We start from the raw sequence: 115,343 nt of genomic DNA, 5'->3' as shown, positions 1-115,343 counted from the left end.
GCCTTTGTCAGCCGATGATGGCAACCTATCGCCCGCATAACAGCGCGCTGATGGAATGGGTACAAACGCGGGGCCGCATGCGTTCAAATAAGGCGATGATCAGCCGTAACAATTTGCGCGGTATGGTTGGCGCCCTGAAAAAAGGTGAAGCAGTCTGGTTTGCCCCGGATCAGGACTACGGTCCTAAAGGCAGCAGCTTTGCCCCTTTCTTTGCGGTTAAAGATGTCGCTACGACGAACGGTACCTTTGTGATTTCACGTCTCTCAGGCGCCGCGATGTTGACGGTGACCATGGTCAGAAAAGCGGATAAGTCAGGCTATCGTCTGCATATCTCCCCAGAGATGGCGAACTATCCTGAAGATGAGAGTGAAGCCGCGACCTTTATCAATAAGGTGATTGAGTTTGAGATTATGCGTGCGCCTGAGCAGTATCTGTGGATGCACCGCCGCTTTAAAACCCGTCCCCTGGGCGAAGCCTCACTCTATATCTGACCCCTTTCGAAGGTTAGTTTCGCTAAGAAACTAACCTTTTCAAACACCTGTAATCACAGTGCGTAACGGCTTTTATCGACCGTCGCTCAACAGGCATTTATTGCGTACCGAAATCAAACTGTCGCCGTTCCACGACACTCGTAAGTGTAGGAAATTATTTAAAAAAATGCCTCTTGTCACTCCTGAAATTTAGGCGTACATTAGCGCCGTCTGGCGACAGGAAAGCACAGAATTCAGAGCTGAAGTTAGCGACGTAACGGGATAATTCCGATTTCCCCTTTCGCATGATTTCAACTCTCTATACTCAGTTGGACTCTGTTTTTTTAATGCGTACCGGAAGATACGCGGAGCGATGAAACGTGAAATATTTCTTTATGGGCATTTCGGTTATTGTTTTAGTTTGGGCCGGAACGTTTGCTCTGATGATCTAGTTAAGAAAATGCAGTCAAAAAAACAGGCGCCGTTGGCGCCTGTTTTTTTTGGGGTCTGTTACGACTCGGGTTGTTCCGCAACGCTCTTCGCTGCAAGCAGGCCATCCGCACGGAACATGCTTTTAATGCCCCGCACTGCCTGACGAATACGGTCGCTGTTTTCAATCAGCGCGAAACGCACATGCGTGTCACCGTAGTCACCAAAGCCAATGCCTGGAGAGACGCAAACCTTCGCATCCTGAAGCAGTTTTTTGGCAAATTCCAGAGAACCCATCGCCGCATACGGCTCGGGGATTTTCGCCCAGACGTACATGGAGGCTTTAGGCATTTCCACCATCCAGCCTGCTTCATGAAGCCCTTTTACCAGCACATCACGACGGCGTTTGTACTGAGCGGCAATATCGAGCACGCACTGCTGATCCCCTTCCAGCGCCGCGATGGCCGCGACCTGTAACGGCGTAAAGGTGCCATAGTCATGGTAGCTTTTAATACGCGCCAGGGCACTCACCAGCGTTTTGTTTCCCACCATAAAACCAATTCGCCAGCCCGCCATGTTGTAGCTTTTCGACAGGGTGAAAAACTCAACCGCCACATCACGGGCACCCGGTACCTGCATAATTGACGGCGCTTTCCAGCCATCATAAACGATATCGGCGTAGGCGAGATCGTGTACCACCAGCACGTCGTAACGCTTAGCCAGCGCGACCACTTTCTCGAAGAATTCGAGTTCAACGCATTGTGCCGTTGGGTTTGACGGGAAACCGAGGATCATCATTTTCGGCTTCGGATAGCTTTCACGAATCGCCCGTTCCAGCTCGTTAAAGAAGTCGACGCCTTCCACCAGCGGGACAGAACGCACCTGCGCCCCGGCAATCACCGCCCCATAGATGTGAATCGGGTAGCTCGGATTCGGCACCAGTACGGTATCGCCGTGATCCAGCGTCGCCAGCATCAGGTGGGCCAGCCCCTCTTTGGAGCCAATGGTCACAATCGCTTCATTTTCAGGATCGATATCGACCTGATAACGATCCTGATACCAGCGGGAGATCGCCCGACGTAAGCGTGGAATGCCGCGTGAGGTGGAATACCCATGGGTATCGGGACGCTGGGCAACCGTGCAGAGTTTCTCAACAATGTGCGGCGGCGTTGGGCCGTCAGGGTTACCCATACTGAAATCGATAATGTCTTCGCCGCGCCGACGCGCAGCCATTTTCAGTTCAGCAGTGATATTGAAAACATAAGGGGGGAGACGATCGATACGCGTAAAACGGCGTTCAGGACTGAATTCAGCCATAGATTCCTCAGAGTCACGTTAGCGCCCGGACCGTCCGAGCGACGCTGCCACCCGTGTGGCATGCTTAGAAAATAACCTGAAGAAAAAGACGCTGTCGAGAGGATAACGGCAAAACAATATTTTGCGCTAAAACGGGAATGCGATTGCAGTGAAAAGCGGAACTCCTATCGCGAACAGGCAGTTTTAAGCTCTACAATTTAACACAATATTTTCAGTATCGTTACCTGACGTTTCTCCCCAAACGGAAAAGCGCCGGCTTTTAGTCAAAAGCCAGCAATCCCCTTTGAGAATTATGGTTTTCCCCATTTGATAAATCTGATGGATAGCTGGTCATCAGGCCCTATGTTTTCTATCATAGATTTTTCCCGTTTTCCCAGGCCTGACCGTGCACGAAATCTTCAATATGCTCCTCGCGGTGTTCGACCGCGCGGCATTAATGCTGATCTGTCTCTTTTTCCTTATCCGCATCCGCTTGTTCCGCGAACTGTTGCATAAATCTGCCCATTCGCCAAAAGAGCTGCTGGCCGTCACGTTTATCTTTTCGATGTTTGCCCTGTTCAGCACCTGGTCCGGGGTGCCGGTAGAAGGCTCGCTGGTGAACGTGCGCATCATCGCCGTCATGTCGGGCGGGATCCTCTTTGGTCCCTGGGTCGGGATTATCACAGGCATTATCGCTGGCACCCATCGATACCTGATTGATATTGGCGGCGTGACGGCAGTTCCCTGCTTTATCACCAGCATTATTGCCGGGCTGCTCTCGGGCTGGATTAACCGCAAAATCCCGAAAAAGCAGCACTGGCGTGCGGGGATTATCGCGGGGATGGTCTGCGAAACGCTGACCATGATCCTGGTCATCGTCTGGGCGCCAACCGTTGCGCTGGGGCTGGATATCGTCTCGAAGATCGGTATTCCGATGATCCTCGGGAGCGTCTGTATCGGTTTTATCGTGCTGCTGGTGCAAAGCGTGGAAGGTGAAAAAGAGGCCAGCGCCGCGCGTCAGGCCAAGCTGGCGCTGGATATCGCCAACAAGACGCTGCCGCTTTTCCGGCACGTTAACGCCGAATCTTTACGTCAGGTTTGCGATATCATCCGCCGTGATATTCATGCCGATGCGGTCGCTATCACCAATATTGATCACGTGCTGGCTTACGTTGGCGTCGGTGAGCACAATTATCGCGACAGCGACGACACCATCAGCCCAACCACCAGACAGGCGATTAACTACGGAAAAATCATCATTAAAAACAATGACGAAGCCCACCGGACGCCAGAGATCCACTCAATGCTGGTGATCCCGCTGTGGGAAAAAGGCGTGGTCACGGGGACGCTGAAAATTTACTACTGTCATGCGCACCAAATCACCTCCTCGCTCCAGGAGATGGCGATTGGCCTGTCGCAGATCATCTCCACTCAACTAGAGGTTTCGCGTGCAGAGCAGCTGCGAGAGATGGCAAATAAGGCAGAGCTGCGCGCCCTGCAAAGCAAGATCAATCCCCATTTTCTGTTTAACGCGCTGAACGCTATCTCCTCTTCCATCCGTCTGAATCCGGACACCGCGCGGCAGCTGATATTTAATCTGTCGCGCTATCTTCGCTACAACATTGAGCTAAAAGACGACGAGCAGATCGACATCAAAAAAGAGCTGTATCAAATCAAGGATTACATCGCGATCGAGCAGGCTCGCTTTGGCGATAAGCTGACGGTCATTTACGATATTGATGAAGAGGTCAACTGCGTGATCCCAAGCCTGCTGATCCAGCCTCTGGTGGAAAACGCCATTGTTCACGGTATTCAGCCGTGTAAAGGCAAAGGCGTGGTAACAATTAGCGTAACGGAAAGCGGTAACCGCGTGCGTATCGCCGTGCGCGATACCGGGCACGGCATCGATCCGAAAGTTATCGAACGCGTCAAATCAAACGAAATGCCGGGCAACAAGATCGGACTGCTGAATGTGCATCACCGGGTCAAACTGCTGTACGGTGACGGGCTGCATATTCACCGCCTTGAGCCGGGCACCGAAATTGCCTTTTATGTTCCGAATGAGCGAACGCCCGTGAATGCCCCCATATCCTTGTTGCCGTAGGCCGGAGTAACAGATGAAAGTCATCATCGTAGAAGATGAATTTCTGGCTCAACAGGAGTTGAGCTGGCTTATCAAAACCCACAGCCAGATGGAGATTGTTGGCTGTTTTGAGGATGGTCTGGACGTGCTGAAATTTTTACAGCATAACCGGGTCGACGCGATATTCCTCGATATTAATATTCCGTCGCTGGACGGCGTCCTGCTGGCGCAAAATATCAATCAGTTCGCCCACAAGCCGTTTATTGTGTTTGTCACCGCGTGGAAAGAGCATGCCGTGGAGGCCTTCGAGCTTGAGGCGTTTGACTATATTCTAAAGCCGTACCAGGAGTCGCGTATTATCAGCATGCTGCATAAGCTGGAAGCCGCGTGGCAGCAGCAGTCCTTACCCGCCAGTGCCAGCCCGGCAGCGCGGGAAAACGACACGATTAATCTGGTGAAGGACGAACGGATCATCGTCACGCCTGTCGACGATATTTACTATGCCGAAGCGCATGAAAAAATGACATTTGTCTATACGCGGCGTGAATCCTACGTCATGGCGATGAACATCACCGAATTCTGCAATAAACTCCCGGCCGCCCACTTCTTCCGCTGCCACCGCTCGTTCTGCGTCAACCTGAACAAGATCCGCGAAATCGAACCCTGGTTTAACAACACCTATATATTGCGGCTGAAGGATCTGGATTTTCAGGTGCCGGTAAGCCGCAGCAGAGTGAAAGAGTTCCGCCAGCTCATGCACCTGTAGCACGTTCCCTCTCCCGCAGGAGAGGGAAATGAGCGTCAGAGGATCTGACCAAGAACCTGACGCAGATGCGCGCCGGATCCCAGTAAGCCTGGGTTGTCGTGGACAATCAGGTAAACAGGAATGTCCTGGACATAGCTCCTGAAGCGGCCTTTGTCTTCGAAGCCGCCACGGAAGCCGGAGGCGGTAAAGAAATCGAGGAAGCGCGGCACGATCCCGCCCGCAATATAGACCCCGCCAAAGGTGCCAAGGTTCAGCGCCAGGTTGCCGCCAAAACGCCCCATGATGACGCAGAACAGCGACAAAGCACGGCGGCAGTCAATACAGCTGTCGGCCAGCGCGCGTTCGGTCACATCTTTCGGTTGCAGATTTTCCGGCAGACGACCGTCTGATTTGACAATCGCCCGATACAGGTTCACCAGACCCGGACCAGAAAGCACCCGCTCGGCCGACACGTGACCAATCTCGGCGCGTAGCTCCTCAAGAATAATGCCCTCTTCTTCGCTGTTCGGCGCAAAATCCACGTGACCGCCCTCGCCCGGCAGGCTGACCCAGCGTTTGTCGACGTGGACCAGGTGCGCCACCCCCAGACCGGTTCCCGCGCCGTAAACGGCAATCGGTTTGCCTTCAACCGGGGCCGTACCGCCGAACTGAATCAGATGCTCTGGTTTAAGCATTGGGATAGCCATGGAAACCGCAGTGAAGTCGTTGATAATTTCAAGGTGCGAGAAGCCGAGGTTTTTCCGCATTTCGGCAATTGAGAAGGCCCACGTGTGGTTGGTCATCGCCACCCAGTCGCCGGTAATCGGACAGGCGATGGCGATACAACCGTCTTCAACGCTCACTTTATGCTCTTCCAGATAGACGCGAACCACCGCTTCCAGGCTTGGGTAATCCAGCCCTGAATAGGTTTTCGCCTGAGAAATTTCACCGCTGTTCACATCGCACAGGGCAAGGCGCGCGTTGGTGCCGCCTACATCACCTACCAAAGCATACTTTGTCATTCTTCTACTGCTCCGCTAAAGTCAGAATAAATCTTTGGGACACTGTAAATTCAAGGCGTGATAACAACAACGACCAGAAGGTGACTGCCCATGGATTATCGATCTTCGTCACATTATAACTTTACCGTTTCAGCACCTTTTGCACTATTGCCACAATGCTGATTGTGCAAAGTAACGTTAAGCCGTTTTGTACAAGGAAATCATCATGCTCCATCCGCGAGCCAGAACCATGCTGTTATTGGCTGTCCCGGCGCTGATTATTGGCGTGGCGTCGAGCCTGGTGCTCATCGTCGTCATGAAAGTGGCGGCGGTGCTGCAAACGATTTTATGGACCGCGCTTCCGGTAAAACTCGGCATCAGCATTGACTCGCCGGGCTGGATCATGATGATGCTGACCCTGACCGGGATTGCCGTAGGGCTGGTGATCCGCTATAGCCCGGGTCATGCCGGGCCGGACCCGGCACTGGAACCCTTGATTGGCGCCCCTGTCTCTCCCTCTGCTCTGCCGGGGCTTATTATCGCGCTGATTATCGGTCTTGCGGGCGGCGTAAGCCTCGGGCCTGAACATCCCATTATGGCGGTTAATATCGCGCTGGCGGTCTTTCTGGGGGCGCGTCTTTTTCCGCGCGTTGGCGCGCTGGACTGGACGATCCTGGCGTCAGCAGGCACCATCGGGGCGCTGTTTGGCACTCCGGTCGCGGCTGCGCTCATTTTTTCGCAAACGCTCAGCAGTGATCATGAGGTGCCGCTTTGGGATAAACTCTTCGCGCCGCTAATGGCCGCCGCTGCGGGAGCCCTCACCACCAGCCTGTTTTTCCATCCCCATTTTTCACTCTCCATTCCCCACTACGGCCAGATGCAACTCACAGATATTTTCAGCGGCGCCGTCGTCGTCGCGATCGCCATTGCGCTGGGGATGGTCGCGGTGTGGTGTCTCCCTCGCCTGCATCGCCTGATGCACAGGCTGAAGCATCCGGTGCTGATCCTGGGCATGGGGGGTTTTATTCTGGGCGTTTTAGGCGCCATCGGCGGGACGGTTACGCTGTTTAAGGGTCTGGACGAGATGCAGCAGCTGGCCTTCAGCCAGGTCTTCAGCGTCTCCGATTATCTGCTGTTCGCGCTGGTAAAACTGGCGGCGCTGGTGGTCGCTGCGGCCTGTGGTTTCAGGGGAGGTCGAATCTTCCCGGCGGTATTTGTTGGCGTCGCGCTGGGGCTGATGCTGCATGAGCACGTTGACGCTGTCCCTGCGGCGATTACCGTCTCCTGTTCCATTCTGGGGCTGGTACTGGTGGTCACGCGCGATGCGTGGCTGAGCCTGTTTATGGCGGCCGTTGTCGTGCCGGATACCACGCTTCTGCCGCTGCTCTGTATCGTGATGTTGCCCGCCTGGCTCCTGCTGGCGGGCAAACCGATGCTAATGGGATGGCGAAACGACAGGTAATCAGGCGTTATTGCGTGCCTCCAGCGCTTTGGTCAGCGCGCTCAGCAGCGGCGGAATATCGGCTTTCGGCAGCATCACCTCGATCAGCGAAAGCCGCTCATGGTGTGCCACTTTATCCAGCACCTCCGCCAGCGCTTCCGCTTCGCTGACGCGCCAGCACTCTGCCTGAGGCGCCAGGCTCAGCGCCTGCGGGATCTGCGTCCAGTTCCAGAGGGCAATGTCGTTATAGCGCTGCTCCGGCCCGTGGATGGCCCTTTCCACCGTGTATCCTTCGTTGTTAAGCACCAGAATAATTGGGCGCTGCTTGTCGCGCAGCATCGATCCCAGCTCCTGAATGGTCAACTGCGCGGCGCCGTCACCCGTCAGGACAATCACGCGTCGGTTCGGACACGCCGTTTGCGCGCCAAACGCCGCCGCCAGCGTGTAGCCAATCGATCCCCACAGCGGCTGGACGATAAAGTTCACGTCCGCCGGTAAACGCAGATCGATAGCGCCGAAAGCAGACGTTCCCTGGTCAGCCAGAATAATGTCTCCGGGGCGAATAAACGTTTGCAGGGTACGCCAGAAGCTCTCCTGAGTCAGCGCCCCTTCAATAGTCGGGAACGAAAAGCCGCTGTGATCCGATGGCGCTCGCGTATCACGAACATAGGTTTTACACAGCGCTGTCAGCGTTCCCTCATCGGGATACCCGTAAACCAGACGTCGCCGACGCGGGACGCGTGAGGCTGAACCTCTATCGTCTGGTCTGGCGTAAGCTGGTGGGTAAATCCGGCAGTGAGCGTATCGGTAAAGCGCGTGCCAATGCACAGCACCGTATTAGCACCCTCGATGGCCTCTTTGACCGGCGCGGCGCTCGCCGATCCGCTGTAAGTGCCGTAAAAACCGCTCTGTCGTTCGTCAAAAATGCCCTTGCCCATCAGCATGGTGGCGTGTGCCATCGGCACCTCTTTCACCCACGTCTGAAGGGCCGCGCGCAGACCGTGGCGGAGTACCAGGAAGTCCGCTAACAGCGCGGTACGTTTGCTCGTAGACAAGCGCTTTTCGGCAGCCTCACGGAACGCCTGCAAGCAGGCTGAATCGGCCGGTGCGGGGTTAACAGTGAGAGCGCTTACAGGAGGTGTAGCGGCTTTTTTCGCCACATCGGCGGGCAGCATCAGATAGCCCGGACGGCGCTCCCGCAGCATGGTGGTCAGGACTCTGTCAATTTCATAGCAGGCGTTTTGTTCCGTAAGCACCGCCTGCGCAACGGTGATGGGTTCGCTCATATGATAGAAGTGGCGGAACTCGCCGTCGCCCAACGTATGGTGCAGTAACTCTCCTCGCTGCTGCGCCGCCATACCCGGGGCCCCTACAATATGGAGGACGGGAACATGTTCGGCAAAGCTGCCCGCCACACCGTTCATGGCGCTTAACTCCCCAACGCCGAATGTCGTCAGAAGTGCGGCAAAGCCCTTACAGCGGGCATAGCCGTCTGCGGCGTAAGACGCGTTCAGTTCGTTGGCACAGCCCACCCAGCAGATGTCCGGGCTGTCTATCACGTGATCGAGAAATTGCAGGTTATAGTCGCCCGGCACGCCAAACAGATGATCGGCACCACAATCTGTTAGTCGGTCCAGCAGGTAATCGGCGACGCAATAGGGGGTACGCATATTATAAGTGTCCTTCTGACGTTGACCTCACTCTGAGTATTAAATAAGCGTGAAGCGTGTCCAGAATTGACGACAATCAGGGGCTGGAAAGAATGCTTTACGAAAAAAGCTGCGCTATGCTCATTTTCTTCAGATTAGTGTAAACGTATACACGGATGTTTCTTTCCAGCGCCAGAGGTCTCACAAATGGGTTATCAGCCTGACAAAAATCGTTATAAGACAATGCAATATCGCCGCTGTGGGCAAAGCGGTCTTAAGCTTCCTGCCATCTCGCTGGGGCTGTGGCATAATTTTGGCGACGCGACGTTGCTCGAAAACAGCCGTCAACTTTTACAGCGTGCTTTCAATTTGGGTATTACACATTTTGACCTTGCCAATAATTACGGCCCGCCTCCTGGTTCGGCCGAACGTAATTTTGGGCGCATTTTGCAGGAGGATTTCCTGCCCTGGCGCGATGAGCTGATCATCTCCACTAAAGCGGGCTACACCATGTGGGACGGGCCTTACGGTGACTGGGGCTCGCGTAAATATCTGATCGCAAGCCTGGACCAGAGCCTCAAGCGTATGGGGCTGGAGTATGTCGATATCTTCTATCACCACCGCCCGGATCCACACACGCCGCTACGTGAAACCATGAAAGCGCTTGACCATGTGGTGCGTCAGGGCAAAGCGCTGTACATCGGTCTGTCCAACTACCCGGCAGAAATGGCACGGCAGGCGATTGAAATAATGGAGGATCTGGGCACGCCATGTTTGATCCACCAGCCGAAGTACTCCATGTTTGAACGTGCGCCTGAAGAGGGGTTGCTGGACGTGTTGCAGCAAAAAGGGGTGGGATGTATCCCCTTCTCTCCACTGGCGGGCGGACAGTTGACCGATCGCTATCTGAACGGCATCCCGGCGGATTCTCGCGCAGCAAGCGGCAGTAAGTTCCTTAATCCGGAACAGATCACCGACAAAAAGCTGGAAAAGGTACGTAAGCTGAATGCGCTGGCGGAAAAACGGGGGCAAAAGCTGTCGCAAATGGCACTGGCCTGGATCCTGCGCCACGATGCGGTGACATCCGTGCTCATCGGCGCAAGCAAGACCGGACAAATTGATGATGCAGCAGGCGTGCTTGAAAATTGTCGGTTCACGGCGGAAGAGTTGAAGACGATAGATACGATCCTGTCCAGTTCAGATTAAAAACACTTTTAGCAAAAAGTGCTCTCATTCATGATTTAGGAGTTGAGGTGATGAAACGAATGTTTACCAACTCGTAAAATTGCGTTAACAGGCCGCACATCGGCCCCGATCGTGAAGGAGAAGAGTATGTTCAGGTCACTGATTCTTGCAGCGGTATTACTGGCTTCGGCCCCGCTGGTCGCCAATGCGGGCGAAATCACCCTGTTGCCATCGATTAAATTACAAATTGGCGATCGTGATGACTACGGCAGATACTGGGACGGTGGCTACTGGCGCGACCGTGACTACTGGCATCGCCATTATGAATGGCGTCAAAACCGCTGGTGGAAACACGATAACGGCTATCACCGTGGCTGGGATAAGCGTAAGGCTTACGAACGCGGCTACCGCGAAGGCTGGAAAGATCGTGACGACCGCCGTGGCGGCTGGGGTCACGGAAAAGGCAGAGGCCACGGTCACGGCCATCACCATTAACAACAAAAAGGAGCCTTCCGGCTCCTTTTTCTTTTACAGGCCTGCGGCTGTGCCTATCAGCAACCACAAGTTTAACGCCACCACCACGACCACAATGGCCCACCCGGCGCGTTTCACCCACGTCGAATTCACCAGATCGCCCATCAGTGATTTGTTGCTGGTGAAGATCAGCAGCGGCACCAGCGCCAGCGCAATCCCGAAACTCAGCAGCACCTGACTCATCACCAGAATGCGGGTCGGATCCAGCCCCATCAGGATCACAACAAAGGAAGGCAGCATCGTGACCGAGCGGCGAACCCACAGCGGAATATGGAAACGTACGAACCCCTGCATCACCACCTGCCCGGCCAGTGTCCCCACAACCGTAGATGAAAGGCCCGCAGCAACCAGGCTTAAACCAAAAATAGTGGCAGCGGCATGACTCAGCAACGGCTCCAGCGTCAGGTAAGCCTGGTCAAGATCGGCAACCCCGGTATGCCCGTTAAAGTGGAACGCGGCGGCGGCGGTGGCCATCATCGCCAGATTCACAAATCCGGCAATGGTCATCGCGATAGCCACATCCCATTTCGAGGCGGAGTAGCGCTCTTTACTCGTCCCGCCATGCAGATTCTGGGTTAATGAAGAGTGTAGATAAATGACGTGCGGCATAATGGTCGCCCCCAGCACCCCGGCAGCCAGAAAAACGGCTTCAGAAGTGGGTAACGACGGGATCACCATCCCTTTCGTCAGCTGCGCCAGATTCGGCTGGGAGAAAATCAGCTCAACAATATAGGCGGCAGCGACGAACAGCAGCAGGCCGCCGATGACTTTCTCCAGCGGTTTTTGCCCCCGCCGCTGGAGCATCAGAATCAGGAAAGTGGCGATACCGGTCAGCACGGCCCCCTGAAGCAGAGAGACGCCCAGAATAAGCTTAAAGCCGATCGCCGCCCCGATAAACTCGGCGAGATCGGTGGCCATGGCGATAATTTCCGCCTGAACCCAGTAAAACCAAACTGCCGGACGTGGATAATGATCGCGGATTTGCTCCGCCAGGTTTTTTCCGGTAGCAATACCCAGCTTCGCGGAGAGCATCTGAATCAGCATCGCCATCAGATTGGCCCAGACCACAACCCACAGCAGTTTATAGCCGAAGCTGGCCCCGGCCTGAATGTTGGTCGCAAAATTACCCGGATCGATGTAGCCAATCGCGGCAATGAATGCCGGTCCCATTAATGCGAGCCGCAGCTTGCGTGCCGCTCTGCCGCTGCTACTCTCTACGCGACTATTCGTCATTTCTGCCTCTGGAAATATAGCCTTTGCTATGTTTCATGCTATCAAAATGAGAATGATTATCAAGTTCATTTAAAATGGTTAACATGATTTCTCTGATAGCCAGGAACGATAGACAGGCAGGTGGAGCAAGGTCACAGAATGTGAAAATGCGCAGACATTTGTGAAGCGTAGCACACAAACTTAACTTTTCACTCATTTACCTAACATAACAAAAATGTATTGTTGATCACTATTTTTGAGACTCGTCACAGGATGTAACTATAGTGTGGGCTTGATCTCGTTTTCTTTGTGCTTGTTACATAGAATGTGCACGGAAATTAAACCTGCCTCATATTTGGAGCAAATATGGACCGCGTCCTTCATTTTGTCCTGGCACTTGTTGTCGTTACTGCACTTGCATTGCTGGTCAGCACAGACCGCAAAAAAATTCGTATTCGCTATGTTGTCCAGCTGCTGGTCATTGAAGTTTTACTTGCGTGGTTCTTCCTGAACTCCAACGTAGGCCTCGGCTTCGTGAAAGGCTTCTCCGAAATGTTCGAAAAACTGCTCGGATTTGCCAACGAAGGGACCAACTTCGTCTTTGGCAGCATGAACGATCAGGGCCTGGCCTTCTTCTTCCTGAAGGTACTCTGCCCTATCGTCTTCATCTCTGCCCTGATCGGTATCCTTCAGCACATCCGCGTTCTGCCGGTGGTTATCCGTGCGATCGGCTTCCTGTTATCGAAAGTTAACGGCATGGGTAAACTGGAATCCTTTAACGCAGTCAGCTCACTGATCCTCGGTCAGTCTGAGAACTTCATTGCGTATAAAGATATCCTCGGCAAGATGTCCCGTAACCGCATGTACACCATGGCGGCAACCGCAATGTCTACCGTTTCCATGTCTATCGTGGGCGCGTATATGACCATGCTGGAACCAAAATACGTGGTTGCGGCCCTGGTTCTGAACATGTTCAGCACCTTTATCGTGCTTTCGCTGATTAACCCGTACCGCGTGGATGCCAGCGAAGAGAACATTCAGATGTCTAACCTGCACGAGGGGCAGAGCTTCTTCGAAATGCTGGGTGAATACACTCTGGCGGGTTTCAAGGTTGCAATTATCGTTGCCGCGATGCTGATTGGCTTTATCGCGCTGATCGCTGCGCTGAACGCCCTGTTTGCGGCCGTACTCGGTATCTCCTTCCAGGGCATTCTGGGCTATATCTTCTACCCGGTTGCCTGGGTGATGGGTGTACCGGCTCACGAAGCGTTGCAGGTGGGCAGCATCATGGCAACGAAACTGGTATCCAACGAATTCGTGGCGATGATGGATCTCCAGAAGATTGCCAGCACACTCTCCCCACGTGCGGAAGGGATCCTGTCCGTCTTCCTGGTCTCCTTCGCGAACTTCTCTTCCATCGGTATCATCGCTGGCGCGATTAAAGGCCTGAACGAAGAGCAGGGTAACGTGGTTTCTCGCTTTGGCCTGAAGCTGGTTTACGGTTCAACGCTGGTGAGCGTCCTGTCTGCCTCTATTGCAGCACTGGTTCTGTAATTCATACCGCGTAATAAAAACCGGGAGTCCTCGCTCCCGGTTTTTTTATGCTTCCAGCGCCGTCAGAGGCTGGGGTTTACCAATCAAATAGCCCTGCAAATAATCTACGCCAAATCGCAACAACATCTCGCGTTGTTCAGCCGTTTCCACATATTCAGCCACCACACACAGCGATTTCGTTTTTGCCATGTTGCAAATGGACTGCACGATCATCGCATCCATGCTGTCGGTGCAGATATCTTTCACGAAGCAACCATCGATCTTAATGATATCGGCCTCCAGCCGCTTCAGGCGCTCAAAGTTGGCATAGCCGGTACCAAAGTCGTCTATGGCAATGCGGAAGCCGTAATCACGCAGCTGCTGGATATTTTTGATGCTGCTTCCCGAGTCTGAGAAAGCCTGTTCCTCGGTGATCTCAATGATGATATTTTGCGGCGCAATGGCGTAGCGTTCAAAAAGCGCGATGATCTCAGCCGCAATCTCATTTTGCATCAGCGTCAGCGGCATTAGATTGACGGAGAAGCGCGTTCCTGCACGTCCGGACGGATGGCTGCGCATCCACATCAGCAATTTTTCCAACACGTTCAGGTCAAACCGGTGGCTCAGGTTGAACTGAGCAATCAGCGGAATAAAGCGGTCAGGGGTGATGATCTCGCCATCGCTTTCCAGCCTGGAGAGGATTTCAAAGTACCCTTCTCCGCGCGCGTTGTGAATTGGCTGGGCGTAAAGGTGAAGACCGCCGATATCAAGGGCGCGTTTTATGCGGGCCAGCATTAGCACCCTGTCCGTCGTCTGACCAGAGACATCATCCAGACTGTTGGTTAACGCCAGAACGTTATGCCCGCCACAGGATTGCTCGGACAGCCAGCTCAGCTGACCCAGCGTGTGGTGCAGGCTTTCCCCATCCGGCACTTCGCCCCAGGAGGCGCCAAACTCAATGTCGAGCTCAGTCTTGTTCCAGACAATCTTACGGCTGTTCAGATGATCAACCATATATTGCAGACGTTCAGCCGTGCCCGGACCCAACAAGACCACCACCAGCTCACTGCCTGGCAACTGAAAGAGCTTCTCGTCTTTTTGCAATAACGGTTGCAGCGACGCGGTGATCATCTTTTTACAGTGTACACGCATGAGGATGCCGTAATGACGGCTCAGAAATTCCAGATTATCCAGGCGCAGGCAGCAGATTTTGGCTTCGGGATGGTGCTGTAAAAACACTTCCAGCGCACGAATGTTAGGCAGACCGGTGAGCGGATCGGTAAGCGCCCTCTCCTGCCACCCCTGTTTCAGCCATTCACTTTTCTGATAGATCCGCGACATGTAAAGCAGGCAGATGGCGAAAGAGATCAGTACCGACAAGATAAAGGAGAGCGAGTGGCCCGATTCAACGCCATTAAGAAAATTATAATTGTAGGTCAACAGCATGAGCGCCGAGGCCGCCCAGAGTAAAGAGATGAGCGCATAGCTCAGACGACCAATCCCCAGGGTAAAAAGAATAAAAACGATTGGCATCAAATAACCAGCAATAAACTGTGACTCGAAAGGCGCGCACAAAATAGCGATCATCGAGACCAACAGCATCAGCCACACAACGATAAATAACACTTTTTTGTGACAAAAGAGGGGCTTCACGCTTCGCCGCCAGAATGTTCGGGCATACCGGGGATTAATTATCATTCTTAACGGGTAGTAGAACATCATGGTGAAAATCAGGGCGGCACAAATCAGGCTTTGAATATCGATAACGTTATAAATTGCAGAGCCTTCGCCGAAATAGGAGGAGATTGTCACCGGAAAATCAAATAAATATCCCGCCAGATACATCGATAATTTGATGCCTACAGGAACCACAAATCCGAGCCAGAAAATACGTATACCGATGTACTTATTCGGGATGCTGTGTCGCCAGCGTTTGCCCAGCATCAGACGGATGACGCCACAGGCAGCGAAGACGGCAAACGTCTGACAAATTAATAACACGGAAGATTGTAGTAATGCTAAATCAAAGTAATAAATGTTAGTAACGCTAAATCCAATCAGTAAAGGAATGATTGCCCGACGTCCAAATAACAATACGATGGCGAGCATGGCGCTTAAGGGCAACCACGCTAAATAAACATCATTTTCGTTGACGATAGCGCGCGGGGAGATATAACGGGAAAAGGGGATCGTAATCAGGCTTAACGCCAGGACAATCATAAATATTTTTACATTATTGTAAATTTTTCTATTCATTAATCCGTGTGATCTATTTAACCATCGTCTTATTGACCGGATGGATAATAGGTTTATTAATTGCACGAATCAAGTTCAGGTCTATTTATAGACTTGTTTATTGATTTGGATTGAGGTGATGTATAGAAAACGACATTGCTGGCAACAAAAAGAGTCTAAACATTTTACAAGATATAAAAAAACCCCCGTCTTGCGACGAGGGTTTAAATTTTGGTGGAGCTAAGCGGGATCGAACCGCTGACCTCTTGCATGCCATGCAAGCGCTCTCCCAGCTGAGCTATAGCCCCACATGTTACTTTACCTACCGCACTCTGTTGGGTTCAGAGTTTGGTGGAGCTAAGCGGGATCGAACCGCTGACCTCCTGCATGCCATGCAGGCGCTCTCCCAGCTGAGCTATAGCCCCGTCGTAAAGCTGTCATGTTGACGGGCGGCATAATATGAATTCCGCCGCAGAGTGTCAACGGCAAATTCAACCTCCGCCTTTCAATCGCCGAAAAATCATGCAAATGAATCACTTTGCGAGCCTGCTCGCAGCCAGGAGTTAAGCTTGTCACGTTTTCACGTAAAACGGTGCTATAAAATGAACCACTAATTAACCCCACAGATATTCAGGAAATTGTATGATCAAGGAACGAATGACGCCAGAAGAGTTAGCCCTGCTGACTGGCTATAGCCGACAGACCATCAATAAATGGGTACGCAAAGAGGGTTGGATTACATCGCCAAAGCCAGGCGTTCAGGGTGGCAAGGCGCGTCTGGTACACGTCAATGAAAAAGTGCGCGACTTTATTCGCAGCGCGCGCAGGGCTACAGAGACGCCGGAACTGCCAGATACGTACCACGAGGGCTCGCTTCATGCCCTGCTCCTGACGCTGGCGAATGAAATGACGCCGGAAGAGCAAAAGCAGATGACATCGCTGTTACTGCGGGAAGGGATTACCGGCTTGTTACAACGTTTAGGGATTCGCGACCAACGCTGATATGAAAAGATTACGCAGCAAAATGACCACGGAAGAGCTGGCGGACAGTCTGGGCGTAGCCCGACAAACCGTTAATCGCTGGATACGACAGAAGGGATGGAAAACGGAGGGTATCAACGGTGTAAAAGGCGGAAGAGCGAGGGTGATATGTATTGATGCGCACGTTAAGGAGCACATCATTAGCCTTCCTGCCATTCGTAACCGTCGGGCTGTTTACCATGTGGCGGAAAGCCCTTCCCACTACGGCGTGGCAACCTCATCCAGCCTGCTTCCACAAATTATCGACTCGCTGGAAAACATGACGACTGTCGAACAGGAACGTTTGCACACGTTGCTCGCTCGTGAAGGGTTGCAGGGTTTTCTCACGCGTCTTGGTATTGCTGAATAACAGGCATAAAAAAACGGCAGGTTACCCTGCCGTTTTTTGTATTACACGAGCATTACTGCTGGCGTTCGCGCTCAGCAATAAAGTCCAGCGCTTTGTTGATACGCGCCACGCTACGTGATTTGCCGATGGCATGAACGGTCACGTCCAGCGCCGGAGACTGGCCTGCCCCCGTCACCGCAACGCGCAGCGGCATACCGACTTTACCCATGCCAATTTCCAGCTCATCAGCGGTAGCCTGAATCGCGTGGTGAACATTTTCCGCAGTCCATTCGGTAATGGCTTCGAGTTTGTCACGCACCACTTCCAGCGGCTGACGCGCAACCGGACGCAGGTGTTTCTTGGCCGCGTCGGCGTCGAACTCGTCAAACTCTTCATAGAAGTAACGGCAGCTTTCAGCAATTTCTTTCAGCGTTTTGCAACGCTCGCCAAGCAGCTTCACCAGATCCGCCAGTTCAGGGCCCGTACGGGTATCGATGTTTGCCTGTTCAATGTGCCATTGCAGATAAGTCGCTACATATTCTGGCTGCATGGTATTGATGTAGTGATGGTTCAGCCACAGCAGTTTGTCAGTGTTGAACGCGCTGGCTGATTTGCTCACCGAGTTCAGAGAGAACAGCTCGATCATCTCTTCGCGGCTGAAGATCTCCTGGTCACCATGAGCCCAGCCCAGACGCACCAGGTAGTTCAGCAGCGCTTCCGGCAGATAGCCGTCATCACGGTACTGCATCACGCTCACCGCGCCATGACGTTTGGACAGCTTTTTACCGTCGTCACCGTTGATCATTGATACGTGCGCATACACCGGTACAGGCGCGTTCAGCGCTTTCAGAATGTTGATCTGACGCGGGGTGTTATTGATATGGTCTTCACCACGGATCACGTGAGTGATTTCCATATCCCAGTCGTCCACAACTACGCAGAAGTTATAGGTTGGCGATCCGTCAGTACGACGAATGATGAGGTCATCCAGCTCCTGGTTGCTGAATTCGATCGGACCACGGATCTGGTCATCAAAGATAACAGAGCCATCCTGCGGGTTAGCAAAACGCACTACGCAAGGCTCATCAGCAGCATGCTCGCTGTGGTCATGGCGGCAACGACCGTCATAACGCGGTTTTTCGCCTTTTGCCATTTGCTCTTCGCGCAGCGCATCCAGACGCTCCCTGGAGCAGTAACACTTATAGGCCGTGCCTGCCACCAGCATCTCGTCAATTACGGCGTTATAGCGGTCAAAACGTTTGGTCTGGAAGTATGGGCCTTCGTCCCACGCCAGATTCAGCCAGTTCATCCCATCCATAATGGCTTCAATTGCTTCCGGCGTTGAGCGCTCCAGATCGGTGTCTTCAATACGCAGCACAAACTCACCGTTGTTGTGACGTGCGAAAAGCCAGGAGTAGAGAGCGGTACGTGCACCACCGACATGCAGATAGCCTGTCGGGCTCGGCGCGAAGCGAGTTTTGATTTTCATGAAATGGCCTTACGTTATAAAGATGCCGGTAATCGGCAAATTCCGGGAAGAAAACAATGGGCAATATTCTATCACTGTGGGCCGATTCCTCAATGTCGATCACTTTATCCGGTTCGAGATTGCTGTTTTTGTTTATAAATCATGCGCCACAGTCCGTTTTGCGATCGTTTTGACTAATTTTACGACGAACGAATAAAAACTTTAGAAAATGCGTTGACTCATTTTCAACTCTCCCTATAATGCGACTCCACACAGCGGGGGTGATTAGCTCAGTTGGTAGAGCATCTCCTTTACACGGAGGGGGTCGGCGGTTCGAGCCCGTCATCACCCACCATCTACTTCGGTAGACTCGCAGTGTAGATAAGAATTGAGATTGGGCGATTAGCTCAGTTGGTAGAGCATCTCCTTTACACGGAGGGGGTCGGCGGTTCGAGCCCGTCATCGCCCACCATTCTCACCTTATCGCAGCAGTTCCGAAATGGGCGATTAGCTCAGTTGGTAGAGCATCTCCTTTACACGGAGGGGGTCGGCGGTTCGAGCCCGTCATCGCCCACCATTCTCACCTTATCGCAGCAGTTCCGAAATGGGCGATTAGCTCAGTTGGTAGAGCATCTCCTTTACACGGAGGGGGTCGGCGGTTCGAGCCCGTCATCGCCCACCATTTCGGGTCGTTAGCTCAGTTGGTAGAGCAGTTGACTTTTAATCAATTGGTCGCAGGTTCGAATCCTGCACGACCCACCAATGTAAAAAAGCGCCCTAAAGGCGCTTTTTTGCTATCTGCGACATAGCACATCCCCATTGCAGCCAGACCGCTTGTTTTACTCAAGCTCACGCCTTCTTTGCCGATACCTCTATTTTATGGCGAAAAGGATCTCAATATGACAACTCTTAAGCCCGTTTCTCTGTCGGCGATGGAAATCGGCAGCGTAGATAACAGCTCCGGCGGAAACGACATTGCTTCTCAAATCACCCGTCTGACCAAACAGATAACGAAAGTCACTCAGCAGCTCAAAGAAGTGGCCATGGGTGATGCCACAGCAGAAGAAAAGCAAAAGCAGCAAGAATTACTCGAATCTCAGCTGGCTATGTTGCAGGCACAGCTGGCGCAATTGCAGCGTCAGCAGGCCGAAGAGGCGATGCCAAAGCAGGAAAAAGGTGAGGCAGTCGCGGAAGGCATCAATAAGCCCTCCGCAGAACATCAGATTAATATCTACATCTGATTATTGGTTTCGTTAAAAAGTGGATCGCGTGTGCGGGCCTCCATCAAACGTTCGGCCTGCATACGCACCACATCCCAGCAGGCATGCGCCGCTCCGGAAAGAGACCTGTTTTTACGGCGTACCAGCATCAGCTGGCGTTCGACACAGGGTACGAAACGCTTCACCGTTAAACGACTCCCCTGCGGCAGTGGCAGCGCCAGCGCCGGCAGAACGCTGATGCCAATCCCCGCTTCGACCATGGGGAACAGCGTGGCAGGATGCCCGATCTCCTGCACAATAGTTGCCTTAACACCCTGCGCGGTCAGTGCGGCATCTATCAGCGGGCGGCTGCCTGATGCATAATCCTGTAACACCAGGTTTGCCCCCTGCAAGGCCTGCCAGGCCACCTGCGGCAGCGATGCCAGAGGATCATCATCACGGCAGAGCAATAAAAAGGGCTCCGAGAGTACCACTTCACATTCCAGGTCGCTTACCGCTCCGGGATCAATAACGATGCCAAAATCCACATCCCCCTGACGGATACTCTCCAGTACCCACTGCTGCGGCCTGTCATGCAAAACAAAATCAATATCCGGATAGCGGTGATTACTTTCAGCGATGCACTGGGGAATAAGATGCGCCGAAATCGTCTGGCTCGCCGCCACTCTCACGGTGCCGGAAAGCTGTTGTCCGAGCCGGCCGACATCCCTGAGCGTACTGTTCAGTTCATCCAGCAGCCTCTCCAGACGCATTGCCAGCTGCTGTCCCGCTTCGGTGAGCACCACTTCTCGCGTCGTGCGGTCGAGCAGCTTCACGCCCGTTTGCGTTTCAAGCTCCTTAACGCTATGGCTCACCGCCGACTGACTGAGGCCAATGATCTCCCCTGCCCGGCTAAAGCTGCGGGCCTGCGCGACGGTGACGAAAACGCGAAGCTGACGTAACGAATAATTCATCTGTTTAATTCATGAATGGATGCAATAAATCAATTTTATTTCTCAAAGGGAAGAAAGCACAATAGCGGCATCTGTTTTCAGGAGTGATTATGAAACTTTTTCGTATCCTTGATCCGTTTACGCTGACCCTGATTGGTGTCGTCTTGCTGGCCTCGTTCTTCCCGGCGCGGGGCAGTTTCGTTCCGGTTATTGAAGGACTGACCACGGCAGCCATTGCCCTGCTGTTCTTTATGCATGGCGCCAAACTCTCCCGGGAAGCCATTATTGCAGGCGGTAGCCACTGGCGACTGCATCTGTGGGTAATGTGCAGCACTTTTATCCTCTTCCCGGTTCTGGGCGTGCTGTTCGCCTGGTGGGCGCCGGTGAATGTCGATCCGGCGCTGTATACCGGTTTCCTTTATCTGTGCATTTTGCCGGCCACCGTGCAGTCTGCAATTGCCTTTACCTCGCTGGCGGGCGGTAACGTCGCGGCGGCGGTTTGTTCTGCTTCCGCTTCCAGCCTGCTCGGGATCTTTGTTTCACCGCTGCTGGTCGGTCTGCTGATGAACATGCACGGGGCGGAAGGCAATCTGGAGCAGGTGGGTAAAATTTGTCTGCAACTGCTGCTGCCGTTTGTGCTCGGACACTTATCCCGTCCCTGGATTGGGGAGTTTGTGGCGAAACATAAAAAATGGATCGGGAAAACGGACCAAAGCTCCATTCTGCTGGTGGTTTACACGGCCTTCAGCGAAGCCGTGGTGAACGGCATCTGGCACAGGGTGGGTGCTGGATCGCTGCTGTTTATTGTGGTGGTAAGCATCGTTCTGCTGGCCATTGTCATCGCGGTTAACGTCTTTGTGGCCCGCAAATGCGGCTTCAACAAGGCCGATGAAATCACCATTGTATTTTGCGGATCGAAAAAGAGCCTCGCCAACGGGATCCCGATGGCCAATATCCTGTTCCCGACGTCTGTCATTGGGATGATGGTGTTGCCGCTGATGATTTTCCATCAGATCCAGCTGATGGTGTGTGCGGTACTGGCGCGGCGTTACAAGGCGCAGACTGAAAAGCTGGCGCAGGAAGAGACCCACGCCGCGAAAGTTTAAGGACGTTTCAGGGGCTGAACCAGCTGGGTCAGCCCCTCTGTTTTGATCAGTAACGTGATAGCCATCAGCTCGCCCAGACGCCCGGCGGGGAACTCATCCTTACGGGCAAACCACAGCATATACTCTTCCGGTAAATCAATCAGCCTGCGACCCTTATATTTACCGAACGGCATCTCCGTATTGGCGATCTCAACGAGCTGCTCTTTTTCCACGTCACTCTCCTAACAGGCGCATCATTTCCGCTTCGTCGATTACCTCGATGCCAAGCTCCTGCGCTTTTGCCAGCTTCGAACCGGCCGCTTCCCCGGCAATCACCAGGTCGGTTTTCTTTGACACGCTTCCTGCCACTTTTGCCCCCAGCGCCACCAGGCGCGCTTTCGCATCATCGCGCGAGAGCTGGCTCAGGCTGCCGGTCAGCACCACCGTTTTACCGGCAAACGGGCTGTCGATCTCTTCGGCATTAACCACTACCGGTGCGGGCCAGTGAATGCCCTGTTCCAGTAATTTACCGATCACTTCACGGTTGCTCTCTTCGGCGAAGAAGTTGAAAACGTGGGTGGCGACCACAATGCCGACATCAGGAACTTTCTGTAGCTCGTCGATGGTGGCTTTCTCCAGCGCGTCCAGCGTGCCGAAATACGCCGCCAGCCCTGCCGCCGTCGCCTCTCCGACTTCACGAATGCCGAGCGCGTAAAGGAAACGGGCAAAGGTGGTGTTTTTGGCCGCCTCGAGCGCGTTAACGATGTTCTGGGCAGATTTCGGTCCCATACGCTCAAGACCGGTCAGCTTACCTGCCGTCAGGGTAAAGAGGTCCGCAGGCGTATGGACGTACTCTTTCTCAACTAGCTGGTCGATAATCTTGTCACCCATTCCGTCCACGTCCATCGCCCGGCGGGAGACGAAGTGCTTCAGGGACTCTTTACGCTGCGCGCCGCAGATTAACCCGCCCGTACAGCGCGTTACCGCTTCACCTTCCACGCGCTCAACGTCAGAACCACATACCGGACAGTGGGCTGGAAACTCGATGGCACGGGTGTCGGCAGGACGTTCAGACTCCACAACGTTAACCACCTGTGGGATCACATCACCCGCGCGGCGAATCACCACTTTGTCACCAATTCGCAGCCCCAGACGCGCAATTTCATCGGCGTTATGCAGCGTGGCGTTACTTACCAGCACGCCAGCCACCTGCACAGGCTCCAGACGCGCCACAGGCGTAATGGCCCCCGTACGTCCGACCTGAAACTCCACGTCGCGAACGAAGGTCATCTGCTCTTGCGCCGGAAACTTAAAGGCCACCGCCCAGCGTGGCGCACGGGCCACAAATCCCAACTGTTCCTGCAACGCCAGCGAATTAGCCTTGATCACCACGCCGTCAATATCAAACCCGAGCGTGGGACGAGCTTCTTCAACCTTGTGATAGAACGCCAGCACCGCCTCCGGAGAGTCGCAGAGCTGCACACGGTTGCTTACCGGTAATCCCCACTCTTTGAACTGCATTAAACGCCCCAGGTGGGTATCTGGCAGATCACCGCCTTCCAGGATCCCGACGCCGTAGCAGAAGAAAGTAAGCGGTCGCTTCGCGGTGATACGCGGATCGAGCTGACGCAGCGAACCTGCCGCCGCGTTACGCGGGTTAGCAAACACTTTCCCGCCGGTACGACGCGCTTCTTCGTTGATCTTCTCGAAGCCCGCCTGCGGAAGGAACACTTCCCCGCGCACTTCCAGCCGGGCGGGAATGTTATCGCCACGCAGTTTCAGCGGGATCGCACGAATAGTGCGCACATTGGTGGTGATATCTTCCCCGGTAGTGCCGTCGCCGCGCGTTGCGGCACGCACCATCACGCCGTTCTCATAAAGAATACTGACGGCCAGACCATCCAGCTTTAGCTCGCAGCACCAGCTCAGATTGTCGACGCTCTTCAGGCGATCCTGCACGCGCTTGTTGAAAGCCAGAAAACTCTCTTCATCAAACACGTTATCCAGCGACAGCATCGGCACTTCGTGGCGCACCTGGCTGAAAGCGCCCAGCGGTTCCGCACCGACGCGCTGCGTTGGAGAATCGGGCGTAATCAGTTCGGGGTGCTGCGCTTCCAGCTCGCGCAGTTCACGCATCAGGCGGTCATACTCCGCATCCGGCACTTCCGGTGCGTCCATAACATGATAGAGATATTCATGATGGCGAAGCGTGGTTCGCAGTTCAGTAAGTTGTTGTTCGATTGAGTCCATATCGCACCATCAATGAGAAAAACCCCCGACAGGCGGGGGTTGAGGAGGAGTTAAGTTAACGCGACGATTACGCGTTCGCTTCCTTAACTTCGCGGATGCGGTCCTGATACTCGCGCAGTTTCTGCGGCGTCATCATTCGACGCTGATCGTCGAGCACCACACCGCCCACTTCGTCGGCGATGTGCTGAGCGGACTGTAGCATCAGCTTAAAGTTTTGCAGCTCGTCACCGTAGGACGGCACCTGCATAAAGATCGTAACGCCTGGCGTGACGAAATCACCGGTCATTTCCGGGTCAAACGTGCCTGGATTGACCATATTGGCCAGGCTGAACAGCGCCGGACCGCTGCCGTCAGGACTCAGGTGGCGATGGAAAATATTCATGTCGCCGAACTTGAAGCCTGCCTGTTGGATGCTGTTAAGCAGCACATCACCGTTCAGATTGGTGCCATGATGAGCAGCCACGTTCATAATGATCACCGCTTCTTTACGCTGCGGCTTTTCAACAACCGGTTCTGGCTCTGCAACCGGCTCTGGCTCAGCGCGCGGGGCGGGCTGTGGCGCAGGCGGTTCAGGCTGCGGCTGCGGTTGTTGTACCGGCTGCGGCTGCTGAACAGGCTGTGGCTGATGCACTGGCTGCGGCTGCTGAACAGGCTGTGGCTGATGCACTGGCTGTGCAGGCTGTTGGACAGGTTGCGGCTGTACAGGCTGTGGCGCAACGGGCTGCTGTTGCACAGGCTGGTGCGGCGGATGACGAACAGGTTCTTCCACTGGCGGCGGCGCTGGCTGGCGCGGCTGGGCAGAGGCATACGGTGGTTGATACTGGTGCTGCGGAGCGCGGGGGGCTTCATGCTCTCCATGCGCTGCGCCGGGCGCAGTATTGACCCGATGAACACGAACTTCACCCACGCCGTCGTCGTCAAGACCGTCGATGTCGTCTTCAACGTCATCGTCGTCACGACTGGACTTCATGCGCTTCAGTGGACGATCGCGAAACATAGAGGAACGCTCTTTACGGCTGGTCCAGAAACCATGTACCAGTAAAGCGATTATGGCGATCGCGCCAACAATGATTAATATCAGACGCAAATCCTGCATCATTATATTCTCTGTTGTTCTAACACCTTGCCACCACGGCAAACATTTACTCACTAAGAGTATTTGCCGTTTACGTCAAGTGCAAGTGTATGCAGAGCATTCACAGCATAAAGATGAACTAAATCGTGCTTTTTGCTGGTTTTTCGAACATTTCCGAACTGGTCATTGGCCCGTAACTGGATAATATAGGCGGGCAATTCCACTGGTTGTGTAAAAAGGAGTACAGCCTGGTATGGTTTCAACATCTTCTTCTGCCCCACGCAGCGGGGTCTGGTACTTTTCTCAGGGCTGGAAACTGGTCTCCCTGCCGGGCATTCGACGCTTCGTTATTTTGCCGTTACTGATCAACATTATTCTGATGGGCGGGGCCTTCTGGTGGCTGTTCACCAGACTGGAAACGTGGATCCCTTCCCTGATGAGCTATGTGCCGGACTGGTTACAGTGGCTAGACTACCTGCTCTGGCCGATTGCGGTTATCTCCGTGCTGCTGGTTTTCGGCTATTTCTTTTCGACGATAGCAAACTGGATAGCCGCGCCGTTCAACGGTCTGCTGGCCGAACAGCTTGAAGCGCGCCTGACCGGTGCGACGCCACCTGACACGGGCGTATTGGGGCTCGTGAAAGATCTCCCCCGCATCATGAAGCGTGAATGGCAGAAGTTCGCCTGGTACCTGCCGCGGGCGATTGTGCTGCTTATCCTTTATTTTGTACCCGGGATTGGCCAGACGGTCGCGCCCGTGCTGTGGTTCCTGTTCAGCGCCTGGATGCTCGCTATCCAGTACTGTGATTATCCGTTCGATAACCACAAAGTGCCGTTTAAAGAGATGCGCACTGCCCTGCGCACTCAGAAGGTTGCCAATATGCAGTTTGGCGCGCTGACCAGCCTGTTCACCATGATCCCTTTCCTGAATTTGTTCATCATGCCCGTTGCCGTATGCGGCGCGACGGCGATGTGGGTGGACTGCTACCGCGCTAAGCACGCGTTATGGAAGTAATGCAAAAATGTGTAAAAGAGGGGTGGCTTATGCCGCCCCTTATTCCATACTGATCCCCATTATTTCCTTGCAGCATATAGATATGCGATTTCCTTACTTCCCCATACCTGTTCAACAGGTATGCTGGGTCGGTATCCCAATTTCATACAGTTAAGGACAGGCCATGAGTAAGATTTATGAAGACAACTCGCTGACTATCGGTCATACGCCCCTGGTTCGACTGAACCGTATCGGTAATGGACGCATTCTGGCGAAGGTCGAATCTCGTAACCCAAGCTTCAGCGTTAAATGCCGTATCGGTGCGAATATGATTTGGGATGCTGAAAAGCGTGGCGTGCTGAAACCTGGCGTTGAGCTGGTTGAACCCACCAGCGGCAATACGGGTATCGCTCTGGCCTATGTTGCGGCAGCGCGTGGCTATAAGCTGACGCTGACTATGCCTGAAACCATGAGCATTGAGCGTCGTAAGCTGCTGAAAGCGCTGGGTGCGAACCTGGTCCTGACCGAAGGCGCGAAAGGCATGAAGGGCGCGATTCAGAAGGCCGAAGAAATCGTCGCCAGCGATCCGGCAAAGTATCTGCTGCTCCAGCAGTTCAGCAACCCGGCCAACCCGGAAATTCATGAGAAAACCACCGGTCCGGAAATCTGGGAAGATACCGACGGTCAGGTTGATGTGTTTATCTCCGGCGTAGGCACCGGCGGTACGCTGACCGGGGTGTCTCGCTATATTAAAGGCACGAAAGGTAAAAAAGATCTGATTACCGTTGCCGTTGAGCCAACCGACTCGCCGGTTATCGCTCAGGCGCTGGCAGGCGAAGAGATCAAACCAGGTCCGCACAAAATCCAGGGTATCGGGGCTGGTTTTATTCCAGGCAACCTCGATCTGAAGCTGATCGATAAAGTGGTCGCCATCACCAATGAAGAAGCCATCTCTACGGCGCGTCGCCTGATGGACGAGGAAGGCATTCTGGCGGGTATATCTTCCGGTGCGGCGGTTGCGGCAGCGCTCAAACTGCTGGAAGACGAAATCTTTACCAATAAGAACATTGTGGTTATCCTACCGTCTTCGGGTGAGCGTTACTTAAGCACAGCACTGTTTGCCGATCTCTTCACAGAGAAAGAACTGCAACAGTGATGCCAGCATGTTAAAAACGCGTAAAAAAGCACCTTTTCAGGTGCTTTTTTGTGGCCTGCTTCAAAGTTTTACCCCTCCTGGCATTGCTTCACCCCGTTGGGTCTGGTATTTAAACCAGCAATTATTTTGATGCGCGAAATTAATCGGTGAACGAAATAGCGCTGCTGAATCGATTTTATGATTTGGTTCAAGTCTTGCTTTCACTGCATAATGTTTAATGACGATTGAAACGTCAGCGCTAACTATACAGGCTAAAGTTAAGTCGCCAGGCTAGACTTTAGTTCCACAACACTAAACCTATAAGTTGGGGAAATACAATGTTCCAGCAAGAAGTTACCATTACCGCTCCGAACGGTCTGCACACCCGCCCTGCTGCTCAGTTTGTTAAAGAAGCGAAAGGCTTCACTTCTGAAATCACTGTGACTTCCAACGGCAAAAGCGCTAGCGCAAAAAGCCTGTTCAAGCTGCAAACTCTGGGCCTGACTCAGGGTACCGTTGTTACCATCTCCGCTGAAGGTGAAGACGAGCAGAAAGCAGTTGAGCATCTGGTTAAGCTGATGGCTGAACTCGAGTAAGTTTACCGGGTTCTTTTCAATATCAGTCACAAGTAAGGTAGGGTTATGATTTCAGGCATTTTAGCATCCCCGGGTATCGCTTTCGGCAAAGCATTGCTGCTGAAAGAAGACGAAATCGTCATTGACCGGAAAAAAATTTCTGCCGACAAGGTTGATCAGGAAGTTGAACGTTTTCTGAGCGGTCGTGCCAAGGCATCTGCGCAACTGGAAGCGATTAAAACTAAAGCTGGCGAAACTTTCGGTGAAGAAAAAGAAGCCATCTTCGAAGGGCACATTATGCTGCTCGAAGATGAGGAGCTGGAGCAGGAAATCATAGCCCTGATTAAAGATAAAGGCATGACGGCCGACGCGGCTGCGCATGAAGTTATCGAAGGTCAGGCATCTGCCCTGGAAGAGCTGGACGATGAATACCTGAAAGAGCGTGCGGCTGACGTACGTGACATCGGTAAGCGCCTGCTGCGCAATATCCTGGGTCTGGCCATCATCGATCTGAGCGCGATTCAGGACGAAGTTATCCTGGTTGCCGCTGACCTGACCCCGTCTGAAACCGCACAGCTGAACCTGAACAAGGTGCTGGGTTTCATTACTGACGCAGGTGGACGTACCTCCCACACCTCAATCATGGCGCGTTCTCTGGAGCTGCCAGCCATCGTGGGTACCGGTAGCGTTACCTCTCAGGTTAAAAACGACGACTATCTGATTCTGGATGCCGTAAACAACGTGGTTTACGTCAACCCAACTAACGATGTGATCGAGCAACTGCGCGCCGTTCAGGAGCAGGTTGCTACCGAGAAAGCGGAACTCGCTAAACTGAAAGATCTGCCAGCCATCACGCTGGACGGCCATCAGGTTGAAGTGTGCGCTAACATCGGTACCGTACGTGACGTTGACGGCGCTGAGCGCAACGGCGCGGAAGGTGTGGGTCTGTATCGTACTGAATTCCTGTTCATGGATCGCGACGCTCTGCCAACGGAAGAAGAGCAGTTTGCAGCGTACAAAGCGGTTGCGGAAGCGTGCGGCTCGCAGGCGGTTATCGTCCGTACCATGGACATCGGTGGCGACAAAGAGCTGCCGTACATGAACTTCCCGAAAGAAGAGAACCCGTTCCTGGGCTGGCGTGCCGTGCGTATCGCCATGGATCGCAAAGAGATCCTGCGTGACCAGGTTCGCGCTATTCTGCGTGCCTCCGCTTTCGGTAAACTGCGCATCATGTTCCCGATGATCATCTCTGTTGAAGAAGTGCGTGCACTGAAGAAAGAGATCGAAATCTACAAACAGGAACTGCGCGACGAAGGTAAAGCATTTGACGAATCCATTGAGATCGGCGTGATGGTGGAAACACCGGCAGCCGCGACCATTGCGCGTCATTTAGCCAAAGAAGTTGATTTCTTTAGTATCGGTACCAATGATTTAACGCAGTACACCCTGGCAGTTGACCGTGGTAATGATATGATTTCACATCTCTACCAGCCAATGTCACCGTCCGTACTGAATTTGATCAAGCAAGTTATTGATGCTTCTCATGCAGAAGGTAAATGGACTGGCATGTGTGGTGAGCTTGCAGGCGACGAACGTGCTACACTTCTGTTGCTGGGTATGGGTCTGGACGAATTCTCTATGAGCGCCATTTCCATCCCGCGCATTAAGAAGATTATCCGTAACACGAACTTCGAAGATGCGAAGGTGTTAGCAGAGCAGGCTCTTGCTCAACCGACAACGGACGAGTTAATGACGCTGGTTAACAAGTTCATTGAAGAAAAAACAATCTGCTAATCCACGAGATGCGGCCCAATTTACTGCTTAGGAGAAGATCATGGGTTTGTTCGATAAACTGAAATCTCTGGTTTCTGATGACAAGAAAGACTCCGGAACTATTGAGATTGTTGCTCCGCTCTCCGGCGAGATCGTCAACATCGAAGACGTGCCGGATGTAGTGTTTGCTGAGAAAATCGTTGGTGATGGCATTGCTATCAAACCAACTGGCAACAAAATGGTTGCTCCAGTTGACGGCACCATCGGTAAAATTTTTGAAACCAACCATGCGTTCTCTATCGAATCCGATAGCGGTATCGAACTGTTCGTTCACTTCGGTATCGACACCGTTGAACTGAAAGGCGAAGGCTTCAAACGTATCGCGGAAGAAGGCCAGCGTGTTAAAGTTGGCGACCCGGTAATTGAATTCGATCTGCCACTGCTGGAAGAAAAAGCCAAGTCTACCCTGACGCCGGTTGTTATCTCCAACATGGACGAAATTAAAGAACTGATCAAACTGTCTGGCAGCGTTACCGTGGGTGAAACCCCGGTTATCCGCATCAAGAAGTAATTCTTGCCGCACGGTAAAATGGCGCCTTCGGGCGCCATTTTTGTTTATGCAGGCAGGATAAGCTCGTCATAGCCTTTCGACTGCGTATAGATCATCACGTCAGTCACCCTGTCGCCCGCCATGCGAATGGCGTCGGCCACGGTTTTACCCCCGACGATACCGCTCACCAGCTCCGAACAGAACAGATCCCCCGTCCCTTTCAGATCCGTCTCTACGCGCGGGTGCGCGCTAACGGTAACACCTTCTTCGCTCACCAGCACGACGTGGATATTCTGCGGATCGTCAGCCACTGGCGCACTAGTGATAGCCACCCATTTCAGCGAGTTGGACAGCAGCCCCTGCGCGGCGGCAATGGCGCTCTCCGGCGTACGGCACGGTTTGCCGCTCAGCACTTCCAGTTCATACACGTTGGGCGTAATGCCCTGGGCCAGCGGGAGCAGATGTTCACGGTAGGCTTCAGGAATATCCGGCTTCACGTACATCCCGCTGTCGATATCCCCGATTACCGGGTCAACCAGCACCAGCAGATCGGGATGTTGCACTTTGATCGCCTTCAGCCACTGCGCCAGCAGCACGATCTGGCTGGCACTGCCCATATACCCGGTTGTCACCGCTTTTAACTCGCGTAAAATCTCACGCTCTTCCAGCGCCTTCAGGTAGCCGCTGAACCACTCGTCCGGGATCACCCCGCCGTAGAAGGTGTCGTAGTGTGGCGTATTGCTGAACAGCACCGTCGGCACGGCGGTAACGTTCAGCCGGTGGGTGCGAATATTCGGCACCGCGATGCTGTTTCCCACGCTGCCGTACACCACCTGCGACTGTACGGCGACAATATCGGTTTGCTGCGCCCGGGTGTTATCCCGGAATAAAATCATCTCCATGACGCTTAAATCCCCGCCCCCTGCGAATAACTCTCTTCACCAAAGACGCCGGTAGACAGGTAACGGTCGCCGCGATCGCAAATAATCGCTACGACCACCGCTCCCGGCGTGGACTCAGCCACCCGGATCGCGCCCGCTACGGCACCGCCAGAGCTGACGCCGCAGAAGATGCCTTCACGTACGGCCAGCTCACGCATGGTATTTTCCGCCTCGCGCTGATGAATATCCAGCACCTGGTCCACAAGCTGCGCATTAAAGATGCCCGGCATATACTCCGCCGGCCAGCGGCGGATGCCCGGAATACTGCTCCCCTCTTCCGGTTGCAGGCCGACAATCGTCACTGGCTTATCCTGTTCACGCAGAAAGCGTGACACACCGGTGATCGTGCCCGTGGTCCCCATGCTGGAGACAAAGTGGGTGATGCGCCCGGCGGTTTGCTGCCAGATTTCCGGGCCGGTGGTGGTGTAGTGCGCGTACGGGTTGTCCGGGTTATTAAACTGGTCGAGCAGCTTGCCTTCCCCGCGCTCCGCCATCGCTAACGCTAAATCTCGCGCCCCTTCCATCCCCTGCTCTTTGCTCACCAGAATCAGCTCGGCTCCATAGGCGCGCATGGCGGCACGGCGCTCCTGGCTCATGTTATCCGGCATCAGCAGCTTCATACGATAGCCTTTCAGGGCGGCTATCATCGCCAGTGCGATACCGGTGTTACCACTGGTGGCTTCGATCAGCACATCGCCGGGCTTTATCTCGCCGCGCTTTTCGGCCTGAACAATCATCGACAGCGCCGCCCGGTCTTTCACCGACCCCGCCGGGTTATTGCCTTCAAGTTTGACCCAGATTTCGCTGCCGTTGTCACACCCCATGCGCTGAAGTTTGACCAGAGGGGTGTTGCCGATGGTGTGTTCGAGTGTATTCACGATTTTTACTCAATAAAAAGCCCGGTAAGCATCACGCCACCGGGCGAAAAACATACTCAATAACCTATCAGGCTGACTCCGCCAGAGCAATATCCTCGCGCGTCTCGATGCGCTCGTTGCCGTGATAAATGCGCGCGTGTTGCAGCCCCACAAACAGGCGTTCCCCCCGGTGCGGCGGCTCGTCGTCACGCATAACCACGGTCAGCGGCTCGGTGTACCAGCCCAGGGGCTGTACCACTAATTGGGTGTAGTGACCTTTAGGGCTAGCTTCCAGCACCTGCACCGGAAGCGGTGAATCCAGGCTGGTACGGCGGCTGACGTCCACTTCCCACGGACGCAGGAATAGATCCACCGGCCCCTGATGCGCGGAGGTATACCCCAGCGGCCAGCGGTGCGCGCCAACGTGGAACTGACCGCCGCGAATGGTGCCCTGAAGGCGGTTTACTTCTCCCATAAACTCCAGCACAAAGCGGGTCGCCGGTTCACGCCAGAGCTGCTCTGGCTCGTCAACCTGCTCAATGTTGCCCTGACTCATTACCACCACGCGGTCGGCCACTTCCATCGCCTCTTCCTGATCGTGGGTCACGAAAACGCTGGTGAACTGGAGTTCCTCATGCAGCTGACGCAGCCAACGACGCAGCTCTTTTCGCACCTGCGCATCCAGCGCGCCAAACGGTTCGTCCAGTAGCAGGATTTGCGGTTCAACGGCTAACGCACGCGCCAGCGCCACGCGCTGCTTCTGCCCGCCGGAAAGCTGAGCCGGGAAGCGGTCCGCCAGATGTGCAAGCTGCACCATCTCCAGCAGTTTGGTCACTTTCGCTTTGATGGCGGCGGCATCTGGACGTTCACGACGCGGCAGCACGGTCAGGCCAAACGCAATGTTGTCGAATACCGTCATGTGGCGGAACAGCGCGTAATGCTGGAATACAAAGCCCACTTTACGGTCGCGGGCATGCAGGCGGCTCACGTCCGTACCGTGGAAGCGGATATGTCCGCTGGTCTGGTGCTCAAGCCCGGCGATAATACGCAGCAGCGTGGTTTTACCGGAGCCAGACGGCCCCAGCAGCGCCACCATTTGTCCGGAAGGGATATCCAGCGAGATATCATTCAGCACCTGGGTGCGACCAAAAGACTTCTTAATATTGGCAATCTCAATGCTCATGATTTCCCTCCTGATGCTGACGTTTTTCCTGATTCTCTAAACGCCACTGCACCACACTCTTCAAAAACAGGGTCAAAATGGCCATCAGCGTCAGCAACGCTGCGGCAGTAAAGGAACCGACAGTGTTGTAGTCCTGTTCCAGTAATTCAATCTGTAACGGCAGCGACAGGGTTTCGCCGCGAATCGAGCCGGATACTACCGACACCGCGCCAAACTCACCGATCGCACGGGCGTTGGTCAGCACCACGCCGTAAAGCAGTGCCCAGCGGATATTCGGCAGCGTGACGCGGCGGAACATCTGCCAGCCGGAAGCGCCGAGCAGCACCGCGGCTTCATCTTCATGGCTGCCCTGGCTGAGCATCACTGGCACCAGCTCGCGCACAACGAACGGACAGGTGACAAAGACGGTCACCAGCACCATCCCCGGCCAGGCGAACATGATTTGCAGGTCGTGTTCATCCAGCCAGCCGCCCAGCGGGCCATTGGAGCCGTAGAAGAGCAGATAAACCAGACCCGCCACCACAGGAGACACCGCAAACGGGATATCCAGCAGGGTCAGCAGCAGCTGACGCCCCGGGAAGTTAAAGCGCGTTACCAGCCAGGCCAGCAATACGCCAAACAAAAGATTCACCGGGACAGTGATCAGGGCAATCATCACCGTCAGCCAGATGGCGTGGAGCATGTCCGGATCGGCCAGATTTTGCAGCGCGGGCATAATCCCTTTGCTGAAGGCCTGTACGAAGATGTACACCATCGGCACGACGAGAATGAATGCGGAGACCAGCACGCCGGTACCAATCAGAAACCATTTGCCCCAGTTGATGCGGGGCGCGTCATAGCGCTTCAATTGCGTAACTTCCGCCATCAGTGACCTACCACACGTCGACCAAAGCGACTTTGCAGAGTGTTAATCGAAAACAGTAGCAGCAGCGACGCGGCAAGGATCACCGAGGCAATCGCGCTCGCGGCCGGATAATCAAACTCCTGCAAACGGACAAAAATCATCAGCGAGGTCACTTCGGTTTTCCACGCGATGTTCCCGGCGATAAAAATGACCGCGCCAAATTCACCGAGGCTGCGGGTAAAGGAGAGCGCCACCCCCGCCAGCAAGGCCGGAGAAAGTTCCGGCAGAACAACCTTACGGAAACTCTGCCAGCGCGTGGCGCCCAGGGTTTCCGCGGCCTCTTCGTATTCGGGTCCTAACTCTTCCAGCACCGGCTGCACGGTACGCACCACAAACGGGATGCTGGTAAAGGCCATCGCCACCGCGATACCGAGCCAGGTATAGGTCACTTTGATATCAAACTTCGCCAGCCACTCACCGTAAAAGCCGTTCACGGAAAACAGCGACGCCAGCGTCAAACCGGCCACTGCCGTCGGCAGGGCAAAGGGCAGATCCATCAACGCGTCGAGGAGCGTGCGGCCCGGGAAGCGATAGCGGGTTAAGATCCACGCCATCAGCAGGCCAAACACGCCGTTAAAAATCGAGGCCACGAACGCAGACAGCAGCGTGACCTTATAGGCCGCCACCACCTGAGGGTTGGTGACCACTTCCCAGTACTGGGACCAGCTCATCTCAGCGAGCTGCATCACCAGAGCGCTGAGCGGTAACAATAAAATCAGACAGACGAACAGCAGGCTGGTCCCGAGGCTTAAGGTAAAACCCGGCAGCACACGTCTTGTTGATCCTGCAAACATTACTTACGCCCCGCCGCCAGCAATTTGTCTAACTCACCGCCGCTGGCAAAATGCGTTTTCATCACCTCAGGCCAGGCGCCGAAATGATCTTCCACGCGGAACAGCTCGGTCTGCGGGAATTTGTCTTTCAGCTTGCTCATCACGTCCGGGTTGTTGACACGGTAGTAGTAGTCGGTGATAACGGTCTGCGCCTGCGGGCTGTACAGATAGTTCAGGTAGGCTTTCGCCGCCTTTTCTGTGCCGTTAGCCTTAACGTTTTTATCCACCCACGCCACCGGGAACTCGGCCAGAATGTTGGTTTTCGGGATAACCACTTCGAAGCCCTGCGCTTCGTACTGTTTACGAATATTGTTCACCTCGGATTCAAAGCTGATCAGCACGTCGCCCAGCCCGCGTTCGGCGAAGGTAGTGGTTGCGCCACGACCGCCGGTATCAAACACCTCGACGTTTTTCAGGAACTGGGTCATAAACTGTTCGGTTTTCGCTTTATCGTTACCGTCAGCTTTGTCCGCCGCGCCCCACGCCGCCAGATAGGTGTAACGTGCGTTGCCGGAGGTTTTCGGATTCGGGAAGATCAGCTTTACGTCTGAACGCACCAGGTCGTTCCAGTCGTGGATGTTCTTCGGGTTGCCCTTGCGCACCAGGAAGCCCATGGTGGAGTAAAATGGCGAACTGTTGTTCGGCAGGCGGCTTTGCCAGTTCGCCGGGATCAGTTTGCCTTTGTCGTGCAGGATCTGCACGTCCGTGACCTGGTTGTAGGTCACCACGTCCGCTTTCAGCCCCTGCAAAATGGCCAGCGCCTGCTTGGATGAGCCAGCGTGCGACTGTTTGATGGTCAGCTTGTCGCCGTTGTTCTCTTTCGCCCACTGCTGTTCAAATGCGGGATTAAGGGCGGCAAACAGCTCGCGCGAAACATCATAAGAACTGTTCAGCAACTCGGTTGCCTGCGCCTGCGCCACCAGCAGTAAACCTGCCAGTGCCAGCGATCCTTTTTTCAGTACAGTAACGGCCATTGCGCACCCTTATAAATGTGATGACTATCTTATAGTCATAATATTTATAACGGAGTCTAAAGGAGTAACGGTTTTATATACCGTTTAGTGATTTAGAAGCAGAAAAGGGAATAAGAGTGCGAGAGAAATTGCCGGGTGGCGCTAACGCTTACCCGGCCTACGAATGGAGAGCGATTTACAGCGCCAGCAGGCGCTCAACGGACGGCGCAAAGTAGTAGCCGCCAGTCACCGGACGGGTGAAGCGCAGCATGGCGTCACGCTTGCCGTCGGTATCGCCAAACATGCTCAACAGCTGCTGTTCGATGTTGTAGAGCCGCGCGCAGTAAGCGCAGAAGTACAGGCCGTGCGTACCGCTCGCGGTGCCGTACGGCAGGCTCTGGCGAACAATCTTCAGCCCCTTACCGTCTTCTTTAAGGTCAACGCGGGACAGGTGGGACGTGACCGGACGCGCATCGCCGTCAATCTCTTCATTGGCGTCTTTGGTGCGGCCAATCATCATCTCCTGGTCATGCACGCTCATGCGGTTGAGCTGCCTGAGGTTATGCTCCCAGCGCTGGACGAACACGTAGCTGCCGCCCGCGTCCACGCCATCCTTGATTACAGCCACCTCGCGACGCGTCTCTTCCCCGGCCGGGTTTTCGGTGCCGTCGACGAAGCCGCTCAAATCGCGCTCTTCTACCCAGCGGAAACCGTGGATCTCTTCCTGCACGTCGATGCTGTCACCAAAGGCCTCAATCGCTGCCTGAGCGATGGAGAAGTTCACGTCATGGCGCAGGGAGAGGATATGGATCAGGACGTCATACTGGGTGGCGGGCGCAAGACCTTTGCCATAAGGAATAAAATCTTTCAGCTCTTCTGCGCCTTCGCCGCCGCTCAGCTGACGCCAGACGGTATTGCCAAAGGCAACCACCGCGCCCAGATGGGCTTCGGGGAATTTGGCCTGGAAGGTGGCCAGTTTATCAACGAAAACTTTGCTGGCCGCGCGCAGGGCATCCACATCCCCTTTGACGTTGGCTTCAATCCAAATCGCCGCGCGGCAATGTTCTGGCAAAATGCCACTCTGAACCTGAGACATCGCTCCTCCTGAAAAAAAGATGCCACGACTGCGTGGCATTGATGGCGGCTATTATACCTGGATTTCAGCGAGGCGGCTTGCTCAGGCGCAAATTACTGCTTCCAGATAATTTTGCTCACTTTCCACTTTTTCAGGGTGTCGTCAGACGGCATTAACCCTTCCGGACCGTTCCAGGTGCCGCTGAATACATAGCTAATGTGCTGGCTGCCGTCGGCCTTACACTCGACCGCCACGCTCTCCTCCGACGGCACACTGGCACAGTGGCCAAACGCTTTCTGATAGAGTTCGCCAAACGGCGTTCCCACCTTCACGCCATCTGAGGTCGGGATCTCTTCATCCATCACCGCTATGCGGTTGACCGTACCTTTATCGCCGTTGATGACCATTGCCACCTTGTCATCTTTCAACGCTTCGAAATAGCGCACGATGTTGCCGTTCTCGGTTTTCATGCCGCTGCGCAGGCGATAATCACTGCCGATGGCATCCTGAATGGCATCCTGATCCAGCGCCGTCGAGGCGGTAATTTTGCCCACGCCCTGCTCGGTCACTTCCGTTGAGGATCCAAACCAGTTCCACGGATAGGCCGCAGACCAGTTGATGGATGAGAGCGTGGAACAGCCGGTTAACGCCAGTGGGAGAGCGCATAAAAGTAAACGCAGCGATTTCATTGAGACGTCCTTACGTAGTAAATCAACGCTTGTTGGAGTGCAGTATCGGCAAAAAGTGCCGTTTTAATCTGACTCTTGCGTAAAACAGGCGCGTAAACGGGGATTCGTGACCAGCCACAGCAGCGCGACAATATCCGCCACCACCAGCGCAATCCCGATACCCGAAAGCGGCTCGCCGTACAGCCAGAGCACGGGCTGCCAGACCAGGAGCACAACCTGCGCCAGAATCAATAGCCAGCGAAGTGCGCGCCAGAAGCGCGGGAGGAACTGCCGCCGTCCGCTGCACAGGAACGCCAGCACCGCCGGTACACCGGGCAGTAACCCCAGCCAGAACGCATCGTGATCGGGATAAAAGAGATTCAGTAGCGTATCGCCCTGCCCGCGCGACGCGCCAGCCATCACGAACAGCACCCAGGTGCGGGCCTGCAACAGCAGAACGCACCAGAACAAAAAAGGCAGACGCAGACGACCGTGAACATCATAGTCGCCAGGGTGGAACTCAGTACTCTTCATCTTCGATCAGGCGCTTACCCAGCGTCAGTACATCCGCATGCTCGTAGCCCAGGCGTTCATACATGCCCAGCACCACGTCGTTATCTTCCCGCACCATGATCTGGATTTTCGGACAGCCGCGGGCGATCAGCTTCTTTTCCAGACGGTTAAGCAGCGCGTTGGCGATGCCGCGCGCGCGGTATTCCGGGTGCACGCCCAGATAGTAGGCCGAGCCGCGGTGGCCGTCGTACCCGCCCATCACCGTCCCGACTACTTCGCCGTTGACCTCAGCGACCAGAAACAGACTGACGTCGTGATTCACCTTCCGTTCGATGTCCATCTCCGGATCGTTCCATGGACGCAGCAGATCGCAGCGCTCCCAAAGGGTGATCACCTCTTCGAAATCTTCCTGGCGAAAAACGCGTATCTCCATGGTATTAACCGCCTTTTCGGGTTTAAAAACAGTGATTATGGCGTGAACAGGGCATTTAGCCAATAACCGGGGAAAAACTCGCCAAAATTTGGCATAATGTCACTTTGTCACGTATTGAAATGAAAAGTAAAACAATTCTCAATAAGGAATGTCGTCACGCAAAACGCGATACGATATAACACCAGGACCCCAATTTTTACAATTCAGGCCGCATGAGCACATTCAAACCATTAAAAGCACTCACATCGCGTCGTCAGGTTCTCAAAGCGGGGCTGGCGGCCTTAACGTTAACGGGCATCGCAAAGCAGGCTCAGGCAAAAGACGAGAGCACGCTTAAAACCAGTAACGGACACAGCAAGCCGAAAACCAAAAAAGCCGGCGCAAAGCGTCTGGTCATGCTCGATCCAGGCCACGGCGGGATCGACACCGGCGCCATTGGCCGAAACGGTTCGAAAGAAAAACACGTCGTGCTGGCAATTGCAAAAAATGTGCGCGCAATTTTACGCAGCAACGGTATTGACGCCCGCCTAACGCGCACGGGCGACACGTTTATCCCACTGTACGATCGCGTGGAGATTGCCCACAAGCACGGCGCAGACCTGTTTATGTCCATTCACGCGGATGGCTTCACAAACCCTTCCGCCGCAGGCGCCTCGGTGTTCGCTCTCTCCAACCGTGGCGCCAGTAGCGCCATGGCGAAATACCTCTCCGATCGTGAAAACCGGGCGGATGAAGTGGCCGGGAAAAAAGCTACCGACAAAGACCATCTGTTACAGCAGGTTCTGTTTGATCTCGTGCAGACCGATACCATCAAAAACAGCCTGACGCTCGGCTCGCATATCCTTAAACGGATTAAGCCCGTGCACCGTCTGCACAGCAAAAGCACCGAGCAGGCCGCGTTTGTGGTGCTGAAGTCCCCGTCCATACCGTCCGTGCTGGTGGAAACCTCGTTCATTACCAACCCGGAAGAAGAGCGTTTACTCGGCACCACGGCGTTTCGTCAGAAGATCGCGAACGCCATCGCCTCCGGGGTCATCAGTTATTTCAACTGGTTCGATAATCAAAAAGCGCACTCCAGGAAACGTTGATGAAACCGAATGCACAGCTGGTCAAAACTTTCCTGATGCAGCTACAGGACGCGATTTGCCAGAAACTTTCCGCCGCAGACGGCGGTGAATTCCAGGAAGACGCCTGGCAGCGCGAAGCGGGCGGCGGCGGGCGCAGCCGCGTGCTGCGTAACGGCGGTATTTTTGAACAGGCCGGGGTCAACTTCTCCCACGTCCACGGTGATGCAATGCCAGCGTCCGCCACGGCGCATCGGCCTGAACTGGCGGGCCGCAGCTTCGAGGCGATGGGCGTCTCGCTGGTGGTGCATCCGCATAACCCGTTTGTGCCAACCAGCCACGCCAACGTGCGCTTTTTCATCGCGGAAAAACCGGGGGCCGATCCGGTCTGGTGGTTTGGCGGCGGTTTCGACTTAACGCCTTACTATGGCTTCGAAGAGGATGCCGTGCACTGGCACACCACCGCGCGCGACCTCTGCCTGCCGTTTGGCGAAGACGTTTACCCGAAATACAAAAAGTGGTGCGATGACTATTTCTATCTGAAGCACCGCGACGAGCAGCGCGGCATCGGCGGGCTGTTCTTTGACGATCTCAACACGCCGGATTTTGATACCGCATTCAGCTTTATGCGCGCGGTGGGTGAAGGCTTTACCGATGCCTATCTGCCGATTGTCGAACGCCGCAAAAACACCGACTACGGCGTGCGCGAGCGTGAGTTCCAGCTTTACCGCCGCGGGCGCTACGTGGAGTTTAACCTGGTATGGGATCGCGGGACGCTGTTTGGCCTGCAAACCGGTGGGCGCACGGAGTCCATTCTGATGTCGATGCCGCCGCTGGTGCGCTGGGAATACAGCTACGCGCCAAAAGAAGGCAGCCCGGAGGCTGCCTTGAGTGAGTTCCTTAAAGTACGCGACTGGATTTAACTGCCGGATGGCGCTGCGCTTATCCGGCCTACTCAATCCGTAGGTCGGGTAAGCAAACGCGCCCTTACAGCGGCTGCGTCTGTGCCTCAACCACCGCCAGCGCCACCATGTTGACGATACGACGCACGGAGGCAATCGGCGTTAACACATGCACCGGTTTTGACATCCCCATCAGCACTGGCCCTACGGTCACCCCTTCAGAACTCGACACGCGCAGCAGGTTATAGCTGATACGCGCCGCTTCCACGTTTGGCATAATCAGCACGTTCGCCGAGCCTTTCAGCGGGCTGTCCGGCATGCGTTCGTTACGGATGCTCTCCACCAGCGCGGCGTCGCCGTGCATCTCGCCGTCGATCATCAGCTCCGGCGCACGCTCGCGCACCAGGTCCAGCGTCTGGCGCATTTTGCACGCCGCCGCGGATTTGGATGACCCGAAGTTAGAGTGCGACAGCAGCGCCACTTTCGGCTCGATACCAAAGCGGCGCACGGTTTCCGCCGCCATCACGGTGATTTCCGCCAGTTCCTCCGGGGAAGGATCGTCGTTGACGTAGGTATCGGCGATAAAGGTGTTACCGCTTGGCAGCAGCAGCGCGTTCATTGCGCCGGCAGTATGGACGCCCTCGCGATAGCCGAAGATCTCCTGCACCACGCTGAAATGCTCATGGTACTCGCCGATGGTGCCGCAGATCAGCGCATCCGCCTCACCGCGATGAACCATGATCGCGCCGATCACCGTGGTATTGCTGATCACCGCCCGCTGCGCCTGCTCCTGGGTGATCCCGCGACGCTTCATGATCGAATAGTATTCGTTCCAGTACTCTTTGAAGCGCGGATCGGATTCGTTATTGACGATCTCAAAGTCGACGCCCGGCTTAATTTGCAGGCCCAGCTTCTGAATACGCATCTCGATCACGCTCGGACGACCAATCAGGATCGGTTTCGCCAGCCCTAAGGTGATCAGCTCCTGCGTGGCATGCAGCACGCGCGCCTCTTCCCCTTCCGCCAGCACCACGCGCTTCGCGTCAGCGCGCGCCTGGGAGAAGATCGGCTTCATAAACAGGTTGGTTTTGTAGACGAACTCGGTGAGTTTATCGACGTAGGCATCGAAATCTTCAATCGGCCGCGTCGCCACGCCGGAGTCCATCGCCGCTTTAGCCACCGCTGGCGCGATCTTCACGATCAGACGCGGGTCAAATGGTTTAGGGATAATGTAGTCGGGGCCGAAGCTCAGATCCTGATCGCCGTAGGCGGAGGCCACCACTTCGCTCTGCTCGGCGTGCGCCAGCTCTGCGATAGCATGAACGGCGGCGAGCTTCATCTCTTCGTTGATTGCCGTAGCGCCGACGTCCAGCGCACCGCGGAAGATGAACGGGAAGCAGAGCACGTTGTTCACCTGGTTCGGGTAGTCCGAACGTCCGGTACAGATGATCGCGTCTTCACGCACCGCCTTCGCCAGCGGCGGCAGAATTTCCGGCTCCGGGTTCGCCAGGGCCAGGATCATTGGCGCGCGCGCCATCTTCTGCACCATCTCCTGGGTCAGTACTTTCGGGCCTGAACAGCCGAGGAAAATGTCGGCACCTTCAATGACGTCTTCTAGCGTGCGCTTGCCGTCGTCTTCCACCGCATAGGCCGCCTTGGTTTCCGCCATGTTTGGCTCGCGGTCTTTGTAGATCACGCCCTTGGAGTCGCAGACCACAATATTGTGCTTCTGCATGCCCAGCGCCACCAGCAGGTTCATACAGGCGATGGCCGCGGCGCCTGCGCCGGAGACCACCATGCGCACGTCGGAGAGATTTTTCTCTACCACGCGCAGGCCGTTCAGAATGGCGGCGGTACTGATAATCGCCGTGCCGTGCTGGTCGTCATGGAACACGGGAATGTTCATACGCTCGCGCAGCTTCTGCTCGATATAGAAACATTCCGGCGCTTTGATGTCTTCCAGGTTGATGCCGCCGAAGGTCGGCTCCAGCGCCGCCACCACGTTGATGAATTTATCCGGACCCAGTTCGTCCACTTCGATATCGAAGACGTCGATACCGGCAAATTTCTTAAACAGAACGCCCTTCCCTTCCATCACCGGCTTACCGGCCAGCGCACCGATGTTCCCTAACCCCAGCACCGCCGTACCGTTAGAGATAACGGCCACCAGGTTGCCACGGGCGGTGTATTTGTACGCTGCCAGCGGATCTTTTTCGATTTCCAGGCACGGAGCAGCCACGCCTGGCGAGTAGGCCAGCGCCAGATCGCGCTGGGTCGCCAGCGGTTTGGTCGGGGATACCTGGATTTTACCCGGAACAGGAAACTCGTGAAAATCGAGAGCGCTTTGTTTTAACTGATCATCCATCTTGTTATTCCTTTCACGTTTCGGTCAAAAAGGGTGATGTTGACGTTCCTATGCACACCCTGGTGTGCCGCATAGTATCGCCGCAGGCAGGCTCCTAAACTTTGAAGGCTGCCAAACTCTCACCATTGCAGAATAAAAATTGTTATCAATTTATAACAACCATGTTACCCGTCTCAGACAGCAATGCCTCCCCCGTCTGCTATGCTTTTTTGTTAAGTCCATCATGATTTTCTCAGAAGTGTGAACTAACGCACTCGACTAACTCTTTTATTTCCAAGGAGTAATTATGAACCAGCTAGACGGCATCAAACAATTTACCACCGTGGTTGCAGACAGCGGCGACATCGAGTCGATTCGTCACTACCAGCCGGAAGACGCGACCACCAACCCCTCGCTGCTGCTCAAGGCGGCCGGTCTTGCGCACTTTAGTCATCTGATTGATGACGCCCTTGCCTATGGCAAACAGCGCGGGCAAACGCAGGAGCAGCAGGTCGCCGAGGCCAGCGACAAGCTGGCGGTCAATATCGGTGCGGAAATTCTTAAAAGCATACCGGGACGCGTCTCCACCGAAGTGGACGCCCGCCTCTCGTTTGACCAGGAAAAGAGCATCAACAAGGCTCGCCGCCTGGTGGAACTCTACCAGGAGCAGGGGATCGATAAGTCACGCATCCTGATCAAGCTTGCGTCTACCTGGGAAGGCATCCGCGCGGCGGAAGTGCTGGAGAAAGAGGGGATCCACTGCAACCTGACGCTGCTGTTCTCCTTCGCCCAAGCGCGTGCCTGCGCCGAAGCGGGCGTGTTCCTGATTTCACCGTTTGTCGGACGTATCTACGACTGGTATCAGGCGAAACAGCCAATGGATCCGTACGTGGTGGAAGAAGATCCTGGCGTGAAATCGGTGCGTAATATCTACGATTATTACAAGCAGCACCGCTACGAAACCATCGTGATGGGGGCCAGCTTCCGCCGCACCGAGCAGATCCTGGCGCTCGCGGGCTGCGACCGGCTGACCATCTCCCCTGACCTGCTGAAAAAGCTTCAGGAGAGTGAAGAGACGGTGATCCGCAAGCTTGTGCCGACCTCTACCGTTCTGCCAAAACCAAAACCCATGACCGAAGCGGAATTCCGCTGGGAGCACAATCAGGACCCAATGGCCGTGGAAAAACTGGCGGACGGCATCCGTCAGTTCGCCGTCGACCAGCGCAAACTCGAAGATCTTCTCGCTGCCAAACTTTAACCTTGCCACGGAGTGAACTATGTCCCGTAAAGAGCTCGCCAACGCCATTCGCGCCCTCAGCATGGATGCCGTACAAAAAGCCAATTCCGGCCACCCTGGCGCCCCCATGGGTATGGCTGATATTGCCGAAGTGCTGTGGAACGACTTCCTCAAGCACAACCCGACCGATCCGACCTGGTACGATCGCGACCGTTTTATTCTCTCCAACGGTCACGCATCGATGCTGCTCTACAGCCTGCTGCACCTCTCCGGCTACGATCTGCCGCTTGAGGAGTTAAAAAACTTCCGCCAGCTGCACTCCAAAACGCCGGGCCACCCGGAGATCGGCTATACGCCGGGTGTTGAAACCACTACCGGCCCGCTGGGCCAGGGGCTGGCGAATGCCGTCGGCCTGGCGATTGCAGAGCGTACGCTGGCCGCGCAGTTCAACCAGCCCGACCACGAGATTGTCGATCACTACACCTATGTCTTTATGGGTGATGGCTGCCTGATGGAGGGGATCTCCCACGAGGTCTGCTCGCTGGCGGGCACCCTGGGCCTGGGCAAGCTGATTGGCTTCTACGATCACAACGGTATCTCCATTGACGGGGAAACCGAGGGCTGGTTTACCGACGACACGGCAAAACGCTTTGAAGCCTATCACTGGCACGTGGTGCACGAGATCGACGGTCACGATCCTGAGGCGGTGAAAAAAGCGATTCAGGAAGCGCAGAGCGTGAAGGACAAACCGTCCCTGATCATCTGCCGCACCACCATCGGCTTCGGCTCGCCGAACAAAGCGGGCAAAGAAGAGGCGCACGGCGCGGCGCTGGGTGAAGAGGAAGTGGCGCTGACCCGCCAGAAACTGGGCTGGAAACACCCGGCCTTTGAGATCCCAAAAGAGATCTACAAGGCCTGGGATGCTCGCGAAACAGGTGAAAAAGCGCAGCAGGCCTGGAACGAGAAGTTTGCCGCTTACAAAAAAGCGTATCCGGATCTGGCGGCTGAGTTTACCCGCCGCATGAGCGGCGGCCTGCCGGAAGACTGGGAAGAGAAAACCCAGGCGCTGATTGAAAACCTGCAATCCAACCCGGCGAAAATTGCCACCCGTAAGGCATCACAAAACACCCTGAACGCAATTGGCCCAATCCTGCCCGAACTGCTGGGCGGATCGGCGGATCTGGCGCCAAGTAACCTTACCATCTGGTCCGGCTCTAAATCCCTGAAGGAGGACATTGCCGGGAACTACATCCACTACGGCGTGCGCGAGTTCGGGATGACCGCCATTGCCAACGGCATCGCCCACCATGGCGGCTTCGTGCCGTACACCGCTACCTTCCTGATGTTTGTCGAATATGCCCGTAACGCGGCGCGTATGGCGGCTCTGATGAAGGCGCGGCAAATCATGGTGTACACCCACGACTCCATCGGACTGGGTGAAGATGGGCCGACGCACCAGGCGGTAGAGCAGCTGGCGAGCCTGCGCCTGACGCCAAACTTCAGTACCTGGCGTCCGTGCGATCAGGTTGAAGCGGCAGTGGGCTGGAAGCTGGCCGTAGAGCGTCATAACGGACCCACGGCGCTGATCCTGTCGCGCCAGAACCTGGCGCAGATCGAGCGCACGCCGGAGCAGGTGAAAAATATCGCCCGCGGCGGGTACATCCTGAAAGACAGCGGCGGCAAGCCAGACGTGATCCTGATTGCCACCGGTTCAGAGGTGGAAATCACGGTAAAAGCGGCGGAGAAACTAACCGCCGAGGGTCACGCGGTGCGCGTGGTTTCCCTGCCTTCAACGGATATCTTTGATGCCCAGGATGAGGCGTACCGCGAATCGGTGCTGCCTTCAAACGTCGCGGCGCGCGTGGCGGTTGAAGCTGGCATTGCCGACTACTGGTACAAATATGTGGGTCTGAAAGGGGCGATTGTCGGCATGAAGGGTTACGGTGAATCCGCCCCGGCCGATAAGCTGTTCCCGTACTTCGGCTTTACCGTTGAGAACGTAGTGGAGAAGGCGCTGAGCGTGCTGTAGTGCGATCTGCGTTGCCGGGTGGCGGCTGCGCCTGACCCGGCCTACAAATCGGCAAAACCCTACCTTGTGATCCACAGCGTGGGCCAGGCATCTGGCCCATTCCAGTTATCACAGCTTGGCTCTTCCGCGTAGCGTACCAGACGGAAGCGCTGGCCGTTAAAACGCCAGCGGGTCTGGATCCCACAGTCGCCAATCCCGCGTCCCAGCGCCAGTGTGGTCAGCTCGCGCGTTTTTTCATCGAAGCTGGCATTCATCAGCTCCATGTCGCTACTCTGGCTGGAAGGGGTAAACGGCAGACGCAATCTCACGCTCCTGGCCGCAAACGGTTTTTTACGCGACACCAGCCACGCCAGGTCGACGGTGTTGTACGCCCCCGCCTCACAGCTGATGATCATCAGCGCTTTGTCATCGGTCAGCGCGGTCACGCGCACCTCACGCCGGTTCGGATCGAGAGAGCACTGGCTGTGGTTCATGCGCCAGTTACCGTAATCCAGCAGATCGTTCAATTCGTTATGCGTCAGCGGCGTTGGCGTGGGGTTCACCACCGCCACCTTTTTTAATGCCGGCGCAGGCGGCACGCTCAGCGGTGGACTATCCCCTTTTTTAATCCATGCCGTTTCACTTCCGACGCGTTTTTGCTGGGCATCGATAAACAGCAGCGCCGCTTTCAGCCCGGCCAGAGAGATTGTCTGCTTCCCCCCGCGCAGAGTCAGCGCCTGACCTTCCTGAATGGTTTTCAGAAACGTGGTGATGGTGCCCGTATCGTCTGTTTTAAGATGCCAGGGGGTTAACTGCCAGTGTTGCGACGTGAGTTTAAGCGGCACATTGTCGAGCAGCAGGCGCGGGGCGATGTCAGGCTCTTTCACCGGAGGCGCCGAAAGCCCACCGAGATCAATGCGCAGGCTGGCGTCCGTTTTTGCCCCCGCACTGCGGCTCAGCGACATGACCAGACCGCGATGCTCGCCAGTGTTGCGCGCTACGCAGAAGTTCTGGTTATTGCAGGTCACCTGCCAGTCTGAAAAAGACTGCTGCGCAGGCGCAGCCCACACCCGAGGCGCGGGAAGCACGCAAATGAAGAAGATAAGAAAAACGCAGTAGCGCATGAACGGCACAGCCCCGCAAACGAATAGGTCAATCTGGGGCGTATCTTCGTGCCCTGGGCGGGCTGGCTCAATCGGATTTATCGGATAGATTTATCTGAAATACAACTTATCGCGCTTCCGCCGCGGCATTCATCAGCCCGCTGGTTTGCAGATATTGCAACAGGATCACCGCTTTACCGTCGCGGATCTCGCCGCGTTTCACCATGTCAACAGCCTTAGCGAAAGGCATTTCCAGCACTTCAATGTCTTCGTCGTCCACGCCACCGCCCCGGTGCGTGCGCTGGGCATCGGTATATTCCGCAATGAAGAAGTGGATCAGCTCGGTGACCCCGCCAGGGGACATAAACAGCTCAAAGACTTTCTGCACCGTCCCCACCTCAAAACCCGTCTCTTCAATGGCTTCTTTGCGGATACACACTTCCGGCTCATCGTCGTCCAGCAGACCTGCACAGGTTTCAATCAGACGTCCGTCCGCGTTGCCATTGACCCATGTCGCGATGCGAAACTGGCGGATCAGCACTACGCTTTGCTTTTCACGGTTATACAGCAGAATGGTTGCACCATTGCCCCGGTCGTAGACTTCGCGTTTATGGCGAATGACGTCCCCGTTCTTACGGGTGAGATCGTAAGTGATGTTACGCAGGACAAAGTAATTTTCAGAAAGGATTTTGTCTTTAATAACGCTAATGTTCAGAGACATACGGGCTCCACGGCAAAATGAGTCTGTTTATACTACGCTGTGAAGCCCGCTTTGTCGCCCGTCTGCGTTAATGCATGTTGCGCGGCGGCACGCCAAGCCAGTCCATGATCCCCTGCGCGGCATGGCGCCCTTCCGCCATCGCGGTGACCACCAGATCCGCACCGCGTACCGCATCACCGCCAGCAAAAATCTGCGGATTCGAGGTCTGGTAGCGATAACGGCTCTCCACGGAGGCCCTGATGCGCCCCCAGTCGTCGGTGTCGACGCCCTGCGCCTGAAGCCACGGCATGGCGTGCGGATTAAACCCAAACGCCATGATCACCGCATCCGCTGGCATGACAAACTCACTGCCCGCCACCGGGACAGGACGCCGCCGCCCCTGCGCATCCGGCTCGCCCAGACGGGTGCGCAGCATCCGGATACCGTTCACCTTCCCGTCGGCATCCAGCGTGAGCTCAACCGGCTGGACATTAAATTCAAACGCCGCGCCCTCTTCTTTCGCGTTTTTAACCTCTTTCTTTGAGCCCGGCATGTTGGCCTCGTCCCGCCGATAGGCGCAGGTGACTTTCGCCGCGCCATGCCGCAGCGCGGTGCGCACGCAGTCCATCGCCGTATCGCCCCCGCCGAGCACCACCACGTTTAACCCCTGCGTGTCGATAAACGGCTCGTCTGCGGCAGGGTCAAGGCCCATCACGTTCCGCGTGTTTGCCACTAAAAACGGCAGCGCGTCGTACACGCCCGGCGCGTCTTCGTGAGGGATACCCGCTTTCATGGAACGATAGGTCCCTACGCCGATGAACAGGGCATCGTAGTCGTTTTGCAGTTGGGCCATCGACACGTCTTTTCCCACCTCGCAGTTCAGCTCGAAGCGGATGCCCATCGCGCTGAATATCTCTCTGCGCCGCGCTAGCAGGGATTTATCCAGCTTGAAGGCAGGAATACCAAAGGTCAGCAGTCCACCGATTTCCGGATGGCGGTCGTAGACCGTCACAGCGACGCCGCTGCGCACCAGTACGTCGGCGCAGGCCAGCCCTGCCGGACCGGCACCGATGATGGCGACGCGCTTACCGACCGGCTTAACGTGGCTGACGTCCGGCGTCCAGCCCATCGCCAGCGCCCGATCCGAGATATACCGTTCGATATTCCCGATGGTTACTGCCCCTGACGTATCCCGCAGGGTGCAGGCGCCTTCACATAATCGATCCTGTGGACAGACGCGGCCGGTAATTTCCGGTAAACAGTTAGTCTGGTGAGAAAGCTCAGCCGCACCGACGATATCCCCCCCCCTGATCCGCTCAATCCACTGCGGAATGTGGTTATGCAGCGGGCAGGTCCACTCGCAAATGCTGTGCTCGCCACATTTCAGGCACCGGGATGCCTCGCGCTGCACCTGTTCCGGGCGAAACGGCAGGTAGATCTCGTTAAAATGGTCTGCGCGTGCTTCGGGGCTGAGCTTATCCGGCTCACCGCGCGCCGGGGTGTTTTGCATCTGTTGCCGTTTGGTTTGCGAAGGGACTGACTGAACCGCCTCGCTGTGCCACGGCAGCGCGTCCAGCCTTGCGCTGCGCTGTCGGCGCTGCTTAACCAGCTTATCCAGTACGGCTGGGGTGGCGAGCGTAAGCACCTCCGCCGGGCAGTTTTCAACGCAGGCCGGGCCTTGCGGCCTTTCCAGACAGAGGTCGCATTTGTGCGCCGAGGCCTTTACGCTGTCGTTTTCCAGCGGGGCGATCAGCATGTCCATCGTGCCAAACGGACAGGCCACCACGCAGGCTTTACAGCCAATGCATTTTTGTTGATTGACCTGTACGCTGTCGCTGTGTTGCGTGATGGCTCCGTTCGGGCAGCTTTGCGCGCAGGGCGCGTTTTCACAGTGGTGGCAGGTCACGGGGCTTTTTCGCAAGCCTGAGGTAAGGACCGTAATGCGGGGATGAAAATGGCGCTCGCTCAGCGCGTGCTGCTCCCCGTTGTGCGCCATCACACAGGCAACTTCGCAGGCGCGACAACCGATACACTGTTGAGCGTTGGCCATAATAAAACGATTCATAACAACACCTGTTTTTGGTTCAATAACCTTATTCTTTCTATTGTTATCGTATTTACCCACAGCAGCATGGCGACGCAATGTTCAAATGCCCAGGAAGGCGAACTATTTCCAGTGAACCTGTGGCAGATCAATTTAATTCAGGAAGCCGATGAGTGACCGTTAAACGCCCCGTATCGGGAAGCCTGGCTCGGGCTTTCTTTTCGATGATTGTCTTGTCCGTTCTGATCAGCGCCATTGCGCTGGTTACACTCGCCAGCAGCCAGCGCGACGCCGAGGCGATTAACATCGCCGGATCGCTGCGCATGCAGAGCTACCGCCTGGGCTACGAAATGCAGCGCGCCAGCCCGTCGCTGGCGGAGCACCGCGCGGTCTGGCAGAAAACGCTGAGCGCGCCTGCGTTGCAGAAGCTAAACCGCTGGTATGTGCCTGAGGACGTCAAACAGCGTTACCAGCAGTTGCACCTTGGCTGGCAGGAGATGGACACGCGTATCGCCAGCGGCGATACCGGGTGGTATCAGAACCACATAGAGGATTTCGTGGGCAGGATAGATGCCTTTGTGCTGGCGCTTCAGCACTACACCGAACATAAAATTCAGCTGGTGATTTGCATGTCGCTGACGGGCGGCCTGGGCATCCTGCTGCTGGCGGTGGTGACCCTGCGGCGCATCCGCCGTCAGGTTGTGCTGCCGCTGAATAATCTGGTGGCGGCGAGCGAGCGTATCGAACAGGGCCAGTTCGACACTCCCGCGCCGGATACTACGCTGCCCAACGAGTTGGGCCAGCTTTCCCGCGCCTTCAACCATATGTCGGCGGAATTACACACCCTGTACCGTTCCCTTGAGCACTCCGTTGCCGAAAAAACCCGCCACCTGAATGAAGCCCATCAGCAGCTCGAAATGCTGTTCAAATGCTCACAGGCGTTGAATACCGGGCAGATAGACAGCCACTGCTTCCGGCATATTTTGCAGATTGTGCATGACTATACGCAGATGAATTACCTGCAATTGCGCACCAGTGACGACTGGCAGCTTTACGAAGGACTGGAGACCCCGGGCGAGAAAATGCACAATTTACCGGTGTTAATGCAGGATACCCTGTACGGCGAACTGCGCTGGCAAAGCGCGACCGGGGATGTTCCGCTGCCGCTCATGGAAAGCGTGGCGACGATGCTGGGCCGGGGGCTCTATTTTAATCAGGCGCAGAAACATTATCAGCAACTGCTGCTGATGGAGGAGCGCGCCACCATCGCGCGCGAGCTGCATGATTCGCTGGCGCAGGTGCTCTCCTATTTGCGTATTCAGCTTACGCTGCTGAAGCATGCCGTGCCGGGCGACAATGCCCCGGCGCAGGCTATCATCACGGACTTCTCTCGCGAGCTGAATAACGCCTGGCATCAGCTACGCGAGCTGCTCACCACCTTCCGCCTGACGCTCAATCACGCCAATCTTCCTGCCGCGCTACAGGAGTCTCTCGACGGGTTGCAAAGCCAGACCAGCGCGAAGCTGGTGCTCGACTGCCGTCTCTCATCACTGGCGCTGGACGCGCAAAAACAGGTGCACCTCTTACAGATTGTGCGTGAGGCAGTGCTGAATGCGATTAAACATGCCGATGCGAGCGAGATTGTGGTCAGCTGCGTCACCACCGCGGACGGCACTCACACGGTCACGATCCGCGACAACGGTATTGGTATCGGCGACGCCAGTGAACCGCCGGGGCATTACGGGCTGAATATCATGCGCGAACGCGCGGGACGGCTCGGCGGAACATTACACTTTTCTCAGCCGCCACAGGGTGGGACACAGGTCAGCGTGACGTTCCGGACACCTGCGGCGCAGGCTGAAAAATAGCGGGAAAGAAGGCGCGCTGAAAAAAGCGCATGATAATTTACATTATCTCCTTTATTTCTCCACGTTTGACCTGGGCCTTACCGCTAAAGTTAGGCGGGCAATAAACAATAATGACGTGCAGCAAAACGAGGTCACACTTTAATGGCGAATTTTTTCATCGATCGCCCCATTTTTGCCTGGGTGCTTGCAATCCTGTTGTGTCTGACGGGTGTCCTGGCGATTACTTCCCTTCCTGTTGAGCAATACCCCGACCTCGCGCCCCCCAACGTGCGTATCACGGCGAACTATCCTGGCGCCTCGGCACAGACGCTGGAAAATACCGTCACGCAGGTTATCGAGCAGAACATGACGGGTCTTGATAACCTGATGTACATGTCCTCGCAGAGCAGTGCCACGGGCCAGGCGACGGTAACCCTGAGCTTTACGGCGGGCACGGATCCGGATGAAGCGGTGCAGCAGGTGCAAAACCAGCTGCAATCGGCCCTGCGTAAACTGCCTCAGGCGGTGCAGAACCAGGGGGTGACCGTGCGTAAAACCGGTGACACCAATATTTTGACCATCGCGTTTGTTTCAACCGATGGCTCGATGGATAAGCAGGACATCGCGGACTACGTCGCCAGTAATATTCAGGATCCGCTCAGCCGTATCAACGGCGTGGGTGATATCGACGCCTACGGCTCGCAGTACTCCATGCGTATCTGGCTGGATCCCAACAAGCTGAACAGCGTGCAGATGACCGCTAAAGATGTCACCGACGCTATCGAATCGCAGAACGCCCAGATTGCCGTGGGGCAGCTCGGCGGTACGCCGTCCGTGGACAACCAGGCGCTTAACGCCACCATCAACTCCCAGTCGCTGCTCCAGACACCTGACCAGTTCCGCAATATTACTCTGCGCGTGAATCAGGACGGTTCGGAAGTGCGTCTGGGGGATGTCGCCACCGTGGAAATGGGGGCGGAAAAATATGACTACCTGAGTCGCTTTAACGGCAATGCCGCGTCCGGACTGGGGGTAAAACTGGCCTCCGGCGCCAACGAAATGGCGACCGCGCAGCGGGTGTTAGAGCGTCTGGATGAACTGTCGCATTACTTCCCGCACGGACTGGAGTACAAAGTCGCCTACGAAACCACCTCATTCGTAAAAGCCTCCATCGAAGATGTGGTGAAAACCCTGCTCGAAGCTATCGCGCTGGTGTTCCTCGTGATGTACCTGTTCCTGCAAAACTTCCGCGCCACGCTGATCCCCACCATTGCGGTGCCGGTGGTGCTGCTGGGAACCTTTGCGGTGCTGTATGCCTTCGGTTACAGCATCAACACCCTGACCATGTTCGCCATGGTGCTGGCCATCGGCCTGCTGGTGGATGATGCCATCGTGGTGGTGGAAAACGTCGAGCGCATTATGAGCGAGGAAGGGCTTTCGCCCCGCGAGGCCACGCGCAAATCGATGGGACAAATTCAGGGCGCGCTGGTCGGTATCGCCATGGTGCTGTCGGCGGTATTTATCCCGATGGCATTTTTTGGCGGCACCACGGGCGCGATTTATCGCCAGTTCTCGATCACCATCGTCTCTGCAATGGTGCTCTCCGTACTCGTGGCAATGATCCTTACCCCTGCCCTGTGCGCGACGCTGCTCAAACCGCTGCATAAGGGCGAACACCACGGTCAAAAAGGCTTCTTCGGCTGGTTTAACCGCATGTTTAACCGCAATGCGGCGCGCTATGAAGCGGGCGTGGGTAAAGTACTGCACCGCAGCGTGCGCTGGATGGTGGTTTATGTCCTGCTGCTCGGCGGCATGGTCTTCCTGTTCCTGCGGCTGCCAACCTCGTTCCTGCCGCTGGAAGATCGCGGCATGTTTATTACTTCCGTACAGTTACCGAGCGGCTCGACCCAGCAGCAGACCCTGAAAGTGGTGCAGAAGGTTGAGAACTACTTCCATACTCAGGAGAAAGATAACGTGGTCTCCGTCTTCTCCACCGTCGGCTCTGGCCCCGGCGGTAACGGGCAGAACGTGGCGCGTATGTTTGTGCGCCTGAAAGACTGGGACCAGCGCGACAGCGATACCGGCTCCTCCTTTGCCATCATTGAGCGTGCAACCAAAGCGTTCAACAAAATCAAGGAAGCGCGCGTTTTCGCCAGCAGCCCGCCCGCCATCAGCGGCCTGGGCAGCTCAGCCGGGTTTGATATGGAGCTTCAGGATCACGCGGGTGCCGGGCATGACGCGTTGATGGCTGCTCGCGATAAACTGCTCGAGCTGGCCGGGAAAGATCCGCAGCTTACCCGCGTTCGTCATAACGGTCTGGATGACAGCCCTCAGCTACAGGTAGATATTGACCAGCGTAAAGCGCAGGCGCTGGGCGTCTCCATCGACGACATTAACGACACCCTGCAAACGGCATGGGGCTCAAGCTACGTAAATGACTTTATGGATCGCGGCCGCGTGAAGAAGGTCTACGTTCAGTCTGCCGCCAAATACCGCATGCTGCCGGACGATATCAACCGCTGGTATGTGCGCAATAACACCGGCGGCATGGTGCCGTTCTCGGCGTTTGCGACGTCACGCTGGGAGACCGGTTCGCCGCGTCTGGAGCGTTACAACGGCTATTCGGCGCTGGAGATTGTCGGTGAAGCCGCGCCGGGCGTCAGTACCGGTACCGCAATGGACATTATGGAAAAACTGGTTCAGCAGTTACCGACCGGCTTTGGCCTGGAGTGGACGGCGATGTCCTACCAGGAACGGCTTTCCGGCGCTCAGGCGCCTGCCCTGTATGCTCTTTCGCTGCTGGTGGTATTCCTCTGCCTGGCGGCGCTGTATGAAAGCTGGTCAGTGCCGTTCTCGGTGATGCTGGTGGTGCCTCTCGGGGTCATCGGCGCGCTGCTGGCAACCTGGATGCGCGGCCTGGAAAATGATGTCTATTTCCAGGTCGGACTCCTCACCGTGATCGGATTGTCGGCAAAAAACGCCATTCTGATCGTCGAATTTGCCAATGAGATGAATGCCAAAGGTCACGAACTGATGGCCGCCACGCTGCACGCCTGTCCTCAGCGCCTGCGTCCGATCCTGATGACCTCTCTGGCGTTTGTGTTTGGCGTCCTGCCGATGGCCACCAGCTCCGGCGCAGGCTCCAGCAGCCAGCACGCAGTGGGTACGGGCGTTATGGGGGGAATGATATCCGCGACGATACTGGCTATCTATTTCGTACCGCTGTTCTTTGTGCTGATACGTCGTCGTTTCCCGCTGAAGGATAAGCCGGAATAACCCGTTGAAATAAAAAAAGGCGGCTTTACAGGCCGCCTTTTTATTGTGTGATTCTTTCACACTATGGTTATTTTAGTTAATTAAGTGCTCTTGCATTTCTTACCGGAAATTCATTTACGAAGCATGCCTTCGATAAAATCTTTCCAGTTCCCCAGTTCACGTTCAATCATAACAACCTCTCTTATTATTATGCGCATTCTACGAAAACGTATCATCATTGTGAAGCCACTTTAACCGATTGCTGTGATTGAGCCCCGCTGTACTGGTAGGTTTAGGATCACTATGAGCGTTGCCGGTTAAATTTTATGTGACCTACAGCAATATTTTGAAATAGTCGGAAAAATGACAGCATTTTTAATTTCCCCCTGAGTTTATTGGCAATTTAAACAGGGTGGACAACTATGCTTAAAAGATGAAAGACTATTCAGCTTACAGCTGTTCGTTGAATTATGGAGAATTGTAAATCCCGAAAAATTCCGAATGTGTTATATTCCACTTAAGGATATATCTTCGAAAATATTGAACATTAAATCCACAAAAGAACAAAAGGATTCACTATGGTTGTGATGTACGGCATTAAGAATTGCGACACGATTAAAAAAGCCCGCCGCTGGCTGGAAGCACACAACATCGACTATCGCTTCCACGATTACCGTGCCGACGGGCTTGACCCCGCGTTTCTCCATTCCGCCATCAACGAACTGGGATGGGAAGCGCTGCTGAATACCCGCGGGACCACCTGGCGAAAACTGGATGAATCTCTCCGGGCCACGATCAACGACGCCGACAGCGCAGCCAAATTGATGCTTGAAATGCCGGCAATCATCAAACGCCCATTGCTCTGCAAGCCAGGTCAGCCTATGCTGCTGGGTTTCAGTGAAACCCTTTATTCAGATTTATTCGTTGAGGTGTAGTCTATGTCATGCCCGGTCATTGAGCTGACTCAGCAGCTTATTCGCCGTCCTTCCCTTAGCCCGGACGACGCAGGTTGTCAGGCATTAATGATTGAGCGCCTGCGTGCCATCGGTTTTACCGTGGAGCACATGGATTTTGGCGATACGCAGAACTTCTGGGCATGGCGCGGTCAGGGGGAGACGCTGGCGTTTGCCGGACATACTGACGTAGTTCCCGCGGGCGACGCAGACCGCTGGATCAACCCGCCTTTTGAGCCGACCATCCGCGACGGCATGCTTTTCGGACGCGGCGCTGCGGACATGAAAGGTTCCCTGGCTGCGATGGTCGTGGCGGCAGAGCGTTTCGTCGCCCAGCATCCGAACCATAAAAACCGTCTTGCGTTTTTGATTACCTCCGATGAAGAAGCCAGCGCCCACAACGGCACCGTGAAGGTCGTTGAGGCGCTGATGGCGCGCAATGAACGTCTGGACTACTGTCTGGTGGGCGAACCGTCCAGCACCGAAGTGGTGGGCGATGTGGTGAAAAATGGCCGCCGTGGATCCCTGACCTGCAATTTGACTATTCATGGCGTGCAGGGCCACGTTGCCTATCCGCACCTGGCGGATAACCCGGTACACCGCGCCGCGCCGATGCTGAACGAACTGGTGAGCATTGAATGGGATAAAGGCAATGAATTTTTCCCGCCAACCAGCATGCAGATAGCCAACATCAAGGCTGGCACCGGCAGCAACAACGTCATTCCCGGCGATCTCTTCGTCCAGTTTAACTTCCGCTTCAGCACCGAACTGACTGACGAGATGATCAAAGCGCGAGTGATTGCGCTGCTCGAGAAATATCAGCTGCGCTATACCCTCGACTGGTGGCTGTCTGGCCAGCCGTTCCTGACGCAGCGCGGTAAACTGGTGGATGCGGTAGTGAACGCCATTGCGCACTATAATGAAATTAAGCCACAACTGCTGACAACGGGCGGCACGTCTGACGGACGCTTTATCGCCCGCATGGGCGCACAGGTTGTCGAACTGGGTCCGGTTAACGCGACGATTCACAAAATCAATGAATGCGTGAACGCTGCCGATTTACAACTGCTGGCCCGCATGTATCAACGTATTATGGAGCAACTCGTCGCCTGACGGGTGCTTAAAGAGGATTAGCGAATGGACTGGCTTTCAAAGTACTGGTGGATTCTGGTGTTGGTATTTCTGGTAGGCGTGCTGCTTAACGTGATTAAAGATCTCAAGCGCGTTGACCACAAAAAGTTCCTTGCCAACAAACCGGATCTTCCGCCGCACCGTGATTTTAACGACAAGTGGGACGATGAAGACGACTGGCCGAAGAAGGACCAGAAGAAGTAATTGTACACACCCCTCACCCCCGGCCCCTCTCCCCAGAGGGACGAGGGGGGTTTTGTTCCCTCTCCCTTTGGGGAGAGGGGAAATGTTTAAATAAACTCGACGATATCATCGTCATTCGGCTTAGCGCCGCTGAGCGCTTCATCAAAGTAGTGCTTCGGTACGGTATAACGCAGATGATCGAGCGCGAACTGCATGCTGCGATCGTCAATGGCATGCCCCAGATCGTCTACGATATCCAGCGTCACATCTCCGCCCTCGCGCATCAGCGTCTCCTGGGCGGCTACTGCATGCGAAAGCTCAATTACCCGGTCTTCACCCCCATGAATGAGATGGATCGTAGTCTGCGTGGTCGCGCTTTGCGGTAACGTCGCAAAACGCCCGTTAAAGGCAATCACGCGGGACACCAGTCCGGGCTGCGCTTTTACGCTTTCCAGCGACATGATTGAACCCTGAGAGAAGCCAATCAGCGCCGTTGCGTCGGCGCCTACGCCGCTCTGCTGCTGCCAGTAACGCACGGTATCGATAAAGGCTGGCATAACGGCATCAATACGCGCCTGACGATTCTCCTCCGTCACGCCCTCGACGGAAAACCACTGCCGGCCGTCCGGACCGCACGGCTCCACGCCGCCGATGCTGACGATCAGCGCGTGTGGGAAAACGGGTGCAAACCAGCTGCCAATCTGTCCCATATTGACGGCATTGTCGCCCACGCCATGAAACAGAAGCAGGAGCTGTTTAGCAGGCGTATCCGGGCTTTGCACAACAAAATGGTCATGTTTCATGGCGATCTCCTTAATTGATAAGCAGGATTTTACGCCTCTGCGGGGTAATGACCATGCCACTTTACTGAAGAAGTCATTGAAAAAATTGCCATTGCAAAATGTCGGCTTTCAGCTGCTGGCTACGGGAGTAATCAAGCCTTTCAAGCGCGTGTGCGGTTTCCTCGCGTAGCTTCGCCAGCAGCGCTTTGCGCCCGAAATCGTGCGTATTCCCTTCCATTTTCCCGCGCAGCGCCGGGAGTGGGATGTCCACGGCTAACACCAATCGCGTTAGCGCCGCAACCGAGGTTGAAAACGCCCGGTGAGCAAAGGCAAACCCCGCCAGCTCCAGCCAGTCATCACTATTAAGGGTAGCTTCCCATGCATCCGTCACCGGGATCTTTTCGCCATTCCAGGCCGACAGGACGCGCATATCACGACATAAACGCTGATGCGCCTGTTCGCAGAGCTGATGCCCCGCCTCGCTCAGCGGCAGCAACGCCATCGCCGTATAGCACCCGCTGCTGGCTTCCCGGTGGCTGCCCATCCGCACCAGCACAAACCCGCACTGCCGCCAGAAACGCCACAGCTCGTCGGTATAGCCAAAGCTGACCGAGAGATAATCTTCTCCGCTGGCACTGCGGATCAGCCGCTGGCCGATGCCTTCCCGCTGGCGATGGGGATGAACCGCAATGCGGCTGACGCGTCGGCCTTTCAGCGTCGCCGCGAGCGGCGAACCGCCGTGCGCCGCCAGCGACTGCGCCACCAGATTTCCACGCGGCCGACGAAACCCCGCCCATACTGCGCGGCTAAGTTCAGGGGGTAATCCCCCCTCCTCCACCAGCCAGAGCGCGCCCGCGATCTCCGCGCCCGCCTGAGCAACAGCAAAGTGCTGGCCGGGGGCGTCCATCATCCGGCGTAAATCGAGGGGGGACGTTCGGTAGTGCGCGGCACACAGCAGTTCATACACGCCTGCCCCGCGCGCCGGATCGTTCTCCCATGTCCCGGGCTCCAGCGACGTTAAACGTACCTCCCCTGCCGGTTTGCGATCGATAAGCGCATCGTCGAACAGCAGCGCGTTCGCCACTATCCGCTCAAGGGGGCATCCGGCAGCCCAGCGAACTGGCGTGGATAAGGTATAACGCCGCAGCCCGCTGAACCGGGCGCAGAACTTCAGCAGGAATCCCCTGCCCGTGCCTTCATAACCCTGCACCGTGGTGGTCAGCAACACGCGGGGAAAGCGCGACACCAGCTTCTCCAGCAGCGGGCCGGGGATAGCGGCTGCCTCATCGACAATCAGCCAGTCAGCTTCTGTGGTGGAGGCCAGCAGCGCATCCGGGGCCATAAAGTGAAAACGTTCCCCGGCGAAACGCGCGATGACATCCGTCGCCCCTTTTGCCGGTGCCGTCACTACTGCACACCCCTGAATGCCGCTCAGCAACATGCCCGCCAGGGCGGACTTTCCGCGTCCGCGCGGCGCCGTCACGGCGGCCACGCCCGCAGGCATGGTCAGAAGAGCGTCGAGGATTTCAGCCTGCTCGCGCTGCGGTTCACCGCTGGCGGGCTGCCAGGCGGGTAAATCTGGCGCAACGGGAAGGCACAGAGGACGATGTTGATGCCAGACGATGGCATCTGAATCGGCGGTAAGCATCCGGCAAAAGTGGTGAACAAAGTGCGGGGTGGCGATCGGCTCTGCGCTGTCGCTCCAGCGCAGAGAATCCCTGTCGGGCCTGTCGGCCCAGACGGAGAACGGCGGCACCAGCAGCACCAGAAGGCTTCCGGCGCGCAGGGTCCCGCTGAGGGCGGCGAAGGCCGAGACGTCAAACCCGTCTCGCGCGTCAAAAACGGCGTGCAGGTATTCACGTCCCAGCAGGCCGCTGATGGCCTTAGAGGGGTTTTCCTCCAGCCACAGCCAGTCTCCTGGTAACGTATCGCGCAGATGGGTCACCTGGCTCAACGTCCACGCTTCATCGCCGCTGAGCACCACCAGCCGGCGGTGCCCGGTACGCTGAAGCTGGTTAACCAGCTGTTCAAACCCCAACATCACATAGCTTTGCCGAAGGTATTACACTGCGACGGGTTGCCGCTGTCGAAGCCACGCTTAAACCAGCTGTAGCGCTGCTCTGAGGTGCCATGGGTAAAGCTGTCCGGCACAACGCGCCCCTGGCTCTGCTGCTGCAAGCGATCGTCACCAATCGCCTGTGCGGCATTCAGGGCCTCTTCCAGATCGCCTGTTTCCAGCACGCCCTGCTGCTGCATGCTATGTCCCCAGACGCCAGCGAAGCAGTCGGCCTGAAGCTCCATGCGTACGGAAAGACGATTCACCTCCGCCTGAGACGCATTCTGCTGCATCTGACGCACTTTAGGCTCAATGCCGAGGAGCTTCTGCACATGGTGGCCGACTTCATGCGCGATCACGTAGCCCTGGGCAAAATCGCCGTCGGCGCCCAGCTTGCTTTTCATGTCGTCATAGAAGGAGAGATCGATATAGACGGTGCTGTCCGCCGGGCAGTAGAACGGCCCCATAACGGACTGCCCGGTGCCACAGCCGGTGCGGGTTGCGCCCCGGTACATCACCAGTTTTGGCGGCTGATAAGTCCGCCCCATTTTCTCGAACTGCTGACCCCAGGTATCTTCGGTCGTCGCGAGAATAACGGAAGTAAATTTCGCCGCTTCATCTTCATTTGGGCTGATGGAGCGCTGAGAATACTGCTGCTGTTGCCCGGTTTCACCGGTCATCAAACCGGTCAGGTCGACACCGTAGTAGCCCGCCACCAGCACGACGACCAGCAGAATAATGCCGCCCTTGCCGCTGGGTAACCGGAAACCTGGCCCGCCCATAGACGGACCACCGCCACCACTGCTGCGTCTGTCTTCTACGTTGTCACTTTCACGACGCCCTTGCCAGCGCATAAACACCTCGAACTATTCCATTTATAATAGCTATGATCGTAGGCGGTTAATGAAAGGATTACCATAGTAAACAAGGATAAGACGCCAAAGGATGCCAACATCCTTTGGCAATTGCGCAGTTTAGTCGAGCTTAACGCCTAAACGGTGAGCAACCGCTTCGTACGCTTCGACCACGCCACCCAGACTCTGGCGGAAACGGTCTTTGTCCATTTTATCCAGCGTCTCTTTGTCCCACAGGCGGCTGCCGTCCGGAGAGAATTCGTCGCCCAGCACCACTTCGCCTTTGTACAGACCGAACTCCAGCTTGAAGTCGACCAGGATCAGGCCCGCGTCATCAAACAGCTTTTTCAGCACGTCGTTGGCTTTGTAGGTCAGTTCCTGCATGCGCGCCAGGTTCTCTTTGCTTACCCAGCCGAAGGTTTCACAGTAGGATTCGTTGACCATCGGGTCATGCATGGCGTCGTTTTTCAGGAACAGATCGAACAGCGGTGGATTCAGTTCGATACCTTCTTCGATGCCCAGACGCTTCACCAGGGAGCCTGCGGCACGGTTACGGATCACGCACTCAACCGGCACCATATCCAGTTTTTTTACCAGACATTCCGTATCGGACAACAACGCTTCCATCTGAGTCGGGATACCGGCTTCGGCCAGTTTGGTCATAATGAAGTGGTTGAACTTGTTGTTCACCATGCCCTTACGATCGAACTGCTCAATGCGTGCGCCGTCTCCTGCTGACGTATCATTGCGGAATTCGAGCACCAACAGATCCGGGTTTTCCGTGCTGTATACGGTTTTCGCTTTGCCACGATACAACTCAGCTTGCTTCTGCATCTTCATTACTCCTGGTGTGATGATTTGTATTCAAAACTGGCCATATTATGCCACGCACACGTTTGCGTAGCACGAAAATAAAAAGGGCTGGAATAACCAGCCCTCACTATTATTTGCTGAATGCGGCCTGGAAGGCAGCGACCAGCGCATCGTTCTGCGCCTGGGTCAGCGTGTGTCCTTTCGGATCGATAAATTGCAGGCTGCTGCGGTTATCGAGGTCGCCGACCTGGATTTTGTAGTCACCGGAAGGCAGCTGTGGATCGCTTGCCCCCAACTCCTGCCAGGCGCTATCAGACAGCGGCTTATAGGTCGCTGTGATACTGCCCGTTGAACGGGTGCTGTCAGTCACCTTCATGCCCACTTTTTCAAGCGTTGCTGGCAGACGCTGCCAGGTCTGGTTAAACGGCGCACGCACCACCAGCATCGGCAGACCGGTATCGTCTGCACCGCTCTGCACGTCAAAGGTTGAGCCGTTACGGTTCTGCGCGGCGTTTGCGGCATCGGTAGCGTTCTTATCCAGACCCGCTGCAATCACGTTCAGCATTTCAGTGCTGTAGCGCTGCATGGCGGACGGATCGGCAACCGGTTTACCTGCCTGCTCAAGATTCAACAGCTTAACGGTAACCGCCTGCTGATAACCCTGCGGCTTAACGGAGACTTGATAACGACCACGGTACTGCTGGTCTTCATCGAGACGGTTCCACTCAATCCAGTCGGTAGTTAAAGCTTGGCTGGCGTCGTCGCGTTTATCAATCGTATAGTTTTTCGACTGAATGACGCTTACAACCTGCGGCCACAGCGTTGTACCGCGTGCGCTTTCCACCAGCAGAGAAGCTGTATCACCGGTGAACTGCGTGCGCGCGCCGCTCACGAGCGCCAGAGGCTGAGCTGGCGGACGAATATCGAGCGCTTTACCCACCAGGCCGCTGCCGTTGGTAACCGGAATATTATAATCACCGTTCTGGATCGGCAGGATCATGCCGGCAGGCGCGTGAAGTTCAGCAAGCGGCGGCGCATCCAGATAGGATTCATCACCGCTCACCTGGCGCTTGTAGCGCGAGTCTGAACTACAGGCAGCGAGGAGCATAACAAGCGAAACACCCGCAACCTTCGCCAGGCGCGACTTCTGTACTGAATAAGCCATCAAATCTCCCTAAACTTTACAGCAAACCGGCATGTTTCAGCGCGCCAGCGACAATTTCACGACCGTGGTCGGTAATCGGTGTCATTGGCAGACGCAGCGTGTCGGTTGCTACAAGCCCCAACTCCTTACATGCCCATTTCACTGGGATCGGATTGGGTTCGACAAATAATTTATTGTGCAACGGCATCAGACGCTGATTAATCACGCGAGCTTCATCAAAGTGACCGGCTGCGGCCAGTTTGCACATGTCAGCCATATCGCGCGCCGCCACGTTCGCCGTCACGGAAATCACGCCGTTACCACCGAGCTGCATAAAGTCCAGCGCGGTCGCATCATCACCGCTCAACAGGATAAAGTCGTCTGAAACCAGCTCTTTGATCTGATGAACGCGGCTTAAGTTCCCTGTCGCCTCTTTAATCCCGATAATATTTTTTACTTTCGAGAGACGGCCAACGGTTTCCGGCAGCATATCGCAACCGGTACGGGACGGAACATTATACAGAATTTGTGGCAAGTCAGTATGTTCAGCGATGGCTTTGAAATGCTGGAACAAACCTTCCTGAGTAGGACGGTTGTAATAAGGGGTCACCGTCAGACAGCCGACAATGCCGCTGTCGTTAAAACGTTGGGTCAGACTGATAGCTTCTGCGGTTGCGTTTGCGCCCGTCCCCGCGATGACCGGAATACGCCCGTCCGCCAGTTCCAGGGTCAGCATCACAACGTCGCCGTGCTCTTCGTGGCTCAGCGTAGCGGATTCACCGGTAGTCCCTACCGAAACGATCGCCGAGGTTCCATTGGCGACATGGTAATCAATGAGCTTCTTCATGCTTGACCGGCAGACATTACCTTTTTCATCCATCGGTGTAACAAGCGCGACAATACTTCCCGTGAACATGAGCCATCCTCTGTGCGAACAAGAGCCTCAATGTTACGTTTGGAACTGTAATAAAAGCAAGCGACCTGAGGCTCTCAGGCGGTTGTATGCATGTTTTTTTTATGCTTTCCTTAGGAAGACTTAACCACGCAAAGGAAGAACAGGTTTGACAACCTCATCACAACATTACCTGGTTATCACTGCGCTGGGTGCTGACAGGCCGGGTATCGTGAATACCATCACTCGCCACGTGAGCAGCTGCGGCTGCAACATCGAAGACAGCCGGCTGGCTATGCTTGGCGAAGAGTTCACGTTCATCATGCTGCTTTCCGGAACATGGAATGCCATTACCCTCATCGAATCTACCCTGCCGCTGAAAGGCGCAGAGCTGGATTTACTGATTGTGATGAAGCGCACCACCGCGCGCCCGCGTCCGGCTCTGCCTGCCACGGTCTGGGTACAGGTTGAAGTGCCTGATTCACCTCATCTGATTGAACGTTTTACGGCGCTGTTTGACAGCCATCAGATGAACATTGCCGAACTGGTTTCCCGCACGCAGCCGGGCGATGAAAACGCAATCCCGACGCTGTTTATTCAAATTACCGCACACAGCCCTGCCTCGCAGGATGCGTCAAATATCGAGCAAGCGTTCAAAGCCCTCTGTACAGAATTACACGCGCAAGGCAGTATAAGCGTCGTCGATTATTCGCAGCACGAACAGGATGGAGTTGAGTAATGAACCCACTGAAAGCCGGTGATATCGCACCGAAATTTAGCTTACCGGATCAAGACGGCGAGCAAGTAAATTTGACCGACTTCCAGGGACAGCGTGTTCTGGTCTATTTCTACCCGAAAGCCATGACCCCGGGCTGTACCGTACAGGCCTGCGGTCTACGCGACAACATGGATGAGTTGAAAAAGGTCGGTGTGGAAGTGCTGGGCATCAGCACCGATAAGCCAGAGAAGCTGTCACGTTTTGCGGAAAAAGAGCTGCTGAACTTCACGCTGCTTTCCGATGAAGACCACCAGGTTTGCGAGCAGTTTGGCGTCTGGGGTGAGAAGTCCTTTATGGGCAAAACGTACGACGGTATTCACCGTATCAGCTTCCTGATTGGCGCTGACGGTAGAGTTGAGCACGTGTTTGATGATTTCAAAACCAGCAACCACCACGACGTGGTGTTGAAGTGGCTGAAAGAAAGTGCCTGAAAGTGAGTGTCGGGTGGCGGCTTCGCCTTACCCGACCTACAAGAATAAGTAGGCCGGGTAAGCGCAGCGCCACCCGGCAAAACTACTTCTCCTCCACCGCCGGCACATCCGGCCACGCGTGGACCACGGCTTTAATCAGCGTCGCCAGCGGAATGGCGAAGAACACGCCCCAGAATCCCCACAGCCCGCCGAAAATCACCACTGACAGGATAATCACCAGCGGATGCAGGTTAACGGCTTCTGAGAACAGCACCGGTACCAGCAGGTTCCCATCCAGTCCCTGAATAATCAGGTATACGGCGAAACAGCTCCAGAACTCCGTACCCAGACCAAACTGGAACAGCGCCACACCGACTACCGGAATGGTCACCACAAACGCGCCGATATACGGGATCAGAACCGAGAATCCGACCAGCACCGCCAGCAGCAGCGAGTAGTTCAGCCCGAAGATCACGAAGCCAATCCAGGTCGCCACGCCCACCACAATCATCTCCAGCACTTTGCCGCGAATGTAGTTGGTGATCTGCTGGTTCATCTCCTGCCAGACCTGACCGGCGAGACCGCGATTGCGCGGCAGCACGCGGCGCACCGCGTTCAGCATCTGCTCTTTATCTTTGACCAGGAAAAACACCATTAGCGGCACGAGAACAAGGTAAACCGCCAGCGTCAGCAACCCCACCAGCGAGGCCAGAGAGTATTTCACCACCGAATCCCCCATGGTCATGATGCGGGCGCGCATGTTTTCGGCCATCGCATCGATAATCCCGGCGTCCATCAGCGCAGGATAGCGGCGCGGCAGCGTGGCGGCAAAATCAGACAGTTTATTCAGCATGCCGGGCATATCACGGATCAGGTAGATCCCCTGTTGCCAGGCGATGGGCATCACCACGAAGGACATCAGCAGCAGAATACCGACAAACAGCACCAGGACAATGCTGGTCGCCCAGCGGCGGGAACAGCCGATATGTTCCAGACGCGCGGTGGGCCACTCCAACAGATACGCCAGTACAATCGCCACCAGTAGCGGTGCCAGCAGGCCACTAAAGAAGAACAGGATACCGAATCCGGCAACCAGAATGACCAGCAAAGCAATGGCTTCCGGGTCGCTAAACCGACGCCGATACCACTGCATTAACATTTCGAGCATACAACCCTTCCCTGAATCGAATGGCGGGAGTGAGACGGTGAATTGTATCTAACTGTCACAAAAAAGACTTTCCTTTTTGTTTCACTGTCAGGTTTCGCAAAACCCTGATGAATGGGATTTTCTTCATCTCTTAACACGGCTACACTCGCAGAGCAGCGGAGATGAACGTTATGCGGGTTCATCGGTCAAATTAGCACATCCAAAATACAGGACAGTGGTTATGTTCAGGCAGTTGAGAAAAACACTGGTTGCGACACTGATTGCCGCCGTGACGGTGGGTCAGGTGTTGCCCGCTTTCGCTGACTCGTCCGATTCATTGCCGGACATGGGCACCACGGCAGGAAGCACGCTCTCCATCGGGCAGGAGATGCAGATGGGTGATTATTACGTACGCCAGCTGCGCGGCAGTGCTCCGCTGATTAACGACCCTTTGCTGGTGCAGTACATCAACGGTCTGGGGATGCGGCTGGTGGCGCACGCCGACTCGGTAAAAACGCCCTTCCATTTCTATTTAATCAATAACGACGAAATCAACGCCTTCGCCTTCTTTGGCGGGAACGTGGTGCTGCATTCGGCGCTGTTCCGTTATTCCGATAACGAAAGCCAGCTGGCGTCCGTCATGGCGCACGAAATTTCGCACGTCACCCAGCGCCATCTGGCGCGTGCGATGGAAGATCAGAAGCGTAACGCCCCCCTGACCTGGGTGGGCGCGCTGGGTTCCATTTTGCTGGCGATGGCCAGCCCGCAGGCCGGGATGGCGGCGCTTACCGGGACGCTGGCGGGGACGCGTCAGGGGATGATCAGCTTTACCCAGCAGAACGAGCAGGAAGCAGACCGCATCGGCATTCAGGTTTTACAGCGTTCCGGCTTTGACCCGCAGGCCATGCCGAGCTTCCTGGAAAAACTGCTCGACCAGGCACGCTACTCGTCGCGCCCGCCTGAAATTCTGTTGACCCACCCGCTGCCGGAAAGCCGACTCTCGGATGCCCGTAACCGTGCCAACCAGATGCGTCCGGTCGTGGTGCAGTCTTCGCAGGATTTCTACATGGCCAAAGTGAGAACGCTTGGCATGTACAACTCCGGACGTAATCAGCTCACCAGCGATCTGCTGGACGCGCTGGCGAAAGGCAACGTGCGCGAGAAAAACGCGGCGCAGTATGGTCAGGCGCTCCAGGCGATGGAGGCCAGCAAGTACGATGAAGCGCGTAAAGCGCTACAGCCGCTGCTGGCGTCGGCGCCTGACAATCCGTGGTATCTTGACCTCGCCACCGATATCGATCTGGGGCAGAAAAAAGCGACCGATGCGATCAATCGTCTGAAAGGGGCGAAAGACATTCGCAACAATCCGGTATTGCAGCTTAACCTGGCGAACGCCTACCTACAGGGCGGCCAGCCCGGCGAGGCGGTGACCATTCTGAACCGCTACACCTTTAACAATAAAGATGACCAGAACGGCTGGGAACTGCTCGCCCAGGCCCAGGGGCAACTGGGTAACCGCGATCAGGAGCTGGCCGCGCGTGCGGAAGGCCTGGCGCTGGCGGGTCGCCTCGATCAGGCCATTTCCCTGTTGAGCAGCGCCAGCTCACAGGTGAAGCTTGGCAGCCTGCAACAGGCCCGCTATGATGCGCGAATCGACCAGCTGCGCGGCCTGCAACAACGCTTTAAGCCGTACGAGAAGATGTAATAAAGGAGAAGTCATGACAGACGCGGTAAAAATTTACCATAACCCTCGCTGCTCCAAGAGCCGCGAGACGCTGAATCTGCTGAAGTCTAACGGCATCGATCCGGAAGTGGTGTTGTATCTGGAGACGCCGCCGGATGCGCAGACGATCCGCCAGCTGCTGAAGATGCTTAACATGGGCAGCGCACGCGACCTGATGCGTCAGAAAGAAGATCTGTATAAGTCGCTTAATCTGAACGATACCAGTCTCACTGAAGATCGGCTGATTCAGGCGATGGTCGACAATCCTAAGCTGATTGAGCGCCCGATTGTCGTGGCGAACGGCAAGGCGCGTATCGGCCGTCCACCGGAAGACGTGCTCGGGATCGTCTAATCGTTACGCCGCAGCGCTTCCAGAAACGCCTGCGGCGTACGCCCTCCCAGCTTTTTCTGCGCTTTTCCCCGGTTGTAAAACTTACACAGTTGGATCAACAGCGCTCCCGCCGGTTCACTGTTCACCCGTGGAATGATCTCACGTAACGGCACGGTGACCTGAAGGGCGAGATAATACTGTGAATGCACTTTTACGGTGACGTTATGCTCCGGCAAGTTCACTGCCAGCCCAAAAGTCTCAACAGATTGAATATCAGCCGGACAGGCAGCCAGCACCTCGTTCGTCCAGCGGGTCAGCAACTGCGGCGAGACACCGGCATAAAGCCGGGCGTAGCACCAGCCGCTAACGGGTTCACGCGCCCAGAGCAGGTGTTGCTCCCCACCGTCGTCCATATGCAGCGATAGCGGCTGATGATGCAGAAGTAGCTTCTGCGGCATGATACCGGCCTTCAGCGCCTTTTTGCCCTGCAACGACGCCCCCTTTTGTCTTACCGAAGCCGGTTTGAGGTAGCGGTTCAGGGTCGCGCGGGAAACGGCGATCCCGAGTCCGTCATTCACCAGCAGCAGCAGTTCATCCAGCGGTGCACCGGTGATATCACGCAGAGCATTTATCAGTGCTGCCTGCTCTTGTCTCAACGCTTTATGTATCACTTTTGGCGTGGTGTGGTTATCCGAAACCTGGTCGCGGTTGCGCCAGCGCCTGACGGTGGTGACCGAGATACCCAACTCAACGGCAAGCTCTCTGTCGCTTTTATCTGACTGCTGAAGATAACGACGGATACGCGGTGTGGTGGTGGCGTTGGCATGCAGTTTGATTTCCATCGCGTCTCTCTCCGCAACTAATCTTATGAGATTTATATCAGAGCAGCGAATGCTTTGTGACCGATTTCACCTTTCGCTCGCCGCGCTTCACTGATAATCCACAGACATAACATAAACAACACCTCTCAATTTTGTACGGAGTTCACAATGAACAATGTTCTGGGATTTCTTGAAGCAAAACTGATGCCGCTGGCGGCGAAAACGGCCCAGCAGCGTCATCTTGGGGCCATTCGTGGGGCCTACGTTTCATTCATGCCGTTTATCATCGTCGGCTCCATCCTGCTGGTGATCTCCTCCTTCCCGAATCAGGCCTATCAGCAGTTTATGTCTCAGGCCTTTGGTGAGAGCTGGAGTGCGATTATAGAGATCCCGTTTAACGCGGTGTTCTCAACCATGTCGCTGTTTATCAGCTTCCTGGTGGCCTACCGCCTGGCTGAGCATTATGGCGAGGACCGCATCTCCTGCGGCATCCTGGCGCTGGTCGCGTTTCTGATCCTGACGCCCTTTATCAAAGTGGCGGAAAACGGCGGCATTACCGTGATGCCGGTGGAGTGGATTGGCAGCAAAGGGCTGTTCGTGGCGATGATCGGTTCCCTGCTGTGGACGGAACTGTTCTGCTGGCTGAAGCGCAAAAAGCTGGTCATCAAAATGCCGGACGGCGTGCCTCCTGCGGTGCAGGAGTCGTTCGCGGCCCTGATCCCGGCCCTGCTGGTGATGATTCTGGTGCTGCTTATCCGCATCATCTTTGAAAACACCCACTACCACACCATCCACCAGTTTATTTATGAAGTGGTTGCCACCCCGGTGCGCCACTACGGCACCTCTTATTTCGGGGCGCTGATGACCGTATTCAGCATCACCATTCTGTGGTCAGTGGGCATTAACTCAGGTTCGATGATCAACGGGATTATTCGTCCGCTGTGGATGGAGAACCAGACCGACAACATCGCCGCGATTCAGGCGGGAACGACGCCGCCGCACATCATCACCGAACAGTTTTTTGACATGATCTGGATGGGCGGCGCGGGCGCCACGCTGTCGCTGGTGATTGCGATGCTGATTTTCGCCCGCAGCAAAAACATGCGCGAAGTGGCGCGCCTCGGTGCGGGTGCCTCGGTGTTTAACATCAACGAACCGATTCTCTTTGGCCTGCCGGTGATCATGAACCCAATCATGCTCATCCCGTTCAATCTGGTGCCGCTGGTGCTGGTCACCGTGCAGTATGCGGCGATGAAAATTGGTGCGGTCGCCGTCACCACCGGGGTGTTTATCCCCTGGACGCTGCCGCCGGTTATTAGCGGCTTTATCGTCACCGGGCACCTGAGCGGCAGCGTGATGCAGCTGATCAACCTGCTGATTGGCGCCATGCTGTACCTGCCTTTCATGCGTATCCTGGATAAACAGTACCGCGCGGCGGAAATAGCCAGCGTTACGCAAACCGACACCACCCTTGCAAAACAGGAGTAAAGCATGTGGGGAATTATCGCAACCTGGCGAATGGCGCTTGAAGGCGTCACGGAATCTGCGTCTGCGCTGGCTGCGGGCAAACCGGTCGCTGCGGCGGTAGTGGATGCCGTCGCCGCCGTCGAGGACTTTCCGTTTTATAAATCCGTCGGCTACGGCGGGCTGCCCACCGAAAACGGCGAGGTAGAGCTGGACGCGGCCTATATGGACGGCGACACGCTGGCGTTCGGCGCCGTGGGGAATCTGGTGGATATCGCCAACCCAGTGCGCGTGGCGCACGCGCTCAGCCGCCAGCGCTATAACAGCCTGCTGGTCGGCCAGGGCGCGCGCGAATGGGCGCTGAGTCAGGGCTTTGCCGATAAAACCATGCTCACGGATCGCGCCATGCAACACTACCGTAAGCGCTGCCGCGAAACGCTGGATAAGGGGTTAAGCCCCTACGACGGACATGACACCGTCGGCATCATCGGCCTCGATAAACAGGGCTCGATGAGCGTCGCCACTTCCACCAGCGGCCTGTTTATGAAAAAACGCGGTCGCCTCGGTGACTCACCCATCATCGGCTCCGGCTTTTACTGCGACAGCGAAACCGGCGCGGCCACCGCCACGGGCGTCGGTGAAGATCTGATGAAGGGCTGTACCAGCTACGAAATCGTTCGCCGGATGGCGCAAGGCATGACGCCGCAGCAGGCGGCGGATTCGGTCGTGTTCGAACTGGAAGACAAACTGATGTCGCGCTTCGGTCGCGCGGGCGATCTCTCCGTGGTGTGCATGAACAGCAAAGGAGAATTTGGCGCCGCGACCAACATCAAAACCTTCTCGTTCGTGGTGGCGACGGCTCGCCAGCCCCTCACCGTTTTCCGTACTGAACGCCTGCGGGAGAAAACGCACTATCACGCGGTAGATGAGGAGTGGATGCAGGCCTATGCCGCGCGGATCCGCGCACCGATTGAGGAGTTATGATGATCACGTACCAGTTTATCAACGCACTTTCAGACGCGAAGCCGCAGAGCCATTTGATTGCGCGCGCTGACAGTTCCCTGTTACCGGATAGCGCTCTTATCGCTGAAATGCGCCAGCAGAGCACCGTCGCGGACGCGCGCTTTGGCTGCGCGCCGTTTGCCCGCATCACTCTGTTGCCGGATGCGCTCTGGCATGACGCCCTGACCGAAGGGTTGATCACGGCCCTGCGACCGCTGCTTACCGCCCCCGCCAGCGCCGAACTCGTGCTGGACGTGACGGATATCGACGATGTGGTGCTGGCGCAGGTACTGCGTTTTCTCTTTAATCAGGCGCACATGCTCAGTGACCTGAAGCTGAAGAAGACGGACGAAGCGCTGCGCCTTACCTGCATCACTGCCCTCTGCCTGCCGGAACAGCAGGCGAAGCTGGAGACGACCTTCCGCCAGCAGCAGGCCATTGCGCTCGGCATGGTTGCGGCACGACGTCTGGCGGATATGCCATCCGACCGCTGTACGCCGCAGTTTGTGGTGGAAGAGGCGCAAAAACTGTGTGCCGCCAGCCCTGCTCTGCGCTGCGAGGTGTTGGATGAAAAGCAAATTGTTGAGCAGGGGCTGGGGCTACTGCACGCCGTTGGCAAAGGGGCGACCTGCCCGCCTCGCCTGCTGGCTATTCACTATAACGGCGTGTCTGATGGCCCGGTGCGCTGCTACGTGGGAAAAGGCATTACCTTTGACACCGGCGGCCTGTGGCTGAAGGAAGGCGCGGGCATGTACACCATGAAATATGACATGTGCGGCGCGGCTAACGTGCTCGGGCTGATGCTGACCGTTGCGGAGCTGAAATTACCCGTGCGCATCATGGGCGTGCTGGCGCTGGCGGAAAACGCCATCGGCCCCGACGCCATGCAGCCCGGCACGGTGGCAACAGCCTGCAACGGCATTACGGTGGAAATCAACAACACCGATGCCGAGGGCCGGCTGGTGCTGGCAGACGCTATCGCCTGGGCGAGTCAGCGCCATCCGCAGGCGCATTATATTATTGATATGGCGACCTTAACCGGAGCGGTGGTGAAAGCGCTGGGGTATGAGCTGAGCGGGCTGATGACCCAGGATGAGCCGTTGCGTCAGGCACTGACGCTCGCGGGCAAACGGAGCGGCGACGAGGTGTGGTCCCTGCCGCTGGATGCGAGGCTGAGAAAGCAAACCGACAGCGCGATTGCCGATCTGTGCAACACGCCGACCAACAATGCGGCGATCAGCGCCTCGGCGGCGTGGCTGCTGCACCACTTCTGCCCCCCGACCATTCCGTGGGCGCATCTGGATATCAGCGGGACGGCGCTGTGGCGTGAGAACGGCAGAAGCGTGGCATCGGGAAGGCCGATTCCTCTTTTGGTTGAGCATCTGATGGAAGATTGTTAAGCCCGGTGGCGCTGCGCTTACCGGGCCTACAAAGCGTGACGGGTTTTCGTAGGCCGGGTAAGGCGCAGCCGCCACCCGGCAAAACTAGAGCTTGAGAATATCTTTCACAAACGGAATGGTTAGCTTGCGCTGGGCGGTAATAGACGCGCGATCGAGCTGATCGAGCGTGTCAAACAGCGTGCGCATTTCCCTGTCCAGGCGTTTAAGCAGGAACCGACCCACGTCCTCCGGCAGCTCAAACCCACGCTGCTTAGCGCGCAACTGAAGTGCCTGGAGTTTGTCTTCATCCGACAGCGGTTGCAGCTTGTAGATTTGCCCCCAGTCCAGACGAGAGGCCAGATCCGGCAGCCCCAGATTGAGCTGGCGCGGCGGACGATCGCCGGTGATCAGCAGCCGGGTTTTGCCCGACTCCAGAATGCGGTTGTAGAGGTTAAAGATCGCCATTTCCCACGGTTCGTCCCCCGCCACGCATTCGATATTATCGATGCAGACCAGGGAGAGATGTTCCATGCCCTCCAGCACCTCAGGCACAAACCAGGTGCGTTTATCCAGCGGCACATAGCCTACCGCGTCACCGCGCGCCGAAAGCTCCGCACAGGCGGCATGCAGCAGGTGGCTGCGTCCCGCGCCTTCGCGTGACCAGATATAGATGTATCCGCTGTGTTCCTGGCGCAGCACGTTTTGCAGGGCAGCCAGTAAAGAGGGGTTATCACCCGGCCAGAAACTCGCGAAAGTTTCGTCGTCAGGGAGATAAAGTGGCAGAGAGAGCTGTGCCGGTCCGTTCAGAAATACCTCAACCAGAGATCTTACATAAAATCGGAATGGAGTTTAACACGGAACCTGCAAGGAGAGAACCGGGCGATCCTTCGCCCGGCATGACGATCAATGTGGCGCTTTTTCGCTGTCGTCCGCGTCCAGCACCACCTCTTCCGGGCGGATCACCGAGATCAGCTTGAAAATCAGGCTCAGGCCGACGCCGACGATGGTCGCCAGCGCCATCCCCTTCAGCTCTGCCGCGCCGATGTGCACCTTCGCGCCGCTCACGCCGATAATCAGGATAACGGAGGTCAGGATCAGGTTCTGCGCCTTGCTGTAATCCACTTTGGATTCAATCAGCACGCGAATACCGGAGGCACCGATCACCCCGTACAGCAGCAGAGAAACGCCACCCATCACCGGCACCGGGATAATCTGGATCGCTGCCGCCAGTTTACCAACGCAGGAGAGCAGAATGGCGATGATCGCCGCGCCGCCGATAACCCAGGTGCTGTAGACGCGGGTGATCGCCATTACGCCGATATTCTCACCGTAAGTCGTGTTTGGCGTGGAGCCGAAGAAACCAGAGATGATGGTGGAGAAACCGTTGGCAAACATGGAGCGATGCAGGCCCGGGTCGCGGATCAGGTCGCGCTTCACGATGTTCGCCGTCACCACCAGGTGGCCGACGTGCTCAGCAATCACCACCAGCGCAGCAGGAAGAATGGTGAAAATGGCGAACCATTCAAAGCGCGGGGTGTAGAAGGTTGGCAGCGCGAACCAGTGCGCCTCGGCAATCGGGGTGGTATCCACAACGCCCATCACGAAGGAGAGCGCGTAACCCGCCAGCACGCCGATCAGGATCGGGATAATCGCCATAAAGCCGCGGAAGAGGACGGAACCGAATACCGTCACGCCCAGCGTCACCAGCGAAATAATAATGGTTTTAGAATCCGGTGACTGACCGTCCGCAGGCAGCAGCCCAGCCATGTTCGCCGCGACACCCGCCAGCTCCAGGCCGATGACGGCAACGATGGCCCCCATTGCCGCAGGCGGGAACATCACGTCCAGCCAGCCGGTACCGGCTTTCTTCACGATGAAGGAGACCAGGCAGAACAGCACGCCGCACATGATGAAGCCGCCCAGCGCGACCTCATAACCCAGCGGCAGCAACAGCAGTACCGGGGAGATAAACGCGAAGCTCGACCCGAGATAGGCCGGGATTTTGCCTTTACAGATGAAGAGGTAAAGCAGCGTACCGATGCCGTTAAACAGCAGCACGGTAGCCGGGTTAATGTGAAACAGGATTGGCACCAGCACGGTTGCGCCAAACATGGCGAACAGGTGCTGCAAACTAAGCGGGATTGTCTGTAAAAGCGGCGGTCTTTCACTCACCCCGATAGCACGGCGCGTCATAGTGTTTTCCTCTGAGTGTCATTGTTGGTTTTTATTCAAAAAAAAGCCGACTATCAAAGTCGGCTTCTTTATCGTTATTCGATTATTTAGTACCAAAAATCTTATCGCCGGCATCGCCGAGCCCCGGGATGATGTACCCGTGCTCGTTCAGTCCCTGGTCGACAGACGCGGTATAGAGTTCAACGTCCGGGTGCGCTTTTTCCAGCGCCGCGATACCTTCCGGCGCCGCAACCAGCACCAGCACTTTGATGCTGCTGCATCCCGCTTTTTTCAGCAGGTCGATGGTGGCGATCATCGAACCGCCGGTCGCCAGCATCGGGTCAACCACCAGCGCCATACGCTCGTCGATGTTAGAGACCAGCTTCTGGAAGTACGGGACCGGCTCAAGCGTCTCTTCGTTACGGTAGATACCCACCACGCTGATACGCGCGCTTGGGACGTGCTCCAGCACGCCTTCCATCATGCCCAGACCCGCACGCAGGATTGGCACCACGGTAATTTTTTTACCTTTGATCTGCTCAACCTGTACCGGACCGTTCCAGCCTTCGATGGTCACTTTTTCCGTTTCCAGATCAGAGGTCGCTTCGTAGGTCAGCAGGCTACCCACTTCAGAAGCCAGTTCGCGAAAACGCTTCGTGCTGATGTCATGCTCACGCATCAGGCCCAACTTGTGTTTAACGAGTGGGTGTTTCACTTCCACAATCTTCATTCTCTTTCTCCTCTGAGGTGGCATCCGCAAAAAAAATCGCGGGATTATACCGCTTTTTTCGGATTGCGCCATACCCATCTTGCTTGACATACATCAATCAAAAACAAAAAAGCCGGAGGCGAGGCTCCGGCTTGGGGGCGGGATTCTGCCGGGTGGCGCTAACGCTTACCCGGCCTGGACATCCCGTAGGCCCGGTAAGCGCAGCGCCACCGGGCAATTATAGCTGCTCTCCGTTGCTGGCAATCACCTGCTTATACCAGTCGAACGATTTCTTCTTGCTGCGGTTCAGCGTACCGTTACCTTCGTTATCTTTATCGACAAAGATAAAGCCGTAGCGTTTCTTCATCTCGCCGGTGCCGGCAGAGACCAGGTCGATACAGCCCCACGGCGTGTAGCCCATCAGATCCACGCCGTCTTCCACCACCGCTTTTTTCATCTCGCGGATGTGGGCGGAAAGGTAGTCGATGCGGTACTGGTCCTTCACCGTGCCGTCGCTCTCCTGCACGTCGATCGCGCCAAAACCGTTTTCCACAATAAACAGCGGCAGCTGATAGTGATCCCAGAACCAGTTCAGGGAGTAGCGCAGCCCGACAGGATCGATCTGCCAGCCCCAGTCCGATTTCTGCACGTACGGGTTAGAAACCAGGCTCTTGCTCTCGTCGTAATCCAGCGTCGGATTATCCGCCGTCGCTTTGGTAGCGAAAGACATGTAGTAGCTGAACCCGATGTAATCCACGCAGCCCTGCGTCAGCGCCACTTTATCTTCTTCGGTAATATCCAGCGCGAAGCCGCGACGTTCAAAGTAGTTGAGCAGATGCTGCGGATACTTGCCGCGCACGTGAACGTCGGTGAACCAGTAGCGGCGATGCATGGCGTTCATCGCCATCATCATGTCGTCCGGGGCACAGGTCAGCGGATAGATGGGGCACATGGCAATCATGCAGCCGATTTGCAGTGACGGGTTGATCTCGCGCCCCGCCTTCACCGCCAGAGCACTGGCCACCAGCTCATAGTGCGCCGCCTGGAACATCACCGGCTCGCGATCTTCTCCCGGCGCATATTTCAGCCCGGAGTTGGTAAACGGCGCAAAGTCTTCGTGGAAGTTGGCCTGGTTGTTGATCTCGTTAAAGGTCATCCAGTACTTCACTTTATGCTGGTAGCGCTCAAAAACGACCTTCGCGAAGCGGACAAAGAAGTCGATCAGCTTACGGTTGCGCCAGCCGCCGTATTCCGTCACCAGGTGGAAAGGCATCTCGAAGTGGGAAAGCGTGATCACCGGCTCGATGCCGTGCTTCAGGCACTCGTCGAACAGATCGTCATAGAATTGGAGTCCCGCTTCGTTCGGCTCCAGCTCGTCGCCTTTCGGGAAGATACGCGTCCAGGCGATGGAGGTGCGAAAGCATTTGAACCCCATTTCGGCAAAGAGTTTGATGTCTTCTTTATAGCGGTGATAGAAGTCGATGGCTTCGTGGTTTGGGTAATTTTTCCCCTCCATCACGCCGTTGGTGATTTCACGCGGTACCCCATGGGCACCTGCCGTCATGACATCGGCAACGCTCACGCCCTTGCCGCCCTCTTTCCAGCCGCCTTCAAGCTGGTGCGCCGCAACGGCCCCACCCCACAGAAAACCTGCTTTAAATCCTGACATTCGCTATCCCTCATTCTGCGTTATTTTCTGCAAAAACAGTTACAGAAACCGGTTTCAGTTTGATGATGTGCAAAGGGGATTGCCGTTGCAAGCAGATCGCCGAAACCGGTTTCATTTTCGTGAACAGAGTCAAGTTTGTTGCCCTGTACAGGCCGCACAGAAAAAAAGAGCCCCACGCCGAGAATAGGCTCGCAAACGTTTGCCTGGACTGTTAGAATTGCGCCGATTTTTCTTACTAGCTATGCAATCGCGTGGGGATTTAAGCCGTGACCAACAAAACTTCTCTCAGCTACAAAGATGCCGGTGTTGATATTGACGCAGGTAATGCGCTGGTTGACCGAATCAAAGGTGTGGTGAAAAAAACCCGCCGCCCGGAAGTGATGGGTGGCCTGGGTGGATTCGGCGCACTGTGCGCGCTGCCGCAAAAATATCGTGAACCTGTGCTGGTCTCGGGTACGGATGGTGTCGGTACAAAACTGCGCCTGGCGATGGATCTTAAGCGTCACGATACGATTGGTATCGATCTGGTGGCGATGTGCGTCAACGACCTGGTGGTACAGGGCGCTGAGCCGCTGTTCTTCCTGGATTACTACGCGACCGGCAAGCTGGACGTGGATACCGCAGCCAGCGTCATTAACGGTATCGCCGAAGGCTGCCTGCAATCCGGCTGTGCGCTGGTCGGCGGTGAAACCGCAGAAATGCCTGGCATGTATCACGGTGAAGATTATGACGTCGCAGGCTTCTGCGTCGGCGTGGTAGAAAAATCAGAAATTATCGACGGCAGCAAAGTGGCTGACGGCGATGTGCTGGTTGCGCTGGCCTCCAGCGGTCCGCACTCCAACGGCTACTCTCTGGTGCGTAAGATCCTCGAAGTGAGCGGTTGCGACCCGCTGACCACCGAGCTGGACGGCAAACCGCTGGCCGATCACCTGCTGGCCCCGACCCGCATCTACGTGAAAAACGTGCTGGAGCTGATTGAGAACGTTGACGTGCACGCCATCGCTCACCTTACCGGCGGCGGCTTCTGGGAAAACATTCCGCGCGTGCTGCCGGATAATACCCAGGCGGTGATCGACGCCTCCTCATGGCAGTGGCCGTCCGTCTTCAACTGGCTGCAAACCGCAGGCAACGTGAGCGAGCATGAAATGTACCGCACCTTTAACTGCGGCGTGGGCATGGTTATCGCCCTGCCCGCCAGCGAAGCGGATAAAGCGATTAAGCTGCTGACAGAAAAAGGTGAAAACGCGTGGAAAATCGGTACGATTAAAGCTTCCGATTCCGAACAGCGTGTGGTCATTGAATGAAAAACATCGTGGTGCTCATTTCCGGCAACGGAAGCAATTTGCAGGCAATCATAGACGCCTGCAAACAGAAGAAAATCAATGGCACCATTCGGGCAGTATTCAGCAACAAGGCCGATGCATTCGGCCTTGAGCGCGCGCGGGAAGCGAACATTCCTGCGCACGCGCTGGAAGCCAGCCAGTTCGCCGGGCGTGAAGCCTTTGACCGTGAGCTGGTGCAGGAGATTGACGCCTACGCGCCTGACGTGGTGGTGCTGGCAGGCTACATGCGCATCCTGAGCCCGGCTTTTGTTGCACACTACGCCGGACGACTGCTCAATATCCACCCTTCCCTGCTACCAAAATACCCCGGTCTGCACACCCATCGTCAGGTGCTGGAGAACGGCGATGAGGAGCATGGTACCTCCGTGCATTTCGTTACCGACGAGCTGGACGGCGGTCCGGTCATTTTGCAGGCAAAAGTACCGGTCTTTGACGGTGACAACGAAGACGACGTGACCGAACGTGTACAGGCTCAGGAACACGCCATTTATCCGCTGGTGGTAAGCTGGTTTGTTGACGGCCGTCTTGAGATGCGCGACGGCGCAGCCTGGCTGGACGGAGTGAAGTTGCCCCCGCAGGGTTATGCTGCCGAAGAGTAGTCTGTTTGAATTGCCCGGCGGCGCTTCGCTTGCACGGGCCTACGGTCCCGTAGGTCGTGGTAAGCGCAGCGCCACCCGACATCCCCTCCCCCAACCCTCTAAATTCCCCAATAAAAAAATAACTGTCATACTTTTCTGGCACTGTTGGACATATCGTGGAAATGCTCGCCATAATAAGGACGAGACGGATTTACCACGTCCTGTGATTGAACTGGAGTGTGAGCTGTAATGGGTCAGGAAAAGTTATACATCGAGAAAGAGCTAAGCTGGTTAGCATTCAACGAACGTGTACTTCAGGAAGCGGCCGATAAAACCAACCCGCTGATTGAACGTATGCGTTTTTTAGGCATCTATTCCAACAATCTGGATGAGTTCTACAAGGTTCGCTTCGCCGAACTGAAACGCCGAATCATCATCAGCGAAGAACAGGGCTTAAACTCCCACTCGCGACATCTGCTTGGAAAAATCCAGTCTCGCGTCATGAAAGCCGATCAGGAATTTGATGGCCTCTATAACGAGCTGCTGCTGGAAATGGCACGCAACCAAATCTTCCTGATCAACGAACGCCAGCTCTCCGCGAATCAGCAAAACTGGCTGCGCCACTATTTTAAACATTATCTGCGCCAGCATATCACCCCGATTCTGATCAACCGTGAAACCGATCTGGTGCAGTTCCTGAAAGATGACTACACCTATCTGGCGGTAGAAATCATTCGTGGTGAGACCATTAACTACGCGCTGCTGGAAATACCGTCTGATAAAGTCCCACGCTTTGTAAACCTGCCGCCGGAAACCCCGCGCCGACGTAAACCGATGATCCTGCTGGATAACATCCTGCGCTACTGCCTGGACGATATCTTCAAAGGCTTCTTCGATTACGACGCGCTCAACGCCTACTCTATGAAGATGACCCGTGACGCCGAGTACGATCTGGTGCATGAGATGGAAGCCAGCCTGATGGAGCTGATGTCTTCCAGCCTCAAGCAGCGCCTGACGGCGGAGCCGGTGCGGTTTGTCTATCAGCGTGATATGCCGGACGCAATGGTGGAGATGCTGCGCGATAAGCTGACCATCTCCCGCTACGACTCCATTATTCCCGGCGGGCGTTACCACAACTTTAAAGATTTCATTGGCTTCCCGAACGTCGGCAAAGCCAATCTGGTGAACAAACCGCTGCCGCGCCTGCGCCATATCTGGTTCGATAAGTTCCGCAACGGGTTCGACGCCATCCGCGAACGGGATGTACTGCTCTACTATCCGTATCATACCTTTGAGCACGTGCTGGAATTGCTGCGTCAGGCCTCATTCGATCCGAACGTGCTGGCGATTAAAATCAATATTTATCGCGTGGCGAAAGATTCCCGCATCATCGATGCGATGATCCACGCGGCGCACAACGGCAAGAAAGTGACCGTGGTAGTTGAGCTCCAGGCTCGCTTCGACGAAGAGGCCAACATCCACTGGGCGCGCCGACTGACGGAAGCGGGCGTGCACGTCATCTTCTCCGCGCCGGGGCTGAAAATTCACGCCAAGCTGTTCCTGATCTCCCGTAAAGAGGGTGACGACGTGGTGCGCTACGCCCATATCGGTACCGGGAACTTTAACGAGAAAACCGCGAGAATCTACACCGACTATTCGCTGCTGACTGCCGATGCCCGCATCACCAACGAAGTGCGTCGGGTGTTCAACTTCATTGAGAACCCGTACCGCCCGGTGAGCTTCGATTATCTGCTGGTGTCACCGCAGAACTCACGGCGCCTGCTGTACGATATGATCGACAAAGAGATTGCCAATGCGCAGAACGGCTTGTCGTCCGGCATCACGCTGAAGCTTAACAATCTGGTGGACAAAGGGCTGGTGGACCGCCTGTACGCGGCCTCCAGCTCTGGCGTTCCGGTAAATCTGCTCATTCGCGGCATGTGCTCGCTCATTCCGGAACTGGAAGGCATTAGCGATAACATCCGCGTGATCAGCATTGTGGATCGCTATCTTGAACACGATCGCGTCTATATTTTCGATAACGCCGGTGATAAGCGCGTATACCTCTCGTCCGCCGACTGGATGACGCGTAACATTGATTACCGTATTGAAGTGGCGGCACCGCTGCTGGATCCTCGCCTGAAGCAGCGTATCCTGGACATTATCGAGATCCTGTTCAGCGATACGGTGAAAGCACGTTATATCGACAAAGAACTCAGTAATCGCTATGTACCGCGCGGCAATCGCCGTAAAGTGCGCTCGCAGCTGGCGATTTACGATTACATTAAATCACTTGAGCAACCCGATTAACCTATGCCAATAAACGATAATACCCCACGCCCGCAGGAGTTCGCTGCGGTCGATCTTGGCTCAAACAGTTTCCATATGGTCATCGCCCGCGAGGTGGATGGCGCGATGCAGATCATCGGTCGTCTGAAGCAGCGTGTGCATCTGGCCGATGGTCTCGACGCACGTAACATGCTGAGCGAAGAGGCTATGGAGCGCGGGCTGAACTGCCTGTCGCTGTTCGCAGAACGTCTGCAAGGCTTTTCACCGTCCAGCGTCTGCATCGTTGGAACGCATACGCTACGCCAGGCGCTGAACGCGCCGGAATTTCTTAAGCGCGCGGAAAAGGTTATCCCCTACCCGATTGAGATCATCTCCGGTAACGAAGAAGCGCGCCTGATTTTTATGGGCGTGGAGCATACGCAGCCGGAAAAAGGCCGCAAGCTGGTGATTGATATCGGCGGTGGCTCCACGGAACTGGTGATTGGCGAAGACTTCGAGCCGCGTCTGGTGGAAAGCCGCCGTATGGGCTGCGTCAGCTTCGCGCAGATGTATTTCCCGGGCGGCGTCATCACCCGCGAAAACTTCCAGCGCGCGCGCATGGCCGCCGTACAAAAACTGGAAAATCTGGCCTGGCAATACCGTATTCAGGGCTGGAACGTGGCGCTGGGCGCATCAGGGTCGATTAAAGCGGCCCATGAAGTGCTGCTGGCGATGGGTGAAAAAGACGGGTTTATTACGCCTAAGCGCCTGGTGAAACTCACCGAAGAGGTGCTTAAGCATAAGAGCTTCGACGCCCTGAGTTTGCCGGGTCTGTCCGACGAACGTAAAGCCGTGTTCGTACCGGGGCTGGCGATCCTCTGCGGCGTGTTTGACGCGCTGGCGATCAAAGAGCTGCGTCTCTCTGACGGCGCCCTGCGTGAAGGCGTGCTGTATGAGATGGAAGGACGTTTCCGTCATCAGGATATTCGCAGCCGTACCGCTCAGAGCCTGGCCAACCAGTACAACATCGACCGTGAACAGGCGAAGCGCGTTCTCGAAACCACGGTGCAGATGTACGAGCAGTGGGAGGAGCAAAATCCTAAGCTGGCGCATCCGCAGCTGGCCGCACTGTTAAAATGGGCCGCCATGCTGCACGAGGTGGGGCTGAACATTAACCACAGCGGAATGCATCGCCATTCAGCCTATATTCTGCAAAACAGCGATCTGCCTGGCTTCAACCAGGAGCAGCAAACCATGATGGCGACGCTGGTCCGCTATCACCGCAAAGCCATCAAGCTCGACGATCTGCCGCGCTTTACGTTGTTTAAGAAAAAGCAGTTCCTGCCGCTCATTCAGCTGTTGCGCCTGGGCGTATTGCTCAATAATCAGCGACAGGCGACCACCACGCCGCCGACGCTGAAGCTAAAAACGGATGACTATCACTGGACGCTGAGCTTCCCGCACGACTGGTTCAGCCAGAACGCGCTGGTACTGCTGGATCTGGAAAAAGAGCAGCAGTACTGGGAAGCGGTCACCGGCTGGCTGCTGAAGATTGAAGAAGAGAGTTCTGAGGCGGCAGCGTAACGGCTCAGGCGCTCTCCTGAGAAGGCTGCGTGTCGAGCAACGTATCAAGCTCAGCCGGCAACCCAATCAAATAACCCTGCACATAATCGATACCTAGCGCGTGCACCGCGCTACGTATCTCTTCTGTTTCCACATATTCCGCCACCACCAGCATTTTCTTCATCCGGGCCAGATGGCAAATAGAAGCCACAATCTGGTAATCCAGGCTGTTGCTGACAATATTGCGAATAAAACCGCCGTCGATTTTGAGGATGTCGGCGTCCACGCTTTTTAACCGCGCATAGCTGGCGTAGCCGGTGCCAAAATCATCAATGGCGATCCGGATGCCCATTTTTTGTAATTTCCTGAGGGTAGACGCCGCCAGATCCGCATGACCAAAGGCGCTGCTTTCGGTCACTTCAAAGATCAACTGCCATGCTTCAACGGCGTATTTAGCTAACAGGCGGCTCACTTCAAGCGGGAACTGCGCCCGGTAGACGGTAGAAGGTGCGAGGTTGATCGCAAAGCGCTGGCCCGGCAACCGCTGGCGGTGCTGTGCCAGGAAACTCAACGTACGCTCCAGTACCCATAAATCGACACGCGACGATAAACCAAATTCCTGTGCTATGGGCAGGAACTGTTCGGGAAAGATCAGCGCCCCATTATCATCACGCATTCGCAGCAGCACCTCGTGATAACAATCGCCGCGCAGCCCGCGAACGGGTTGAACCAGCAGGGTAAAAGCGTCCTGCTCCAGCGCGGCCTGTAAACGGCTCATCATCGCGACCTTATCTTTCAGGCTACGCTGCAAGTGAACAGCCCCGCGCTGCTGAAGATTTTCCGGGTGGTTGGTAGAAAGGGAGAGATCGGCCACGATGCCCAGCTCCCCCAGCACCAGATAGAGGTGATTGACGGGTGAGCGCACATAGCAATAGCTTATGCCGACCTGAGGCTGTACCGGCATACCATCCCAGACAAAAACGAACTGCTTGATATGCTCGTCCAGCGTCTCAATGCGCTGTTGATGCGACTCCGCATCCAGACGCACCGCCATGTCATACCCGGTGAGGTGATAGACTCGCTCATTGGGCTGAAGAGTGCCGTTTATCCATTGCGCCAGCTGCTGTTTATACTGGATCCGCAGCATCACGCCGTAATTGCGTCCCAGTACCTCCAGCTCGGGCACGCGCAGTAAACAGAGCGCTGACCACGGATGACTGGCCAGCTCGCGCGACAGCGCCCGCAGGTTGGGCATATGCACCACCGGATCGAGAAAAGCCTGACTGCGGGAGCGAATATTGATGGCGCGCTGGCGTGTCGCCAGCATCGACATGTACGTCACAACGAAGGAAAAGACCAGATAGCTGGATGAGGTGATCGCCAGCTGAATGCCATACCCCTCTTGTACCGGAATGTAGTGATAAAAAAAGTGAATCGACACCAGCAGGACCGGCGTCCAGATGAGTGACATCAGCTTGTAGCCAAAGCGCATCGCCCCCCAGAGCATCACGGGCATCAGCAGGGACAAGGTGTAGTTGGTACTGAAAATGGAACTGTTTGCATTCATGGGCAGCAGCAGCATGACCAGCAACCCGCCCAGGGCTAAAAACCACACCACAAACTCAACGGCCGTCACCTTTTTGTCTATTTGCGCGCGGAGCTGGGACATCAGTCCCTTGATATAGCGCGGATGCCGTATCAGGCGGATCAGCAGGTAGCTTAGCGGCACGCCCGTCAGCCCGCTCACCAGTAGCCCCTGATAGTTAATAAGTGTCCGAATATTGAGGGGATTTAGTCCCGCGAGGCTCTGGCGGCTCTCATAAATGCCGAGATAAACCGCAAACTGAAACAGCACCAGAAAAAGCGTTGCCGGACAAAACACCTGCCAGAAAATACGCTGCCCCATCAGACGTATGTCACCGTAAGCGGTCATATTGCGCCGGGGCGCAAATACGCGATAACCGCCCCAGCTGAGCACCAGAGGAACGATAAAATGCAGAATGCCAGCCACGGTTTCAAATAACCCAACGGAGGGGTAATAACGTAAAAATAGCGATACCACCACCCCGGGGAGGGCTTCCAGGCCAAAGAACAACATCAGCGCCAGCAGAAAAGAGAGCGGGAGATAATAGAGCGCAACGATACCGTCGCCCAGCTGCGTTAAGGTATTAGCCACACTTAGTACCGGGAGTAACACGACGGGTAAAATAAGAGGAAGTGCCCACCAGCGGTCTTTATTTTGCTTCAGGATGTGGTGAATATTCATAGATGCTCGTTTACAACCCTTGCGCTCCAGAGGGTAAAGGAAGACAGGCATCCAACCTGACGTACACGTTGCCCGGGAAATTCCTGGCAAGCACAGTGGAGGAGGGATTTTAAATATCAACGACGGGATGCGGTTGACCTAAATCAAATTAATTTATCTGAATAAACCTTTCTTACGTTTTTTTTGAATATTTTTCCTGTAATTATCAATGCGATAAATAAAAGCGTTGTTTTTAATAACATAAATTAATGTAAGCATTGACGGTATTTTACATTTCGCCGAATTGACCCAGACTTGCGGCTGTGCCTTAATAGCCGTATCGCCCAAAAGGGTATACTCAGGAAAAGAAAGTGAGTCAGGCTACGCGTATGCGAAAACGACATCGATTTAACACCCGGATGACCCGCATCATACTGCTCATCAGTTTCCTGTTTTTCTTTGGCCGCTTTGTTTATTCCTCCATTGGCGCCTGGTATCACCATCAGGACAAAATTCAGTCGCAGCAATCAAGCCTCGTAGTGGATTCGCCCGAGCGCTAACGTCCATGTTCACGCTGTAACAGCCGAATAATTACCGTCATCCCTTTGCTGAGGATCTTATCCTGACGCATCACTATCGCCAGTTGCCGGCGCAGAACGGGCGTTAACGATTGAACGCGTAATCCCTCCCGGTCGTCGGCATGCTCCACCGCCATTCGCGGCACAATACTGTAGCCCAGCCCTGCACGTACCATGCGTTTGATGGCCTCAATACTGCCAAGCTGCATAACCGGTGAGACGGCTAGTCCGCGGGCTTCAAACCAGCCGTCAATCAACGTTCGCGTACCGCTGCCCGACTCAAACGCAATGAGCGGCTGAGCGTATAAAGAGTCTGGCGTAAACTGCTCCCCTTCTTCCGGCTGAACCTGCGCGCCAATCCAGACAAACTCTTCCTGCATCGCGTGCATAATCGCCAACGTACGACCGCTCGCCGGTAGCGTGACCAGCCCCATATCCAGCCGATTCTCCTCAATCGCCCTGACGATATCTGGCGTATTTCCCGTCGTCACTCCGATCCGTAACAGGGGATACTCCTCACGAAGCTGCTGCAACAGTGCTGGAAGCAGATGAATACAGGCCGTCGCGCCCGTGCCGAGCGTGATGGTGCCGCTCACTTCCTGATTGAACGCGCTAACCGAACGAATTGTCTCCTCAACCGCCAGTTCAAGACGTTCACCGTGCACCCGTAGCGCCTCACCAGCAGCAGTGGCTTTGATTCCACGCCCCGTACGTTCGATCAGCCGCATCTGAAGAAACTGCTCCAGCTGGCGTATTTGCAGGCTGACGGCGGGCTGGGAAATACCCATTACATCTGCTGCCGCAGAAAAGCTGCCGCGTTGAACGACCAGACGAAAAGTGGCGAGGTGTCCCAGATTGAGCGTCGTCATGCAAAGTTTCTCTTATAGGGTGAATAAGGATACGGCTCTGCCAGCACAATACCGCGCCCTGTATGCTCGGGACAACTGCCTAACGGAATGAAAAATAATGGAAACACCTGCACTCCCTCGCCGTCTTGCGCTCACTGCGGGATGTAATCAACTCATTAACTGGGGGATCTCCTTTTACATGCCGGGAACCTTTGCTCATGCCATTACAGCAGACCGAAGCTGGTCGTCCCCCAAAATCTATCTTGGCCTGACGCTGGCCATGCTGGTTATGGCTATTGTCTCGCCGTTTGTCGCTCCTCTGCTGGCGCGTTTTGGTGGACAAAGGGTGGTAATGAGCGGGACCTTGCTGATCGCCGTAAGCTGTCTGTCAATGGCCTTTACGCCCACACTTTCAGGCTGGTATGGCGCCTGGTTGCTGACCGGCATCGGGATGCGCCTGTCGCTGTATGATGCGCTTTTCTCCGCTCTTGTGAACCTATACGGACCGCAGGCACGCAGGACAATCTCTCGTGTCACCCTGGCAGGCGGGCTGGCGTCCGCTGTCTTTTGGCCGCTGGGAGACGCCTTACTGAACGTGATGGGTTGGCAGGATGCGCTGAAGATCTACGCCCTGTTCGGTCTGCTCAGTGCCCTGCTTCTTCGGCGCTTCCCGCGCCAGCGCTTTACGGTCAAGCCCAAAGCATGTACGCAGGTTTCCCCTCATGACAGGCGTAATGGCTGGCTTTATGCAACCTTCATTGCTCTCATCACCTTCGTCTCTAACGGCACCTCTACACACCTTCCCGAATTTATCGCCAGCTTCGGCCTGCCGGTCGCCGTCGGCATGCTGTGGGGAATGGGGCAGACCGGTGCGCGCCTTATGGAGGTGCTGGCAGGGGCGCGCCTCACTCCGCTAAAACTGACGCTTTTCACTGCGCTCGCCATGCCGCTTTGTTTTCTCATCGGACTGAGCAGCGACATGCTGGCCTGGCGTGCCGCCGGATTTGTGTTCGGCTTTGGTGCCATTAACGGGCTGGTGACTATCGTCAAAGCGACGCTACCCCTGGAACTGTTTAGTACAGAGCGCTATGCCAGCCGCACGGGGCTGCTGCTTATTCCAGGCCAACTGATGGCAGCCGCCTCTCCGTTTGCGTATGCGTGGCTGAATAAGTCGCTGGGTATAACAGGCGGAATGTGGGTTTCCGCAGGACTGACGCTGGTCATTGCGGGGTTCGCAGTGGCGCTCGTGCGCAGCCCAGGCAAACAAACTGTATCGCACTGTATCCCGAGCGCTACGCTGACAAACCGGTACAAAACGCCCGCAGAAGCAAACATCCCCGATACATAAAAATGGTCTTCTGTATCCCTCGCCATAATAAACTGATGAGGAGAGACACAGATGATTCGTCGATATTTCCTGCTTCCTGTATTTGCGCTGACGTCCTTTGCTGGCGCACTGGCCGCACCGTTGGATGGCCTGAGCGCTGCTGATGTTAATGGCCCGGCCGCCGTAGCGCCGCAGGAAAAACCCCAGCCGCCAGCAAAACTGATCGTCGACCCACCGCTGGCGGGACCGCTGAGTAAAGGTGCAGTCTTTATTCAGTACCGCGTCGAAAACCTGCGCATTGAACCTGTATTTGGACCCGACGCGCTGAAAGTCACTCCGCGTATCGGCCATATTCACGTTGTGGTGGATGACGCGCCCTGGCTCTGGGCTGATACCAGCGGGGAGCCGGTGATCCTGGTCGGGCTGCCCGCCGGGAAACACAAGGTAACCATCATCGTTGCCGACCCGACGCATAAGCCCATCGACCATAAAACCGTTGAATTCACCGTGCCGCCACACGCCGCGGTTCACCACTTTTAAGGAGCCTGTTATGAAAGCATTGTCTGTATTAACAGCGGCGCTGCTGGCGGTTTCCACCAGCGCGCTGGCAGAGACGAAAGCCAGCGTGGTGCTGGTGCACGGGGCGTTTGCCGACGGCAGCAGCTGGAATAAGGTGATTACCCGGCTGCAAAAACACCATACCGAGGTCATTGCGGTACAACTTCCGCTCACGTCTCTGAAAGATGATGTCGCCGCCAAGCAGCGTGCTATCGCCCGGGCTCATGGCGACGTTGTGCTGGTCGGGCACTCCTGGGGCGGGTCGGTAATCAGCGAAGCGGGCAATAATGCGCGGGTGAAGTCTCTGGTTTACGTTGCCGCTTTTGCGCCGGATTCCGGCCAGTCTACCGCAGATCTGGCAGACAGTTATCCTGCTCCGCCAGGGAGCGCCAGCCTCGCTAAAACGTCAGAGGGGTATTTATATCTGCCGACAAAAGCGGTCAGCGAGAATTTTGCCCCTGACGTGAAGGACGTTGAGCGCAGCGTGATTGCCGCGACGCAAAACCCTATTAAGGCCGATGCGTTTGGGGAGAAAGTCGCGCATGCCGCCTGGCATGACAAACCGAGCTGGTATGTGATCAGCAAAAATGACCGGATGATCAATCCTGAGCTTGAGCGCGCAATGGCGAAGAAAATCAACGCCAACACCACGGAGGTAGCGGCAAGCCATGTATCGATGGTCAGCCAGCCGGACGTCGTTACCCGTACGATAGAACAGGCGTTATCGGGTCAACAGTGATAAAAAAGCCCGCATGATGAACGGTCCGACTTCGGGCCACGCCATCCTGCGGGCTTTATGCACTTCTGGCTCCTGCAACGGGGTTATGTGCGGTTTTGTCACAAACGCGCCTTCCCCCTCTCTTAACCATCAGAAGCTGTACGTCACCTTCAAACTTCCCACAGGAGACGTTTTTCGCTGAACAATTGGGCTATCGCCTGCATCTCCCGTCAGTTGCGTAACGCCAGCTGCGGCAAGCAGGCTCCAGCGGGAGGTGAGCTTATGAGTCCAGTCCAGGTTCAGCGAATACGCATATAGTCCCGATCCGGCATCGTGTCGGGCAAAACCCGATGCGGCCGACTGGGCGGCATTCACCCCGTAATAGGTTTGCACGTACTTACTGGATCCCCAGCTACCGGTCAGCGCCAGCGTTAACGCATTTTTCGGAGATGTATAGAACGGGCTGGCAATGCCGAAATGCACAGCCTCACCATTGTCTCTCTCAGAAACCGGAACCTCTGCCTGCAACTGCACGGTCAGCCAGTCAGTCACCCTGTACCCCAGCCCTGGCACAACGATAGCTGAGCCTTTAATGTCACCCATTCCCCGCAGGTCGTCGCTGCCGGAGGCGATCGAATCGCTGCTTACGTCGCGATCCTTACGTCCTGCGCGATAGCTCAGCGCTGCGTTGTAGTCCAGGTTACCAAAGCTGTTGCCGTAGCCGATCCCCCGCGTGGTGCTGACAAAAAAACCATTGGCCATCGCGTAATCAACCACCTGAGCCGCAGAGACCCGGCTCTTGTCCGAACCGGAATAGCGTGGCGCAACATCCACGCCGCCTCCCAGGGTTAACACGTTGCCCTGAGGCTGATCTGCCGCCAGGGTCGGGGTAGCCAGTAACGCCAGGACGGCCCCCGGCAAGATGCTTTTCATGCTGCGACCGATGCGTGAACGGGGGAAACTATTACGCAGTGTGATGTTTCTCATTAAAGAAGCCCTTTGGATTCAGATGATTGCGATACAAGCGGTGTTAAACGCCAGAGCGCTCATTCTGAATACTCACCCTAAGGTTCTTATGAGCCGTAAATGAAGAAATGCTGAAGCACGTGAAGGTTCTGTAAACCCTGAAGAATTCCTGTTACCGTTTTTTCTTCAGTTGTTCTTCATGCACTGTTGATACAGTTACCAATGTGAAAATTCTACTAATTGAAGACGACCTGGATCTCGGCAATGGCGTGCGTATCGCCCTTGCAGATCAAGGATTTGATGTCATATGGGTACGCCGCAAAGAGGATGCGCTGCATCAGCTTGGGATCTGCGTGCCGGAACTTATTTTGCTCGACCTGGGGCTGCCCGATGGCGATGGCATGAGCCTGATGACGCGCCTCCGTCAACAGCTTAAGGGCGTCCCCGTCATCATCCTGACGGCGCGAGGCACGCTACAGGACCGCCTGTGCGGGCTGGATGCAGGCGCAGACGATTATCTGGTCAAACCTTTTGTTCTCGCCGAACTGCTGGCGCGCGTGAGAGCCCTTGCGCGGCGCAGTTACGGTTTTGAAAATGAGGCAATAGAAATTCGCGGTTTGTCGCTTCATATTCCGACGCGTCGCGTAACGGTGAGCGCACGCCACGATGAGCTGACGGCAAGCGAATATGCGCTGCTTGAAACGTTAATGCTGCGCGCCGATCGCGTGCTTACGCGACGGTATCTGGAAGAAAGGTTATTTGGCACGAAAGAAAACCTCAGCAACGCACTTGATGTGCATATGGGTAACCTGCGGCGAAAAATTGGCGATGGCTTTGTGCGAACGGTGAGAGGCGTTGGGTATGTCATTGATACCGTACCCGTTCAGAAGGCGGCAGGTTGATGCGTAATTTTTGGCACCACCTCAGGCTTCCCACACTGGTCAGGCGAATGCTGGTCGCCCAGATGCTGCTGCTTACGTTGCTCTGGTGTCTCTTTTTAACCTTCATTTTGCTGGAAGACCTGCGTAGTCCTCCCATACTGACGGGCAATGAGACTTACGAAACCGTTTTTTCCCTGGTAGAGAGCATGGACGATCGCCCGCAGGCGCGTAATGCCGTGCTGGCAGCGTTCAGCAAGGCGCTGCGGGAGGGCTATGGCGGCGGTGAAGACCCGGAGCTGTCCATCAACCTCATTGTTCGCAAGAATAACGAGATTATTTTTTCTTCGGATGGTGCGCCAACGGGGGTAAAAAATAGCCGTCTGGGGGTCATGCAGCATGTCCAGAGTGAGGACCATACATGGACAAGCCGTACCCTCAAATCCGCGCACTCCGACGTGGAGGTCACCCTTTTTACCCCTGCCGGTAGCTGGAATTTCTTTATCTATCTGAACTCGCGCGGCTACTACGTCATGCCGCTGATGATATGCATCCCTTTTCTTCTGTTCCCCGCGTGGCTGTCCATCCGCATCGCGATGCGCCCCTGGAACAAGGTGGTAGATGAAATTTCATTGCGCACGCCGGACGATCTCTCGCCTTTAAAAGCCGTCCCCCGACACAGGGAGCTTCGCCAGACGGTCGACGCGATTAATGACTTTCTGGCCAGGGTGCGGGAAAGCGCCGAAAGGGAAAAAATGTTTATTGCCGATGCCGCTCACGAACTGCGTACGCCTCTGGCCGCGATGCGGATCAACGTCGAGGCATTGCAGTCCTGGGTCATCAGCGAAAGCCAGCAGGAACTGCTTGCGGGCATTGTTCACAGCAATAGCCGTGCTGCGCGTCTCGTCAATCAGCTTCTGCTGATGATGCACAGCGAAGCACACATCAGCACGGTGTTGTCGCCTGTGCCGCTGACAACGCTTATTCAGGAGCGAATGGCTGCCCTGGAACCGCTGGCGTCCGGACGCAGAATTGAGTTTGAATTCTTCGCCGACGATGAAATCCATGTCGCAGGCATTCGGGAACGTCTGGTGTCGCTGATCGACAATTTAATTGAGAATGCCGTGAAGTACAGCCCTGAGGGTGGACGCATTGAGGTACAACTGCAATCGCGTGATAAGTGCGCTCAGCTGCGCGTCTCAGACGCGGGCCCCGGTATCCCGATTGAACTACGGGAGCGCGTGTTCGACAGATTTTTCCGCGATCCTAATCAGACCCAAAGCGGGAGTGGACTGGGGCTTGCCATCGTCAAAGCCGTTACGCAGCAACACAACGGCAGGGTCAATCTGAGTACGTCAGCCGAAGGTGGTCTTATGGTGACCGTTGATTTCCCGAATCCGGCGTTCGCATGAATGTAAACCCGGCGCTACACGTCCTGACATGTGTCAGCGCAGCGTTACTTCACGTATGCCGCAGATTGCTTCAATAAAATTACCGTATTTGTTATATTGTTACTTACTGATTATTCACCTCTGCGGTGCCAAAAAGAACAAGATTCACCGCAACCCAGGACAGAAAAATGTTAGATTACCGCTTCCCGACAGCTTTGCAGATGGTTCTCAGCGTAGCGATGGCGGAGCAATCGGGTGAACGTTCGACGAGTGCAATCCTGGCTTACGGCCTGGAAGCGAATCCGAGCTTTATCCGCAAATTAATGGTTCCTCTCGCCCGCGACGGCATTATCGTCTCCACGCTTGGCCGCAACGGCTCTATTCATCTTGGCCGCCCGGCGGAAGAGATTACCCTGCGTGATATCTACCTTTCCGTCACTGAAGATAAAAAGCTGTGGGCGTCCCGTCCTGACGTCCCGGCCCGCTGCGTGGTCAGCGCCAACGCCTGCTGGTACTTCAAATCAATCGCTGATGAAGCGGAGCAGGCTTCGTTAGCGGTTTTAGCGCGCCATACCGTCGCCAGCGCGCTGGAAGAGGTGAAAAAAGCCGATACCAGCGGGTGCGATCCGGTGCCGGAACTCTGTACGCAGCATAAAAAAGCGCCTTAATCCTGACAGACTGCGAAAAAAAAGCCGCCTTCATTGTGAAGGCGGCTTTTTGCTATCTGCTACGTCCTACGCAGGCAACACCTCTCTTTCCGCTTTGCCGCGCGTCACGAACTTACGCAGCGTCACGTAAAAGACCGGCGTCAGGAACAGACCAAACAGCGTCACGCCCAGCATCCCGGAGAAGACGGTGATCCCGGTGACGCCGCGCACTTCTGCCCCTGCCCCGTGACCAAGGATCAGTGGAATAGTCCCGGCAATAAAGGCGATAGAAGTCATTACAATCGGGCGTAAACGCAGGCGGCACGCCTCCAGCGCAGCCTCCATGATGCCTTTGCCCTGAATTTCCAGCTCGCGGGCAAACTCCACGATAAGTATCGCGTTTTTACAGGCCAGCCCCATCAGCACAACCAGCCCTACCTGCACGAAGACGTTGTTATCGCCCCCGGTCAGCCAGACGCCGAACAGCGCGGAGAGCATCGTCATCGGCACGATGAGGATCACCGCCAGCGGCAGCGTCCAGCTTTCATACAGCGCCGCCAGCACCAGGAACGCCAGCAGCACTGCGACCGGGAAGACGATCAGCGCCGTGTTGCCCTGGGTGGCCTGCTGGAAGCTCAGGTCCGTCCATTCAATATTCATCCCGTTCGGCAGGATCTGTTTAGACATAGCGTCCAGCTGCGTCATCGCCTGCGCGGAAGAGAGCACGCGCGGGTCGGCATCACCAATCAGATCCGCCGCCGGGTAGCCGTTGTAGCGGATCACCGGGTCCGGACCGTAGGTGGTCGTGATGTTCACCATACTGCCAATCGGCACCATTTCGCCCTGGCTGTTGCGGGTACGCAGATTCGCAATATCTTCCACGCTGTCGCGGAACTGCCCGTCGGCCTGCGCCATCACGCGCCAGGTACGCCCGAACTGGTTGAAATCATTGACGTACGACGAGCCCAGATAGGTTTGCAGCGTCCCGAAGAGATCGGTCAGCGACACGCCCTGCGCTTTCGCCTTATCGCGGTCAACCTGGACGTCCAACTGCGGCACGTTAGCCTGGTAGGTTGAGATGGGGAAATGCATCCCCGGCGTCTGCATAATCGCCCCGGACATGGTGTTCACCGCGTTTTGCAGCGCGCCATAGCCCAGACCAGCGCGATCCTGTATGTACAGCGAATAGCCCGACCCCTGACCCAGCCCTAAAATCGGCGGCGGCAGAATCGAGAAGCCAAAGCCCTGCTGGATTTGCGCGATTTTCGCGTTGATCTCCGCGTTAATTTCCGCCGCGGAATGTTTACGCTGGTCGAACGGCTTCAGGCCAAAGAAGACCGTTCCGGTATTCGGCGTATTGGTGAACTGCAGCGCGTTCAGCCCCGGAAACGCGACCGCATAATCCACGCCTTCGGTATTCATCCCGATTTCGCTCATTTTGCGGATCACCGCATCGGTGCGGGCCAGCGAGGAGCCTTCCGGCATTTTCACGCCGCCAATCAGGTACAGCTTGTCCTGCGTGGGAATAAACCCGCCGGGCACCGCTTTAAACATGACGCCTGCGGCACAGAGCAGCAGCAGGTAAACCACGAATACCGCACCGCGCCGTCCCAGCGTTTTGCCCACCAGCCCCTGATAGCCGTTTGAACTGCGGAGGAAAAAGCGGTTAAACGGACGGAAAATCCAGCCGAACAGACGGTCGATAAGCCGGGTCGGGAAATCTTTCGGCGCGCCGTGGGGCTTTAACAGCAGTGCCGCCAGCGCCGGAGAGAGCGTCAGCGAGTTAATCGCTGAAATCACCGTCGATATCGCGATCGTCACCGCAAACTGCTTGTAGAACTGGCCGGTAACGCCCGACAGAAACGCCATCGGCACAAACACCGCGCACAGCACCAGCGCAATCGCGATAATCGGCCCGGACACTTCACGCATCGCCTGGTGCGCGGCCGCAAGCGGCGCAAGCCCCTCTTCGATATTTCGCTCGACGTTTTCCACCACCACGATGGCGTCGTCCACCACGATACCGATGGCGAGCACCAAGCCGAACAGGCTGAGGGTATTCAGCGAGAAGCCCAGCAGGTAGAGAATGCTGAAAGTACCCACCACCGACACCGGCACCGCGATCAGCGGAATGATCGACGCGCGCCAGGTTTGCAGGAACAGAATGACCACCAGCACCACCAGCACCACGGCTTCCAGCAGCGTTTGCACCACCGCACGGATTGAATCACGCACGAAGACCGTCGGATCGTAAGGTGCCGCCCACTTCATGTCTGCCGGGAAGCGCGTGGACAGTTCGTCCATTTTCGCGCGCACCGCGTTAGACAGATCGATGGCGTTCGCCCCCGGCGACTGGAAGATACCAATCCCGACCGCGTCTTTATTGTTCAGCTGGGAACGCAGGGCATAGCTCCCGGAGCCCATTTCAATCCGCGCCACGTCGCGCAGGCGGACGACCGTACCATCCTGCGTTGTTTTCAGGACAATATTGCCAAACTCTTCTTCGGTATGCAGGCGGCCCTGGGCGTTAATGGAGATCAGGAAGTCGCTCTCTTTCGGCAGCGGCTCGGCGCCAAGCTGACCGGCGGAGACCTGTACGTTTTGCTCCTGCATCGCCGTGACCACGTCCGAGGCGGTCAGCCCGCGCGCCGCCACTTTATTAGGGTCCAGCCAGACGCGCATCGCGTACTCACCGGAGCCGAAAATCTGGATCTGGCCGACGCCGGGCAGGCGCGCCAGCTCATCCTTCACCTTCAGCGTGGCGTAGTTGCGCATATACAGCGAATCGTACTTACCGTTTGGCGAAAACAGATGCAACACCAGCGTCAGCGTGGGCGACTGCTTCTGGGTGGTAATGCCCAGACGCCGCACGTCCTCCGGCAGACGCGCTTCGGCCTGCGCGACGCGGTTCTGCACCTGAACCTGCGCCTGATCCGGGTCAGTCCCCGGACGGAAGGTCACGGTGGTCACCAGCACGCCGTCCGAGCCCGCGACGGATTTCATGTACATCATGTTCTCGACGCCGTTGATCGCCTCTTCCAGCGGCGTCGCCACGGTCTCGGCAATCACTTTCGGGTTGGCGCCCGGGTACTCCGCGCGCACCTGCACGCTTGGCGGCACGACGTCAGGGTATTCGCTCACCGGCAGCAGCGGGATGGCGATTAACCCTGTGATAAAAATCAGAATCGACAGGACGGCAGCAAAGATCGGCCTGTCGATAAAAAAGCGGGAAAAGTCCATGGGTTGGATTCTCAGGTCAAGGGATCAGTTGAGGGCGGCGCTGGCGGTCATGGCAACGGTTTTGGCGTTAACCGGCATACCCGGCATAAACACTTTCTGTAAACCCTCGACGATGACTTTGTCACCTGGGTTCAGCCCCTGCCGCACGATGCGTAAACCGTCTGCCAGACGACCCGGCGTAATGTCGCGACGCTGCGCTTTCCCCTCTTTATCGACGATATAGACGTATTTACGATCCTGATCGGTCAGCACCGCTTTGTCGTCGATAAGCGTAGCTTTGAACTCCGCGCTGCCCGGCAGGCGTACTCGGGCAAACAGTCCCGGCGTGAACTGACGCTGTGAGTTATCCAGCAGCGCGCGCATGCGGATGGTCCCGGTGCTCGGCGTGAGCTGGTTATCCAGGAAATCCACTTTGCCCTGATGGGGATAGCCCTCCTCGCCCGTCAGGCCAATCTCAACCGGCAGCGCCGTGTGATTGCTGGACGCCCCCTGCCCGCTGCGGGCCAGGTTTTGATAGTGAAGGTAGGTTGACTCGTCCACGTCAAAGTAGACGTACACCGTCTTCTGCGAGACCAGCGTGGTGAGGACGCTGGCGGTATCGCCCGCAGTCACCAGGTTCCCGCTGGTGATCAGCGCCCGGCTGGCGCGACCATCGATAGGCGCAGTCACTTTGGTGAAGTCCAGGTTGAGCTGGGCTGCGTCAACCGCCGCCTGCGCGGCGCGAATGTCGGCCTGCGCCTGAACGGCAGCCGAGCGACGCTGCTCCCACTCTTCCCGTGAGACCAGATGGGTATTGATCAACTTATCGGTACGGCTGGCTTCACTTTGCGCGAGGCTGGCCTGCGTTTTGGCTCTTGCCAGGTTCGCCTGCGCCTGTTCCAGCGCGGCGCGATAGGTTCGGTCATCGATGGTGAACAGCACCTCGCCCTTCTTCACTTCCTGGCCGTCGGTGTAATTCACTTTCTCAATGTAGCCGGACACGCGCGGACGCAGCTGAACGCTTTCCACCGCTTCAATGCGACCGTTAAAGCTGTCCCACTGGCTAATGGATTTCACCACCACGTCAGCAGCGCTGACAACGGGCGCTTGCGGCGCGGCATTTTGCGCGACGCTGTCATCGCACCCGACGAGAAGCACGGAGAGTAAAACCACCCCCATCGCGCTCAGATGAAAGTTACCCCAGGTTTTTTGCAGGCTCATTATTTTTATTCCGGTTATTGTAGCCGCCGGGCAAGACGCAGCGGGAGACGCCGCGCCACTTCCTTTGTCCGGTAGCTGGCTTAAGGCCATTTGTGTCGTTCATCGCCACAAAACTGTAACAGTTGCGAATACACTATTCGCGGCGATTGTAGGAAGGCGCTTAACTAAGTGCAAGAATAATTGTTGCACTTTATGTGCTATTTGCGGCAAAGGTAAATCACGTGTTTTGAACAGGGATTTAAATGCAACAATAAAACTTGCAATTAATGTAAAAACGGGTCACCTTTAAGTGCAACAAACAAAGATGCTTTTTAATGCGTGGCGTAGGGGGAAGCAAGATGAACACGGGTGCATTCATTCACGATTTACTCGACTGGATCGACAACAACCTCGATAGCCGTCTGGACATTGAAACCGTCTCCAGGCGAGCCGGCTATTCGAAATGGCACCTCCAGCGGCTTTTCAAAGAACATACCGGCTCCCCTCTCGCCGAATATATTCGCGCGCAAAAGCTGCAAAAATCGGTTGAGCGCTTAGCCCACAGCGATGAACCGATTCTGAACGTGGCGATCGCGCTGGGCTTTGACTCTCAGCAGTCCTTCAATCGCAGCTTTAAGCGTCAGTATGGTCAGGCGCCAGGGGCATGGCGACGCAGTATCGGCTGCCGTGGATCCCGGCAGATGAGCCAGTAGCTCACGTCCCGTTCGGATATCAGCTACAAAAGAAAAACCCTCTGTAAACAGAGGGTTTTATCAGTCTTACATGCTTATAACTTCGCAGGAAAGGTTATGGGCTTACTCCCACTCGATCGTCGCCGGTGGCTTGCCGCTGATGTCATACACGACACGCGATATGCCATTGACTTCATTGATTATTCTGTTAGACACGCGGCCTAAGAAGTCATACGGCAGGTGCGCCCAGTGCGCGGTCATGAAGTCGATGGTTTCCACCGCACGCAGGGAAACAACCCAGTCGTACTTACGGCCATCGCCCATCACGCCGACGGAGCGTACCGGCAGGAACACGGTGAACGCCTGGCTCACTTTGTTGTACAGGTCAGCTTTGTGGAGCTCTTCGATGAAGATCGCGTCCGCGCGACGCAGCAGGTCGCAGTACTCTTTCTTCACTTCGCCCAGCACGCGTACGCCGAGGCCCGGGCCCGGGAATGGGTGACGGTAGAGCATGTCGTACGGCAGCCCCAGCTCCAGACCGATTTTACGCACTTCGTCTTTGAACAGCTCACGCAGCGGTTCCACCAGACCCATCTTCATCTCTTTCGGCAGGCCGCCCACGTTGTGGTGAGATTTGATAACGTGCGCTTTACCGGTTGCGGAGGCCGCAGACTCGATCACGTCAGGGTAGATAGTGCCCTGCGCCAGCCATTTCACGTCTTCCAGCTTCAGCGCTTCTTCGTCGAACACTTCCACGAACACGCGACCGATGATCTTACGTTTCGCTTCCGGATCGTTCTCGCCTTTCAGCGCGTCCAGGAAACGCTGCTCGCCTTCCACGTGAACGATGTTCAGACCGAAGTGGTCGCCAAACATGTCCATAACCTGCTTCGCTTCGTTCAGGCGCAGCAGGCCGTTATCCACGAAGACACAGGTCAGGTTTTTGCCGATGGCGCGGTGCAGCAGCATCGCGGTCACAGAGGAGTCCACGCCACCGGAGAGGCCGAGGATCACTTTGTCATCGCCAACCTGCTGGCGGATACGCTCCACGGCGTCGTCGATGATTTTTGCCGGGGTCCACAGGGCTTCACACTGGCAGATGTCACGCACGAAGCGCTCCAGCATGCGCATACCCTGACGGGTATGGGTCACTTCCGGGTGGAACTGCACGCCGTAGAAACGTTTTTCTTCGTTCGCCATGATGGCGAACGGGCAGCTTTCGGTGCTGGCAACGGTCACGAAGTCGGACGGGATGGCGGTAACCTTGTCGCCGTGGCTCATCCACACGTCCAGCAGCGGCTTGCCGTCTGCGGTCAGGGAGTCTTCGATACCGCGCACCAGCGCGCTGTCGGTGACAACTTCAACCTGTGCGTAGCCGAACTCACGCTCGTTAGAGCCTTCTACGTGGCCGCCCAGCTGCATCGCCATGGTCTGCATACCGTAGCAAACGCCGAACACCGGTACGCCCGCTTCGAACACGTACTGCGGCGCGCGCGGGCTGTTCTCTTCGGTGGTGCTTTCCGGGCCGCCGGACAGGATGATGCCGCTTGGATTGAATTCGCGAATCTGTGCTTCCGTGACATCCCACGCCCACAGCTCACAGTAAACGCCCAGCTCACGCACGCGGCGCGCCACCAGCTGAGTGTACTGAGAACCAAAGTCCAGGATGAGAATGCGATGTTTATGAATGTTTTCCGTCATTGACGCTAATTCCGAGGCAAGTGAAACAAAACAAAGCGCCCGGCATTGAGCCGGGCGCGGAAATTTATCAGGAGCCCAGACGGTAGTTCGGGGACTCTTTGGTGATCGTCACGTCGTGAACGTGGCTCTCCTGGATACCCGCACCGCTGATGCGTACGAATTCCGCTTTGGTACGCAGCAGGTCAATGGTACCACAGCCGGTCAGACCCATACAGGAGCGCAGGCCGCCCATCTGCTGGTGAATGATCTCTTTCAGGCGGCCTTTATACGCCACGCGACCTTCGATACCTTCCGGTACCAGTTTGTCAGCAGCGTTATCGGTCTGGAAGTAACGGTCGGAGGAACCTTTGGACATCGCGCCCAGGGAGCCCATACCGCGGTAGGATTTATAAGAACGCCCCTGGTAGAGTTCGATTTCACCCGGAGATTCTTCGGTACCGGCCAGCATGGAGCCCACCATCACGGCTGCGGCACCTGCGGCGATCGCTTTGGCGATGTCACCAGAGAAGCGGATACCGCCGTCCGCGATAACCGGAATACCGGTGCCTTCCAGCGCTTCAACCGCGTCAGAAACCGCCGTGATCTGCGGCACGCCTACGCCAGTGACGATACGGGTGGTACAGATAGAGCCAGGGCCGATACCCACTTTCACCGCGCTGCAACCCGCTTCCGCCAGCGCGCGAGCGCCTGCGCCTGTTGCCACGTTACCGCCGATAATCTGGAGATCCGGGTATTTAGCACGGGTTTCACGAATACGTTGCAGAACGCCTTCGGAGTGGCCGTGGGAGGAGTCAATCAGCAGCACGTCAACGCCCGCGGCAACCAGCGCGTCAACGCGCTCTTCGTTACCTGCGCCCGCGCCAACCGCAGCGCCGACGCGCAGACGGCCATGCTCGTCTTTACAGGCGTTCGGTTTACGTTCTGCTTTCTGGAAATCTTTAACGGTGATCATGCCGCGCAGGTGGAAGTTCGCGTCCACAACCAGCGCTTTCTCAACGCGTTTTTCGTGCATTTTCGCCAGCACCACGTCGCGGGTTTCGCCTTCACGCACGGTCACCAGACGCTCTTTTGGCGTCATGTAGACGCTTACAGGCTGGTTCAGGTCAGTCACGAAACGCACGTCACGACCGGTAATGATGCCGACCAGTTCGTTGTCTTCAGTGACTACCGGGTAGCCTGCAAAGCCGTTACGCTCGGTCAGGGCTTTCACTTCGTGCAGCGTGGTGGTTGGCAGAACGGTCTGAGGATCGGACACGATACCGGATTCATGCTTCTTCACGCGGCGAACTTCTTCCGCCTGACGCTCGATAGACATGTTTTTGTGGATAAAGCCAATGCCGCCTTCCTGTGCCAGGGCGATAGCCAGACGCGCTTCAGTCACGGTGTCCATTGCTGCGGAGAGCATAGGAATGTTCAGACGAATGGTTTTCGTCAACTGCGTGCTGAGGTCGGCAGTATTCGGCAGAACGGTGGAGTGAGCGGGAACGAGGAGGACGTCGTCAAACGTCAGTGCTTCTTTAGCGATACGTAGCATGGGCAATATCTCTGACCTGGGTGGTTAAATATTGCCGTGGCATTATACAGAGCGTAACCGATTGCATCCACACTTTTTTGAAAAAAATGCTTGCGCTCACCTCTCAGCAGGTTACTATCGACTGAATAACTTGCTGATTTAGAATTTGATCCCGCTCACATGTTATCCTCTCAATCCCCCTCAATTTATACTGTCAGCCGCCTTAATCAGACGGTGCGTTTGCTGCTTGAGCAGGAAATGGGACAGGTCTGGATCAGCGGTGAAATCTCTAACTTCACGCAGCCTGCTTCCGGCCACTGGTACTTTACGCTGAAAGACGACACCGCTCAGGTGCGCTGCGCGATGTTCCGCAACAGCAACCGTCGCGTGACGTTCCGTCCTCAGCATGGCCAGCAGGTTCTGGTTCGCGCCAACATTACCCTGTATGAGCCGCGCGGCGATTATCAGATTATCGTCGAGAGCATGCAGCCCGCCGGTGAAGGCTTGCTGCAACAGAAGTACGAGCAGCTAAAAGCCATGCTTTCGGCTGAGGGATTGTTCGACCAGCAGTTTAAAAAACCCCTTCCCTCACCAGCCCACTGCGTTGGGGTTATCACGTCGAAAACCGGTGCGGCCCTGCACGATATTTTGCACGTCCTTAAGCGCCGTGACCCTTCCCTGCCCGTCATTATCTACCCGACTGCCGTTCAGGGTGACGATGCGCCGGGGCAGATCGTGCGCGCCATTGAGCTGGCGAATGCGCGTCAGGAGTGTGATGTCCTGATCGTCGGGCGCGGCGGCGGCTCGCTGGAAGACCTGTGGAGCTTTAACGACGAGCGCGTGGCGCGGGCAATCTTTGCCAGCCTTATCCCGGTGGTGAGCGCCGTCGGTCACGAAACGGATGTGACGATTGCCGATTTTGTCGCGGATTTACGCGCGCCCACGCCGTCCGCGGCGGCAGAGGTAGTCAGCCGTAACCAGCAGGAGCTGCTGCGTCAGATCCAGAACGGGCAGCAGCGCCTGGAGATGGCGATGGACTACTTCCTCGCCAACCGTACCCGCCGCTTTACCCAGCTTCACCATCGTCTGCAACAGCAGCATCCGCAATTGCGTCTGGCGCGTCAGCAAACCGTGCTGGAACGTCTGCGTCAGCGGATGAACTTCGCGCTGGATAACCAGCTTAAGCGGGCGGTATCGCGCCAGCAGCGCATGACGCAGCGTCTGAACCAGCAGAATCCACAGCCGAAGGTTTATCGCGCACAAACGCGTATCCAGCAGCTTGAGTATCGCCTCGCGGAAAATATCCGCTCACGCCTGAGCGCCACCCGCGAGCGTTTTGGCAATGCGGTCACCCATCTGGAAGCCGTCAGCCCGCTCTCCACGCTGGCTCGCGGCTATAGTGTGACCACCGCGACGGACGGCAAAGTGCTGAAACAAACGAAACAGGTTAAAGCCGGGGATGTGCTCACCACCCGGCTTTCTGACGGCTGGGTCGAGAGTGAGGTAAAAGAGATCAAACCGGTGAAAAAAACGCGCCAGCGTAAAAGCGGATAAATCTTCGCCGGTTACAAACTATACTGCTGCTATTGCCTTTTTTAATAAGGAGAGCAGCATGCCCCATCTTCATAGCGTCATCCCTCCGTATATTCTTCGTCGTATTATCGAAAGCGGTTCAGAGCCCCAGCAGCGCTGCGCCCGTCAGACATTAACCCATGTGCAAACCCTGATGGCGCATATGCCGGGCAAGCCCGCCGCGCCGCATGTGAATAAAGCCGGTCAGCTTGAGCGTGACATCTACGATGCGAAACAGACTCAGGAGCTGCCGGGTAGCCAGGTGCGCTATGAAGGCCAGCCCTCCAACGGCGATGTGGCGGTGGATGAAGCGTACGATTATCTGGGGATCACCCATGATTTCTTCTGGAAGGAGTATCAGCGGGATTCGCTCGATAATAAGGGGCTGATCCTGACCGGTACCGTGCATTACGGCCGTGAGTATCAAAACGCCTTCTGGAACGGCCAGCAGATGGTCTTTGGCGATGGCGACGGGGAAATCTTCAACCGCTTCACCATTGCCATCGACGTGGTGGCGCATGAGCTGAGCCACGGTGTGACGGAGACCGAAGCCGGGCTCATTTACTTTGAACAATCTGGCGCGCTGAACGAGTCGTTATCCGACGTGTTTGGTTCGCTGGTGAAGCAATACTATCTTAAGCAAACCGCCGACCAGGCAGACTGGCTGATTGGCGAAGGGCTGCTGGCAGCGGGGATTAACGGCAAAGGGCTGCGCTCAATGTCTGAACCCGGCACCGCCTACGACGATCCCCTCCTTGGCAAAGACCCGCAGCCCGCGCACATGAAAGATTTTATCAAAACGCGCGAGGATAACGGCGGCGTACACCTTAACTCTGGCATCCCCAACCGGGCGTTTTACCTGGCCGCAACGGCAATCGGTGGCTACGCCTGGGAAAAAGCGGGTTATGCCTGGTACGACACGGTTTGCGATCGCAACCTGGCGCAGGATGCGGATTTTGACGCTTTCGCAAAACTGACGATCGCCCACGGCGAGAAACGCTCCGGTAGCGACGTTGGGGCGGCCATTAAACAAGCCTGGGAACAGGTGGGAGTACTGTAATGCAGGTACCGGAACTGACGGATGACGCCGTGGTTGAGCTGGCCCGGGAAGGCGGCGTCGCCTTTATTCCTAAGCTGAGCGGTCAGCGCACGATCGCCCTCTCCACGCTCAACGAGGCGCAGCGTCAGCGCGTGGTGAATATTCTGGAACAGGCTATCCCGCGCGGACAGCCACCGGGCCAGGCGTCGTCTCCGGGCAGCGGCGATCAGCGCTATTTTCGCATTCAGATAATCTGGACCCGGCACAATCAGGCGCAGTATACCGATATTATTGTGCTGGTTCCGGAGCAGGAAGCGCCGGAATCGCTGATCGAGCTATGGCAAAAAGGAGAAGGCTGCGTGTGCGATTAAGCCCCAGCCCTGACGAACTCGACGCGTTTTTTTGAGATCAGCCCGTGGCCGTTCTGACAGAAGTAATCCACCGCGCCGCAGGCCTTGAGTACCTGAAGCGGCTGATGGCAGTCAGGGCAGCGCGCTTCGAGGGGAATATCTTTATTGCAGCTGTCGCAGTGCGCGATACCGTTTTGCGGCTCGAGCGCTGCGTGGCAATCCGGACAGGTAATCGACATGCTCTCTCCTGTTGAGTTGGGCCGGGACAGGACAACTGCCCCGGCAGACTGAATAGTATCAGGCTTCGGTAGCCGGTTTAGTTTGCGCATTTTCCAGCATGCGACGTACCGGAACAATGAGGACGAACAGCACCGCAGCACAAATCAGCAGCGCGATGGAGCAACGGGCAAAGAGGTCTGGCAGCATATCCAGCTGGTCGGCCTTCACGTGACCGCCAATCAGCCCCGCAGCCAGGTTACCCAGCGCACTGGCGCAGAACCACAGGCCCATCATCTGGCCGCGCATTCTTTCCGGCGCCAGCAGGGTCATGGTCGCCAGACCAATCGGACTCAGGCACAGTTCCCCGAGCGTCAGCATCAGGATACTGCCCACCAGCCAGAACGGAGAAACCCCTGCCCCACCATTGCTCAGTACGTTCTGCGCCGCCAGCATCATCAGGCCAAAGCCCGCCGCTGCACACAGAATACCGATCACGAACTTGGTGATGCTGCTCGGACGAATGTTTTTGCTCGCCAGCTTCGGCCATGCCCAGCTAAATACCGGGGCCAGCAGAATGATGAACAGGGCATTAATCGACTGGAACCACACCGCCGGGATTTCAAAATCACCGATCATGCGGTTAGTGTAGTCGTTGGCGAACAGGTTGAAGGAGGTTGGCTTCTGCTCGAACGCGGACCAGAAGAACGCGGCGGAGACCAGCAGAATAAAGCACACCAGCAGCCTTGCGCGCTCTTTGCGATTCAGCCCGGCGAAGATGAACAGATAGATGAAGTAGAGCGCGACGGAGGCGGCAATAACATACACCAGCACGCTGGCGACCGCGACCGGATTAATCACAATCACGCCCTGGGCAATCAACGTAACGATGATTGCAACACCCACAGCCAGCGCCAGCAGCCAGGCGCCCACGCCGTTACGTTTCACTACCGGACTGTTCCAGGTGGAGTCCAGACCGACTTCGCTGTCGTAGCGCTTCATGGCCGGAACGGCAAACACGCGGAAGATAATCAGGGCGACCAGCATCCCGATACCACCGATACCAAAGCCCCAGTGCCAGCCGTGGGTTTTAATCAGCCAGCCGGAAATCAGAGGGGCAATGAACGAGCCCATGTTGATGCCCATATAGAACAGCGAGAAACCGCCGTCACGACGCGCATCGCCCTTTTTGTACAGTGTCCCCACCATGACCGAGATACAGGTCTTGAACAGGCCGGAGCCGAGCACGATAAACATCAGGCCGATGAAGAACAGGTTGTCGCCCATGATGGCCGACAGGGCAATCGACAGGTGCCCAAGCGCAATCAAAATCGAACCGTACCAGACGGCCCGCTGCTGGCCGAGCCAGTTATCCGCCAGCCAGCCGCCCGGCAGCGCGGCGAGGTACATGGTGCCAGCAAAAATACCGACAATCGCCGAGGCGTTTTCACGCGCCAGGCCCATTCCGCCGTCATACACGGTGGCGGCCATAAACAGGATCAGTAGCGGGCGAATACCGTAAAACGAGAAACGCTCCCACATCTCGGTGAAGAACAGAGAACCGAGCGGATAAGGATGGCCGAAGAAGGTTCGGCTCTCTTTTTGATTAACAGAGGATTGCATAATTCTCCCGAAAAGGTATGTGTCGTGCTTGTAAACACCAGCATGTACGCCGAACGGTTACGTATCCGATCGATTTTTTACATGCGGCGAAATGTTGGTTAACCATTTGATAACCAGGCGCTAGTTTTGTCTAGTACCGAACCCTGGACTTTAAGACGAAAATTCGACGATTGTCTACTTTCTTAGATATAAACATGGTTCAAAGCGAATAGTGATTGACATCACACAGGGAAGGCGGGCCTTTTGAATGAGCGAAAAAAAACCCGCGACAGGCGCGGGTTTTAGTGAGATCGGTAAGGATTATTTGCTTTTCTTAATGTGCTTAATCAAACGCTTACGCTTACGCATCTGGTTCGGCGTCAGGGTGTTGCGTTTATTCGCAAACGGGTTTTCCCCTTCCTTGAACTGAATACGGATAGGCGTACCCATCACGTCCAGCGACTTACGGAAGTAGTTCATCAGGTACCGTTTGTAGGAGTCCGGCAGATCCTTCACCTGGTTACCGTGGATCACCACGATAGGCGGGTTATATCCCCCGGCGTGAGCATATTTCAGCTTCACGCGACGACCGCGCACCAGCGGCGGCTGGTGGTCTTCAGCAGCCATGTTCATGATACGGGTCAGCATCGCCGTGCTCTGACGGCGGGTAGAGCTGTCATAAGCTTCACGAACGGATTCGAACAGGTTGCCGACACCACTCCCGTGCAGGGCAGAGATAAAGTGAACGCGGGCAAAGTCGATAAAGCCCAGACGGAAGTCCAGCGTCTCTTTCACCTGCTCGCGCACTTCATTGCTCAGGCCGTCCCACTTGTTGACGACGATAACCAGTGAGCGCCCACTATTGAGGATAAAGCCGAGCAGAGAGAGATCCTGATCGGAGATACCTTCACGTGCGTCAATAACCAGCAGCACCACGTTGGCGTCTTCAATCGCCTGAAGGGTCTTGATCACCGAGAATTTTTCCACCACATCGGTGATTTTCCCGCGCTTACGCACCCCTGCGGTGTCGATAAGTACGTACTCACGTTCATCGCGCTGCATTGGAATGTAGATGCTGTCACGCGTTGTGCCTGGCATGTCGTAAACCACCACGCGCTCTTCGCCGAGAATACGGTTAGTAAGCGTAGACTTACCCACGTTTGGGCGACCCACGATAGCCAGCTTGATAGGCAGATCCTGCGGGTTGAAGTCGTCTTCCGGCTCTTCCTCTCCTTCTTCTCCGGCTTCAAACTGCGCCCAGTATTCAGCGTCCTCGTCCACCTCTTCCGGTGGGTTTACTTCATCAACCCACGGCAGCAGAACGGTTTCCAGCAGGCTGGTGACGCCACGGCCATGCGAGGCCGCGATAGGATAAATATCGCCCAGGCCTAAAGACCAGAAATCCGCAATGGCCTGATCGGCATCGATGCCGTCAGTTTTGTTCGCCACCAGGAAGGTTGGCTTTTCGCGTGAACGCAGATGTTTAGCGATAGCAGAATCCGCGGGCATCAGGCCAGCGCGAGCATCCACCATAAACAGAACCACATCTGCTTCTTCGATAGCCAGCAGAGATTGCTCTGCCATGCGGGTTTCTACGCCGTCTTCCGTACCGTCAATACCCCCGGTATCGATACAGATGAACTCGCGTCCTTCCACCTCTGCACGACCGTACTTACGGTCACGCGTCAGCCCCGGGAAATCCGCAACCAGCGCATCACGGGTGCGTGTTAAACGGTTAAAAAGAGTGGATTTTCCAACGTTAGGGCGCCCGACAAGCGCGACCACAGGTACCATGTTTGAAGCCTCATAAAATTCAAAATAACGTCGCTTTCGCAGCGTTTTTAAAAATGTCAAAACGGCTCCTGAGTGAACAGGAGCCGTTTAGTATACTACAACCGCCGTGTAATTAACGCGTGATCGCGTACAGCGTGCCGTCTTTTGCCTGAATCAGCAGTTTGCCGTCAGCCACAACGGGCTCCGTCAGGAAGCCTGAGCTATCCACTTTCTGCTGTGCCACGAAGCGGCCATTCTCTGGATCGATCCAGTGCATATAGCCTTCGCTGTCGCCCACCACCAGGCTGCCGTTATACAGTGCCGGTGCGGTCAGCAGACGGTGCAGCAGATCGCTTTGCGTCCACAGCGTTACGCCACCTTCGGTGCTCAGCGCCAGCAGGCGGTCGTTCTGATCCACCATATAAATACGGTTGCCGTCGACGATGAAATCGTTCACGGAACCCAGCTCACGTTTCCACATGATCTGGCCGCTACGCAGGTCCAGCGCCGTCAGGTTGCCGTTATACGCCAGCGCGTAAACCACACCGTCGACGATAACTGGCGTGGTGTCCACGTCACTCAGACGGTCGATTTCAGTTGAACCGGTCGCCTGGGAAATACGCTGCTGCCAGATCATCTGGCCCTGCTGCATCAGTACCGCGCTGACTCGGCCGTTGTCACCGCCCACAATGGCGGCACCAAATGCGGTCGCCGGAGCAGATTCACCACGCAGAGACAGCGCTGGCATATCCAGGTTAACCGTCCATTTTACCAGACCATCGGCTTCGTTCAGCGCCTGCAACTGGCCGTTGCTGGTATGGATCAGCACCAGGCCGTCGCTAACAACCGGACGCGACAAGGATTCACCGGCAACGGTGGTCTGCCATGCAACCGAACCGTCGCTGGCATTCAGCGCGTAAACCTGCGCTTTTTCGCTGCCCACATACACGTGACCGCCAGTAACGGTCAGGCCGCCAGAAAGCAGTGCAGGTTTACGGGAGAACCAGCCGTCTTTTTCCGCCAGGTTAATGGACCACACTTCTTTTCCGTCATCAGCGTTCAGCGCTTTAACGGTGCCTTTGCGATCGGCCGCATAGACAACGCCGTCAGCAAATGCCGGGTGCAGGTTGGAATAAAAATCGCCAATACCATCGCCTACGGAAGTGTCCCAGGCGGTAGATGGGGTGAACTGGTTTTCAACCGTCGGCAGCGGGGACATTTTAACAACGTCTTCTTCGCCACTGAACAGTGAACAACCACTCAATAACGTAACAGAAAGCAGTCCTGGCAGAAGTAATTTACGCAATTGCATTGGGTCCCTCTCAGACGGACAAATTATTTATTTTCATCTGCATCATTTCGCTCAGCGCAGGTGAAGCTTTACTATCCACGCCAGCTTGCCACGCTTTACGCGCGCCCGCTTTATCACCCTTACTCAGCAGTGCTTCACCGCGAAGATCGGCAACAATAGCGGCAAAGCCTTCGCCTTTGATGGTATCAAGCGTTTTGAGCGCGTCGTCGGCTTTTTTCTGCTGAACCTGGATACGCGCCAGACGCAGATTGATCACCGCTTTCAGATTATCGTCACTGGCAGCAGCAAGCCCCTGAGACAGTTGCGCAGCGGCTTTGTCCAGTTCGTTTTTATCAACATACTGCTGAGCCACTTCCAGCGCAGCCAGCGCGCCGTAGGTGTTTTTGTTGTCAGCGGCAAATTTCTCCGCAGCCGTCAGCGTTTGCGGCTGATCGGCACGGATTGCGCTAACGGTATTTTCGTAGTTCAGGGACGAACCGCGAGCAGAGTCAGCCTGATGATTGTTCCAGTAACGCCAGCCTACCAGCGCACCAACACCTAAAATAACCCCTACAACCAGTGCCTTGCCGTTTTCAGCAAAGAAGCGCTTAACCGCATCAACCTGGTCGTGTTCGTTCTCGTAAATTTCCACGCAGTCCTTCTCCTTAGCCCAATAGAGTGCGCAAGTGCGCCGCAACGCCATCCTGCGTTACCGTAGTTTGCTCACCAGAGCGCAGGTCTTTGACTACCACTTCGCCGTTGGCCACTTCGGACTCACCCAGCACCAGTGCGATACTTGCGCCCCACTTATCGGCACGAGCAAACTGTTTTTTAAAGTTGCCGCCGCCGTGGTTGGTCATCAGCTTAACGTCCGGCAGCGCATCGCGCACGCGTTCGGCAAGCTGCATTGCCGCAGACTGCGTATCCGCACCTGAGGCCACCAGGTATATATCGACAACAGGATCGGCTTTAAATTCCGGATTAACTGCCTGAACCAGCAAAACAAGTCGCTCAAGGCCCATCGCGAAGCCTACTGCCGGTGCTGCGCGACCACCCAGTTGCTCGACCAGACCGTCATAACGACCGCCAGCACAGACGGTGCCCTGCGAACCGAGGCTGGTGGTGACCCACTCAAATACGGTGCGGTTGTAGTAGTCCAGACCGCGCACCAGACGCTGGTTAACGGTATAAGCAATGCCCGCCGCTTCAAGCAGCTTGCACAGGCCGGCAAAGTGTTCGCGGGAATCCTCATCCAGGTAGTCACCCAGCGCTGGCGCATCATTCAGCAGCGCCTGTACGTCAGGATTTTTGGAATCGAGTACGCGCAGCGGGTTGCTGTACATACGACGCTTACAGTCTTCGTCGAGCTTCTCTTTGTGCTGTTCCAGGAACGCCACCAGCGCATCGCGATAGTTCGCACGCGCTTCCAGAGAACCGATAGAGTTCAGCTCCAGGGATACGTGCTCAGAAATACCGAGCGCACGCCACCAGCGGGCAGTAAGCATAATCAGTTCAGCATCGATATCTGGTCCTTGCAGACCAAACACTTCCACGCCAAGCTGGTTGAACTGACGGTAGCGGCCTTTTTGCGGACGTTCGTGGCGGAACATCGGGCCGATATACCACAGGCGCTGCTCCTGATTGTACAGGAGACCATGTTCGATGCCGGCGCGTACGCAACCCGCCGTCCCCTCAGGACGCAGGGTCAGGCTGTCGCCGTTGCGGTCCTCAAAGGTATACATCTCTTTTTCAACCACGTCGGTTACTTCGCCGATCGCGCGTTTGAATAACGGGGTCTGCTCTACAATCGGCAAACGAATTTCGCTGTAACCGTAGCTGCCGAGCACCTGCTTCAGTGTGCCTTCAATGCGCTGCCAGATGGCGGTTTCGCCAGGCAGATAATCGTTCATGCCGCGGATGGCTTGAATGTTTTTTGCCACGTTTATTCTCTTTCTATATACAAAAAAGAACCCAAAGAATGGGTTCAATCATACATGGGAAGCAGCCTGCTTCCCATCACGTTATTTTTCAACCTGCTGAACGCTGATGCGCTGCGCTTCGTCCATCATCGTCGCTTTTGCACGAATGCGGGCTTCGAGCTGGTCGATCATGTCACTATTATCCAGACGATCTTTACGAACGCCATCCTCATAGAGACCACTTTTCTTGTTACCGCCGGTCACGCCCAGCGTGGACACCAGCGCTTCACCCGGACCGTTCACCACGCAGCCGATGATGGAAACGTCCATCGGGGTGATGATGTCTTCCAGGCGCTGCTCCAGAGCATTCACGGTGCCGATCACGTCAAACTCCTGACGTGAACAGGTTGGGCAGGCGATGAAGTTGATCCCACGCGCGCGGATACGCAGTGATTTCAGGATGTCGAATCCGACTTTGATCTCTTCCACCGGATCGGCGGCCAGGGAGACACGTAACGTGTCGCCGATGCCTTCAGAGAGCAGCAGGCCGAGACCAATCGCAGATTTTACCGAACCGCTGCGCAGACCGCCCGCCTCGGTGATGCCAAGATGCAGCGGCTGATCGATCTGTTTTGCCAGCAGACGATACGATTCAACGGCCAGGAAGACGTCAGACGCTTTGACGCTCACTTTGAACTGATCGAAGTTAAGGCGATCCAGGTGATCGACGTGACGCATGGCGGATTCGAGCAGCGCCTGCGGCGTCGGCTCACCGTACTTTTCCTGGAGATCTTTTTCCAGAGAGCCAGCGTTTACGCCGATACGGATTGGAATGTTTTTGTCGCGGGCGCAGTCAACCACCATGCGAATGCGCTCTTCGTTGCCGATGTTGCCTGGGTTAATACGCAGACAATCGACACCGTATTCAGCGACTTTCAGCGCGATACGGTAATCGAAGTGAATATCGGCAACCAGCGGAACACTCACCTGCTGCTTGATCAGTTTGAACGCCTCGGCGGCGTCCATGGTAGGCACAGAGACGCGAACAATGTCCGCGCCGACGCGTTCTAATGCTTTGATTTGATTGACCGTCGCTTCTACATCCGTAGTACGCGTATTGGTCATCGACTGGACGGCGATAGGCGCCCCATCGCCGATTGGCACGTTCCCAACGTAAATCCGTTTCGATTTTCTACGTTGAATAGGAGCCTGGTTATGCATGTAAAATCTCCCGCATTGCCCGTCTGTTACTGTGCTGCTGATTGTTCGGCATTAACGGTAAGACGCGCAACCTGGTTAGTTCTGATAAAGCGGCTCAGATCGACAGGTTTTCCTTGATACTGGATCTGTACCGCTGCCGGTGCGCCGATTTTAAGCTTGTAAGGTGCCTGGCCCGTTAGATTTAACGTGCCATCTTTACGTTGCAGGCCGCTGAACAGCTTTTTACCTGTCGCGTCAGTCACTTCCAGCCAGCAATCAGCCGTAAAATTCATCACCAGCGCATTCGGGTCCACGGCAGGTGCCGCCGTGCCAGCCGGGTCAGTTGGCAGTGACGCCGCGGTGTTCTCTGCCGGTGCCGTTGCCGCAGGGGCGGTATCAACATTGGCCTGAGAAGGTGATACGACCGCGTTCTGATCCTGGGTCTGGGTGGCTGGCGCGGTATTCGCCGTCGCTTCTGGCGTCGCCGCTGGCTCGGTTGCAGGCGTGTTGCTTGCTGCCGACTGAGGTTCGCTGGAGGTCGCCCCTTCGGTGCTCAACGGCACGCTTTGCGCGCCGTTATTACCAGACTGATTAAGCTCAGCGGAGGACTGATCGGCCATGGTGGTGATCTCTTCCTGCTGCGCTTTGTGGTTTTGCCACCACCATGCGCCCGTCAGGCCGACAACCACAAACAGGACCAGCCAGGTAAAGCTCATCAGCCAGCCATCGCGTTTTTTACGACGTTTACCCAGAGAGAAGCTTTGCATCGGCGCAACTTTTGCCGCACGCACAGGCGCCTGCTTCTCCATCATCGGCAGTAATTCGTCTTCAGGGATATGAACCAGTTTGGCGTAAGAACGGATATAACCGCGCAGAAACGTTGAAGCCAGATCGGCGGGTGCCTTATCTTCTTCAATATCGCGAACGGTGGAAACCTTCAGGCACAGGCGTTCTGCAACGGCTTGCTGGCTAAGTCCGAGTTGTTCACGGGCGTTGCGAAGACGAACGCCAGTGGAGAGTGCTGCATTTTGATCGTGAGTGGCTTCAGTATTCATTCGCTACAACTACTGGTACGTGAAAATAAGGGTTCAGGTGCCGGTGAGTCACAATGCCACCCGCACCGCGAAACTTTAGGTCAGTTAACCTGGAACAAACAGTATAAGACTGTCGGGCCGCAGATGACAGCGCTGGCAGGCCTTCACGCTAAACTGTTGTTACGTCGTTACATACTGCCCGAAAGTCGTATGAAACGCACCGTAATTATTAATCAGTCGTGATGATTGTGACTGAATATTCAGTAAATTAATGCTTCACGGCGCAAAAAATGCGCCGTGTCTGCATAATAATCAAACGGTTTTAACCGCGATTGACTCACCCTGCATACGCTTACGCAGCGTACGTTTGGTACGGTCAATAACGTCACCCGCCAGCTGGCCACAGGCTGCGTCGATATCGTCGCCACGCGTTTTACGTACGATGGTGGTGAAACCATACTCCATCAGCACTTTTGAGAAGCGATCGATACGGCTGTTCGAGCTACGGCCATACGGCGCGCCCGGGAACGGGTTCCATGGGATCAGGTTGATCTTGCATGGCGTATCTTTAAGCAGTTCAGCCAGCTCATGTGCATGCTCGGTACCGTCGTTAACATGATCCAGCATCACGTATTCAATGGTCACGCGGCCCTGGTTAGCGTTGGATTTCTCCAGGTAACGGCGCACGCCAGCCAGGAAGGTTTCGATATTGTACTTTTTGTTGATCGGCACAATTTCGTCACGGATGGCGTCGTTTGGCGCGTGAAGAGAGATGGCCAGCGCAACGTCAATCATATCGCCCAGTTTGTCCAGCGCAGGCACCACGCCGGAAGTAGAGAGCGTAACGCGGCGCTTGGACAGGCCAAAACCGAAATCGTCGAGCATAATTTCCATCGCCGGAACGACGTTGGTCAGGTTGAGCAGCGGTTCACCCATCCCCATCATCACCACGTTGGTGATTGGACGTGTACCGGTGACTTTCGCCGCGCCCACGATTTTCGCGGCACGCCAGACCTGGCCGATGATTTCCGACACGCGCAGGTTACGGTTAAAGCCCTGCTGCGCCGTAGAACAGAATTTGCACTCCAGCGCACAGCCCACCTGAGAAGAGACGCACAGCGTGGCGCGATCGTCTTCCGGGATATACACGGTTTCAACGCGCTGATCGCCAACGGCAATGGCCCACTTGATGGTGCCATCTGAAGAGCGCTGCTCTTCCACCACTTCCGGTGCGCGGATTTCAGCCACTTCTTTAAGCTTATTGCGCAGCACTTTGTTGATGTCCGTCATGTCATCAAAGTTGTCGCTGCAATAGTGGTACATCCATTTCATGACCTGATCGGCACGAAACGGCTTCTCGCCCATCTCTTTAAAGAACTCGCGCATCTGCTGACGGTTCAGGTCCAGCAGGTTAATTTTTCCATTTTTATTGGGAACCGCAGGAATGGCGACTTCGGAGGTATTCACTAATTCAGACATAATTTTTTCCGGCCTCGTTGTTACACGTTGTGGCCCTTGGTGGGTTGAAAAGAAACGCCCCGGTAAGCAGTCGGCTCGTCCGGGGCGTTGCATTGTACAAAGTCTGGCGCAGGGATGCC

The 115,343-nt window shown here is 55.9% G+C and carries 100 protein-coding genes, 7 tRNA genes and 1 pseudogene (1 of these 108 only partly in view); 53 read left to right on the top strand and 55 right to left on the bottom strand.

Features of this window, described 5'->3' with window-relative positions; genetic code table 11:
- Positions 1-491 carry the 3' portion of a kdo(2)-lipid IV(A) palmitoleoyltransferase gene (gene lpxP / locus ACOTYB_RS06830; protein ID WP_086527955.1) on the top strand. It extends 430 nt beyond the left edge of the window, so 491 of the gene's 921 nt are visible here — the last part of the coding sequence; its start codon lies off the left edge, out of view; it ends in the stop codon at positions 489-491.
- A gap of 359 nt (positions 492-850) precedes the next feature.
- A complete protein-coding gene (gene ypdK, locus ACOTYB_RS06825) occupies positions 851-922 on the top strand; it encodes a membrane protein YpdK (protein WP_099458937.1) in 72 nt (23 codons plus the stop codon).
- 58 nt (positions 923-980) lie between these two features.
- Here ypdK and alaC read toward each other — a convergent pair whose 3' ends face one another.
- Complete coding sequence (gene alaC / locus ACOTYB_RS06820) at positions 981-2,216, bottom strand: alanine transaminase (RefSeq protein WP_023314600.1); 1,236 nt, start codon at positions 2,214-2,216, stop codon at positions 981-983.
- Between the two features lie 385 nt (positions 2,217-2,601).
- Between alaC and ACOTYB_RS06815 the strand changes: the two genes are divergently transcribed.
- Together ACOTYB_RS06815 and ACOTYB_RS06810 are read left to right on the top strand one after the other, a co-directional pair.
- Positions 2,602-4,299, top strand: coding sequence for a sensor histidine kinase (locus ACOTYB_RS06815; protein WP_003861356.1), 1,698 nt, complete (start codon positions 2,602-2,604; stop codon positions 4,297-4,299).
- Between the two features lie 13 nt (positions 4,300-4,312).
- Positions 4,313-5,044 carry a LytR/AlgR family response regulator transcription factor gene (locus ACOTYB_RS06810; protein ID WP_003861354.1) on the top strand — a complete coding sequence of 244 codons (732 nt, stop codon included), beginning with the start codon at positions 4,313-4,315 and terminating at the stop codon, positions 5,042-5,044.
- A 35-nt stretch (positions 5,045-5,079) separates the two neighbouring features.
- On the opposite strand, the gene glk is transcribed toward ACOTYB_RS06810, so the two are convergent.
- Positions 5,080-6,045, bottom strand: coding sequence for a glucokinase (gene glk / locus ACOTYB_RS06805; protein ID WP_003861352.1), 966 nt, complete (start codon positions 6,043-6,045; stop codon positions 5,080-5,082).
- A gap of 205 nt (positions 6,046-6,250) precedes the next feature.
- On the opposite strand from glk, the gene ACOTYB_RS06800 reads away from it, so the two are divergent.
- Positions 6,251-7,486: an ion channel protein gene (locus ACOTYB_RS06800; protein WP_045141727.1), complete on the top strand. Its 1,236-nt coding sequence runs from the start codon at positions 6,251-6,253 to the stop codon at positions 7,484-7,486.
- Here ACOTYB_RS06800 and ipdC read toward each other — a convergent pair.
- Positions 7,487-9,135: pseudogene (ipdC, locus tag ACOTYB_RS06795) on the bottom strand (indolepyruvate decarboxylase).
- Positions 9,136-9,321: 186 nt separating this feature from the next.
- Here ipdC and mgrA point away from each other — a divergent pair.
- Positions 9,322-10,320 carry an L-glyceraldehyde 3-phosphate reductase gene (gene mgrA / locus ACOTYB_RS06790; RefSeq protein WP_220153263.1) on the top strand — a complete coding sequence of 333 codons (999 nt, stop codon included), beginning with the start codon at positions 9,322-9,324 and terminating at the stop codon, positions 10,318-10,320.
- 126 nt (positions 10,321-10,446) lie between these two features.
- Complete coding sequence (gene ypeC / locus ACOTYB_RS06785) at positions 10,447-10,794, top strand: DUF2502 domain-containing protein YpeC (protein WP_003861345.1); 348 nt, start codon at positions 10,447-10,449, stop codon at positions 10,792-10,794.
- 33 nt (positions 10,795-10,827) lie between these two features.
- Here ypeC and ACOTYB_RS06780 read toward each other — a convergent pair whose 3' ends face one another.
- Complete coding sequence (locus ACOTYB_RS06780; RefSeq protein ID WP_003861343.1) at positions 10,828-12,066, bottom strand: Nramp family divalent metal transporter; 1,239 nt, start codon at positions 12,064-12,066, stop codon at positions 10,828-10,830.
- A gap of 345 nt (positions 12,067-12,411) precedes the next feature.
- Here ACOTYB_RS06780 and nupC point away from each other — a divergent pair, with 345 nt between their 5' ends.
- Entirely contained in the window at positions 12,412-13,599 is a 1,188-nt protein-coding gene (gene nupC / locus ACOTYB_RS06775; RefSeq protein ID WP_409248808.1) for a nucleoside permease NupC, read from the top strand.
- Between the two features lie 45 nt (positions 13,600-13,644).
- Here nupC and ACOTYB_RS06770 read toward each other — a convergent pair whose 3' ends face one another.
- The 3 genes from ACOTYB_RS06770 to ACOTYB_RS06760 form a co-directional block, all read right to left on the bottom strand.
- On the bottom strand, positions 13,645-15,834 hold the full coding sequence (locus tag ACOTYB_RS06770; protein ID WP_045343764.1) for an EAL domain-containing protein: 2,190 nt from the start codon (positions 15,832-15,834) through the stop codon (positions 13,645-13,647).
- Positions 15,835-16,045: 211 nt separating this feature from the next.
- A tRNA-Ala gene (locus ACOTYB_RS06765) sits at positions 16,046-16,121 on the bottom strand.
- 41 nt (positions 16,122-16,162) lie between these two features.
- Positions 16,163-16,238 (bottom strand) — tRNA-Ala (locus ACOTYB_RS06760).
- A 217-nt stretch (positions 16,239-16,455) separates the two neighbouring features.
- Here ACOTYB_RS06760 and ACOTYB_RS06755 point away from each other — a divergent pair.
- Entirely contained in the window at positions 16,456-16,815 is a 360-nt protein-coding gene (locus ACOTYB_RS06755) for a YfeC-like transcriptional regulator (protein WP_003861339.1), read from the top strand.
- 1 nt (position 16,816) lies between these two features.
- The gene (locus tag ACOTYB_RS06750; RefSeq protein WP_058659057.1) at positions 16,817-17,203 is read left to right on the top strand and encodes a YfeC-like transcriptional regulator; all 387 of its coding nucleotides are present in this window, start codon (positions 16,817-16,819) and stop codon (positions 17,201-17,203) included.
- Positions 17,204-17,255: 52 nt separating this feature from the next.
- On the opposite strand, the gene gltX is transcribed toward ACOTYB_RS06750, so the two are convergent.
- The gene (gene gltX / locus ACOTYB_RS06745; protein WP_421765779.1) at positions 17,256-18,671 is read right to left on the bottom strand and encodes a glutamate--tRNA ligase; all 1,416 of its coding nucleotides are present in this window, start codon (positions 18,669-18,671) and stop codon (positions 17,256-17,258) included.
- Positions 18,672-18,929: 258 nt separating this feature from the next.
- Here gltX and ACOTYB_RS06740 point away from each other — a divergent pair.
- From ACOTYB_RS06740 to ACOTYB_RS06715, 6 genes are all read left to right on the top strand, one after another.
- Positions 18,930-19,005 (top strand) — tRNA-Val (locus ACOTYB_RS06740).
- Between the two features lie 41 nt (positions 19,006-19,046).
- Positions 19,047-19,122, top strand: a tRNA-Val gene (locus ACOTYB_RS06735).
- 29 nt (positions 19,123-19,151) lie between these two features.
- Positions 19,152-19,227 (top strand) — tRNA-Val (locus ACOTYB_RS06730).
- Between the two features lie 29 nt (positions 19,228-19,256).
- Positions 19,257-19,332: transfer RNA gene (locus ACOTYB_RS06725), tRNA-Val, on the top strand.
- A 4-nt stretch (positions 19,333-19,336) separates the two neighbouring features.
- Positions 19,337-19,412 (top strand) — tRNA-Lys (locus ACOTYB_RS06720).
- A gap of 137 nt (positions 19,413-19,549) precedes the next feature.
- The gene (locus ACOTYB_RS06715) at positions 19,550-19,891 is read left to right on the top strand and encodes a FlxA-like family protein (protein ID WP_063978937.1); all 342 of its coding nucleotides are present in this window, start codon (positions 19,550-19,552) and stop codon (positions 19,889-19,891) included.
- On the opposite strand, the gene ACOTYB_RS06710 is transcribed toward ACOTYB_RS06715, so the two are convergent.
- A complete protein-coding gene (locus ACOTYB_RS06710) occupies positions 19,882-20,823 on the bottom strand; it encodes a LysR family transcriptional regulator (protein ID WP_023314608.1) in 942 nt (313 codons plus the stop codon). The genes ACOTYB_RS06715 and ACOTYB_RS06710 overlap by 10 nt on opposite strands.
- A gap of 89 nt (positions 20,824-20,912) precedes the next feature.
- On the opposite strand from ACOTYB_RS06710, the gene ACOTYB_RS06705 reads away from it, so the two are divergent.
- Complete coding sequence (locus ACOTYB_RS06705) at positions 20,913-21,908, top strand: bile acid:sodium symporter family protein (RefSeq protein WP_003861330.1); 996 nt, start codon at positions 20,913-20,915, stop codon at positions 21,906-21,908.
- On the opposite strand, the gene ACOTYB_RS06700 is transcribed toward ACOTYB_RS06705, so the two are convergent.
- From ACOTYB_RS06700 to zipA, 3 genes are all read right to left on the bottom strand, one after another.
- On the bottom strand, positions 21,905-22,120 hold the full coding sequence (locus ACOTYB_RS06700; protein WP_220153265.1) for a DUF3820 family protein: 216 nt from the start codon (positions 22,118-22,120) through the stop codon (positions 21,905-21,907). The two genes, ACOTYB_RS06705 and ACOTYB_RS06700, sit on opposite strands and share 4 nt — an antisense overlap.
- A gap of 1 nt (position 22,121) precedes the next feature.
- Positions 22,122-24,137 carry an NAD-dependent DNA ligase LigA gene (ligA, locus tag ACOTYB_RS06695; protein WP_032634218.1) on the bottom strand — a complete coding sequence of 672 codons (2,016 nt, stop codon included), beginning with the start codon at positions 24,135-24,137 and terminating at the stop codon, positions 22,122-22,124.
- Between the two features lie 67 nt (positions 24,138-24,204).
- A complete protein-coding gene (zipA, locus tag ACOTYB_RS06690) occupies positions 24,205-25,236 on the bottom strand; it encodes a cell division protein ZipA (protein WP_220153267.1) in 1,032 nt (343 codons plus the stop codon).
- Positions 25,237-25,465: 229 nt separating this feature from the next.
- Between zipA and cysZ the strand changes: the two genes are divergently transcribed.
- The 5 genes from cysZ (at position 25,466) to crr (ending at position 30,260) form a co-directional block, all read left to right on the top strand.
- On the top strand, positions 25,466-26,227 hold the full coding sequence (cysZ, locus tag ACOTYB_RS06685) for a sulfate transporter CysZ (RefSeq protein WP_003861323.1): 762 nt from the start codon (positions 25,466-25,468) through the stop codon (positions 26,225-26,227).
- A gap of 163 nt (positions 26,228-26,390) precedes the next feature.
- On the top strand, positions 26,391-27,362 hold the full coding sequence (gene cysK / locus ACOTYB_RS06680) for a cysteine synthase A (protein WP_003861321.1): 972 nt from the start codon (positions 26,391-26,393) through the stop codon (positions 27,360-27,362).
- 317 nt (positions 27,363-27,679) lie between these two features.
- The gene (gene ptsH, locus ACOTYB_RS06675) at positions 27,680-27,937 is read left to right on the top strand and encodes a phosphocarrier protein Hpr (RefSeq protein ID WP_000487600.1); all 258 of its coding nucleotides are present in this window, start codon (positions 27,680-27,682) and stop codon (positions 27,935-27,937) included.
- A gap of 45 nt (positions 27,938-27,982) precedes the next feature.
- The gene (gene ptsI, locus ACOTYB_RS06670) at positions 27,983-29,710 is read left to right on the top strand and encodes a phosphoenolpyruvate-protein phosphotransferase PtsI (protein WP_023314613.1); all 1,728 of its coding nucleotides are present in this window, start codon (positions 27,983-27,985) and stop codon (positions 29,708-29,710) included.
- A gap of 40 nt (positions 29,711-29,750) precedes the next feature.
- Positions 29,751-30,260, top strand: a complete 510-nt coding sequence (crr, locus tag ACOTYB_RS06665; RefSeq protein ID WP_003861316.1) for a PTS glucose transporter subunit IIA — start codon at positions 29,751-29,753, stop codon at positions 30,258-30,260.
- A gap of 44 nt (positions 30,261-30,304) precedes the next feature.
- On the opposite strand, the gene pdxK is transcribed toward crr, so the two are convergent.
- The 10 genes from pdxK to ACOTYB_RS06615 all read right to left on the bottom strand — a co-directional run bounded on the left by pdxK (position 30,305) and on the right by ACOTYB_RS06615 (position 38,599).
- Positions 30,305-31,141 carry a pyridoxine/pyridoxal/pyridoxamine kinase gene (gene pdxK / locus ACOTYB_RS06660; RefSeq protein WP_003861313.1) on the bottom strand — a complete coding sequence of 279 codons (837 nt, stop codon included), beginning with the start codon at positions 31,139-31,141 and terminating at the stop codon, positions 30,305-30,307.
- 5 nt (positions 31,142-31,146) lie between these two features.
- A complete protein-coding gene (cysM, locus tag ACOTYB_RS06655; protein ID WP_003861311.1) occupies positions 31,147-32,058 on the bottom strand; it encodes a cysteine synthase CysM in 912 nt (303 codons plus the stop codon).
- A gap of 67 nt (positions 32,059-32,125) precedes the next feature.
- Positions 32,126-33,220 carry a sulfate/thiosulfate ABC transporter ATP-binding protein CysA gene (gene cysA / locus ACOTYB_RS06650; RefSeq protein ID WP_032659702.1) on the bottom strand — a complete coding sequence of 365 codons (1,095 nt, stop codon included), beginning with the start codon at positions 33,218-33,220 and terminating at the stop codon, positions 32,126-32,128.
- The gene (gene cysW, locus ACOTYB_RS06645) at positions 33,210-34,085 is read right to left on the bottom strand and encodes a sulfate/thiosulfate ABC transporter permease CysW (RefSeq protein WP_023325019.1); all 876 of its coding nucleotides are present in this window, start codon (positions 34,083-34,085) and stop codon (positions 33,210-33,212) included. The genes cysA and cysW overlap by 11 nt, the downstream gene beginning before the upstream one ends.
- Complete coding sequence (cysT, locus tag ACOTYB_RS06640) at positions 34,085-34,918, bottom strand: sulfate/thiosulfate ABC transporter permease CysT (RefSeq protein ID WP_003861303.1); 834 nt, start codon at positions 34,916-34,918, stop codon at positions 34,085-34,087. The genes cysW and cysT overlap by 1 nt, the downstream gene beginning before the upstream one ends.
- Positions 34,918-35,931 (bottom strand): sulfate ABC transporter substrate-binding protein, encoded by a 1,014-nt coding sequence (locus tag ACOTYB_RS06635; RefSeq protein ID WP_032609792.1) that lies wholly within the window; start codon positions 35,929-35,931, stop codon positions 34,918-34,920. The genes cysT and ACOTYB_RS06635 overlap by 1 nt, the downstream gene beginning before the upstream one ends.
- Positions 35,932-36,106: 175 nt before the next feature.
- Positions 36,107-37,006 (bottom strand): Dyp-type peroxidase, encoded by a 900-nt coding sequence (locus ACOTYB_RS06630; protein ID WP_003861297.1) that lies wholly within the window; start codon positions 37,004-37,006, stop codon positions 36,107-36,109.
- 92 nt (positions 37,007-37,098) lie between these two features.
- On the bottom strand, positions 37,099-37,674 hold the full coding sequence (locus ACOTYB_RS06625) for an RpoE-regulated lipoprotein (RefSeq protein ID WP_220153269.1): 576 nt from the start codon (positions 37,672-37,674) through the stop codon (positions 37,099-37,101).
- Positions 37,675-37,737: 63 nt separating this feature from the next.
- The gene (locus ACOTYB_RS06620; RefSeq protein ID WP_003861294.1) at positions 37,738-38,187 is read right to left on the bottom strand and encodes a DUF2919 domain-containing protein; all 450 of its coding nucleotides are present in this window, start codon (positions 38,185-38,187) and stop codon (positions 37,738-37,740) included.
- A complete protein-coding gene (locus ACOTYB_RS06615) occupies positions 38,174-38,599 on the bottom strand; it encodes a GNAT family acetyltransferase (RefSeq protein WP_003861292.1) in 426 nt (141 codons plus the stop codon). Before ACOTYB_RS06615 ends, ACOTYB_RS06620 begins: the two co-directional genes overlap by 14 nt.
- 212 nt (positions 38,600-38,811) lie before the next feature.
- Here ACOTYB_RS06615 and amiA point away from each other — a divergent pair, with 212 nt between their 5' ends.
- A complete protein-coding gene (gene amiA / locus ACOTYB_RS06610; RefSeq protein WP_023325022.1) occupies positions 38,812-39,687 on the top strand; it encodes an N-acetylmuramoyl-L-alanine amidase AmiA in 876 nt (291 codons plus the stop codon).
- Positions 39,687-40,586: an oxygen-dependent coproporphyrinogen oxidase gene (gene hemF / locus ACOTYB_RS06605; protein WP_045343931.1), complete on the top strand. Its 900-nt coding sequence runs from the start codon at positions 39,687-39,689 to the stop codon at positions 40,584-40,586. Before amiA ends, hemF begins: the two co-directional genes overlap by 1 nt.
- 64 nt (positions 40,587-40,650) lie before the next feature.
- Here the strand turns inward: hemF and maeB are convergent, their stop codons facing one another.
- Positions 40,651-42,930 (bottom strand): NADP-dependent oxaloacetate-decarboxylating malate dehydrogenase, encoded by a 2,280-nt coding sequence (gene maeB, locus ACOTYB_RS06600; RefSeq protein ID WP_409248809.1) that lies wholly within the window; start codon positions 42,928-42,930, stop codon positions 40,651-40,653.
- Positions 42,931-43,216: 286 nt separating this feature from the next.
- On the opposite strand from maeB, the gene tal reads away from it, so the two are divergent.
- Positions 43,217-44,167, top strand: coding sequence for a transaldolase (gene tal, locus ACOTYB_RS06595; protein ID WP_023314621.1), 951 nt, complete (start codon positions 43,217-43,219; stop codon positions 44,165-44,167).
- 19 nt (positions 44,168-44,186) lie between these two features.
- Positions 44,187-46,175: a transketolase gene (gene tkt, locus ACOTYB_RS06590; RefSeq protein ID WP_022651557.1), complete on the top strand. Its 1,989-nt coding sequence runs from the start codon at positions 44,187-44,189 to the stop codon at positions 46,173-46,175.
- A gap of 59 nt (positions 46,176-46,234) precedes the next feature.
- Here the strand turns inward: tkt and ACOTYB_RS06585 are convergent, their stop codons facing one another.
- The 3 genes from ACOTYB_RS06585 to aegA all read right to left on the bottom strand — a co-directional run bounded on the left by ACOTYB_RS06585 (position 46,235) and on the right by aegA (position 50,022).
- Entirely contained in the window at positions 46,235-47,278 is a 1,044-nt protein-coding gene (locus ACOTYB_RS06585; RefSeq protein ID WP_003863552.1) for a DUF1176 domain-containing protein, read from the bottom strand.
- 106 nt (positions 47,279-47,384) lie between these two features.
- The gene (nudK, locus tag ACOTYB_RS06580) at positions 47,385-47,978 is read right to left on the bottom strand and encodes a GDP-mannose pyrophosphatase NudK (protein ID WP_003863554.1); all 594 of its coding nucleotides are present in this window, start codon (positions 47,976-47,978) and stop codon (positions 47,385-47,387) included.
- A 67-nt stretch (positions 47,979-48,045) separates the two neighbouring features.
- Positions 48,046-50,022: a formate-dependent uric acid utilization protein AegA gene (gene aegA / locus ACOTYB_RS06575; RefSeq protein ID WP_099543474.1), complete on the bottom strand. Its 1,977-nt coding sequence runs from the start codon at positions 50,020-50,022 to the stop codon at positions 48,046-48,048.
- Between the two features lie 152 nt (positions 50,023-50,174).
- Here aegA and narQ point away from each other — a divergent pair, with 152 nt between their 5' ends.
- A complete protein-coding gene (gene narQ, locus ACOTYB_RS06570; RefSeq protein WP_045345537.1) occupies positions 50,175-51,869 on the top strand; it encodes a nitrate/nitrite two-component system sensor histidine kinase NarQ in 1,695 nt (564 codons plus the stop codon).
- Positions 51,870-52,010: 141 nt separating this feature from the next.
- Positions 52,011-55,124, top strand: coding sequence for a multidrug efflux RND transporter permease AcrD (gene acrD, locus ACOTYB_RS06565; RefSeq protein WP_220317011.1), 3,114 nt, complete (start codon positions 52,011-52,013; stop codon positions 55,122-55,124).
- Positions 55,125-55,234: 110 nt separating this feature from the next.
- Here acrD and ypfM read toward each other — a convergent pair whose 3' ends face one another.
- The gene (gene ypfM, locus ACOTYB_RS06560; protein WP_015572204.1) at positions 55,235-55,294 is read right to left on the bottom strand and encodes a protein YpfM; all 60 of its coding nucleotides are present in this window, start codon (positions 55,292-55,294) and stop codon (positions 55,235-55,237) included.
- Between the two features lie 387 nt (positions 55,295-55,681).
- Here ypfM and ACOTYB_RS06555 point away from each other — a divergent pair, with 387 nt between their 5' ends.
- The 3 genes from ACOTYB_RS06555 to ACOTYB_RS06545 are packed head-to-tail and all read left to right on the top strand — an operon-like array spanning position 55,682 to position 57,391.
- Positions 55,682-56,038 carry an ArsC family reductase gene (locus ACOTYB_RS06555; protein WP_015572203.1) on the top strand — a complete coding sequence of 119 codons (357 nt, stop codon included), beginning with the start codon at positions 55,682-55,684 and terminating at the stop codon, positions 56,036-56,038.
- Between the two features lie 3 nt (positions 56,039-56,041).
- Positions 56,042-57,169: a succinyl-diaminopimelate desuccinylase gene (gene dapE / locus ACOTYB_RS06550; RefSeq protein ID WP_003863566.1), complete on the top strand. Its 1,128-nt coding sequence runs from the start codon at positions 56,042-56,044 to the stop codon at positions 57,167-57,169.
- 24 nt (positions 57,170-57,193) lie between these two features.
- Positions 57,194-57,391 (top strand): YpfN family protein, encoded by a 198-nt coding sequence (locus tag ACOTYB_RS06545; RefSeq protein ID WP_000383991.1) that lies wholly within the window; start codon positions 57,194-57,196, stop codon positions 57,389-57,391.
- A gap of 86 nt (positions 57,392-57,477) precedes the next feature.
- On the opposite strand, the gene ypfH is transcribed toward ACOTYB_RS06545, so the two are convergent.
- The 6 genes from ypfH to dapA all read right to left on the bottom strand — a co-directional run bounded on the left by ypfH (position 57,478) and on the right by dapA (position 63,935).
- Positions 57,478-58,173 (bottom strand): esterase, encoded by a 696-nt coding sequence (gene ypfH, locus ACOTYB_RS06540; RefSeq protein ID WP_023314628.1) that lies wholly within the window; start codon positions 58,171-58,173, stop codon positions 57,478-57,480.
- Between the two features lie 73 nt (positions 58,174-58,246).
- Positions 58,247-60,193: a tRNA(Met) cytidine acetyltransferase TmcA gene (locus ACOTYB_RS06535; protein WP_409248810.1), complete on the bottom strand. Its 1,947-nt coding sequence runs from the start codon at positions 60,191-60,193 to the stop codon at positions 58,247-58,249.
- The gene (locus ACOTYB_RS06530; RefSeq protein ID WP_001303362.1) at positions 60,193-61,062 is read right to left on the bottom strand and encodes a neutral zinc metallopeptidase; all 870 of its coding nucleotides are present in this window, start codon (positions 61,060-61,062) and stop codon (positions 60,193-60,195) included. Before ACOTYB_RS06530 ends, ACOTYB_RS06535 begins: the two co-directional genes overlap by 1 nt.
- A 120-nt stretch (positions 61,063-61,182) precedes the next feature.
- A complete protein-coding gene (gene purC, locus ACOTYB_RS06525) occupies positions 61,183-61,896 on the bottom strand; it encodes a phosphoribosylaminoimidazolesuccinocarboxamide synthase (RefSeq protein ID WP_001171626.1) in 714 nt (237 codons plus the stop codon).
- A 109-nt stretch (positions 61,897-62,005) separates the two neighbouring features.
- Complete coding sequence (gene bamC, locus ACOTYB_RS06520; RefSeq protein WP_003860539.1) at positions 62,006-63,040, bottom strand: outer membrane protein assembly factor BamC; 1,035 nt, start codon at positions 63,038-63,040, stop codon at positions 62,006-62,008.
- Positions 63,041-63,056: 16 nt separating this feature from the next.
- A complete protein-coding gene (gene dapA, locus ACOTYB_RS06515) occupies positions 63,057-63,935 on the bottom strand; it encodes a 4-hydroxy-tetrahydrodipicolinate synthase (RefSeq protein WP_003860542.1) in 879 nt (292 codons plus the stop codon).
- Between the two features lie 145 nt (positions 63,936-64,080).
- Between dapA and ACOTYB_RS06510 the strand changes: the two genes are divergently transcribed.
- Positions 64,081-64,650: a glycine cleavage system transcriptional repressor gene (locus ACOTYB_RS06510; RefSeq protein ID WP_000213743.1), complete on the top strand. Its 570-nt coding sequence runs from the start codon at positions 64,081-64,083 to the stop codon at positions 64,648-64,650.
- Entirely contained in the window at positions 64,650-65,120 is a 471-nt protein-coding gene (bcp, locus tag ACOTYB_RS06505) for a thioredoxin-dependent thiol peroxidase (RefSeq protein ID WP_003860544.1), read from the top strand. The genes ACOTYB_RS06510 and bcp overlap by 1 nt, the downstream gene beginning before the upstream one ends.
- Positions 65,121-65,202: 82 nt before the next feature.
- Here bcp and ACOTYB_RS06500 read toward each other — a convergent pair whose 3' ends face one another.
- The gene (locus ACOTYB_RS06500; protein WP_003860546.1) at positions 65,203-66,267 is read right to left on the bottom strand and encodes an AI-2E family transporter; all 1,065 of its coding nucleotides are present in this window, start codon (positions 66,265-66,267) and stop codon (positions 65,203-65,205) included.
- Positions 66,268-66,487: 220 nt separating this feature from the next.
- On the opposite strand from ACOTYB_RS06500, the gene bepA reads away from it, so the two are divergent.
- Both bepA and arsC read left to right on the top strand, forming a co-directional pair.
- Positions 66,488-67,951, top strand: coding sequence for a beta-barrel assembly-enhancing protease (bepA, locus tag ACOTYB_RS06495; protein WP_003860547.1), 1,464 nt, complete (start codon positions 66,488-66,490; stop codon positions 67,949-67,951).
- Positions 67,952-67,964: 13 nt separating this feature from the next.
- Positions 67,965-68,321: an arsenate reductase (glutaredoxin) gene (gene arsC, locus ACOTYB_RS06490; protein ID WP_003860549.1), complete on the top strand. Its 357-nt coding sequence runs from the start codon at positions 67,965-67,967 to the stop codon at positions 68,319-68,321.
- On the opposite strand, the gene ACOTYB_RS06485 is transcribed toward arsC, so the two are convergent.
- A complete protein-coding gene (locus ACOTYB_RS06485) occupies positions 68,318-69,142 on the bottom strand; it encodes a helix-turn-helix transcriptional regulator (RefSeq protein WP_047055420.1) in 825 nt (274 codons plus the stop codon). The genes arsC and ACOTYB_RS06485 overlap by 4 nt on opposite strands.
- Positions 69,143-69,289: 147 nt before the next feature.
- Between ACOTYB_RS06485 and celB the strand changes: the two genes are divergently transcribed.
- From celB to ACOTYB_RS06470, 3 genes are read left to right on the top strand one after another with little or no spacing between them, the layout of a single operon-like run.
- Positions 69,290-70,609 (top strand): PTS cellobiose transporter subunit IIC, encoded by a 1,320-nt coding sequence (gene celB, locus ACOTYB_RS06480; protein ID WP_023325032.1) that lies wholly within the window; start codon positions 69,290-69,292, stop codon positions 70,607-70,609.
- Between the two features lie 3 nt (positions 70,610-70,612).
- Positions 70,613-71,569 carry a N(4)-(beta-N-acetylglucosaminyl)-L-asparaginase gene (locus ACOTYB_RS06475; RefSeq protein WP_045330458.1) on the top strand — a complete coding sequence of 319 codons (957 nt, stop codon included), beginning with the start codon at positions 70,613-70,615 and terminating at the stop codon, positions 71,567-71,569.
- Positions 71,569-72,987, top strand: coding sequence for a leucyl aminopeptidase family protein (locus ACOTYB_RS06470; RefSeq protein WP_045349807.1), 1,419 nt, complete (start codon positions 71,569-71,571; stop codon positions 72,985-72,987). Before ACOTYB_RS06475 ends, ACOTYB_RS06470 begins: the two co-directional genes overlap by 1 nt.
- An 84-nt stretch (positions 72,988-73,071) precedes the next feature.
- Here the strand turns inward: ACOTYB_RS06470 and ACOTYB_RS06465 are convergent, their stop codons facing one another.
- The 4 genes from ACOTYB_RS06465 to ACOTYB_RS06450 all read right to left on the bottom strand — a co-directional run bounded on the left by ACOTYB_RS06465 (position 73,072) and on the right by ACOTYB_RS06450 (position 77,516).
- Positions 73,072-73,773, bottom strand: coding sequence for a DnaA inactivator Hda (locus tag ACOTYB_RS06465; protein ID WP_166792068.1), 702 nt, complete (start codon positions 73,771-73,773; stop codon positions 73,072-73,074).
- A 96-nt stretch (positions 73,774-73,869) separates the two neighbouring features.
- Positions 73,870-75,159: a uracil permease gene (uraA, locus tag ACOTYB_RS06460; protein WP_003860558.1), complete on the bottom strand. Its 1,290-nt coding sequence runs from the start codon at positions 75,157-75,159 to the stop codon at positions 73,870-73,872.
- Positions 75,160-75,241: 82 nt separating this feature from the next.
- Positions 75,242-75,868, bottom strand: coding sequence for a uracil phosphoribosyltransferase (gene upp, locus ACOTYB_RS06455; RefSeq protein ID WP_003860560.1), 627 nt, complete (start codon positions 75,866-75,868; stop codon positions 75,242-75,244).
- 217 nt (positions 75,869-76,085) lie between these two features.
- Complete coding sequence (locus tag ACOTYB_RS06450; protein WP_220153274.1) at positions 76,086-77,516, bottom strand: 6-phospho-beta-glucosidase; 1,431 nt, start codon at positions 77,514-77,516, stop codon at positions 76,086-76,088.
- A 266-nt stretch (positions 77,517-77,782) separates the two neighbouring features.
- On the opposite strand from ACOTYB_RS06450, the gene purM reads away from it, so the two are divergent.
- The 4 genes from purM to ppx all read left to right on the top strand — a co-directional run bounded on the left by purM (position 77,783) and on the right by ppx (position 83,289).
- Positions 77,783-78,820: a phosphoribosylformylglycinamidine cyclo-ligase gene (purM, locus tag ACOTYB_RS06445; RefSeq protein ID WP_003860563.1), complete on the top strand. Its 1,038-nt coding sequence runs from the start codon at positions 77,783-77,785 to the stop codon at positions 78,818-78,820.
- A complete protein-coding gene (purN, locus tag ACOTYB_RS06440) occupies positions 78,817-79,458 on the top strand; it encodes a phosphoribosylglycinamide formyltransferase (protein ID WP_003860566.1) in 642 nt (213 codons plus the stop codon). The genes purM and purN overlap by 4 nt, the downstream gene beginning before the upstream one ends.
- 228 nt (positions 79,459-79,686) lie before the next feature.
- Complete coding sequence (ppk1, locus tag ACOTYB_RS06435; RefSeq protein WP_022651559.1) at positions 79,687-81,747, top strand: polyphosphate kinase 1; 2,061 nt, start codon at positions 79,687-79,689, stop codon at positions 81,745-81,747.
- 3 nt (positions 81,748-81,750) lie between these two features.
- Complete coding sequence (gene ppx / locus ACOTYB_RS06430; protein WP_220153276.1) at positions 81,751-83,289, top strand: exopolyphosphatase; 1,539 nt, start codon at positions 81,751-81,753, stop codon at positions 83,287-83,289.
- A gap of 4 nt (positions 83,290-83,293) precedes the next feature.
- On the opposite strand, the gene ACOTYB_RS06425 is transcribed toward ppx, so the two are convergent.
- The gene (locus tag ACOTYB_RS06425; protein ID WP_003860572.1) at positions 83,294-85,534 is read right to left on the bottom strand and encodes an EAL domain-containing protein; all 2,241 of its coding nucleotides are present in this window, start codon (positions 85,532-85,534) and stop codon (positions 83,294-83,296) included.
- Positions 85,535-85,902: 368 nt separating this feature from the next.
- Here ACOTYB_RS06425 and ACOTYB_RS06420 point away from each other — a divergent pair, with 368 nt between their 5' ends.
- The gene (locus ACOTYB_RS06420; protein ID WP_032659730.1) at positions 85,903-86,073 is read left to right on the top strand and encodes a YfgG family protein; all 171 of its coding nucleotides are present in this window, start codon (positions 85,903-85,905) and stop codon (positions 86,071-86,073) included.
- On the opposite strand, the gene ACOTYB_RS06415 is transcribed toward ACOTYB_RS06420, so the two are convergent.
- The gene (locus ACOTYB_RS06415; RefSeq protein WP_047055427.1) at positions 86,070-86,960 is read right to left on the bottom strand and encodes a LysR family transcriptional regulator; all 891 of its coding nucleotides are present in this window, start codon (positions 86,958-86,960) and stop codon (positions 86,070-86,072) included. The two genes, ACOTYB_RS06420 and ACOTYB_RS06415, sit on opposite strands and share 4 nt — an antisense overlap.
- Positions 86,961-87,057: 97 nt before the next feature.
- Between ACOTYB_RS06415 and ACOTYB_RS06410 the strand changes: the two genes are divergently transcribed.
- From ACOTYB_RS06410 to ACOTYB_RS06400, 3 genes are read left to right on the top strand one after another with little or no spacing between them, the layout of a single operon-like run.
- Positions 87,058-88,287, top strand: coding sequence for an MFS transporter (locus ACOTYB_RS06410; protein ID WP_421765778.1), 1,230 nt, complete (start codon positions 87,058-87,060; stop codon positions 88,285-88,287).
- Positions 88,288-88,338: 51 nt separating this feature from the next.
- On the top strand, positions 88,339-88,806 hold the full coding sequence (locus ACOTYB_RS06405; protein WP_409248811.1) for a DUF6130 family protein: 468 nt from the start codon (positions 88,339-88,341) through the stop codon (positions 88,804-88,806).
- A gap of 10 nt (positions 88,807-88,816) precedes the next feature.
- Positions 88,817-89,563 (top strand): alpha/beta fold hydrolase, encoded by a 747-nt coding sequence (locus ACOTYB_RS06400; protein WP_220153277.1) that lies wholly within the window; start codon positions 88,817-88,819, stop codon positions 89,561-89,563.
- Between the two features lie 129 nt (positions 89,564-89,692).
- Here the strand turns inward: ACOTYB_RS06400 and ACOTYB_RS06395 are convergent, their stop codons facing one another.
- Complete coding sequence (locus tag ACOTYB_RS06395; RefSeq protein WP_047055430.1) at positions 89,693-90,529, bottom strand: MipA/OmpV family protein; 837 nt, start codon at positions 90,527-90,529, stop codon at positions 89,693-89,695.
- Between the two features lie 203 nt (positions 90,530-90,732).
- Here ACOTYB_RS06395 and ACOTYB_RS06390 point away from each other — a divergent pair, with 203 nt between their 5' ends.
- The 3 genes from ACOTYB_RS06390 (at position 90,733) to ACOTYB_RS06380 (ending at position 93,445) form a co-directional block, all read left to right on the top strand.
- Positions 90,733-91,410: a response regulator gene (locus tag ACOTYB_RS06390; protein ID WP_047055432.1), complete on the top strand. Its 678-nt coding sequence runs from the start codon at positions 90,733-90,735 to the stop codon at positions 91,408-91,410.
- The gene (locus ACOTYB_RS06385; protein WP_421765777.1) at positions 91,410-92,798 is read left to right on the top strand and encodes a sensor histidine kinase; all 1,389 of its coding nucleotides are present in this window, start codon (positions 91,410-91,412) and stop codon (positions 92,796-92,798) included. Before ACOTYB_RS06390 ends, ACOTYB_RS06385 begins: the two co-directional genes overlap by 1 nt.
- 167 nt (positions 92,799-92,965) lie before the next feature.
- Positions 92,966-93,445 carry an RrF2 family transcriptional regulator gene (locus ACOTYB_RS06380; RefSeq protein ID WP_003860591.1) on the top strand — a complete coding sequence of 160 codons (480 nt, stop codon included), beginning with the start codon at positions 92,966-92,968 and terminating at the stop codon, positions 93,443-93,445.
- Between the two features lie 66 nt (positions 93,446-93,511).
- On the opposite strand, the gene oqxB is transcribed toward ACOTYB_RS06380, so the two are convergent.
- Together oqxB and ACOTYB_RS06370 are read right to left on the bottom strand one after the other, a co-directional pair.
- Positions 93,512-96,664, bottom strand: a complete 3,153-nt coding sequence (oqxB, locus tag ACOTYB_RS06375) for a multidrug efflux RND transporter permease subunit OqxB (protein WP_220317015.1) — start codon at positions 96,662-96,664, stop codon at positions 93,512-93,514.
- Positions 96,665-96,688: 24 nt separating this feature from the next.
- The gene (locus ACOTYB_RS06370) at positions 96,689-97,864 is read right to left on the bottom strand and encodes an efflux RND transporter periplasmic adaptor subunit (protein ID WP_421765776.1); all 1,176 of its coding nucleotides are present in this window, start codon (positions 97,862-97,864) and stop codon (positions 96,689-96,691) included.
- Positions 97,865-98,202: 338 nt separating this feature from the next.
- Between ACOTYB_RS06370 and ACOTYB_RS06365 the strand changes: the two genes are divergently transcribed.
- On the top strand, positions 98,203-98,556 hold the full coding sequence (locus tag ACOTYB_RS06365) for a helix-turn-helix domain-containing protein (protein ID WP_022651570.1): 354 nt from the start codon (positions 98,203-98,205) through the stop codon (positions 98,554-98,556).
- Between the two features lie 102 nt (positions 98,557-98,658).
- On the opposite strand, the gene guaA is transcribed toward ACOTYB_RS06365, so the two are convergent.
- Together guaA and guaB are read right to left on the bottom strand one after the other, a co-directional pair.
- Entirely contained in the window at positions 98,659-100,236 is a 1,578-nt protein-coding gene (gene guaA / locus ACOTYB_RS06360; protein WP_003860599.1) for a glutamine-hydrolyzing GMP synthase, read from the bottom strand.
- A 67-nt stretch (positions 100,237-100,303) separates the two neighbouring features.
- Entirely contained in the window at positions 100,304-101,770 is a 1,467-nt protein-coding gene (gene guaB / locus ACOTYB_RS06355) for an IMP dehydrogenase (RefSeq protein WP_003860601.1), read from the bottom strand.
- 159 nt (positions 101,771-101,929) lie between these two features.
- Here guaB and xseA point away from each other — a divergent pair, with 159 nt between their 5' ends.
- Genes xseA through ACOTYB_RS06340 form a run of 3 tightly spaced genes read left to right on the top strand, consistent with a single transcriptional unit; the run spans position 101,930 to position 104,731 of the window.
- Positions 101,930-103,303 carry an exodeoxyribonuclease VII large subunit gene (xseA, locus tag ACOTYB_RS06350; RefSeq protein ID WP_045896653.1) on the top strand — a complete coding sequence of 458 codons (1,374 nt, stop codon included), beginning with the start codon at positions 101,930-101,932 and terminating at the stop codon, positions 103,301-103,303.
- Positions 103,304-103,361: 58 nt separating this feature from the next.
- Entirely contained in the window at positions 103,362-104,381 is a 1,020-nt protein-coding gene (locus tag ACOTYB_RS06345) for a M4 family metallopeptidase (RefSeq protein WP_023325046.1), read from the top strand.
- Complete coding sequence (locus tag ACOTYB_RS06340) at positions 104,381-104,731, top strand: protealysin inhibitor emfourin (protein WP_003860606.1); 351 nt, start codon at positions 104,381-104,383, stop codon at positions 104,729-104,731. The genes ACOTYB_RS06345 and ACOTYB_RS06340 overlap by 1 nt, the downstream gene beginning before the upstream one ends.
- Here ACOTYB_RS06340 and ACOTYB_RS06335 read toward each other — a convergent pair.
- The 9 genes from ACOTYB_RS06335 to ACOTYB_RS06295 form a co-directional block, all read right to left on the bottom strand.
- Complete coding sequence (locus ACOTYB_RS06335; RefSeq protein ID WP_003860607.1) at positions 104,728-104,949, bottom strand: zinc ribbon domain-containing protein; 222 nt, start codon at positions 104,947-104,949, stop codon at positions 104,728-104,730. The two genes, ACOTYB_RS06340 and ACOTYB_RS06335, sit on opposite strands and share 4 nt — an antisense overlap.
- Before the next feature lie 58 nt (positions 104,950-105,007).
- Entirely contained in the window at positions 105,008-106,549 is a 1,542-nt protein-coding gene (locus tag ACOTYB_RS06330; RefSeq protein ID WP_023314644.1) for a peptide MFS transporter, read from the bottom strand.
- Between the two features lie 300 nt (positions 106,550-106,849).
- The gene (der, locus tag ACOTYB_RS06325) at positions 106,850-108,322 is read right to left on the bottom strand and encodes a ribosome biogenesis GTPase Der (RefSeq protein WP_003860611.1); all 1,473 of its coding nucleotides are present in this window, start codon (positions 108,320-108,322) and stop codon (positions 106,850-106,852) included.
- 112 nt (positions 108,323-108,434) lie between these two features.
- Entirely contained in the window at positions 108,435-109,613 is a 1,179-nt protein-coding gene (gene bamB / locus ACOTYB_RS06320) for an outer membrane protein assembly factor BamB (protein WP_003860612.1), read from the bottom strand.
- A gap of 10 nt (positions 109,614-109,623) precedes the next feature.
- Positions 109,624-110,244 carry a YfgM family protein gene (locus tag ACOTYB_RS06315; protein ID WP_003860614.1) on the bottom strand — a complete coding sequence of 207 codons (621 nt, stop codon included), beginning with the start codon at positions 110,242-110,244 and terminating at the stop codon, positions 109,624-109,626.
- A gap of 13 nt (positions 110,245-110,257) precedes the next feature.
- The gene (hisS, locus tag ACOTYB_RS06310; protein WP_022649001.1) at positions 110,258-111,532 is read right to left on the bottom strand and encodes a histidine--tRNA ligase; all 1,275 of its coding nucleotides are present in this window, start codon (positions 111,530-111,532) and stop codon (positions 110,258-110,260) included.
- 81 nt (positions 111,533-111,613) lie between these two features.
- A complete protein-coding gene (gene ispG, locus ACOTYB_RS06305; protein WP_003860619.1) occupies positions 111,614-112,732 on the bottom strand; it encodes a flavodoxin-dependent (E)-4-hydroxy-3-methylbut-2-enyl-diphosphate synthase in 1,119 nt (372 codons plus the stop codon).
- A gap of 26 nt (positions 112,733-112,758) precedes the next feature.
- Positions 112,759-113,766, bottom strand: coding sequence for a cytoskeleton protein RodZ (gene rodZ, locus ACOTYB_RS06300; protein ID WP_023325062.1), 1,008 nt, complete (start codon positions 113,764-113,766; stop codon positions 112,759-112,761).
- A 291-nt stretch (positions 113,767-114,057) separates the two neighbouring features.
- A complete protein-coding gene (locus ACOTYB_RS06295; RefSeq protein ID WP_003860623.1) occupies positions 114,058-115,224 on the bottom strand; it encodes a bifunctional tRNA (adenosine(37)-C2)-methyltransferase TrmG/ribosomal RNA large subunit methyltransferase RlmN in 1,167 nt (388 codons plus the stop codon).
- Between the last annotated feature and the right edge of the window lie 119 nt (positions 115,225-115,343).

This window comes from Enterobacter cloacae complex sp. IR5450 (assembly GCF_049238665.1).
Classification (GTDB): domain Bacteria; phylum Pseudomonadota; class Gammaproteobacteria; order Enterobacterales; family Enterobacteriaceae; genus Enterobacter; species Enterobacter hormaechei_C.
Note: the sequence above shows the minus strand (reverse complement) of the source record. Positions and strands in the feature narration are given on the sequence as shown.

What these genes read in the sequence shown, in the direction of transcription:
- ypeC (WP_003861345.1), top strand. Translation starts at nt 10,447, where the DNA reads ATGTTCAGGTCACTGATTCTTGCAGCGGTATTACTGGCTTCGGCCCCG.
- ACOTYB_RS06410 (WP_421765778.1), top strand. Translation starts at nt 87,058, where the DNA reads ATGGAAACACCTGCACTCCCTCGCCGTCTTGCGCTCACTGCGGGATGT.
- zipA (WP_220153267.1), bottom strand. Translation starts at nt 25,236, where the DNA reads ATGATGCAGGATTTGCGTCTGATATTAATCATTGTTGGCGCGATCGCC.
- ACOTYB_RS06330 (WP_023314644.1), bottom strand. Translation starts at nt 106,549, where the DNA reads ATGCAATCCTCTGTTAATCAAAAAGAGAGCCGAACCTTCTTCGGCCAT.
- dapA (WP_003860542.1), bottom strand. Translation starts at nt 63,935, where the DNA reads ATGTTCACGGGAAGTATTGTCGCGCTTGTTACACCGATGGATGAAAAA.
- purN (WP_003860566.1), top strand. Translation starts at nt 78,817, where the DNA reads ATGAAAAACATCGTGGTGCTCATTTCCGGCAACGGAAGCAATTTGCAG.
- ACOTYB_RS06485 (WP_047055420.1), bottom strand. Translation starts at nt 69,142, where the DNA reads ATGGAAATCAAACTGCATGCCAACGCCACCACCACACCGCGTATCCGT.
- maeB (WP_409248809.1), bottom strand. Translation starts at nt 42,930, where the DNA reads ATGGATGATCAGTTAAAACAAAGCGCTCTCGATTTTCACGAGTTTCCT.
- bamC (WP_003860539.1), bottom strand. Translation starts at nt 63,040, where the DNA reads ATGGCTTATTCAGTACAGAAGTCGCGCCTGGCGAAGGTTGCGGGTGTT.
- der (WP_003860611.1), bottom strand. Translation starts at nt 108,322, where the DNA reads ATGGTACCTGTGGTCGCGCTTGTCGGGCGCCCTAACGTTGGAAAATCC.
- gltX (WP_421765779.1), bottom strand. Translation starts at nt 18,671, where the DNA reads ATGAAAATCAAAACTCGCTTCGCGCCGAGCCCGACAGGCTATCTGCAT.
- arsC (WP_003860549.1), top strand. Translation starts at nt 67,965, where the DNA reads ATGACAGACGCGGTAAAAATTTACCATAACCCTCGCTGCTCCAAGAGC.
- rodZ (WP_023325062.1), bottom strand. Translation starts at nt 113,766, where the DNA reads ATGAATACTGAAGCCACTCACGATCAAAATGCAGCACTCTCCACTGGC.
- celB (WP_023325032.1), top strand. Translation starts at nt 69,290, where the DNA reads ATGAACAATGTTCTGGGATTTCTTGAAGCAAAACTGATGCCGCTGGCG.
- uraA (WP_003860558.1), bottom strand. Translation starts at nt 75,159, where the DNA reads ATGACGCGCCGTGCTATCGGGGTGAGTGAAAGACCGCCGCTTTTACAG.
- ACOTYB_RS06535 (WP_409248810.1), bottom strand. Translation starts at nt 60,193, where the DNA reads ATGTTGGGGTTTGAACAGCTGGTTAACCAGCTTCAGCGTACCGGGCAC.
- nudK (WP_003863554.1), bottom strand. Translation starts at nt 47,978, where the DNA reads ATGTCTCTGAACATTAGCGTTATTAAAGACAAAATCCTTTCTGAAAAT.
- ppx (WP_220153276.1), top strand. Translation starts at nt 81,751, where the DNA reads ATGCCAATAAACGATAATACCCCACGCCCGCAGGAGTTCGCTGCGGTC.
- ACOTYB_RS06295 (WP_003860623.1), bottom strand. Translation starts at nt 115,224, where the DNA reads ATGTCTGAATTAGTGAATACCTCCGAAGTCGCCATTCCTGCGGTTCCC.
- ACOTYB_RS06335 (WP_003860607.1), bottom strand. Translation starts at nt 104,949, where the DNA reads ATGTCGATTACCTGTCCGGATTGCCACGCAGCGCTCGAGCCGCAAAAC.
- ptsI (WP_023314613.1), top strand. Translation starts at nt 27,983, where the DNA reads ATGATTTCAGGCATTTTAGCATCCCCGGGTATCGCTTTCGGCAAAGCA.
- ACOTYB_RS06710 (WP_023314608.1), bottom strand. Translation starts at nt 20,823, where the DNA reads ATGAATTATTCGTTACGTCAGCTTCGCGTTTTCGTCACCGTCGCGCAG.
- ACOTYB_RS06630 (WP_003861297.1), bottom strand. Translation starts at nt 37,006, where the DNA reads ATGTCTCAGGTTCAGAGTGGCATTTTGCCAGAACATTGCCGCGCGGCG.
- acrD (WP_220317011.1), top strand. Translation starts at nt 52,011, where the DNA reads ATGGCGAATTTTTTCATCGATCGCCCCATTTTTGCCTGGGTGCTTGCA.
- bamB (WP_003860612.1), bottom strand. Translation starts at nt 109,613, where the DNA reads ATGCAATTGCGTAAATTACTTCTGCCAGGACTGCTTTCTGTTACGTTA.
- mgrA (WP_220153263.1), top strand. Translation starts at nt 9,322, where the DNA reads ATGGGTTATCAGCCTGACAAAAATCGTTATAAGACAATGCAATATCGC.
- ACOTYB_RS06780 (WP_003861343.1), bottom strand. Translation starts at nt 12,066, where the DNA reads ATGACGAATAGTCGCGTAGAGAGTAGCAGCGGCAGAGCGGCACGCAAG.
- ptsH (WP_000487600.1), top strand. Translation starts at nt 27,680, where the DNA reads ATGTTCCAGCAAGAAGTTACCATTACCGCTCCGAACGGTCTGCACACC.
- cysT (WP_003861303.1), bottom strand. Translation starts at nt 34,918, where the DNA reads ATGTTTGCAGGATCAACAAGACGTGTGCTGCCGGGTTTTACCTTAAGC.
- glk (WP_003861352.1), bottom strand. Translation starts at nt 6,045, where the DNA reads ATGACAAAGTATGCTTTGGTAGGTGATGTAGGCGGCACCAACGCGCGC.
- ACOTYB_RS06395 (WP_047055430.1), bottom strand. Translation starts at nt 90,529, where the DNA reads ATGAGAAACATCACACTGCGTAATAGTTTCCCCCGTTCACGCATCGGT.
- ACOTYB_RS06555 (WP_015572203.1), top strand. Translation starts at nt 55,682, where the DNA reads ATGGTTGTGATGTACGGCATTAAGAATTGCGACACGATTAAAAAAGCC.
- ACOTYB_RS06715 (WP_063978937.1), top strand. Translation starts at nt 19,550, where the DNA reads ATGACAACTCTTAAGCCCGTTTCTCTGTCGGCGATGGAAATCGGCAGC.
- ACOTYB_RS06400 (WP_220153277.1), top strand. Translation starts at nt 88,817, where the DNA reads ATGAAAGCATTGTCTGTATTAACAGCGGCGCTGCTGGCGGTTTCCACC.
- ACOTYB_RS06750 (WP_058659057.1), top strand. Translation starts at nt 16,817, where the DNA reads ATGAAAAGATTACGCAGCAAAATGACCACGGAAGAGCTGGCGGACAGT.
- ACOTYB_RS06405 (WP_409248811.1), top strand. Translation starts at nt 88,339, where the DNA reads ATGATTCGTCGATATTTCCTGCTTCCTGTATTTGCGCTGACGTCCTTT.
- tkt (WP_022651557.1), top strand. Translation starts at nt 44,187, where the DNA reads ATGTCCCGTAAAGAGCTCGCCAACGCCATTCGCGCCCTCAGCATGGAT.
- ACOTYB_RS06345 (WP_023325046.1), top strand. Translation starts at nt 103,362, where the DNA reads ATGCCCCATCTTCATAGCGTCATCCCTCCGTATATTCTTCGTCGTATT.
- alaC (WP_023314600.1), bottom strand. Translation starts at nt 2,216, where the DNA reads ATGGCTGAATTCAGTCCTGAACGCCGTTTTACGCGTATCGATCGTCTC.
- ACOTYB_RS06705 (WP_003861330.1), top strand. Translation starts at nt 20,913, where the DNA reads ATGAAACTTTTTCGTATCCTTGATCCGTTTACGCTGACCCTGATTGGT.
- aegA (WP_099543474.1), bottom strand. Translation starts at nt 50,022, where the DNA reads ATGAATCGTTTTATTATGGCCAACGCTCAACAGTGTATCGGTTGTCGC.
- amiA (WP_023325022.1), top strand. Translation starts at nt 38,812, where the DNA reads ATGAGCACATTCAAACCATTAAAAGCACTCACATCGCGTCGTCAGGTT.
- crr (WP_003861316.1), top strand. Translation starts at nt 29,751, where the DNA reads ATGGGTTTGTTCGATAAACTGAAATCTCTGGTTTCTGATGACAAGAAA.
- cysK (WP_003861321.1), top strand. Translation starts at nt 26,391, where the DNA reads ATGAGTAAGATTTATGAAGACAACTCGCTGACTATCGGTCATACGCCC.
- ACOTYB_RS06385 (WP_421765777.1), top strand. Translation starts at nt 91,410, where the DNA reads ATGCGTAATTTTTGGCACCACCTCAGGCTTCCCACACTGGTCAGGCGA.
- ACOTYB_RS06450 (WP_220153274.1), bottom strand. Translation starts at nt 77,516, where the DNA reads ATGTCAGGATTTAAAGCAGGTTTTCTGTGGGGTGGGGCCGTTGCGGCG.
- ACOTYB_RS06370 (WP_421765776.1), bottom strand. Translation starts at nt 97,864, where the DNA reads ATGAGCCTGCAAAAAACCTGGGGTAACTTTCATCTGAGCGCGATGGGG.
- guaB (WP_003860601.1), bottom strand. Translation starts at nt 101,770, where the DNA reads ATGCTACGTATCGCTAAAGAAGCACTGACGTTTGACGACGTCCTCCTC.
- ACOTYB_RS06635 (WP_032609792.1), bottom strand. Translation starts at nt 35,931, where the DNA reads ATGGCCGTTACTGTACTGAAAAAAGGATCGCTGGCACTGGCAGGTTTA.
- oqxB (WP_220317015.1), bottom strand. Translation starts at nt 96,664, where the DNA reads ATGGACTTTTCCCGCTTTTTTATCGACAGGCCGATCTTTGCTGCCGTC.
- ACOTYB_RS06585 (WP_003863552.1), bottom strand. Translation starts at nt 47,278, where the DNA reads ATGCGCTACTGCGTTTTTCTTATCTTCTTCATTTGCGTGCTTCCCGCG.
- cysA (WP_032659702.1), bottom strand. Translation starts at nt 33,220, where the DNA reads ATGAGCATTGAGATTGCCAATATTAAGAAGTCTTTTGGTCGCACCCAG.
- ACOTYB_RS06530 (WP_001303362.1), bottom strand. Translation starts at nt 61,062, where the DNA reads ATGCGCTGGCAAGGGCGTCGTGAAAGTGACAACGTAGAAGACAGACGC.
- cysZ (WP_003861323.1), top strand. Translation starts at nt 25,466, where the DNA reads ATGGTTTCAACATCTTCTTCTGCCCCACGCAGCGGGGTCTGGTACTTT.
- upp (WP_003860560.1), bottom strand. Translation starts at nt 75,868, where the DNA reads ATGAAGATTGTGGAAGTGAAACACCCACTCGTTAAACACAAGTTGGGC.
- ligA (WP_032634218.1), bottom strand. Translation starts at nt 24,137, where the DNA reads ATGGACTCAATCGAACAACAACTTACTGAACTGCGAACCACGCTTCGC.
- ACOTYB_RS06415 (WP_047055427.1), bottom strand. Translation starts at nt 86,960, where the DNA reads ATGACGACGCTCAATCTGGGACACCTCGCCACTTTTCGTCTGGTCGTT.
- ACOTYB_RS06475 (WP_045330458.1), top strand. Translation starts at nt 70,613, where the DNA reads ATGTGGGGAATTATCGCAACCTGGCGAATGGCGCTTGAAGGCGTCACG.
- ACOTYB_RS06380 (WP_003860591.1), top strand. Translation starts at nt 92,966, where the DNA reads ATGTTAGATTACCGCTTCCCGACAGCTTTGCAGATGGTTCTCAGCGTA.
- ACOTYB_RS06615 (WP_003861292.1), bottom strand. Translation starts at nt 38,599, where the DNA reads ATGGAGATACGCGTTTTTCGCCAGGAAGATTTCGAAGAGGTGATCACC.
- ACOTYB_RS06810 (WP_003861354.1), top strand. Translation starts at nt 4,313, where the DNA reads ATGAAAGTCATCATCGTAGAAGATGAATTTCTGGCTCAACAGGAGTTG.
- ACOTYB_RS06770 (WP_045343764.1), bottom strand. Translation starts at nt 15,834, where the DNA reads ATGAATAGAAAAATTTACAATAATGTAAAAATATTTATGATTGTCCTG.
- hemF (WP_045343931.1), top strand. Translation starts at nt 39,687, where the DNA reads ATGAAACCGAATGCACAGCTGGTCAAAACTTTCCTGATGCAGCTACAG.
- xseA (WP_045896653.1), top strand. Translation starts at nt 101,930, where the DNA reads ATGTTATCCTCTCAATCCCCCTCAATTTATACTGTCAGCCGCCTTAAT.
- bcp (WP_003860544.1), top strand. Translation starts at nt 64,650, where the DNA reads ATGAACCCACTGAAAGCCGGTGATATCGCACCGAAATTTAGCTTACCG.
- ypfH (WP_023314628.1), bottom strand. Translation starts at nt 58,173, where the DNA reads ATGAAACATGACCATTTTGTTGTGCAAAGCCCGGATACGCCTGCTAAA.
- purC (WP_001171626.1), bottom strand. Translation starts at nt 61,896, where the DNA reads ATGCAGAAGCAAGCTGAGTTGTATCGTGGCAAAGCGAAAACCGTATAC.
- ACOTYB_RS06425 (WP_003860572.1), bottom strand. Translation starts at nt 85,534, where the DNA reads ATGAATATTCACCACATCCTGAAGCAAAATAAAGACCGCTGGTGGGCA.
- ACOTYB_RS06625 (WP_220153269.1), bottom strand. Translation starts at nt 37,674, where the DNA reads ATGAAATCGCTGCGTTTACTTTTATGCGCTCTCCCACTGGCGTTAACC.
- cysW (WP_023325019.1), bottom strand. Translation starts at nt 34,085, where the DNA reads ATGGCGGAAGTTACGCAATTGAAGCGCTATGACGCGCCCCGCATCAAC.
- ACOTYB_RS06500 (WP_003860546.1), bottom strand. Translation starts at nt 66,267, where the DNA reads ATGCTCGAAATGTTAATGCAGTGGTATCGGCGTCGGTTTAGCGACCCG.
- ppk1 (WP_022651559.1), top strand. Translation starts at nt 79,687, where the DNA reads ATGGGTCAGGAAAAGTTATACATCGAGAAAGAGCTAAGCTGGTTAGCA.
- ACOTYB_RS06800 (WP_045141727.1), top strand. Translation starts at nt 6,251, where the DNA reads ATGCTCCATCCGCGAGCCAGAACCATGCTGTTATTGGCTGTCCCGGCG.
- ACOTYB_RS06470 (WP_045349807.1), top strand. Translation starts at nt 71,569, where the DNA reads ATGATCACGTACCAGTTTATCAACGCACTTTCAGACGCGAAGCCGCAG.
- pdxK (WP_003861313.1), bottom strand. Translation starts at nt 31,141, where the DNA reads ATGGAGATGATTTTATTCCGGGATAACACCCGGGCGCAGCAAACCGAT.
- bepA (WP_003860547.1), top strand. Translation starts at nt 66,488, where the DNA reads ATGTTCAGGCAGTTGAGAAAAACACTGGTTGCGACACTGATTGCCGCC.
- ACOTYB_RS06755 (WP_003861339.1), top strand. Translation starts at nt 16,456, where the DNA reads ATGATCAAGGAACGAATGACGCCAGAAGAGTTAGCCCTGCTGACTGGC.
- ACOTYB_RS06365 (WP_022651570.1), top strand. Translation starts at nt 98,203, where the DNA reads ATGAACACGGGTGCATTCATTCACGATTTACTCGACTGGATCGACAAC.
- dapE (WP_003863566.1), top strand. Translation starts at nt 56,042, where the DNA reads ATGTCATGCCCGGTCATTGAGCTGACTCAGCAGCTTATTCGCCGTCCT.
- ACOTYB_RS06545 (WP_000383991.1), top strand. Translation starts at nt 57,194, where the DNA reads ATGGACTGGCTTTCAAAGTACTGGTGGATTCTGGTGTTGGTATTTCTG.
- ispG (WP_003860619.1), bottom strand. Translation starts at nt 112,732, where the DNA reads ATGCATAACCAGGCTCCTATTCAACGTAGAAAATCGAAACGGATTTAC.
- ACOTYB_RS06620 (WP_003861294.1), bottom strand. Translation starts at nt 38,187, where the DNA reads ATGAAGAGTACTGAGTTCCACCCTGGCGACTATGATGTTCACGGTCGT.
- guaA (WP_003860599.1), bottom strand. Translation starts at nt 100,236, where the DNA reads ATGACGGAAAACATTCATAAACATCGCATTCTCATCCTGGACTTTGGT.
- nupC (WP_409248808.1), top strand. Translation starts at nt 12,412, where the DNA reads ATGGACCGCGTCCTTCATTTTGTCCTGGCACTTGTTGTCGTTACTGCA.
- tal (WP_023314621.1), top strand. Translation starts at nt 43,217, where the DNA reads ATGAACCAGCTAGACGGCATCAAACAATTTACCACCGTGGTTGCAGAC.
- ACOTYB_RS06420 (WP_032659730.1), top strand. Translation starts at nt 85,903, where the DNA reads ATGCGAAAACGACATCGATTTAACACCCGGATGACCCGCATCATACTG.
- ACOTYB_RS06340 (WP_003860606.1), top strand. Translation starts at nt 104,381, where the DNA reads ATGCAGGTACCGGAACTGACGGATGACGCCGTGGTTGAGCTGGCCCGG.